Genomic DNA, 112243 nt, shown 5'->3' with positions numbered 1-112243 from the left:
CGCTGAAGCCGACGGACGGCATGGTCCGCGGCCAGGAGGTGCGCGACACCGGCTCCGCCATCTCGGTGCCGGTCGGCGACGTCACGAAGGGTCACGTCTTCAACGTGATCGGTGACGTGCTGAACCTGCAGGAGGGCGAGAAGCTCGAGATCACCGAGCGCTGGCCGATCCACCGCAAGCCCCCGGCCTTCGACCAGCTCGAGAGCAAGACGCAGCTGTTCGAGACCGGCATCAAGGTCATCGACCTCCTCACCCCGTACGTGCAGGGCGGGAAGATCGGCCTGTTCGGCGGTGCGGGCGTCGGGAAGACCGTGCTCATCCAGGAGATGATCTACCGGGTCGCGGCCAACCACGGTGGTGTGTCGGTGTTCGCGGGCGTCGGTGAGCGCACCCGCGAGGGCAACGACCTCATCGGCGAGATGGAGGAGGCGGGCGTCTTCGACAAGACCGCCCTCGTCTTCGGCCAGATGGACGAGCCGCCCGGGACGCGCCTCCGCGTCGCGCTGTCCGCGCTGACGATGGCGGAGTACTTCCGCGACGTGCAGAACCAGGACGTGCTGCTCTTCATCGACAACATCTTCCGGTTCACGCAGGCCGGCTCCGAGGTGTCGACGCTGCTCGGCCGCATGCCCTCCGCGGTGGGCTACCAGCCGAACCTCGCGGATGAGATGGGTGTGCTCCAGGAGCGCATCACCTCCACGCGCGGCCACTCGATCACCTCGCTGCAGGCGATCTACGTGCCGGCCGACGACTACACCGACCCGGCGCCCGCGACGACGTTCGCGCACCTCGACGCGACGACCGAGCTCTCCCGCGAGATCGCGTCCCGCGGCCTCTACCCGGCGGTCGACCCGCTGGCGTCGACGTCCCGCATCCTCGACCCCCGGTACCTGGGCGAGGACCACTACCGGGTGGCGACGAACGTGAAGCAGATCCTGCAGAAGAACAAGGAGCTGCAGGAGATCATCGCGATCCTCGGTGTCGACGAGCTCTCCGAGGAGGACAAGATCACGGTGTCGCGTGCGCGCCGGATCCAGCAGTTCCTCTCGCAGAACACCTACATGGCGACGAAGTTCACCGGCGTCGAGGGCTCGACCGTGCCGCTGAAGGAGACGATCGAGTCGTTCGACGCGATCGTGAAGGGCGACTTCGACGACGTGGCGGAGCAGGCGTTCTTCAACGTCGGCTCCATCTCGGACGTCGAGGAGAAGTGGGCCCAGATCCAGAAGGAGAACGGCTAGCTCATGGCGGACCTCGAGGTCACCGTCGTCTCGGCGGACGAGCAGGTCTGGGCCGGACGTGCCCAGATGGTCGTCGCGCGCACCCAGGTGGGCGAGATCGGCCTGCTCGCGGGCCACACGCCCGTGCTCGGCATCCTCGCGGCCGGCGAGGTGCGCATCCACACCACCGACGGCGGCCGCGTCACGGCGAAGGCCGACGACGGGTTCATCTCGTTGCAGAACGACGTGGTGACCATCGCCGCACGCTCCGTGGAGCTGCTGCGGTGACCGGGTCCCCGTCTCCGGGGACACTGAAGTGAAGCTGCTGCTGCCGCCGTCCGAGTCGAAATCGGACGGCGGCAGCGGGCGTCTCGCCCTCGGTCGCCTCAGCCGGCCGGCGCTGAACCCCGGCCGCTCGGCGGTGCTCGACGCCGTGGTCGCGCTGTCGGCGGACCGGGCGGAGGCGGCCAGGGTGCTGCACCTCGGCCCGAAGCTCGCGGGGGAGATCGACCGGAACGCCCGTCTGCGGCGTGCGCCGGTGCTGCCCGCGGTCCTGCGCTACACCGGCGTCGTCTACGACGCCCTCGATGCGGGCTCCCTGCCGATGGTCGCGCGAGCGTGGCTCGACGAGCAGGTGCTGATCGCCTCGGCGCTGTTCGGGCTGCTGTCGCCGGCCGACCCCATCCCGGCGTACCGGCTGTCGGGCTCGACCGCGCTGCCAGGGCTCCCGCTCAAGCGGCACTGGGCGCAGCCGGTCGGCCGTGCCCTCGCCCGCGAGCGGGACTGGGTGCTCGACGCCCGGTCCGCCGCGTACGCCGCGCTCGGGCCGGCGCCGGCCGGCAGCGCCGTGCTGCACGTCGACGACGCCGCATGCGGACGAGCGCTGAACCACTTCAACAAGCACGCGAAGGGCGACCTCGCCCGCCGGCTGGCGCTGGCGGCGCCCGAGCTGCACTCCCGCGACGACCTGCTCGCCTGGGCGCCGACCGCCGGGCTGCGGATGGCGCCGCGCGGCGAGCACGACGTGGTGCTCATCGTCGAGTGACCGGCGGCGGGGACCGACGCGGAGCGATGCCCGGCTAGCCTCGGAGCGTGGCGAGGATCTCGGAGACGCGGGCGCTGGAAGCGGTGGAACGGGCTCTCGAGCTCGCACCCGTGATCGACGGCCACAACGACTGGCCGTGGGAGACCCGCATCACGCGGGGCGGCACCCTCGAAGGCCTCGAAGGGCCGCTGCCCGGCGACACCGATCTGCTCCGGCTGCGGCGCGGCCGGGTCGGCGGCCAGTTCTGGAGCGTCTTCGTCGAGGACGAGTCCAAGGGCGCGGACCACGTCGCCCAGACGCTCGAGCAGATCGACTGGGTGCACCGGATGGCGGAGGCCTACCCGGAGGACTTCCTGCTCGCCCGGTCCGCCGCCGACGTCGAGACCGCGAGGGCGACGGACCGGATCGCGTCGTTCCTCGGCGCCGAGGGCGGCCACAGCCTCGCGGACTCGCCCGCGGTGCTGCGGATGCTCGCGGCGCTCGGCGTCCGCTACCTCACGCTCACGCACAACCGGAACACGGCCTGGGCGGACTCGGCGACCGACGAGCCCCGCCACGGCGGCCTGACCGACCGCGGCCGCGCGATGGTGCGGGAGCTGAACCGCCTGGGCGTCCTCGTCGACCTGTCCCACGTGTCGCCCGCCACGATGCACGCGGCGCTCGACATCACCGACTCGCCCGTCATCTTCAGCCACAGCAGCTGCCGCGCCCTCACCGACCATCCGCGCAACGTGCCCGACGACGTGCTCGTCCGCCTCGCCGGCAACGGCGGCGTGATCATGATCGCGTTCGTCCCGCAGTTCGTGGACGACGACTACCGGCACTGGTTCGACGGCGACCGCCTCGACGCCCCGCCCGTCGTACCGATGGCCCGCGTCGCCGACCACATCGAGCACGCCCGCGAGACGGCCGGCGTGCGGCACATCGGGCTCGGGAGCGACTTCGACGGTTACGACGAGTTCCCGGAGGGGCTCTCCGGCGTCGACTGCTTCCCCGACCTGCTCGCCGAGCTCGCCCGGCGTGGCTGGAGCGCATCCGACCTCGCCGCCCTGACCGGCGGGAACGTGCTCCGGGTGCTGCGCGCCACCGACGTCCGGTTCGCGGGTACGCGCTCCCCGACGGAGCTGCCTCGCTGACGCGCCGTCACGAAACGCGGGCGAAACCGTCGTGCGCCTAGCCTGATGCTTCCTGCACCTAGCCATTGGAGACGCATGACCCGCGTACCCGTCCGTCCCGCAGCGCTCGGCGCTGCCGCCGTCGCCTCCGTGCTCGTGCTCGCCGGATGCTCCGCCGGCGGCAGCTCGTCGAGCAGCAGCGGCGGCGCCACCAAGACCCTCGTGGTCGACAACACCTTCGACCTGAAGACGTCCGACCCGGCGCGCGCGTTCGAGCTCACCGGCTCGATCGTCGACAAGGCCCTCTACGAGACGGCGCTCACGTTCAAGGGCTCCGACACGACGAAGCCCCTGCCGCAGCTCACCACCTTCTCCGAGTCCCCGGACAACAAGGTGCTGACCCTGACGCTGAACGGCAAGCACGTGTTCTCGTCGGGCGACCCGGTGACCATCGACGACATCGTCTGGTCGTACAAGCGGGTGCAGGCGATCGCCGGCAACCCGTCGTTCCTGCTCAGCGACCAGGCGACCGGCAAGCCGCTCGACATCGCGAAGACGAGCTCGACCACGATGACGATCACGGACCCGAACCCGAACCCGGCGCTCCCGTTCATCCTCCCGAACCCGTCGCTCGGCGTGCTCGACTCCAAGCTCGTGCAGAAGCACGGCGGGACGACCACGAAGGACGACGCCGCGGAGCAGTTCCTGAACGGCACCTCGGCCGGCTCGGGCCCCTACGAGCTCACGTCCTACAGCGCCACGACCAAGGTCGTGTTCGGGCCGAACCCGCACTACGTCGGTACCAAGCCGGTCTACGGCAAGGTCGTGCTGCAGAACGTCACCGGGCCGTCGCAGAAGATCGACGTGCAGGGCGGCCAGGCGCAGGTCGCGACCGGCCTGAACGCCCAGCAGGTGGCGGGCATCGGTTCCAGCCTGAAGGTGCACAAGAGCACCTCACCCGACGTCGGGTATCTCTGGCTGAACCAGAACCCGACCTACGGCAAGGGCGTCACGAACAATCCCGACTTCGTCACCGCCGTGCGCAAGGGCCTGAACTACCCGGACATCCTCGCGGTCGCCGGTGAGGGCTCGACCCAGCCGGGCGGCATGGTGCCGTCGCAGTTCCTGGGTGCGATCACGCCGGACGCGACCAACACCTACGACGCGGCGGCCGCCAAGGCCGCCCTCTCGAAGGCGGGCTACTCGGGTCAGACGCTCACGCTGTCCTACCCGACGGATGCGACCCTGTCCGGCGTCGAGTTCTCGACGCTCGCGCAGAAGGTCCAGTCGCAGCTGCAGGCGGCCGGCATCACGGTGAAGCTCGCCGGCACCCCGATCTCCACGCTGCTCGACGCGTACCGCGCCGGCAAGCTGCAGGCCGGGCTGATGTACTGGGGCCCGGACTTCCCGGATCCCTCGGACTACACCACCTTCAGCCCCGGTGAGGCCCTCGGCCTCCGTGCCGGGTGGGCCAAGACCATGTCGCCCGAGGTGACGAAGGCCAAGGAGGCGGCGACCGCCGCCACCGGTGACGCCCGCGCCGCCGCCTACGAGGCCTGGCAGAAGGCCGCGAACGCGAACGGTCCGTTCGTGCCGCTGCTGCAGCCGGCCCAGTACATCGTCACCGCGTCGTCGGTCAACGACGTGCAGCCGAACGCGGTCTGGACGGTGGACCTGGCCGCCATCACGTGACACTGATCGACGAACGAGCGGAGACGGCTGCCCGGGCTGAGCGCCCGGGCAGCCGCTTCGCGACCCCGCTGGTCCGCTACCTCGGGATCCGGCTGCTCATCTCGTTCCTGCTGCTCATCGGCGTGACGATCGTCACCTTCGTGCTGACGAACCTCGTCCCGGCGAGCCCCGTCACCGCGGCGCTGGGGGAGCGGGCGTCGTCGGATCCGAAGATCGTCGCGGCGTTCAAGGCCGCCCAGGGCCTCGACAAGCCGCTGGTGCAGCAGTACCTGATCTACCTCGGCCACCTGCTGCACGGGGACCTTGGCACGTCGATCCAGACGCACAACCCCGTCACGCAGGATCTGGCCGCCGCCTTCCCGGCGACGGTCGAGCTCGCCCTGTTCGTGATCGTGCTGTCGGTGATCATCGGGCTCGGGCTCGGCCTCATCTCCGCGCTCACGCAGAACCGGTTCTCCGACCAGGTGATCCGGGTCGTGTCCCTGCTGGGCATCTCCGTGCCCACGTTCTGGCTCGCAGTCGCGGCCTACTTCCTGTTCTTCTTCGTGCTGCACTGGGCCCCCGGGTCCGGCCGGCTCGATCCGGCGACCACGCCGCCGCCGACCGTCACCGGGATGTACACCGTGGATGCGCTGCTCGCCGGTCAGTTCCCGGTGTTCGTCGACGCGCTCTCGCACCTCGCGCTGCCCGGGCTCGTGCTCATCCTCTACACGGTGGGGCTGCTCGTGCGGTTCTCGCGCTCCGCCATCCTCGACGTGCTGAACCAGGACTACGTCCGCGCCGCCCGGGCGAAGGGCCTGCCCGCCGGCCAGGTCGTCTTCCGGTACGTGCTCCGCGGCGCCCTGCTGCCGATCCTCACGATCGTGGGCCTCGCCTTCGGCTCGCTGCTGTCCGGCACCGTGCTCACCGAGCAGGTCTTCGCCTGGGGCGGCATCGGCCAGTACGCCTTCCGTGCCGCCACCGCCCTTGACCTGCCCGCCGTGCTCGGCGTGGGCCTCATCGTCGGCTTCGTCTACATCGGGACGAACTTCGTGATCGACGTCGTGTACGGGTTCGTCGACCCGCGGGTGCGTGTCGGATGACCGCCGCCGTGCTCGCCCCGCCCCGCCGGCGGATCGCGCTGCCCGCAGCCTGGCGCCGCCCGCTCGCCGTCATCGGCGCCACCGTCATCGTCCTCTGGGTGCTGATCGCCGTCCTGGTGCCGGTGCTCCCCATCCAGGATCCGCTGAAGCAGTCCGCCGCCGTGCTCACCGCCCCGAGCGCCGCGCACTGGTTCGGCACCGACGAGCTCGGCCGCGACGTGTTCTCCCGGACGCTGTGGGGTTCGCAGGTGTCGCTGCCACTCGCGGTCGTGCTCGTCGTCGCGTCGCTGCTGATCGGCAGCGTGCTCGGCGCCGTCGCCGGCTACGTCGGCGGGGCCGTCGACGAGGTCATCATGCGCATCGCGGACCTCGTGTTCGCCTTCCCGACGATCATCCTCGCGATGGTCGTGGCGGCCGCCCTTGGGCCCAGCCTCACGAACGCGGTCGTCGCACTCATCTTCGTGAACTGGCCGAACTACGCCCGCGTGATGCGGGCGCTCGTGCTCGGCGCCCGCGGCCAGGAGTACGTGATCGCGGGCCGGCTGCTCGGCGCGGGACCGTTCACCTCCCTGCGCCGCGACGTGCTGCCCAACGTGGCAGCACCGATGGGCGTGCTCGGGACCCTCGACTTCGGCAACCAGATCCTGCTGCTGTCCGGGCTCTCGTTCCTCGGGCTCGGTGCCGTGCCGCCGACCCCGGAGTGGGGCTCGATGGTGGCCGACGGGGTGCAGCAGTTCTCGAGCTGGTGGCTCGCCACCTTCCCGGGGCTCGCGATCTTCTCGGTGGTCGTCGCCTTCAACTTCCTCGGCGACGCGCTGCGCGACGCCCTCGACCCCCGTACCGCGGGCGCCGTGCAGGGGACGACGGTATGAGTGGGCTGCGGATCTCGGACCTCCGGCTGACCATCGGCCGCTCGGAGGTGCTGCGCGGCATCGACCTCGAGGCGCCGGGCGGCGCGATCACCGGGCTCGCCGGTGAATCGGGGTCCGGCAAGACGATGACGGGCCTCGCCGTGATCGGGCTCCAGCCGGCCGGCTCCAAGGTGTCCGGCACCATCGCCTTCGACGACGAGCGGGACGGCGTGCCGAACCTGCTCGGCCTGTCGCCGCGGGCGATGAACCGCCTCCGCGGGCGTCGCATCGCGATGGTGTTCCAGGACCCGACCGCGAGCCTGCAGCCGATGCTGTCGATCGGCACGCAGCTGACCGACCACCTGCGGCACCATCTGCACCTCGACAGGAGGGCCGCCATGCAGCGCGCGGTCGAGCTGCTCGAGCGGGTGCGGGTGCCGGATCCGCAGGCCGCGGTGCGCCGCTACCCGCACCAGTTCTCCGGCGGCCAGCTGCAGCGCATCGCGATCGCGATCGCGATCGCCTGCGAGCCGGCCGTGCTCATCGCCGACGAGCCGACCACCGCGCTCGACGTCACGGTGCAGGCCGGGATCCTGCGGCTGCTGCGGGAGCTGACCGACGACCTCGGGCTCGCCGTGCTGCTCGTCACCCACGACCTCGGCGTCATGTCGGCGGTCGCGGACACGGTCGCGGTGATGCGGACGGGTGAGGTCGTCGAGCACGGGACCCGGTACCAGGTGATCCGGGAGCCGCAGACGGACTACGCGAAGGAGCTCATCGCCGCCCTGCCGAGCACGCCGCCCCCCGGCGCCGGCGTCGAGCAGGACGAGGTGCAGCCATGACCGCCCGACTCGAGATCGATCACGCGACGGTGAACTACCGACAGCCGGGACGCCGGGTGCTGACCGCCGTCGACGGCGTGAGCCTCACCCTCGGCACGGGGGAGGTGCTCGGGCTGGTGGGTGAGTCGGGTTGCGGCAAGTCGACCCTCGCCCGAGCGGTGTGCGGCCTGGAGCCGCTCGCCTCCGGCGCGATCCGCTTCGACGGCGAGCCCGTGAAGCGGCTCGGGCTGCGGCCGCGGGAGGTGCGGCAGCGGCGCATCCAGATGGTCTTCCAGAACCCGTACGCGTCGCTGAACCCCCGCCGCCGCGTGGGTGAGCAGATCGAGGACGCCCGGAGGATCGCCGGATCCGAAGCCCTGCCGATCGCGGCGCTGCTCGAGCAGGTGGGCCTCGAGCCGGCGGTCGCGTCGCGGTACCCGTACGAGTTCTCCGGTGGGCAGCGCCAGCGGATCGCGATCGCCAGGGCGATGGCGGCGGCGCCGGAGGTGCTGATCGGCGACGAGCCGATCGCGTCGCTCGACGCGAGCCTGCAGGAGCGCATCGCGACCCTCATGCGGGACGTCGCCCTGCAGCAGGGCGCGTCGCTGCTGTTCATCAGCCACGACCTGTCCGTGGTGCGGGTGATCGCCGACCGCATCGCGGTCATGCAGGCCGGCCGCATCGTCGAGGAGGGGCCGACCGACCAGGTGTGGTCGAACCCGCAGCACCCCTACACGCGGCGGCTGCTCGCCGCGATCCCGATCGCCGACGGGCTGGGCCGCCTCCCGGGCTGACCCGAGCGCCACGAGGCAGCGGCGAGAGCCCATGTCTGCTGTCCGCACGGACAACTGCTGCCGCTGAAACGCGAGCAGTTGTCCGTGCGGACAGCAGAACCGAGGTGGCGGTCGCGGGTCGGCCGGCGCGAAGGGGCCTCAGGAAGCGGCGTCGGCGCGGAAGCAGCCCTGCACGTGGTCGTCGACGAGGCCCGCGGACTGCATGAGGGCGTAGACCGTGACGGGGCCGACGAAGGTGAGGCCCGCGGCCTTCAGGGCCTTCGCGAGCGCGGCCGACTCGGGCGTCGAGGACGGCACGTCGTCCATCCCGGTCGGCCGATCGGGTGGCGAGCGCGGCTCGGGCGCATGCGACCAGACCAGGCGATCGAGCGCCCCCTCTCCGTCCCGCTCGCGGAGCGCGGCGACGGCGCGGGCGTTCGACACGACCGCCTGGATCTTCATCCGGTTGCGCACGATGCCCGCGTCCGCGAGGAGCCGCGCGAGGTCGTCGTCGTCGAACGCGGCCACCCGCTCGGGCTCGAACCCGGCGAACGCCTCGCGGAAGGCGGGCCGCTTGCGCAGCACCACGATCCATGACAGGCCGGACTGGAAGCCCTCGAGCGACAGCTTCTCGAAGAGCGGCACGTCGCCGTGCAGGGGGACGCCCCACTCCTCGTCGTGGTAGCGCGCGTACTCGCCGGGCGCGGCCCACGGGCAGCGGGCGACGCCGTCGGCGCCGGTCGTGACGGTCATCGGATAGCGGAGGGGGTTCTGGAGCACCACGGCCGGGACGGTACGGCGGTGCCCGCCCCCGAGCGGGACTCGAGGGCGGGAAGCGCCGTCCGGGCGGCGCTCAAGACGCCTGTGGAGGAGCGGATCACGCGAGGGCGACCAGGGCGGCGTCGCCCCAGTTCAACGTGCTCGCGTAGAGGATCCAGAGCAGGTAGGGCACCAGCAGGAGCGCGGCGACCCGGGAGACGGGCCAGAACGCCGCGATGGTCGCGGCGACGAGGAGGTCGAGGGTGAGGATCACGAGGAGCGCGATCCAGAGCGCCGCGGGCCCGACCAGCGCGTAGCCGCCGAAGAAGAGCGGCGTCCAGAGGCTGTTCAGCACGAGCTGCGCCACGAAGAGCGGGAGGGCGATCCGCGCCACGCGGTTCTCGTTGCGCCGCCAGACGAGCCAGCCCGCGACCGCGATCAGCGTGTACAGCACGGCCCACACCGGGCCGAAGGCGGCGTTCGGCGGGGTCCACATGACGTGCGGGGAGTGCGCGTACCAGCCGTCGACGGCCGTGATCGTCGTCACGGCGCCGAACGCCGCCACCGCGTACGCGATCGCGAGGAACAGGATCAGGACGCCGATGCTCCTCGCGTCGACCCGGCGGGGGTGCGGTGGCGAGTCCCTGCGGGCGGTCGTCGTGTAGGACAGCGTCGGCTCCTTCGATCCGCCCCAGCCTACGAGCCGAGCCTCCCCACGCCTATCGGAGCCCGAGGCGTGTGACGGCGGCGGCGATCCGCGACGGTGCGCCGGTGAGGCGTTCCTCGGCGTCCGCGAGCCCGCTGGCGGCGACCACGGCGTTCACACCGAGCACGCGCAGCGGCTCCGGCTCCCACCGCGGCGGCACGTGCCCGACCCACGGCAGCGTGGTGAGCTCGGTGTCCCGCCCGGTGACGAGGTCCGCGATCGTGCGGCCGGCGAGGTTCGTGGCGGCGACGCCGTCGCCGACGTATCCTCCGGCCCAGACGACGCCACCGCGCAGCGGCACGACCGCCGGATGCCAGTCCCGCGGTACACCGATCGGGCCGCCCCAGCGGTGCGTGATCCGCGCTCCTGCGGCGGCGGGGAACAGCTCGGCGAGCGTGTGCTCGAGGTGCGCGAACACCCGCGGCGAGACGTCCCACGCCGGCCGCACCGTGCTGCCGGCGTGGTAGCGGGCGCCGCGGCCGCCGAACGCGAGCCGGTCGTCGGCGGTGCGCTGCCCGTAGACGAGCAGGTGACGGAAGTCGGTGACGGTCTCGCCGTGCTCGAGGCCGATGTCGGCCCAGGTGGACTCCGGCAGCGGCTCGGTCGCGATCATGAGGGAGTAGAGCGGCAGCACGCGGCGCCGGAACCCGGGGAGTCGGGCGGCCCAGGCCTCCGCCGCGACGACCACCCGGTCGGCCCGGACGACGCCGAGGTCGGTGAGCACCTCGTGCGGATGCACGGCGAGCGCCGTCGTGCCCTCGTGGATCCGCACGCCCCGGTCCTCCGCGGCGATCGCGAGGCCGCCGACGAGCCTGCCGGGGGAGATGCGGGCGCACTGCGGATCGAACAGCGTCGTGCCGAGCGGCTCCCGGTCCCGCCACTCGGGAGCGGGCAGGCCGAGCGCCGCGGCGTCCTCGATCTCGGCCTCGGCGCCCTGGCGGGCGACCGCCGATCGCACGAGCGAGTGGGTGCCGCCCTTCACGTAGTCGAAGTCGATGCCGAGCGCGGCGCCGGCACGGCCCACCTCGTCCACCGTGTCGTGCAGCGCCGTGCGCATCCGGATCGCGGCGTCCCGCCCGTGCCGCCGGGCGAGCTCCGCGCCGGAGACGGGGAAGAGGGCGGAGCACCAGCCGCCGTTGCGGCCGGACGCCCCGAAGCCCGCGAACGCCTGCTCGACCACGACCACGGTGGCGTCCGGCTCGCGCGCGAAAACGCCGAGGGCGGTCCAGAGCCCGGTGAACCCGGCTCCGACGATGCAGACGTCGGCGCGGGTGTCACCGGGCAGCGGCGGGCGGTCCCTCCGCTCGATCGTCTCGAGCCAGAGCGCACGCCCGTCGATCACAGGTGCGCCCACGCCTCCGTGAGCACGCCGCGCAGGATGCCCTCGATCTCGTCGAACTCGCGCTGGCCGATGGTGAGCGGCGGGGCGAGCTGGATGACGGGGTCGCCGCGGTCGTCGGCCCGGCAGTACAGCCCGGCGTCGAACAGGGCGGTGGAGAGGAAGCCGCGCAGCAGCCGCTCGGACTCGGCGTCGTCGAAGGTCTCCTTCGTGGCCTTGTCCTTCACGAGCTCGATCCCGAAGAAGTACCCGTCGCCGCGCACGTCCCCGACGATCGGCAGGTCGGTCAGCCGCTCGAGCGCGGCCCGGAACCTCGGGGAGTTCTCCCGCACGTGCGCGTTCAGGCCCTCCTCCTCGAAGATGTCGAGGTTCTCGAGGGCGACCGCGGCCGAGACCGGGTGGCCGCCGAACGTGTAGCCGTGCGGGAACGAGGCCGTGCCGCTCGAGAACGGCTCGTAGATCCGGTCGGAGACGATCGTGGCGCCGATGGGGGAGTAGCCGCTCGTCATCGCCTTCGCGCAGGTGATCATGTCGGGCAGGTAGCCGTACGTGTCGCAGGCGAAGGTGTTGCCGATCCGGCCGAACGCGCAGATGACCTCGTCGGAGACGAGGAGCACGTCGTACTTGTCGCAGATCTGCCGCACGCGGTGGAAGTAGCCGGGAGGGGGCGGGAAGCAGCCGCCCGAGTTCTGCACGGGCTCGAGGAAGACGGCCGCGACCGTCTCCGGGCCCTCGAAGAGGATCTGCTCCTCGATCCGGTCGGCGGCCCAGCGGCCGAACGCCTCCGGATCCGTCGGCGCGTTCATCTCCTCCGCGCGGTAGATGTTCGTGTTCGGCACGCGGAAGCCGCCCGGCGTGAGCGGCTCGAACATCTGCTTCATGGCGGGGATGCCGGTGAGGGCGAGCGCGCCCTGCGGCGTGCCGTGGTAGGCGATCGCTCGGGAGATGACCTTGTGCTTGGTCGGCTTGCCGGTGAGCTTGAAGTAGTGCTTCGCGAGCTTGAACGCGGTCTCGACCGCCTCACCGCCGCCCGTGGAGAAGAACACCCGGTTCAGGTCGCCGGGGGCCTCGTCGGCGAGGCGTTCGGCGAGCCGGATGGCGGACGGGTGGGCGTAGGACCAGATCGGGAAGAAGGCCAGCTGGTTCGCCTGCTTGGCCGCCGCCTCCGCGAGCCGCTTGCGGCCGTGGCCGGCGTTCACGACGAAGAGGCCCGAGAGGCCGTCGATGTACCGCTTGCCGCGGTCGTCGAAGATGTGGTGGCCCTCGCCGCGCACGATGATCGGCACGCCGTGCCGCTCCAGCACGCTCTGCCGGGAGAAGTGCAGCCACAGGTGCTCCGCCGCGGACTCGCGGAGCGCCGCCCCCTCGTCGTCGAGCGGTGCGCTCCCCGGGACCAGCTGGTCGGTGACGGTCATGATGTCTCCCCTTCGAGAGGGATCCGCGCCTAGCGCGTCCCCCAGTTGTAGAACTGCTTGCGGAGCTTCAGGTAGACGAACGTGTCGGTGGACACGACGCCCGGGAGGGTGCGGATCTCGGCGTTCAGCAGCTCGATGAGGTCGTCGTCGTTCTCGCAGACGACCTCCACGAGCAGGTCGAACGTGCCGGCGGTGAGCACCACGTAGTCGATCGCGGGCAGCGCCGCGAGCCGGTCGGCGATCTCGCGGACGTCGCCGGAGACGCGGATGCCGATCATCGCCTGGCGGTAGAAGCCGAGCTGCATCGGATCCGTGACGGCGACGATCTGCATGACACCGGTCTCGGTGAGGCGCTGCACGCGCTGCCGCACCGCGGCCTCGGAGAGGCCGACGTGCTTGCCGATGTCGGCGTAGGAGCGGCGGCCGTCCTGCTGCAGCTGCTCGACGATCGCCTTGGACACGTCGTCGAGCGCGACGGGACCCGTCCTGTCTCGACCGCGAGATGCCACGAGCGGGAGTCTGCCAGGTGGGGATGCGCGTTCTCAACCGATTCCGTCGAATCCGCTGCCCGAGTGCTGCGGAATCAGTCGTCCGACGGCGCACCGCCTGGCGTACGGTGTGGCCATGGCGCTCCCCACCCTCGACAACTTCATCGCCGGTGAGCACGTTCCCGCGGACGTGCCGACCCTCGATCTCGTCTCACCCGTCGACGAGTCGGTCTACGGCACGGAGGTCGACTCCGGCCCCGAGCAGGTCGACGCGGCGTTCCGTGCGGCGAGGGACGCGTTCGCGGTCTGGAGGGAGACGACGCCGTCCGAGCGCCAGCTCGCCCTCTTCCGCATCGCGGATGCGATTCAGGCGCGCGCGGACGAGTTCGCGGCGCTGGAGTCGAAGGACACCGGCAAGCCGCTGCGCAGCCTGGTCCAGGACGAGATCCTCGTGTCCGTCGACCAGATCCGCTTCTTCGCCGGCGCGGCCCGGGTGCTCGAGGGCCGGTCGGCGGGGGAGTACCTGAAGGACCACACGTCGATGATCCGCCGCGAGCCGATCGGCGTGATCGGCCAGGTGACGCCCTGGAACTACCCGCTCAACATGGCCACGTGGAAGTTCGCGCCGGCGATCGCCGCGGGCAACACGATCGTGCTGAAGCCGTCCGAGACCACGCCGTCGTCGACCCTGCTGCTGGCCGAGGTGGCCGCCGAGTTCCTCCCCGCCGGCGTGCTGAACGTCATCACCGGCGGCCGCGACACGGGCGCGCGGATGATCGAGCACCCGATCCCGGCGATGGTCTCGATCACCGGATCGGTGCGCGCCGGGATGGCGGTCGCCAAGGCCGCGGCGAGCGACCTGAAGCGGGTGCACCTCGAGCTCGGCGGCAAGGCGCCCGTCATCGTCTACGACGACGCCGACATCGAGCTCGCGGTGGCGGGCATCGTGACCGCCGGCTACTTCAACGCCGGGCAGGACTGCACGGCCGCCACCCGCCTGCTCGTGCAGGAGGGCATCCACGACGAGTTCGTCGCGGCGCTCGCCGAGTACGCCCGCGCGAACGCGACGACGGGCGCACCCGACGAGGACGTGCTGTTCGGTCCGCTGAACAACGCCGATCAGTTCGCCAGGGTCGGCGGATTCCTCGACGGGCTGCCCGATCACGCGAAGGTCGAGCTCGGCGGCCGCCGGCACGGCGACCAGGGGTACTTCTACGACGCCACGATCGTCTCGAACCTGCGGCAGACCGACGAGGCCGTGCAGAACGAGATCTTCGGGCCGGTGCAGACCGTGCAGCGCTTCTCGACCGAGGAGCAGGCGCTCGCGTGGGCGAACGACGTGCAGTACGGCCTGTCCTCATCCGTCTGGACGCGCGACCACGGCAAGGCGATGCGGGCGGCGAAGCGCCTCGACTTCGGCTGCGTATGGATCAACACGCACATCCCGATCGTCGCGGAGATGCCGCACGGCGGCTTCAAGCACTCGGGCTACGGCAAGGATCTCTCGATGTACGGCTTCGAGGATTACACTCGCGTCAAGCACGTGATGTCGTTCATCGGCGCCTGACTCACCGGCCCTCGGCTTCGGCGCCGAGCATCACGACCTGCCACGCACGATCTGTGGAACGCCGCGAACGCGGCCTCTGAAACCGGGGGGCTCCTTCTCACATGGCGAGCGCCTACTACCCACCGGAACCGCTCGCACCCGGTGAGGAGTGGCGGCTCCTCGCGACCGATCGCTTCGTCGGCGCGTTCGCCCCAAGCACTGGGATGCACACCATGGCCACGCTGTGGCGCATCGCCGCCGAGCCGTCGCTCGGGCTCGACGCCCTCGTCGGCGCGATCCCGACCAGGGGCGCGGATGCCGTCGAGTCGTTCGCGATCGCCGGGATCGGACGCGCCACGGTGTTCGTCGTCCGCGGCGAGGCGTGCTCCGACGTCTCGGTCGCCGGGCGGATGCGCCGAGTCGACGCGCGGGGTGCCCAGCCCTGGTACGTCGCCGAGCTGAACGAGGTGGACCGCTTCGCGCTCGGGCCGCTGCAGCGCTCGCCCGGAGACCTCCGGCCGACGGAGACGGACCTGCCGCTCGACGGGGGCGTGGTCTTCGGTCCGTGGCTCGGCTGGGCCAGGGACATCGTCGCCTCCAAGCCCGTGCCACCGGCCCGGCCCGTCACCGCGCCGTCCCCGCTGTCGGAGCTGTCGCCGTACGACACGAACGTGCTCGGCGACCTCGGCCGACGCGCCGCCTCCCTCACCCGGCACCGCACGGAGCCGCCCGCGACCGCGCCGACGCCCGAGACGGCGGGCGCCGCCGCGTTCCGGCTCGGCGACCGCGCGCCGGAGCGGGTCGATGCGCCGGTGTACGTCGGCCGGCAGCCGCGCAGCCCCCGGGTCACCGGGCCGATGCTGCCGCGCCTCGTGCGGGTCGAGAGCCCGAGCCGGGAGGTGTCCGCGACCCACATCGAGCTCCGGCCGACGCCGCAGGGGCTCGTCCTCACGGACCTGCAGTCGACGAACGGTACGGTCGTCCGGCAGCCCGGATCCGGGGTACGTCGCCTCGAGTCGGGTGAGTCCCTCCCGGTCGCACCCGGTACGCTCATCGACATCGGTGACGGCAACGTCATCGAGATCCTCGCGTACCGCTGAGCCAGAGCCCGGTCGGGCCGGAACCCGGAAGGTCGTCGTTGACCCACATCGGCCAGAGCAGCCCGGGCAGCCGGCTTCCGCTCCCGCATCGCGGCGGCGCGATCACGCTCGCCTGGGGTGCAGCCACGGACGTCGGCCACCGGCGCCAGGTCAACGAGGACAGCTTCGTCGCGGAGCCGCCGATCTTCGCCGTCGCCGACGGGATGGGCGGCCATGCCGCCGGTGACCTCGCGAGCGAGGCGGTCGTGAACCGGCTCGGCGGCGTGATCGCCGACGGCTTCGTGACCCCCGCCGCGATCGGCCTCGCGCTGGCGCAGGCGTCGCACGACATCGCGCAGCTCGACGGCACCGCGCTCGTCGGGGCGGGCACGACGGTGACCGGCATGGCGCTGACCATGTCCGGCGACGACCCCTACTTCGCCGTCTTCAACGTCGGCGACTCGCGCGTCTACCGGTACCTCGAGGGCGAGTTCGAGCAGGTCACCGTCGACCACTCGGTCGTGCAGGAGCTGGTCGACGCCGGCGCGATCACGCGCCGGCAGGCGGACAACCACCCCGACAGCAACGTGATCACCCGCGCGATCGGCTTCAACGAGCCGCCCATGCCGGACTACTGGATGCTGCCGGTCGAGCCCGGCCTGCGGCTGCTCGCCTGCTCCGACGGGCTCAGCAAGGAGCTCGACGACGAGCGCATCGAGTCGCTGCTCGCCGCCGGTGCGCCGGCCGCCGACACCGCGACCGCGCTCGTGCAGGCCGCGCTCGAGTCGGGCGGCCGCGACAACGTCACCGTCGTGCTCGTCGACGTGCTCGCGGTCGAGACGAACTAGCCCGGATCCGCCCGGCGTCCCCTCCTCCACAGGAGGCGCGACGGTCGGTCGCGTGGCTGCGCTGCCGGCAGGGCTGCCGGCCCGCCCCGCCGTTCGGCATCCTTCAGCGGTGCCAGCAGCCCTGACGCTTCCCGTACGGCCGGAGCCGCCCGAGCCGCCGCCGTTCCCGCTCGTCGGCGCGCTCGCCCCGCTCGCCGTCGCCGCGGTGCTGTTCGCGGTGGTCCGCGAGCCGAGCGTGCTGCTGCTCGCGGTGCTCACCCCGGTCGTGGCCGTGGCCGGCGTGCTCGACGGCCGGCGCCAGGTGCGCCGCCGCGCCCGGCGCGCCGCCGCCCGGCACGCCGAGGCACTCGAGGCGGTGGCGCGCGCGGCGGACGCCCGTCGCCTCGCGCTCGAGGGCGCCGAGCGCCGTGCTGCACCCGGCCCCCAGGCGTTCGACGGGCTGCGCCGACCGGGGGAGGGGCTCGTGATCGGCACCGAGGACCGCGCGATCCAGCCCCTCGTCGGCGGCGCACCGGCCGACGAGCGGGAACGCGCGCTCGTCGCGGCATCGGCGGTGCTGCGCCGGGTGCCGTTCGTGGTCCCGCCCGGCACCACCCTCGCGGTCTCGGGGCCGCCGGTGATCACCGGCGCCTTCCTGCGTGCCGTCCGGGTGGCAGCGGAGGCGGCCGCGGCCGCCGATCCCGTGCGGCGCGGTCCCGCTGCCGAGTTGGAGGTGCGTCTCGACGCCCCGACCGCCGCGGTCGTGCTCCGCGGTCCTGCCGGGCTGCGGGGGAGACGGTTCCGCCCGGCGCTCGTCACCGCGGCATCCGCAGCGACGGCGCTGCCGCGGGCGGAGGATGTCCCGTCGATCGCCGCCCTCACGGGGGACCCGGCCCCGGACGTCGGCCTCGCCGCCCGGTTCGCGCTCGAGCACGGCGAGCCGGTCGAGGTCGACCTCGTCGCCGACGGACCCCACGCGATCGTCGCCGGCACCACGGGCAGCGGCAAGAGCGCGCTGCTGACCGCGTGGGTCCTCGCGCTCGCGGCCGCGCATCCGCCCGAGCGGCTCGTGCTGCTGCTCGTCGACCACAAGGGCGGGGCGGCGTTCGATCCCGTCGCCCACCTGCCGCACGTGGCCGGCATCGTCACGGACCTCGACGCCGCGGGCACCGACCGTGCCGTGCAGTCGCTCGCCGCGGAGCTGCGGCGGCGCGAGCAGGTGCTGCGCGACGCTGCGGTGGCGGACATCGCCGGCACCGGCGAGCCGCGCCTCGTCGTCGTGGTCGACGAGTTCCGGGCGCTGCTCGAGGCCCGGCCGTCGCTCGCCGCGGTCTTCACCGACGTCGCGGCGCGCGGTCGCTCGCTCGGCGTGCACCTCGTGCTCTGCACCCAGCGGCCGGCGGGCAGCATCCGCGACGAGCTCGCCACGAACTGCGGGCTGCGCATCGCGCTGCGCGTCCTCGACGCGGCCGACAGCGTCGCCGTGGTCGGCACGGCGGCCGCCGCGACCCTGCCGAGGGGGCCCGGCGCCGCGGTGCTCGCCGTCGCCGGCGAGCTCCCCCGGCCGATCACGGTCGCCCGGGTCGACCCGGAGGCGCTCGCCGTCGCCCTGAGCAGGGCGCGGCCGGGACGCGCCCCACGCCGGCCGTGGCTCGACCCGCTCCCGGAGCGGCTGGATCTCGAGGGGCTCGCGGCGGTGCCCGGCAGCCTGGTGCTCGGCCTCGTCGACGCGCCGGACGAGCAAGCGCAGCCGGCGCTCGCCTGGCGGCCGAGCGCCGGGCTGCTCGTGGCCGGGCGCCCCGGCTCCGGCCGGACCACGGCGCTCGTGCTCGTGGCCGGGTTGCTCGGCGCCGCAGACCCGGCGGGCGATGCGGCCGCGGCCTGGGACGCCGTGCACGACGACGACGTGCCGGTGGTGCTCGACGACCTCGAGGCGCTGCTCGACGGCCTCGGTGCCGCGGCGGCCGCCGCGCTGCTCGAGCGCCTCGCGCAGCGCCTCCGGCGTCACGGATCCGCGCCGGTGGCCCTGGGCGTCCGCGGCCCGTCGGGCTGGGGCGGCCTGCCCCTCCGTCCGGTGATCGGGCTCTGCAGCGACCGGCTGCTGCTCGCGCTCGAGACCGACGACCACCTCGCGATCGGCGGTGATCGGACCACCGCCGGCCTCGCGACGACACCGGGCGCGGCCGTCTGGCGCGGGCGCCTCGGCCGGCTCGCGCTGCCGCCCTGGCCGCGCACGCCCGCCGCCTCGCCCGCAGCGGCACCGTTCCTCCCCGGCGGGGCGCCGGTCGCGCTCGTGTCGTCGCGTCCGGCGGCCCGGCTGGCGCAGCTGCGGGACGCGGGCGTCGCGGCGGCGGGCGTCGACGGTCAGGGTGATGTACTCGTCGGCTCGCCTGCTGAGTGGCAGGCCCGGTGGGTCCTCTTCGGGCGGCTCGCGGCTGAGGCACCCGTGCTCGTCGACGCGGTGCTGCCCGGCGAGCTGCGTGCGCTGACCGGATCCGCGACGGTCCTGCCGCCCGTCACGGGGCCGGATGACGTCGTGGCCATCCGGGCCGGCGCGGCGCCGGCCCGGATGCGCCTCGTCAGCTCCGGCGGGTGGCCTCGATGAGCCCCTCGCGGAGCACGGACACCGCGTCGTGGAGCTGCTCGTCGGTGATCGCGAGGCTCGGCAGGAAGCGGAGCACGTTGCCGTACGTGCCGGCCGTGAGCAGCAGCACGCCGTGCTGGCCCGCGTAGGACGAGATCGTCTGCACGGCCGCCGAGTTCGGCGTCTTCGTCGTCGCGCCGGTGCCGGGGGCGACGAGCTCGATCGCCAGCATCGCGCCCTTGCCGCGCACGTCGCCGATGATGTCGAACTCGCTCTGCAGCTCCTCGAGGGCCGGACGGAGGGTCCCCTCGATGCGCCGCGCCTCGGCGAGCAGGTCCTGCTCCTCGATCTGCTCGATCACGGCGACCGCGGCCGCCGCGGCGACCGGGTTGCCGCCGAAGGTGCCGCCGAGGCCGCCGGGCTGGGCGGCGTCCATGATCTCCGCACGGCCGGTGACGCCCGCAAGCGGCAGGCCGCCCGCAACGCCCTTCGCGAAGAACACGAGATCGGGCTCGAAGCCGAAGTGCTCGCTCGCGAACCAGGTGCCGGTGCGGGCCATGCCGCTCTGGATCTCATCCGCCGCGATGACGACGTCGTGCTCGTTCGCCCACGTCTGCAGCGCCGGCAGGAACCCTTCGGCGGGCGTCTGGAAGCCGCCCTCGCCCTGGATCGGCTCGACGACGAGGATCGCGAGGTCCTCGGCGCCGATGTGCTTCTCGATGTAGGCGATGGTGCGCGCGGCCGCTTCGGCACCCGTCAGGCCGTCGCGGTACGGGTAGGAGGAGGGCACGTGGTAGACGTCGCCGGCGAACGGGCCGAAGCCGGTGCCGTACGGCATCGCCTTGAAGTTCATCGCCATCGTGAGGTTCGTGCGGCCGTGGTACGCGTGCTCGAGCACCGCCACCGCGCGCCGCCGCGTCGCCTTGCGGGCGATCTTCACGCCGTTCTCGACGGCCTCTGCGCCGGAGTTCACGAGCACGGTCTTCTTCGGGAACGAGCCCGGCGTGCGCTCGGCGACGAGCTCCGCGACGCGCACGTACGACTCGTACGGCGTGATGGTGAAGAGGGTGTGCAGGAAGTCGCCGAGCTGGGCACGGGCGGCCTCGACGACGGCGTCGTTGGTGTGGCCGATGGTGGTCACACCGATGCCGGCGCCGAGGTCGAGGAAGCGGTTGCCGTCGACGTCCTCGACGACGGCGCCGTGGGCGCGGCGGATGTAGACGGGGAGCATCGAGTTGACGCCGACCGGCACGGCCGCGAGTCGCCGCTTGTGCAGCTCCTGCGACTTCGGGCCGGGGATCGCGGTGACGATCCGGCGGGCGGTCAGCTCGTCGGTCGTGCTGGTGTCGGGGACGAGCGTGTCGGTCATGCCTCCAGTGTACGAAGCGCGCCCCGACCCGGCTGCTCGTCGCCGCCGCCCAAGGATTCCGGAAGAAACAGGGTGCACGGCACGAGGGCTGCGTGCCGTGCCTCAGGATGGACGGATGCCTTCGACGACCTCCACCCACCTGCGCCGCTTCGCCCCCGCCGCCGTGGCCGCCGCGCTGGCCCTCGCGCTCGCCGGCTGCAGCGGCACGTCGTCCGGCGGATCGAGTGCCTCGTCGTCGGCGGGGTCCCCTTCGTCGTCCGCGTCGACCGCCGCCCCCGCGACGAACCCCACCGCCTGCGCGACCGAGGGCAGCGCGTCCAAGGCCGTGCAGGTGAGCGGCAAGGCGGGTGCCGCGCCGACGGTGAAGTTCCCGCGGCCGACGTCGGCGACCACCACCCAGCGCTCGATCGTGAAAGCCGGGTCCGGCGACACTGTCAAGGCGGGCAGCAGCGTGAAGATCGCCTACACGCTCTACGAGGGCGCCACCGGCAAGCAGCTCGACCAGAGCGGCTACACCGCGGCGAAGAAGCCCGTGATCCTCACCGCTGACACCAGCCAGTACCTGCCGGGCCTCGTCCAGGCGATCGTCTGCGGCAAGGTCGGCGAGCGGTTCGCCGCCGTCATCCCGCCGTCGGCGGCGTTCGGGACGAAGGGATCCCCGCAGCTCGGCGTCGGCGCCGACCACTCGCTCGTGCTCGTCGGCGACATCCTGTCCCTCACGCCGACGAAGGCGACCGGCGCCGTGAAGCCGCTGCCGTCCGGCTTCCCGAAGGTGACGCTCGCCGGGAACGGGCAGCCGACGGTGACGGTGCCGAAGACCGCAGCGCCCACCACCCTGAAGATCGCCGACCGTGAGGTCGGCACCGGCGACACCGTCAAGAGCGGCGACACCGTGACCGTCCAGTACCAGGGTGTCCTCTGGCGCAACAACACGGTCTTCGACCAGTCCTGGACGAAGGCCGGCCCCGCCAGCTTCGCGACGACCGCGGTGGTCAAGGGCTTCGGCGACGCGCTCGTCGGCCAGAAGGTCGGCTCGCAGGTGGTCGCGATCATCCCGCCGGCCGACGGCTACGGGAAGACGGGCACGAAGGACGGCTCGATCAAGGGCACCGACACCCTCGTCTTCGTCATCGACATCCTCGCCACGACCCACGCCTGACCCGGGTCGGCGCCGCGGGCGGTCAGGCGGGGCGGCGCATGCGGCGCTCGCGGGGGTCGTCGGGCGAGACGCCCTCGTCGACGAAGCCGCACCGCTCGTAGAGGCGGATCGCGTGCGGGTTCGCCGCGCGGACCGACAGCAGCACGTCCTCGCCGTCTGCGAACGCGACGACCTCGGCCAGCGCCGCCTCGCCGACGCCCAGGCCGCGGAACTCCGGATGCACCCAGAGCGAGACGACCTCGACCGGCCCGTCGGGGCGGTACGCGGCCACCATGCCGGCGGTGCGCCCGTCGACGTCGAGCAGCACGGACAGCGGCGACGAGGCGAGGCGTGCCCGCCACCGCGCCTCGAGATCGTTCGGTCCGGTCCACTCGGCGAGCGTGGAGCCGAAGGCGTCCGGATCGGCCGCGAGCGCGGCGAGCCGCATCGCCCGCCACTCACGCCAGTCGTCCTCGCCGATCCGCCGGGTCCCGATCACGGACCCATCCTCGCGCGGCGCCCGTAGGCTCGGCCCATGCCGCACGGATACGAGCTCTCGGTCGAGTGGACCGGGAACCGCGGCACCGGGACCTCCGCCTACCGCGCCTACGGCCGCAGCGTCGTGGTGCGCTCGGAGGGCAAGCCCGACCTGCCCGGGAGCGCCGACCGGCCCTTCTTCGGCGACGCCGACCGCTGGAACCCGGAGGAGCTCCTCGTCGCGGCGCTGAGCCAGTGCCACCTCCTCTCCTACCTGCACGTCGCGGTCCGCAACGGCGTGGTCGTCACCGGCTACACGGACACCGCGACCGGCGCCCTCGAGGTGGATCCGGACGGCGGCGGCCGGATGACCGAGGTCGACCTCCACCCGGTCGTGACGCTCGCGGACGAGTCGCAGCGGGCGCTCGCCGACTCGCTGCACGCCGAGGCGAACCGGCTCTGCTTCATCGCCAACTCGGTGGCCTTCCCCGTGCGCCACCACCCGGGCGCGCCGGAGGGCGCCCGATGAGCCGCCGGCGGGTCCTGCTGCTCGGCTCGACCGGGTCGATCGGCACCCAGACCCTCGACGTGATCGGGCACCACCCCGACCGGTTCGAGGTCGCCGGCCTGACCGCCGGCACGGATGCGGCCGGGCTCGCCGCGCAGGCCGAGCGGTTCGGCGTCGCCGCCACCGCCCTCGGCGCCGACGCAGCCGAGGCCCTCGTCCGCCAGGTGCCCGCTGACGTCGTCGTGAACGGGATCACCGGCGCCGCCGGCCTCGGCCCGACGCTCGCGGCGCTCGAGACCGGCACCACGCTGGCGCTCGCGAACAAGGAGTCCCTCATCATCGGGGGCCCGCTCGTCATGCGAGCGGCCCGGCCCGGGCAGATCGTGCCCGTCGACAGCGAGCACTCGGCGATCGCCCAGTGCCTCGCCTCCGGCACCCACGCCGAGGTCCGCCGGCTCGTGCTCACCGCGTCCGGCGGCCCGTTCCGCGGCATGTCCGCCGAGCGACTGGCGGAGGTCACCCCGCAGCAGGCCTTACGGCACCCGACCTGGGACATGGGCCTGATGGTCACCACGAACAGCGCGACCCTCGTGAACAAGGGCCTCGAGGTGATCGAGGCGCACCTGCTCTTCGACGTGCCGCTCGACGCGATCGACGTGGTCGTGCATCCGCAGTCGATCGTGCACTCCATGGTCGAGTTCACCGATGGCGCCACCATCGCGCAGGCCTCGCCGCCGGACATGCGGCTGCCCATCTCGCTCGGGCTCGACTGGCCGCACCGCGTGCCCGGCGTCGGCGTACCCATCGACTTCTCCCGGGCGCAGGACTGGACGTTCGAGCCGCTCGACGAGGACGCGTTCCCCGCCGTGCGGATCGCGAAGCAGGTCGCGGCGGCCGGCGGCACGGCGCCCGCGCTCTTCAACGCGGCCAACGAGGAGGCGGTGCTCGCGTTCCACGCGGGGCGGATCCGCTTCCCGGACATCATCGGCACGATCCGCGCGGTGCTCGATGCCGTGCCGGGCGAGACCGGCGACCTCGACCGGGCGGCTGTGCTCGAGGCCGATCGGGCCGCTCGAGCCGCGGCTCATCGGGTCCTCTCGAAGAACTCCTAGCCGCAGCAGCCAGGTCGCGCCCGACGGGGGAGCCGGGCGCACGTACCCTGTCGGCGTGACCGTGCTCCTCTACCTCGTCGGCATCCTCGTGATCGCCGTCGGCGTCGCGCTGTCCATCGGGCTGCACGAGGTCGGCCACCTGGTGCCGGCGAAGCTCTTCGGCGTGCGCGTGACGCAGTACATGATCGGTTTCGGCCGCACCGTCTTCGCCCGCCGTCGCGGGGAGACCGAGTACGGCTTCAAGCTCGTGCCGCTCGGCGGCTACATCTCGATGGTCGGCATGTTCCCACCCGCGAAGACCGGCGGGCGCGCCCGCACCGCGTCGACCGGCTTCTTCAGCTCCCTGGTGCAGGACGCCCGGGACTCGAGCCAGGAGCAGATCCACCCGGGCGAGGAGCACCGCGCCTTCTACCGGCTCGCGGTCTGGAAGCGCGTCGTCATCATGCTCGGCGGACCGACCATGAACCTGCTGCTCGGGATCCTGTTCACCGGGATCGCGCTGATGGGCTTCGGCGTCTACCAGCCGACCACGACCGTCGCGTCGATCTCGAAGTGCATCGTGCCCGCCACCCAGACGACCACGGTGTGCCGGTCGACGGATCAGGCGGCGCCCGCCGCGAACTCCGGCCTGAAGCCGGGCGACCGCATCCTCGCCGTGAACGGCGCCCCGGTGCAGAGCTGGACCGACGTCACCGGCGTCATCCGGAAGTCCGCCGGCAAGCCCATCACCCTGACGGTCACCGGCACGGACGGCCGCCGCACGATCGCCGTCACCCCTGCCGTGAACACGGTCGCGGTGACGGATGCGAACGGCGTGCCGGTGAAGAACGGCGCCGGAGCGGTCGAGACGCAGACGGTCGGCTTCATCGGGATCAGCCCGACCGAGCAGCTGACGCAGCAGCCCGCGTCCGCGGTGCTACCCGCGGTGTGGAACAACTCGGTCGCGGTCGGCAACGTGATCGTCCACCTGCCGCAGCGCCTCGTCGGCGTCGCCCAGGCCGCGTTCGGCAGCGGCCCGCGGGACCCGAACGGCCCGATCAGCGTGGTCGGGGTCGGCCGCGTGGCCGGCGAGATCACGAGCTCGACGGCGGTGCCGCTCTCCTCGAAGGTCGCGAGCCTCGTCGGCATCCTCGGCAGCCTGAACATCGCGCTGTTCGTGTTCAACCTGATCCCGCTGCTGCCGCTCGACGGTGGCCACATCATCGGCGCCCTCTGGGAGGGCATCCGCCGCAGCGCCGCGAAGGTGCTGGGGAAGCGCGACCCCGGCCCGGTCGACACCGCGAAGCTGATGCCGCTGACGTTCGCCGTCGCGATCCTGCTCGGCGGGATGAGCGTGCTGCTGATCTACGCGGACATCGTCCGCCCCGTCACGCTCTTCTAGACGCCGCGGGCGTCAGGCCTCAGGGTGGACCGGACGGCGCGGGCGGCGTGCGACGCGGCGGACGGCCGGGGCGCGCTCAGCGACGTGGCTGCCGGCTGGCAGCTCGTCCAGGAGCGGCCGGTGCGGGGCCGGCACGGAGACGACGAGCACGACGCCGGCGATCAGCACGAGGCCGCCGAGCGCCTGCAGCGGCCCCGGGATCTGGCCGAGCACGAGCGCGGCGGCGACGGTCGCGAACAGCACCTCGGTGAGCGCCAGGAACGACGCCGGGCGCGGCCCGATGTGCGCGGCGGCCGCGACCTCGATGGAGTACGCGAGCGCGGTCGCGATCAGCACCACGACCGCGAGCGGCACCAACGCGGAGACCGGCGAGCCGAACATGTCGACGGTCCACGATCCGATCCGCACCGGCACGAGGCCGACGAACCCGAGCACGCCGGAGACGACGGTCGCGACCGCGAAGCCGAGCCCGGTGAGCGCGAGCGGGGGGATCGGCAGGGTCGCGGACAGCTGGAAGTAGACCGCGCACACCACCGCGGCGACGAACGCCGCACCCACACCGACCGGGTCGAGCGCGGTGCCGTGGCCGGTGTCGAGCACGAGCAGCAGCCCGCCCATCGCGAGCAGGGCACCGGCGATCACACGCAGGGGCGGCCACTGCCGCACCCAGAGCCCGGTGGCGATGATGAGCAGCACCGGTGCGAGGTACTCGATCATCAGCGCGGTGCTCACCGGGATGCGCGAGACGGCGAGGAAGTACGACGTCTGGGTGCCGGCGATGCCGACGCCGCCGAGCACGAGCACGCCGATCCAGTGCTGCCGGACCAGCGACCACCTGCCGCGCAGAGCACGGATCGTCGGCACGGCGAGGATCAGCACGCCGACGCCGGTGCGCACGATGCTCCCGGCGCCCGGGCTCCAGCCCGCGTCGAGCACCGGTTTCACGAACGTGCCGGACATCCCGAAGGCGAGGGCCGAGAGCACGGCCACGAGCATCCACCGCGTGCGTCCCATACCCACCTCGTTCCGTGTCACGACCGTTCGGCGCTACGCTCCTGACACTAGTCCTCGCGCTGTAAGGGGTGAAATCGTGTTCGGTGATGACACGGAGTCCGTCCTGCAGGCCGCCGCGGCGCTCGTGAACACGGAGCCCGGGGCGTCGCACTCGGGTGAGGACGAGCTCGCACGGATCGAGGACGTGGCCGCCTTCTACGCCGGCTGGTCGTACAGCGGCGCCCTGGCCCGGAGCGTGCGGGAGCTCGCCGCGGTGCGGAGCCTGCGGGCCGAGCTGCGCCGCTTCTTCGCCGAGTCGCGCGACGAGGCGGCCGAGCACGTGAACCGGGTGCTGGCGTCCGCTGCGGCCCAGCCGCGCCTCGTCAAGCACGACGACTACGACTGGCACCTGCACGCCGTGCCGAACGACGCGCCCTTCGACCAGCGGATCCTCGTGGAGACCGCGATGGCGGTCTCCGACCTCGTCCGCGCCGACGAGCTCGGCCGGCTCAAGGAGTGCGCCGCCGACGACTGCACCGCCGTGCTCGTCGACCTCTCCCGGAACCGGTCGAAGCGGTTCTGCGACGTGGGCAACTGCGGCAACCGCATGAACGTCACGGCCTACCGCGCACGGCGGGCCCTCGGCTCCTGAGGCGCGCCTGGGCGTTCACCGATCCCGCGTACCCTCGAGGGGCGAGAAGGAAGGACGGTCCGCCGTGCCCGCTGTGAACCTGGGGATGCCGAAGACGCCGGAGGTGCTGGCCCCGCGTCGGAAGTCGCGCCAGATCCGCGTCGGCAAGGTGCTCGTGGGCGGTGACGCCCCGGTGAGCGTGCAGTCGATGTGCACGACCCCGACGACGGACATCAACGCGACCCTCCAGCAGATCGCCGAGCTGACCGCATCCGGCTGCGACATCGTGCGCGTCGCGGTGCCGTCGAGGGACGACGCCGAGGCGCTGCCGATCATCGCGAAGAAGAGCCAGATCCCGGTCATCGCCGACATCCACTTCCAGCCGAACTACGTGTTCGCCGCGATCGACGCCGGCTGCGCGGCGGTGCGCGTGAACCCGGGCAACATCCGCAAGTTCGACGACCAGGTGAAGCAGATCGCCGAGCGCGCGAAGGCCGCGGGCGTCTCCATCCGGATCGGCGTCAACGCCGGCAGCCTCGATCCGCGCCTGCTCGAGAAGTACGGCAAGGCGACCCCCGAGGCGCTGGTGGAGAGCGCCGTGTGGGAGGCGAGCCTGTTCGAGGAGCACGACTTCCACGACTTCAAGATCTCGGTGAAGCACAACGACCCGGTCGTGATGGTGAAGGCCTACCGCCTCCTCGCCGAGCGCGGCGACTGGCCCCTGCACCTCGGCGTGACCGAGGCCGGCCCCGCGTTCCAGGGCACGATCAAGAGCGCGACGGCGTTCGGCATCCTGCTCGGTGAGGGCATCGGCGACACCATCCGCGTCTCGCTCTCCGCCCCGCCCGTCGAGGAGGTCAAGGTCGGCCTGCAGATCCTGCAGTCGCTGAACCTCCGCGAGCGCAAGCTCGAGATCGTCTCCTGCCCGTCCTGCGGCCGCGCCCAGGTGGACGTCTACTCGCTCGCCGACAGCGTCACCGAGGGGCTCCAGGGCATGAGCGTGCCGCTGCGGGTCGCCGTGATGGGCTGCGTCGTGAACGGCCCTGGCGAGGCCCGCGAGGCCGATCTCGGCGTCGCGTCCGGCAACGGCAAGGGCCAGATCTTCGTCAAGGGCAAGGTCATCAAGACGGTGCCGGAGGCCGAGATCGTGAAGACGCTGATCGAGGAGGCGAACCGCCTCGCGGACGAGATGGGCCCGGACGCCCCGGTCGGCACCGCCCAGGTCGTCACCGCCTGAGCCGCCGGCTGAGCGCGTCTCTGCGCCGTCGGCGGCCCCCGGATTGGGGGGCCGATCAGGGACGCGACGAATGGCGCCGCGCGCCGCTGCGGCATAGCCTTCGAGCACCAGGTGGCCCGAACGGCGTACCCCGGCCACGGACCCCGCGTCGACCCCTCGACCGGGGTCCGCGTTCGTTCGCCCGGTAGGTTCGAAGCGTGGTGACCCGCATGAGCCGACTGTTCCTCCGCACGCTTCGAGAGGATCCCGCCGACGCCGAGTTCCTGAGCCACCGGCTCCTCGTGCGAGCCGGCTACATCCGCCGGCAGGCGCCCGGCATCTTCGCGTGGCTGCCGCTCGGGCTGAAGGTCAAGGCCAAGGTCGAGGCGATCATCCGTGAGGAGATGGAGGCCGCCGGCGCGCAGGAGGTGCACTTCCCCGGCCTGCTCCCGGCCGAGCCGTACCAGCTGACCGGGCGGTACGACGAGTACGGCGACGACATCTTCACGCTGCAGGACCGCAAGGGCGGCGAGTACGTGCTCGCGCCCACGCACGAGGAGGTGTTCGCGCTGCTCGTGAAGGACCTCTACTCGTCCTACAAGGACCTGCCGCTGACCATCTACCAGATCCAGGACAAGTACCGCGACGAGCCCCGGCCGCGCGCGGGCCTGCTGCGCGGGCGCGAGTTCACGATGAAGGACGCCTACTCGTTCGACGTCGACGACGCCGGCCTCGACGCGTCCTACGACCTGCAGCGCGCCGCCTACGAGCGGGTGTTCACCCGCCTCGGCCTCGAGTACGCGATCGTCTCGGCCCACGCCGGGGCGATGGGCGGATCCCGGAGCGAGGAGTTCCTGCACCCGACGCCCATCGGCGACGACACGTTCGTGCGGTCGCCGGGCGGGTACGCGGCCAACGTCGAGGCCTTCCGGACGCTCGCACCCGCACCTCGCGACGCGTCCGCCGCCCCCGCCGCGCTGGTGTTCGACTCACCGGACACCCCGACGATCGCCACCCTCGTGGACCTCCTCGAAGCGCGGCACCCGCGCGACGACGGCCGCGCGTGGACCGCCGCCGACACGCTGAAGAACGTCGTGCTCGCCCTCACGCACATCGACGGGAAGCGGGAGCTCGTCGTCGTCGGGATCCCCGGCGACCGCGAGGCGGACCTGAAGCGTGCCGAGGCGGCGTTCTTCCCGGCCGCGGTCGAGCCCGCCACCGAGGAGGACTTCGCCGCGAGCTCCGCCCTGGTGAAGGGCTACATCGGCCCGTGGTCGGCGAGCGGGCCGGTGCTGGGGGAGAGCTCCGTGAGCGGCATCCGCTTCCTGGTCGACCCGCGGGTCGTCGACGGCACCGCCTGGGTCACGGGGGCGAACGAGCCCGAGCGGCATGTGCTGTCGCTCGTGGCCGGCCGCGACTTCATCCCCGACGGCACGGCCGAGGTGGCCGAGGTGCGTGCAGGCGACCCGGCGCCCGACGGCTCCGGACCGGTCGAGCTCGCCCGCGGCACCGAGATCGGCCACGTCTTCGCGCTCGGCCGCAAGTACGCGGATGCGCTCGGCCTGAAGGTCCTCGACCCGAACGGCAAGCTCGTGACGGTCACGATGGGCTCCTACGGCATCGGCGTCACGCGTGACCTCGCGCTCGTCGCCGAGGCGAACTCGGACGAGAAGGGCCTGGTCTGGCCGCGCTCGATCGCGCCGTTCGATGTGCACGTCGTGGCGACCGGCAAGGACGAGGCCGTCTTCGAGGAGGCCGAGCGGATCGGCCGCGAGCTCGAGCTGCGGGGCGCCGACGTGCTCGTCGACGACCGGAGGGTCTCACCCGGCGTGAAGTTCGCGGACGCCGAGCTGCTCGGGGTGCCGACGATCGTCGTCGTCGGCCGCGGGCTCGCCGACGGCGTCGTCGAGCTGCGCGACCGGGCATCCGGCGGCAACGAGAGCGTGCCGGTGGACCAGGTCGTCGACCGCATCGCGGGGCTCCTCGAGCCCTGAGGCGCGGCTGGGCCTGGTGGCGGGCGCTAGCCGACGCGGTCGGCGATGGCGATCGTCGCGGTGTCGATGCGCTGCGGGACGCCCTCGAACGCCTTGCGGCGCTCCTCCGAGGAGGCGTACCGCTCGTCGACCGCGCGGAACGCCTCGCGGTCGCCCTCGACGGACACCGCCCAGACGAACTCGTCGTTCTCCGGCACCGCGTACGCGAACTCGACACGGAACCCGTGCGCCTCGCGCGCCGGCACGATCCGCTCCCGCCACCAGTCGATGAAGGCGGGCAGCTCCCCGACCACGATCCGGTAGCGGCGCAGCTGCACCGTGCGTCCCTCGGTCCCCGCGTCGCTCATCCGCGCCTCCGTTCCGCCTGCTCGGCGCTGCTACCGTAGTGGTCCCGGCGGGGCGGAATCCGCGTGCCGGCGCCAAGTGGACAGTGGGAGGAATGGCGATGGAGATCGACCTCGCCGTGCTCCGGCTGATGGAGCGTGAACGGGAGATCCCGTTCGACGAGCTGCTGCGGATCATCGAGGCGGCGGTGCTGACGGCGTACCTGAAGCACACCGAGCAGCCCGAGCACCCGGCGCCCGGCACGCCGCGGCCGCGCGTGCACATCGACCGCAAGACCGGTCGCGTGACGGTGCTCGTGCCCGAGCTCGACGAGAACGGCGAGCAGATCGGCGAGTCCGAGGACGAGCCGCACGACTTCGGCCGCATCGCCGCCTTCGCGGCGAAGCAGGTCATCAACCAGCGGCTCCGCGACCTCGGCGACGAGCGGATCCTCGGCGAGTTCAAGGGCCGCGAGGGCGACATCGTCGCCGGCGTCATCCAGCAGGGTCCGAACCCGCGGATGGTGCACGTCGACCTCGGCACCGTCGAGGGGATCCTCCCGCCCGAGGAGCAGGTGCCGGGGGAGACCTACACGCACGGCGACCGCATCCGCGTCTACGTCACGAGCGTCTCCCGCGGCCAGAAGGGCCCCTCGATCACGCTGTCCCGCACGCATCCGTCGATCGTGCGCAAGCTGTTCGCGCTCGAGGTGCCGGAGATCGCTTCCGGTCTCGTGGAGATCACCGCGCTGGCCCGCGAGGCCGGGCACCGCTCGAAGGTCGCCGTTCGGGCGACGCAGCCGGGCGTGAACGCCAAGGGCGCCGCGATCGGTGAGCTCGGCCAGCGCGTGCGCGCCGTCTCGGCGGAGCTCGGCGGCGAGAAGATCGACATCGTCGACCACTCGGACGACCTCGCCACCTTCGTGGCCAACGCCCTCTCGCCCGCCCGGGTGTCGTCGGCCTACATCATCGACAAGAACACGAGGGCGGTCCGGGCGCTCGTGCCCGACTACCAGCTGTCGCTCGCGATCGGCAAGGAGGGCCAGAACGCCCGCCTCGCAGCGAAGCTGACCGGCGCGAAGATCGACATCCAGCCCGACTCGATCCTCGACGGGGAGTAGGCCGTGACGGATCGTCGTGGGCACGTCGTCGTCATCGGCGATGCGCTGATCGACGAGATCCACGACGAGGCGGGCGTCCGCGACGTCGTCGGCGGCGCGGCCCTGAACGTCGCCGTGGGCCTCGCCCGGCTCGGCGTGCCGACGACCCTGATCGCGATGCTCGCGGACGACGCCGACGGTGCAGCCGTCCGCGCGTTCGTCGAGCGCTACGGCGTGCGGCTCGTCGCGACGGCGGCGCCCCGCGGCACGGCGCGTGCGGTGGCGACGAAGACGGAGGGCGAGGCCCGCTACACGTTCAACGACGCCGCGGTGCAGCGCGCGATCGAGTTCGACGGCGCCACGCGCGACGCCCTCGACGCCGCGCCGCTCGTGGTGGTCAGCTGCTACCCGTTCGACCGCGACGACCTCACGCAGGCGCTGCTCGACGCCGTGGCGGATCCGGCCGATCGCCTGGTCGTGGACCCCAACCCGCGTCCGGCGCTGATGTCGGACCTGCCGGCGTTCGTGCGGAACGTGGACCGGGTCGCATCCGCGGTGCGGCTGATCAAGATCGGCGACGAGGACGCCGCGCTGCTCTACGGCGCCGACCTCGCCGAGGCCGCAGAGCGGCTGCAGCGCGACGGGGCACGGATGGTGCTCGGCACGGCCGGCCGGGACGGCGCGAGCCTGTTCTTCCCTGAGGGCCGGATCGACGTGCCGGTGGCCGACCTGCCGGGCCCGATCGTCGACACGATCGGCGCCGGCGACGCCACCCTCGCATCGCTGACGGACGCCCTGCTGCACGGCGACCGGGACGGCGGCGGCGACCTCCTGTTCTGGGAGGCGGCGCTGCAGAACGCGATGATCATCGCCGCGGCGACCTGCCGCTCCGAGGGCGCGCTGCTCCAGCTGCCCTGACCGGGCCCTCGTGCGCGCCGAGGCGTCCCTGGCGTAGGGGATGGTCCCGGGTGTAGGCCGACACACCGCCCCAACCCCTGCACCCGGCACAAACCCCTACATCCGTCACACCGAGAAGCCGCACCCACCCATCCGTCCATGCCCCCGCCGGGCCCACCGATGCCCGCACCGGCGATCGCGCCACAACGAAGGCGCCCGCCGCCCTCCCGGCCCGCCGACTCGAGGCACCCGGAATGCCCCACCCCTCCCGGACGTTGTCCCCTTCGTCAGGTCGGGCTCGCGTCAGCGGGTACGACCGGTAGACTCCTCTGCGGCCGGTCGGATCCGGCCCTCTCCGCCTGCGGCGCATCCGTGCCCCAGGCTCACATCCCCCTTGAGGTGGAACAGGCACATGGACAAGCGATGAGCGACTCGAAATGAGCTCCGCACCGCATTAACGGCCTGCCTGTCTGGCAGGTCCAGACAGGAGAACTGTGGCGAAACCACGCGTCCACGAAATCGCATCCGATCTCGGCATCGACACGAAGCTCGCACTCGCGAAGCTGAAGGAGATGGGCGAGTTCGTCAAGGGCCCGTCCTCGAGCGTCGAGCCCCCCGTCGTCCGCAAGCTGAAGGCGAAGCTCGCCGCGGACGGCATCCCGACCGGCGGTGCGTCCGCCGCGCCGTCGCCCGGCCCCCGGCCGGTCGCGCAGGCATCCGGCCGGACCGCGCCCGCGGCTCGTCCGGCGACCCCCGGCGCGCCCCAGCCGCAGCGTGCGGCGGCGCCCGCCCCGGCCCCGGCTCCGGCGGCCCGTCCGTCGACGCCCGCCCCGCAGGCCGCTCCGCAGGCGCAGCCCGCGCCCGCGCCGGCCGCTGAGCGTCCTGCCGCGCAGACGCCCCAGGCCCCCGGCACCGACGCACAGCGTCCGGCTGCGCCGGAGGCCCGCACCGACGCCCCGTCGCCCTCGAGCGCGATCCCGCGCCCGCAGCCGCGTCCCGGCGCACCGCGCCCCGGTAACAACCCCTTCGCGTCGAGTCAGGGCATGGGCCGCTCGCCCGTGCCGCGTCCCGGCAACAACCCGTTCGCCTCCAACCAGGGCATGCGCCCCGGCGGTCCGGGCGGCGGCACGAACGGCATCCCGCGTCCCGGCGCTCCGCGTCCGGGTGCACCCCGTCCGGGCGCTCCGCGTCCTGGTGGGCCCGGCATGGGCGCTCCGCGTCCGGCCGGTTTCGGCGCTCGTCCCGGTGGACCGGGCGCACGTCCGGGTGGTGCCGGTGCCGGTGCTCGTCCGGGTGGTGCGGGCGGCGGCTTCCAGCGCCCGGCCGGCGGCTTCAGCGGCCCGCGCCCCGGTGGTGGCGGCCGTGGCCGTGGTCCTGGTGGTGGCACCGCAGGTGCCTTCGGCAAGGGCGGCGGCAAGTCCCGCCAGCGCAAGTCGAAGCGGACGAAGCGCGCCGAGTTCGAGATGCGGACGGCGCCGACGCTCGGTGGCGTCAGCGTCCCGCGCGGCGACGGCAGCACGGTCATCCGTCTGCGCCGCGGCGCGTCCATCACGGACTTCGCGGACAAGATCGACGCGAGCCCCGGCAACCTCGTGACCGTGCTGTTCCACCTCGGTGAGATGGCCACGGCGACGGAGTCGCTCGACGAGGCCACGTTCCAGGTGCTGGGCGAGGAGCTCGGCTACCGGATCGAGATGGTCTCGCCCGAGGACGAGGACCGCGAGCTGCTCGAGGGCTTCGACATCGAGTTCGAGTACGACGAGGACGAGGAGGATCTCGAGATCCGGCCGCCGGTCGTCACCGTCATGGGTCACGTCGACCACGGCAAGACGAAGCTGCTCGACTCCATCCGCAACGCCAACGTCGTGGCCGGTGAGGCGGGTGGCATCACCCAGCACATCGGTGCGTACCAGGTGTGGACGGAGCACGAGGGCTACGAGCGCGCCATCACCTTCATCGACACCCCGGGTCACGAGGCGTTCACCGCCATGCGTGCCCGCGGTGCGCAGGTGACGGACCTCGCGATCCTGGTCGTCGCCGCGGACGACGGCGTCATGCCGCAGACCGTGGAGGCGCTGAACCACGCCCAGGCGGCCGGTGTGCCGATCGTCGTGGCCGTGAACAAGATCGACAAGGAGGGCGCGAACCCGGCGAAGGTCCGGCAGCAGCTCACCGAGTTCGGTCTCGTCGCGGAGGAGTACGGCGGCGACACGATGTTCGTCGACGTCTCGGCGCGGACGAACACGGGCATCGACGACCTGCTCGACGCGGTGCTGCTCACCGCCGACGCGGGCCTCGACCTGCGCGCGAACCCGGATCGGGATGCGCGCGGCGTGGCGATCGAGGCGCGGCTCGACAAGGGCCGCGGTGCGGTCGCGACCGTGCTCATCCAGGCGGGCACGCTGCGTGTCGGGGACGCCATCGTGGCGGGCACGGCCTACGGCCGCGTCCGTGCGATGACGGACGAGAACGGCGTCGCACTGGCCGAGGCCGGTCCGTCCCGTCCCGTGCAGGTGCAGGGCCTCTCGACCGTCCCGCGAGCGGGCGACACCTTCCTCGTCACCGAGGAGGACCGCACCGCCCGTCAGGTCGCTGAGAAGCGTGAGGCCGCGGAGCGCAACGCGCAGCTGGCGAAGGCCCGCAAGCGCATCTCGCTCGAGGACTTCATGGGCCAGATCGAGGCCGGCAAGGTCGACTCGCTGAACCTGATCATCAAGGGTGACGTCTCCGGTGCCGTCGAGGCGCTCGAGGAGTCCCTGCTGAAGATCGACGTCGACGAGAGCGTCCAGCTGCGGATCATCCACCGCGGCGTCGGTGCGGTCACCGAGTCCGATGTGAACCTGGCGACGGTCGACAACGCGATCATCATCGGGTTCAACGTCCGCCCCGACCCGAAGGCCCGCGAGCGCGCAGCGCGCGAGGGCATCGACGTCCGGTTCTACTCGGTGATCTACTCGGCCCTCGAGGACGTGGAGAACTCGCTGAAGGGCATGCTGAAGCCGGAGTTCGAGGAGGTCCAGTCGGGCCTCGCCGAGATCCGGGAGATCTTCCGCTCGTCCAAGGTGGGCAACATCGCCGGCGTCATCGTGCGCAGCGGTGTGATCACCAGGAACGCGAAGGCTCGCGTCATCCGCAACGGTGTGGTCGTCGGGGACAACCTGGCGATCGACTCGCTGCGCCGGTTCAAGGACGACGTCACCGAGGTCCGCACGGACTTCGAGGCCGGTATCGGACTCGGTCGGTTCAACGACATCCAGATCGGTGACGAGATCGAGACGATCGAGACCCGGGAGAAGGTCCGCGCGTAGCGGACCCGACCCGCGCTCATCGCGCGGTTCCGGAGATCTGAAGCGACACGCCGTCCCTGAGCGATCGGGGGCGGCGTGTCGTCCGGTTTCTCCGGAACGGCGCGATCGATTGAAGGAAGGGAGTCACGATGGCCGACCACGGACGGGCTGCGAAGCTCGGGGACCAGGTCAAGGAGATCATCGCCCGGCGGCTCGACAAGGGGCTGCGCGATCCGCGGCTCGGGTTCGTGACGATCACGGACGTGCGGATGACGGGCGACCTGCAGCACGCCTCCGTCTTCTTCACCGTGTACGGCACGGAGCAGGAGCGCGAGGACAGTGCTGCGGCGCTGAAGGCGGCGACCGGCCTGCTGCGCACCGAGGTGGGACGCAACATCCACACGCGGCTGACCCCGACGCTCGAGTTCATCCCGGATGCGATCCCGGAGAACGCGGCGCACGTCGCCTCGCTGCTCGCGGAGGCGCGGGAGCGGGACTCGGCGGCTGCGGCGCTCGCGGCCGGCGCGCAGTACGCGGGTGACCCCGACCCGTACGTGCAGCCGCGCGGGCTCGACGACGACGAATGAGCGGCAACCGGGCGCAGCGCCGAGCCGCCGCCCGCGGTGAGGTGCCCGCCGCCTCGAAGATCGACGACCGGTACGGCCGCAGGCCCGAGCGCCGCGCGCTCGCGCCGGCCGTGCTGGCCACGATCGTGCTGCTCGCCGGCGTCGCCCTGCCGGGATCCGCGGGGCTCATCTGGATCCGCTACGCCGTCGCGATCCTCTCGCTGATCATCGCGGTGTTCGTCTGGCAGGCGCGCCGCTGGGCGTGGCTGCCCGTGCCGATCGTGATCGCGGTGCTCTGGAACCCGGCGGTGCCCTTCCCGTTCTCGGGCAAGCCGTGGGCGATCGGCCAGCTGGTGGCCGCGGCCGCGCTCCTCGCGACGGGGTTCTTCGCGTCGAAGCGGCCGGAGCGGCAGCAGCCCGGTCGCTAGTCGCTCGTGCGCTCTGCGCCCGGCAGGCTCCAGCCGTCCGGGCCAGGCTCCGCGAGCCCGTCGGTGGCGAGCCCCGCGAGCACCCGAGCGCGGACCTCCGCGTCCGGCAGCACGACGGCCAGCTCGGCGTCGGAGACGGGTGCGTCCGTGGCCCGGAGCACGGCGAGCACCTGGCCGCGCCGCTGCCGGTCCGAGCCCTCGAAGCGCGCCTGCCGCCGTGCCGGTGGCCCCTCGGCGGGCGGGTAGCCCGCGGCGCGCCACGCGCACGTGGCCGCGAGCGGGCACTCGTCGCAGCGCGGCGTGCGGGCGGTGCAGACGATCGCACCGAGCTCCATCACGCCGGCGTTGAACGCCCGTTGCGCGACGAGGTCGTCCGGCAGCAGCGCGGCCATGGCCGGCAGGTCGCGGCGGGCGTTCGGGGCGGCAGGCTGCGCGAGCCCGTCGACGGCGCGGACGAGCACGCGGCGCACGTTCGTGTCGACGACCGGATGCCGGCTGCCGTGGGCGAAGACCGCGATCGCCCTGGCCGTGTAGTCGCCGATCCCGGGCAGCGCGAGCAGGTCGTCGACGTCCTCGGGCACCTCGTTGCCGTGCCGCTCGGCGATCGCTGCGGCGCAGGCGTGCAGCGCGAGGGCGCGCCGCGGGTAGCCGAGGCGTCCCCAGGCGCGCAGCACCTCCGCGGGCGGCGTCGCGGCGAGGTCGGCGGGCGTCGGCCAGCGGACGAGCCACGCCTCGAGGATCGGCACGACCCGGGACACCTGCGTCTGCTGCAGCATGAACTCGGACACGAGGGTGCCCCAGGCGCTGAAGCCGGGGCGCCGCCACGGCAGGTCGCGGGCGTTCTCGGCGAACCAGGCGACCACGGCGTCCGCGTCGATCGTCGCCCCGGTCGCACCCATCGCGTCCAGCGTAGGAGCGCCGGGGGACGCCTGCGCGCGTAGCGTGCTGCCATGGCACGGTGGGCGCCCGCGCGGGCGGATGTGATCGACGAGTACGCCGCCGAGGTGCTCGGGGTGTTTCCGCACGGCCGGATCCTGCTCGGCCTCGACCGCGACGACGCGGAGGTGGGCGCGGCGTTCGCCACGGACCTCGCGGCCTCGATCACGGCGGCCGGAGTTCCCGCGGCGGCCGTCGCCTTCGTCGACGAGCCGACCTTCCGCATCGCCGTGCTCGGGCCGTTCCGGGCGGCCGCGCTGCTGCCCGGCGACCGGGCCGCGCTCGTCGTGCACGGCCAGGGGCTGCTGGAGCCCGGCGTGGTCGGGCTGTGGCACGCGACCGCCTGGCTGGACGTCCCCGGCGCACCTCGCATCGAGCGCCGGACGATCCCGCGCACCCGCGCCGCCGCGACCTTCGACCTCTCGGACGCGGCGCATCCGCGGCGCGTCTTCGCCGACGCCTGCTGACGCGGATCCCGCCGATTCCGGGCGGGATCCGTCATTCCGGGCGTGAAAAGACGCCCGGAATGACGGAAGGCGCCCGGATTCCGAGTCAGGCGAGGATGCGGCGCGCGGCGTCGTCGGGCGGCACGAACCGGCCGTCGGCCTCGACCTCGTGCACGAGGTCGACGATCCGCCGGTTGACGGGGGTGTCGATGCCGAGCCGCGCGCCCTCGGTGACGACCGCGCCGGAGAGGTGGTCGATCTCGCTCGGCCGGCCGCGGCGGATGCTCTGCAGCGTGCTGCCCGGGTTCGGCACCGGCCCCATCCGGTCGACCATGCGACCCGCGAGCAGCCGCCCGGAGATCGACGGCGGCAGCAGGTCGAGCATGCGGAGCACGTTCGGCGTGAGGCCGGGCACGCCGCCGAAGTGCGCGCCCGCGGCGCGACCGGTGCGGAGCGTCTCCCGCATCGCGAGGGCGACGACGCGGCGCATCGCGGGGGAGGCGAGCGCCTGCTGGGCGGGCAGACCGGTGATCGCGGCGGCGGCGTTCAGCTGGTTGACCACGAGCTTGGACCACTGCGCCCCGACGAGGTCGGGGGCGATCGAGATCGGCGCCGCCTCGCGCAGCACCGCCGCTGCGGCAGTGAGCTCGGCGCGCGTCGCGGTGTCGGAGGCGAGCACGGTCGTGCCCGGTGCGGTCACGGTGATGACGCCCGGCTCCAGATAGGAGGCGGCGATCAGCGAGAGACCGCCGATCAGCGGAGACGTCGGGAGCAGCCGCCGGAGCGCCTGCGGCCCGTTCAGACCGTTCTGGATCACCACGACCGGCACCCCGGCGAGCAGCGACGCATGGGCGGTCGCGGCCGCCTCCGCGTCCTGCGCCTTCACGGTGATCAGGGCGAGCTCCGGCGGCTCCGGCAGCACCTGTGCGGCACCGATCCGCGCGACGTGGTCGCCCCACGCGCCGCGCAGCCGCAGGCCGCGCTCGCGGATGGCGTCGAGGTGGTCGCCGCGCGCCGTGACCACGACCTCGTGCCCCGCACGGTCGAGCAGCGCGGCGAAGGTCCCGCCGATGGCCCCCGCGCCGACGACTCCGATGCGCACGATCAGAGACTCTAGGGCTGGCAGCATGGGGCCCGTGACGGCCGCCGGCATCCTCCTCACCGACAAGCCCGTCGGGCCCACCTCGCACGACCTGGTGCAGCAGGTGCGCCGCCTCGCCGGCACCCGCCGGGTCGGCCACGCCGGCACGCTGGATCCCGCCGCGAGCGGGCTGCTGCTGCTCGGCGTCAACGCGGCGACCCGGCTGCTCACCTCGCTCGTCGGCCTCGACAAGACCTACCGGGCGACGATCCGCCTCGGCTTCGCCACGACGACGGACGACGCGGAGGGGGAGCCGCTCGGCGAGCCCGCCGAGGTCGACGCCGAGACCCTGGAAGGGCTCGACGCGGCCGTCGCGGCCCTCACCGGCCCGATCGACCAGGTGCCCTCGTCCGTCAGCGCCATCCACGTGGCGGGCCGCCGCGCGCACGAGCTCGTCCGGGCGGGGGAGCGCGTCGATCTGCCCGCCCGGCGCGTGACGGTCGCCCGGTTCGACGTGGAGGCGGTGCGCGGCGCGGAGCTGGACGTCGAGGTGGACTGCTCGTCCGGCACCTACATCCGGGCGCTCGCCCGCGACCTCGGCGGCGCGCTCGGCGTCGGCGGCCACCTCACCGCCCTGCGCCGCACCCGCATCGGGCCGTTCCGTGTCGAGGACGCGGCCGCGCTCGAGGCCCCGCTCGCGCTCACGGCCCCCGCCGACATCGCCCGGGCGCTGTTCCCGATCCTCTCGCTCACCGGGCAGCAGGCGGCCGACCTCGCCCAGGGGAAGCGCCTCGCCGTGCCTGAGGCGCCGGATACCGAGACCGTCGCCGCCATCGCGCCCGACGGGCGGCTCGTCGGCCTCGCCCGCGTCACGGGAGGCGTCGCCTCGGTCGTGATGAACCTCCCCGCCGAGGCCCCGGCGTGATCGCGGGCTACACCGACGTCGCCGTCGCGATCGCGGTGGTCGCCGGGATCCTCGCGATCGTGCTCGGCCTCGCCGGCCGCCGCCCCTCCGACCTCTCGCTCGCCGGCCCGGCGATCGTCGAGCTGCTGCTGATCGCGCAGCTCGTGATCGCGATCATCGCGCCGGGCGCGGGCAACCCGCCGTCCGGCAACCCGATCGAGTTCTTCGCCTACCTGCTGTCGGCGCTGATCATCCCGCCCGCCGCGATCGGCTGGGCGCTGGTGGAGCGCACCCGGTGGTCGGTCGTGGTCGCCGGGATCGCCTGCCTCGCCGTCGCCGTGATGCTCGTGCGGATGGAGATCATCTGGACCGTGCAGCACGCGTGATGCGGAAGAATCGAGACCTGATGACCGGATCCGACCTCGAGGCGCGCCCCGCCCGCCCGCGCACCTCCGGGCCCGGTCGCACCCTGATCGTCTTCTACTTCATCATGACGATCGCCGCCCTCGCGCGGAGCATCTTCGAGATCGTCGTCCACTTCCAGGTCGCGCCCGTCGCCTACCTGCTCTCGCTCCTCTCCGGGATCGTCTACCTCGTCGCGACGATCGCCCTCATCACGCCGGGCCGGAGGGCGTACCGGGTCGCCTTCGTCGCGATCACGATCGAGCTCGTCGGGGTGCTCGTGATCGGCACCGCCTCGGTGATCGACTTCGGCCTGTTCCCGTTCTCCGGCGATCGGAGCACCGTCTGGGCGTACTACGGGCTCGAGTACCTGCTCATCCCGCTCGCCCTGCCCGTGCTCGGCCTGCTCTTCCTGCGCAGCCAGCGGCGGGTGTTCGCCGCGGCGGAGGCCTGAGCCCCATGCGCGTCTTCCACGGGGTCGGCGAGGTGCCGGCCGGATTCGGGCCGTCCGCGGTCACGATCGGCAAGTTCGACGGCCTGCACCAGGGCCACCGTGCGGTGATCGGCGACCTCCTGGCGGCCGCCGGCGACGCCCTCCTGCCCACCGTGGTGACGTTCGACCGCAACCCGCTCGAGCTGCTCCGGCCCGAGGCCTGCCCCCCTCCGCTCGTCGGACCCGGCCAGAAGCTCGAGCTGCTCGAGTCCGCCGGGGTCGCCGCGGTGCTCGTGCTCGCGTTCGACGAGGCCCGCGCCGCGCAGGAGCCCGAGGCGTTCGTCCGGGAGGTGCTCGTCGAGGCGCTGCACGTGCGGCGGCTGCTCGTCGGCGATGACTTCCGCTTCGGGCGCGGCGGCCGGGGCGACACCGCCCTGCTCACGCGGATGGGGTCCGAGCTCGGCTTCGAGGTCGAGGTGCAGCAGCAGATCGAGACCGCCGCCCGCCGGGTGTCGTCGACGTGGATCCGCGAGCTGCTGTCCGCGGGCGCGATCGAGGAGGCCGCGAACCTGCTCGGCCGGCCGCCGGCCGTGCGCGGCGTCGTCGTGCACGGCGCCCACCGCGGCCGCGAGCTCGGCTACCCGACCGCGAACCTGGCGCAGGAGTCGGACGGGATGATCCCGGCCGACGGCGTCTACGCAGGGCGCCTCATCGACGACGGCGCCGACTACCCGGCCGCCATCTCGGTCGGCAGCAACCCGACGTTCGAGGGCGTGCCGCCGAAGCAGGTCGAGGCCTACGTGCTCGACCGCACGCTCGACCTCTACGGGCACGTCGTCGACGTCGTCTTCACCCACCGCATCCGCGGGCAGATCGCCTACGAGGGCATCGAGCCCCTGATCGCCCAGATGGCGGTCGACGTGGCCCGCGTCCGCACCCTCGAGCGCGCCTAGCTCGCCCCGAATCGCGCGGTTCCGGAGTTCCTGCGCGACACGCCGCGACCGGCGCTCCGAGGGCGGCGTGTCGTCCGATTTCTCCGGAACGGCGCGATGGACGGGGCGGATGGGGCTAGAGCAGGCCCTTCGTGTGCCAGACCGTCTTCGTCTCGGTGAACGCGCTGATGCGGGCGAGCGTCGGGACCGGCGCCCCGTCGCCGTCCTCGGGCTGCAGCACCCGCTTCAGCGTCTCGGCGGCGTCCATCTGCAGCTGCACCCAGTCGAGCGCACCCGCGCCCACCAGGTCGAGCGCGTTCACGTCGGCGTGCGAGGCGAGCCACGGCGCGATCTCGGCCGGGTCGCCCGTGAGCACGTTGACGACGCCGCCCGGCACGTCGCTGGTCGCGAGCACCTCGCTCAGGCTGATCGCGGACAGCGGCGCGGTGCGGCTGGCCACGACGACCACCGTGTTGCCGGTGACGAGCGCCGGCGCGACGGCGCTCACGAAGCCGGTGAGGGAGTGCCCCTCGCCCGCCTGCGGGGCGATCACGGCGACGACGCCCGTCGGTTCCGGCACCGAGAGGTTGAAGTAGGGCCCGGCGACCGGGTTGCCGTTGCCGAGCACCTGGGCGACCTTGTCCGCCCAGCCCGCGAACCACACCCACCGGTCGATGGCCGTGTCGACGACCGCGGCGGCGCGGCGCTCGCTGAGGCCCTCGCTGCGCACCAGCTCGTCGGCGAACTGCGCCCGCCGGCCCTCGAGCAGCTCCGCGATCCGGTAGAGCACCTGGCCGCGGTTGTACGCGGTGCTGCCCGACCAGCCCTTCACGGCGGCGCGGGCCGCGACGACGGCGTCGCGGGCGTCCTTGCGGGAGGCCTGCGCGGCGTTGGCGAGGAACGCCCCCGAGGTGTCGGCGACCTCGTAGGTGCGGCCGCTCTCGCTCCGCGGGAACTTCCCGCCGATGTAGAGCTTGTACGTCTTCGGCACGGCGAGCCGGGTCACTTACATCCCTCCCGAGGGTGCGAGGTAGGCGGCCAGGCCCTGCCTGCCGCCCTCCCGGCCGTAGCCGGACTCCTTGTAGCCCCCGAACGGCGAGGCTGGGTCGAAGCGGTTGAACGTGTTCGTCCACACGACGCCCGCGCGGAGGCCGTCGGCGACGGCGAGCACGCGGCTGCCCTTGTCGCTCCAGATCCCGGCGGACAGGCCGTACGGGGTGTTGTTCGCCTTCGCGATCGCCTCCTGCGGCGTCCGGAAGGTGAGGATCGAGAGCACGGGGCCGAAGATCTCCTCCCGGGCGATGCGCGAGCTGGTCTGCACGCCCGTGAAGATCGTGGGCGCGAACCAGAAGCCCGCGTCCGGCAGCACGCAGGGCGGGCTCCAGGGCGTCGCGCCCTCCGCCTCGCCCGCGGCGGTCAGCTCGCGGATGCGGGCGAGCTGCTCCGCGCTGTTGATCGCGCCGATGTCGGTGTTCTTGTCGAGCGGATCCCCGAGCCGCAGGGTGGTCAGCCGCTGCTTCAGGCGCTCCACGACGTCGTCGTGCACGTTCTCCTGCACGAGCAGGCGGGAGCCCGCGCAGCAGACGTGGCCCTGGTTGGAGAAGATGCCGTTGACGATCCCCTCGATGGCCTGATCGATGGGGGCGTCGTCGAAGACGATGTTCGCCGCCTTGCCGCCGAGCTCCAGCGTGAGGCGCTTGCGGGTGCCGGCGGTCGCCTTCGCGATCTCCCGGCCGACCGCCGTGGAGCCGGTGAAGGCGATCTTGTCGACGTCGGGGTGCCGCACGAGCGCCTGGCCGGTGGCCCCGGCGCCCGTCACGATGTTCACGACGCCGGGCGGCAGGTCCGCCTGCTGCAGGATCTCGGCGAAGAGCAGCGCCGTCAGCGGCGTCGTCTCGGCCGGCTTCAGCACGACGGTGTTGCCGCTCGCCAGCGCCGGCGCGATCTTCCACGCGAGCATGAGCAGCGGGAAGTTCCAGGGGATGATCTGGCCCGCGACGCCGAGCGGCCGCGGATCGGGGCCGAGGCCGGCGTGATCGAGCTTGTCCGCCCAGCCGGCGTAGTAGAAGAACCAGGCCGCGACCAGGGGGACGTCGACGTCGCGGCTCTCCTTGATCGGCTTGCCGTTGTTCAGGCTCTCCGCGACGGCGAGCTCCCGCGCCCGTTCCTGCACCAGCCGCGCGATCCGGAACAGGTACTTCCCGCGGTCGCTGCCGCTCATCCGGGACCAGACCCGGTCGTAGGCCTTCCTGGCCGCGGCGACGGCGCGGTCGACGTCGGCGTCGTCGGCCGTCGCGATCTCGGCGAGCGGCTCCTCGGTGGCGGGGGAGATGGTGGTGAACGACGGCCCCTGGCCGTCGACGAACTCCCCGTCGATGAAGAGGCCGTAGGACTGCCGCAGGTGCACGATCGACCGGGACTCCGGTGCCGGCGCGTAGTCGAGGAAGCCCATTGCCGGATCCGTTCCCATCAGTCGATCGTCACGTAGTCGGCGCCCGAGTAGTGCCCGGTCCGCGCCTTCTGCCGCTGCAGCAGCACGTCGTTCAGCAGGCTCGACGCGCCGATGCGGAACAGCGACGGCTGCAACCACTCCTCGCCGGCCGTCTCGGCGACCGTCACGAGGTTCTTGATCGCGTCCTTCGAGGTGCGGATGCCACCGGCCGGCTTCACGCCGACCTTCTCGCCGGTGAGCCGGTACCAGTCGCGCACGACCTCGAGCATGAGCAGCGTCATCGGCAGGGTGGCGTTGCTCGCGACCTTCCCCGTCGACGTCTTGATGAAGTCGGCGCCCGCGAGCACGGCCAGCCAGGAGGCGCGGCGGGCGTTGTCGTACGTGACGAGCTCGCCGACCTCGAGGATCACCTTCAGGTGCGCGTCCTCGCCGTTCGGACGGCGGCAGGCCTCCTTGACGGCGCGGATCTCGTCGAACACCTGCAGGTAGCGGCCGGAGAGGAACGCGCCGCGGTCGATCACCATGTCGATCTCGTCGGCGCCGGCGGCCACCGCGTACTCGACGTCCGCGAGCTTCACGGCGAGCGATGCGCGGCCGCTCGGGAAGGCGGTCGCGACGGCGGCGACCGCGATGCCCTGCTGCCCCGCTGCACGCGCGACGGGGGCGTGGAACGTGCCGAGGGCCTCCACCGCCACCTCCGCGAGGTCGCCGTAGACGCAGACGGCGGCGAGGCGCGGGCAGGTCGGATCGGACGGATCCGGCGTGATCGCCTTCGCGACCAGCGAGCGGACCTTGCCCGGCGTGTCCGCCCCCTCGAGGGTCGTGAGGTCGATCAGCCGGATCACGCGGTCGAGCGCCAGGGCCTTCGACGAGGTCTTGATGGACCGGGTGCCGAGGCCGGCCGCGCGCTGCTCGAGGCCCACGGCGTCGACGCCCGGGATGCCCTCGAGGTAGCGGCGGAGCGTCCGATCCGTCAGGGGGCCGTCGAGCAGCTCGAGCGCGCCGCCGTCGGTCGCGTGCCCGGGCCGGTGCGCGATCCCGGACGCGAGCAGTGGTTCGGACTGGGTGCTCACGACCGGCAGCCTAGGCGTGCACCCGGCCGGCGATCGTCCTTCTTCCGGACCGGTGTCGTACCCTGGCCGACGTGACCGACGCCCGATCCGCTTCCGCTCCGGGCTCCACCGGCCAGGGCGGCCCCGTCGTGTTCCTCGGCGACAGCCTCACGGAGGCGGGCCGCTGGGACGAGTGGTTCCCCGACCTCGAGGTCGTGAACGCCGGCCGTAGCGGCGACACCACGGCCGACGTGCAGGACCGCCTCGAGGAGGTCGTGCAGCAGCATCCGTCCGCCGTCGTCGTGATGGTCGGCACGAACGACTTCGGCCTCCGCGCCACGGTGGAGCAGGTCGTCCGCGGCACCGAGAACATCCTCTGGACCCTGCACCACGAGCTGCCCGACGCCCGGATCGTCGTCGTCTCGGTGCTCCCGCGGGAGCGCGAGCGGGCCGAGTGGATCCGGCAGGTCAACATCCACGTGCGGCAGTTCGCGCCGAGCGTGAAGGCCGAGTTCCTCGACCTGTGGCCCGTGTTCGCGGAGGAGGACGGCGAGCTGGACCCGCGGTACTCCGAGGACCGCGTGCACGTGAACGACGCGGGCTACACCGCCTGGGTCGACGCCCTGCGCCCGCACCTCGCCGACTGAACCGCGCCGGACCGGCGCCCGTCCGCCGAACCCGCGCCGGCGCCCCGTGGCCCCTCAGGGTCGCGACCTCTAGACTGCGGACCGCCCGGCGATCGCCGGGCCCGCACTCGATGCCGCGCTGACGCCGGCAGGAGGATCCGCGACCGCTGCCACCTCGAGGGGGACCCGCTTGGCCGACGTGCGCTCGAAGCTGCGACCCCTGCCGACCCCGGCCGCGCGCATCCGCGGCCGATCGGACGTGGTGGTCCAGGACGGGCTCCTGGCCATGATCAACCGCACGGAGACGCCCGCCGACGCCCAGGTCGCCGACCTGCTGTTCCTCGCCGACGCGCTCTCGGAGGCCGGCGTCGAGGTGCTGCTCATGCGCGACGACGCCGACCGCCCGATCCTCGTCGTCGACGAGGCGGAGCGCGTCGCCGTGCAGCGCGCCCTCGTGATCGCCTGCGCCGAGGAGCCCTGCTACGCCGTGCCCCTGAAGCGCGACCTGACCCGCCGCGGCCGCCCGGTGCTCATCGCCGACGGCGAGCTCGCGAGCCGCGACGCACGGCTGCTCGCGATCGTCCGGCCGCGGATCGACGCGGCAGGCACCCTGCGCACCGACCACGCCGTGCGCTTCGAGTTCTGGGTCCGCAGCGGCGCCGAGGTGCGCGTTCCGGCCCCCAACGCGCTCACCCGCCGACGGTTCGTCCGCGAGGACATGCACCTCGACGAGGTCGAGCGCTACGGCCGCACCTGGCTCACGATGCGGGACATGTTCGCGGACCACGTCTCCGCGGTGACGTTCCCCGTCGACATGGTCTTCTCCTGGGTCGACGGCACCGACAAGGAGTGGCAGCGGGCCCGCGCCCGCCGCATGGAGAGCTACGTCGTCGGCGAGGGCGACGACGCGGAGGCCCGCTACCGGCAGATCGACGAGCTGAAGTACGCGCTGCGGTCCGTGCATCAGAACCTCTCGTGGATCCGCACGATCTACATCGCCACCGATTCGCCGGCCCCGCCCTGGCTCGCCGACCACCCGCAGGTGCGGATCGTGCGCAGCGAGGAGTTCTTCGCCGACCCGTCCGTGCTGCCGACCCACAACTCGCAGGCCGTCGAGAGCCAGCTGCACCACATCGAGGGCCTGTCGGAGCACTTCCTCTACTCGAACGACGACATGTTCATCGGCCGGCCGCTGGGTCCCGAGACGTTCTTCTCGCCGGGCGGCATCACCCGCTTCGTCGAGGCGGACCTCCGCATCGGCATCGGGGAGAACCACCAGCGCCGCAGCGGGTTCGAGAACTCGGCGCGGGTGAACCGGGCGCTGCTGAAGGAGCGGTTCGGGCGCGTGACCACGCGTCACCTCGAGCATGCCGCGACGCCCCTGAACCGCACCGTCATCGAGCGGATGGAGCAGGAGTTCGCCGAGGAGTTCGCCCGCACCGCCGCCAGCCCCTTCCGGGCGGCCGACAACATCTCCGTGACGAACTCGCTGTACCACTACTACGGGCTGCTCACCGGGGCCGCGATCCAGAACACGGACGCGAAGGCGCTCTACGTGGACACGACCACCCGCAAGGGGCTCGCGCTGCTCAAGCGCCTGCAGAAGCGCCGCGACCAGGACTTCTTCTGCCTCAACGACGGCAGCTTCCCCGAGGTGGGCCCCGAGGAGCGCGCGCACAAGGTGCTCGGCTTCCTCGAGCGCTACTACCCGCTCCCCGCGCCCTGGGAGGTCGTCGAGGAGGCGGTCACTCCGAGCGCGGCGGCAGGGTGATCGGGGAGGTCATCGCCTCCAGCTCGCGGTCGACCGCGTCGCGACGCCGCTTCGTCGGCACCGTGCTCGACTCGGGGAACACGACGCCGTGCTCGGCGAGCGCCGCGGCGCTGTCCGCCGCGGACGTCACGGAGAGGGTGCGACCGGCCGCGACCGGCACCACCGAGTGCAGCACCATGTCCTCGTACACGTGCACGAGGTTGTACGACTGGGCGCCGTCCTGCGGACGGGTGCCCCGCGCCTCCGTCGTCAGGTCCTGCGTGTAGCAGGTCGCCGACGCGACCGAGACGGGCACGCCGGCGAACGTGCCGCTCGTCGAGAAGTGCAGGTGCCCGGCGAGGATCGCCCGCACGTCACTGCCCTCGACGACCTCGCGGAGCTCGTGCTGCTCGCGCAGCTCGACGAGCACGGCGAGGTCCTGGATGCAGGGCAGCGGCGGGTGGTGCAGGGCGAGGATCGTGCCGTGCGGGGCCGGCTCGGCGAGCTCCTCCGCCAGCCAGTCGAGCTGCCTGCCGGACAGCGAGCCCCAGTGGAAGCCCGGCACGGAGGTGTCGAGGGTGATCACCCGGAGGCCGTGCACGTCGTAGACGCGGTCGACGGGCTTCGCGCTGCCTGCCTGGCCGAACAGCACCTGCCGGAACGTGGCCCGGTCGTCGTGGTTGCCCATGCACCAGATCACCTGCGCGCCGAGTCGCCTGGCGGCCGGCTCCACGATGCGCTTCAGCTCCCGGTAGGCGCTCGCCTGGCCGAGGTCCGCGAGGTCCCCGGTGAGGACGATCGCCTCGGGCCGCGTGCCGGCGGCCTCGAGGTCGGTGAAGATGCGCTTGAGGGTGACGTCCGGGCTGACCGATCCGTACAGCTTCCCCTGGTCCGACAGCAGGTGCGTGTCGCTGAGGTGGAGCAGGAAGTGGTCGGGGCGGGCGTGCTCCGCCGTCCGCACGGGTTCGGCGTGGCCGGAACCGCCTCGGGTCGTCATCGGGTCCTGCTCTTTCATCGCCGGAAGAAGTACCGCATCGTACGTATCGGGATTCGTCGCGGATCGGGCGCCGGGTTGGACCCACGGTGACCGTCGTGTGAACACGAATCGTCGTCCTCCGCGGAGGATTCCGGTCTCAGGCGGGCCGCGCGCCGAGGATTCCGACCGCGTCCGCGGCCCGTTCCGTCGCGATCCGCAGCGCGTCGTCGAGCGTTGCCCCCCGAGCGAGGGACGCCAGCAGCGCACCGGCGAAGGCGTCGCCCGCGCCCGTCACGTCGACGGGTGTCGAGGGGGCCGCGGTGGCCACGAGCACGTGGTCCCCGCTGACGGCGACGGCGCCGTCCTGGCCGCATTTCACGACGACCGTCGCGTGATCGCGGGCGAGCACCTCGGCCGCCCGCATCGGGTCGGACTCGCCACTCAGGAGCTCGGCCTCCTCACGGCCGGGGAGCAGCAGCTCGCAGCCGGCGACCAGGCGCCGGAAGCGCTCCGGCCCGTACGCGGCGAGCAGGCCCGTCGAGCCCGGGTCGATCGAGACGTGCAGGCCGAGGTGTGCGGCGCGCGCGAAGAGGGCCCGCCATCCGTCGTCGCGGTCGGGTCCGGTGACGACGTGCCCGGTGAGGTGCAGCCGCGTGTGCTCGACGAGGAGGTCGGATCGAACCGCATCCGGGCCGGTCTCGACATTCGCGCCTCTGGAGGTGAGCATCGTGCGCTCGGCGCCGTCGGTCAGCACGACGATCGTGCCGGTCGGGGTGTCGGACGCCGTGAGGAACGGGGTCACGCCGGCCTCGTCGAGCACCGCCGCGTGCCGCTGGAGGTCGTCGTGGTGGACGGTGGCGATCACGCTCGCGTCGACGCCGCAGGCGGCGATCCAGCAGGCGGTGTTCGCCGCCGAGCCGCCCGGGAGCCGCTCGATGGTGCTCGGGGTGTCCGTGCCGTGCCGGATCGGGCCGTCCGGCCGCACGAGGACGTCGTCGATGACGTCGCCGACGACGAGCACCCGCGGCCGGATCATGCGGAGGCGGCGTAGGCGGTGGCGACGCGGCCGGCCACGGCGACGTTGTTGCGGGCGAGCGCCAGGTTGACCTCGAGCGAGGTGCCGCCCGACGCGTCGACGATGAAGGCGAGCAGGAACGGGGTGACCGCCTTGCCCCGCACCTTCGCCGCGTCCGCCGCCGCGAACGCCTGCGCGAGCACCCGGTCGTGGTCGGCGCGGTTCCAGGCCGCGTCGGCGGGCACGGGGTTCGCGAGCACCAGGCCGGGCGTCGCGCCCGGCTGCGCGAGCGCGTCCTGCGCCGTGAGGATCGCCGCGACCTCCTCGGGGGAGTCGACCCGCCAGTCGAGCGGATGCCCGCTGTCCGGCAGCCAGAAGCTCGGGAACTCGTCGGTGCCGTAGCCGACGACCGGCACCGACAGGGTCTCGAGGCGCTCGAGCGTCGCCCCGATGTCGAGCACGCTCTTCACGCCGGCGCACACCACGGCGACCGGATACGCGGCCAGCGCGCCGAGGTCCGCGGACTCGTCGAAGGTGGTCGCGAAGCCGCGGTGCACCCCGCCGAGGCCGCCGGTCGCGAAGACCCGCACGCCGGCGAGGGCGGCGAGCCGCATCGTCGCGGCGACGGTCGTGGCGGCGCTGCCGCCGCGGGCGGCGAGCACGGGCAGGTCGCGGACGGAGGCCTTCGCCAGCTCCTCGCCCGCGATCCGGTCGAGCCCGGCCTCGTCGATGCCCACGCGCGGCACCCCGTCGAGCACGGCGATCGTCGCGGGCACGACGCCCGCGCCGCGGAGCACCGCCTCGAACTCCGCCGCCGCCTCGCGGTTGTGCGGGCGGGGGAGTCCGTGGCTGATGATCGTCGACTCGAGGGCGACCACGGGCCGGCCCTCGGCGAGGGCGTCGGCGACCTCCTCGGACAGCTGCACGCGCGGATCCGTCACGGGCTCAGCGTAGGGAACGGGCGGGTCGGCGTCGGGGGCGCCGGGTAGCGTTCCCTCTCATGGCGCATCCCGGTCCCACGGTCCTCGTCGTCGGCGCCGGGATCGTGGGCCTCGTCACCGCGGTGCAGCTCGCCGAGCGCGGCATCCCGGTCACCGTGCTCACCGCCGAGCCCGTCGGCGGCGGCTCCACCGGCCGCTCCGCCGGCATCGTGAGCCAGCTGCACGGCACCGCGTACCGGCGGATGCAGGGCGAGACGGCCGCGAAGAACGCCGCCGCGTACCGTCGCGCGAACGCCGACGGCTTCGCCTTCCTCGAGCGGTTCGTTCAGGAGCGGTCCGTGCCGTTCGAGCGCCGCGACGCCTACCTCGTCGCGGGGGACCCGGCGGCGACCCGCCGCATCGACGACGAGCACCTCGCGGCCCGGCGCGCCGGCCTCGCCGTCGAGAAGCTGCGCCGCCCCGACCTGCCGGTGCCCGCGCACGGCGCGCTGCGCCTGCCCGGCCAGCTGCTGCTCGATCCGCGCGCGCTGCTCGACGCGCTCGCCGCGCAGGCCCGTGGGCTCGGCGTCGCCATCCACGAGGGCGAGCGGGTGATCGACGTCGACGTGCGACCGACGGGATCGAGCCGGGTGATCACGGCCGGCGGGGAGTGGGCGGCCGACTCCGTCGTGCTCGCCACCGGCACGCCGATCCTCGACCGCGGCCTCTACGCCTTCAAGACGCAGTCGTACCGCATCCTCGCGGTGCACGGCACGGTGCCGGATCCGTCGGCGCCGATCCTCACCTCGCTCACGGCGTCCGGCAGCACGACGGTCGCGACCGCCGCGGACGGCGGGGTCACGGTGCAGGGCGGCGCGCATCCGACCGGCGTCGACCAGCCGGAGTCGCGGCACCTCGCCGTGGTCGAGCGGTTCGCCGCGACGCATCTGCCCGGCTTCACGCAGGACGCGGCCTGGAGCGGCCAGGACTACCGCCCGTTCAACCCGATCGCGTTCGCCGGCCTGCTGCCGCTGTCGCTCGGCCGGGTGCGCTTCGCCACGGGGTTCGACGGCTGGGGCCTGACGCACGGCACGGCCGCCGCCCTGCGGATCGTCCGGGAGATCGCGCAGGAGCCGAAGCAGGACTGGGCGTCGACCATCGGCCGCCGCGTCACGAGGCCGAGGAGCGGGCGGATCGGCATCTCGGCGGACGCCGCCGCCGCGGCGCGCCGCGTCGTCACGCCCCTGCGGATCACGGCCACCGACCGGCGGCTGCTCGCCGAGGGCCAGGGCATCGTGCACCGCACCGACCGCGGCATCACGGCCACCAGCCGGGTCGACGGGGTCGTGCGCAGCGTCTCCGGCGTCTGCACCCGCCTCGGCGGGGCGCTCGCCTGGAACGACGTCGAGCACTCGTGGGACTGCCCCGTCTGCGGCAGCCGGTTCGCCCCCGACGGAGCCGTGCTGGAGGGCGGCGCGCGGGGTGGTCTGGCACGATTCGCCGACCCCGCGGACTGGGGCGGCGCGCCGGAACGACACGCCGATCCTGGCGCGGTACACTGAGGCCTCGCGGCCGGATCCTTATCTCGGCAGGCGGGTCGCCCGGACTCAGACGGGCACCCGCGTGAACTCCCACGGCCGCCCCGCACCACCCCATGATCCGTCTCGCCCGGCCGTCGGCCAGGGCTCGGATGTGCCTTCAGGAGACCAGCTTGGCTCGACCCACGGCGACCGCCACCCGTACCCGCACGCCCAAGAAGGGCCCCTTCGACAACACGGGGCTCATCCCGGTGCTCGCTCGCGCCGTGCGGGAGGTGGAGACCGCCGCGTCGCGCGGCCCCGTGAGCCCCTCCGGCCGCACGAAGTTCCAGGTGATCGCGGTGCTCGTCCGCGAGGAGCGCGCCAGGGCGAAGACCGACCCCGACATGAGCGAGGAGGCGCGCGCCGAGACGCTGAAGCGGCTCGACGGCGTCGCGACGATCCTCGCGAAGACGGCTGCGCGGGACACCTCGTTGATCGCGCTGCTCGAGCCGGGCCACCAGCCGTCCGACGCCGCCCGCTCGCTGAAGCGGCGGATGCTCGAGGAGGCCGGCTACGACGTGCCCGAGGAGGAGGCCCCGGCGATCGCCGGCCCCGCCGACCCGTTCGCCGAGCGCCAGGTGCTGCCCGTCTCCGTGCGCGCCCGCCAGCTGGCGAACCCGTTCCTCGCGCCGGACTTCGCGCTCGGCACCACCCCGCACCTCACACGGCGGCTCTCCAACTGGGAGCTGCTCGGCCCGCTGTTCCGCGCGTTCGAGCGCGGCGGATCCGTCACCAGCATGGAGCTGCCGGAGCCGCAGGCGAAGCCGCGCTGGGCGCCGCCCGGCAAGCCGCTGATGCACCACCAGGCCGAGCTCATCGAGTCCGTCGCGCAGGGTCACCGCACGTTCCTGCTCGCCGACGAGCCGGGGCTCGGCAAGACCGCGCAGAGCCTCATCGCCGCGAACGTCGCCGACGCGTACCCGCTGCTCGCGGTCGTGCCGAACGTCGTGAAGATGAACTGGGCCCGCGAGGTCGCGATGTGGACCCCGCAGCGCACCGCCACCGTCATCCACGGCGACGGTGAGGACCTCGACGCCTTCGCCGACGTCGTGATCGTCAACTACGAGGTGCTCGACCGGCACGCGGGCTGGCTGAAGACGCTCGGCTTCAAGGGCATGGTCGTCGACGAGGCGCACTTCATCAAGAACCTCGGCTCGCAGCGCTCGAAGCTCGTGCTCTCGCTCGCGGCCGCGCTCCGCGAGCGCCGCCACGACCCGCTGCTGCTCGCCCTCACCGGCACGCCGGTGATCAACAGCACCGAGGACTTCAAGGCGATCTGGCAGTTCCTCGGCTGGATCGACGACACGAAGCCGCGGCCCGAGCTCATGGCAGCGCTCGAGGAGACCGGCCTCACGCCGGCCGACCCCGGCTTCCTGCCCGCGGCCCGTCAGGCCGTCATCGACATGGGCATCGTGCGCCGCCGCAAGATCGACGTCGCCGCCGACCTGCCCGCCAAGCGCGTGGTGGACCTGCCCGTCGAGCTCGATGACGACCTCGGCCGCTCCATCAAGCAGGCCGAGCGCGAGCTCGCCCAGCGCCTCGTCTCCCGCTACCGCGCGCTCGTCTCGGCGCGGAAGCCCACCACGGACGAGGAGCGCGCCGGCCTCATCCGCATGGTCGCGGAGGCGGAGCTCGAGGAGTCCCGGGCCGCGACGACCGGCGAGAACATCTTCACGATGGTGCGGAAGATCGGCCAGGCGAAGGCGGTGCTCGCCGCCGACTACGCCACGCAGCTCGCGCGCAGCGTGGGCAAGGTGGTGCTGTTCGCGAAGCACATCGACGTGATGAACCAGGCGGAGGCGACGTTCGCGCGCCGCGACATCCGCAGCATCTCGATCCGCGGCGACCAGACCGCGCAGCAGCGGCAGCGCGAGGTGGACGCCTTCCTCACCGACCCGGGCGTGAAGGCGGCGGTCTGCTCGCTCACCGCGGCGGGCGTCGGCCTCAACCTGCAGGTCGCCTCCAACGTGGTGCTCGCGGAGCTCTCGTGGACCGCCGCCGAGCAGCAGCAGGCGATCGACCGCACGCACCGCATCGGCCAGGACGAGCCGGTCACCGCGTGGCGGATCATCGCGGCGCACACGATCGACGCGAAGATCGCGGAGCTCGTCGACGCGAAGGCATCGCTCGCGGCCCGCGCGCTCGACGGCGACGACAGCGAGGTGCAGGCGGAGACGTCGGTGCAGCTCGACGCGCTGATCGGCCTGCTCACCGACGCCCTGCGCTGACGCGCCCCGCTGCCCCGCACCACGGGCACCGGCCCGGCCCGGGCGGTTTCGGACACTCATGGGCGTCTTCGGACGCCCGGAACGCCCGAAGTGGCCCGTCGGCCCGCGTGGCAGCCGTTCGGGTGCTGACGACGAACCTGTGCATCCGCAAGGGGTTGCTCTTCGCCACGCCCGGTGGCATAGACGCGGCTTCCCGAGCCCCCGTACCGTTCCCGCGAGTACGGAGGAGGCATCCATGACGGACAAGGGCACCATGGTGGACGCGGTCGGCCGGGCGCGGCACTCGCTGCAGCAGCTGCACGATCCCGGATCGGCATCCGTGACCGTGCACGGTACCTGCCCGATCGCGGACTGCCGCGAGATGAACGTCGTCGACGTGCACGCCGACACGAGGTCGTTCACCTGCAGCGGCTGCGGGACCGCCTTCGACGCGTAGGTCCCGGAGCCGGTTCAGTCCACGGGCGGCAGCCCCTTCTCGAACGCCAGGCGGCTCGGCCAGTGCGCGACCTCGGGCGTGTGCACGTAGCCGTGGGCGCGGTACATCGCGACGGCCTCGGGCTGCGCGGGCCCGGTCTCGAGGCGGACAGGTCAGGCGAGCCCCAGCACGTCGAGGATCCACGCGAGCTCGAACGCGCGCTCCCGCCAGGCCGCGTACCGGCCGCTGACGCCGCCGTGCCCCGCGCTCATCTCGATCTTCAGCAGCACGTCCGCACCCACCTCGCGGAGCCGCGCCACCCACTTCGCGGGCTCCACGTAGAGCACGCGGGTGTCGTTGAGGCTCGTCGTGGCGAGGATCCGCGGATACGGGTGGTCGCCCACGTTCTCGAGCGGCGAGTACGCCTTCATGTAGGCATACACGTCCGGGTCGTGCAGCGGGTCGCCCCACTCGTCCCACTCGATGACCGTCAGCGGCAGCGACGGGTCGAGGATCGAGGTGAGCGGATCCACGAACGGCACGCCCGCATGGATGCCGGCGAACAGGTCCGGCGCGAGGTTCGCCACCGCGCCCATCAGCAGGCCGCCCGCGGAGGCGCCCTCCGCGACGAGCCGGTCGGGGCTCGTGTAGCCCTCGGTGACGAGGTGCCGGGCGGCCGCGACGAAGTCGGTGAACGTGTTCCGCTTCGCGAGGGTCTTGCCCTCCTCGTACCAGCGCCGGCCCATCTCGCCGCCGCCGCGGACGTGCGCGATCGCGAACACGACGCCCCGGTCGAGCAGCGACAGCCGCGCGATCGAGAACGACGGGTCGATGCTCGCCTCGTACGAGCCGTACCCGTAGAGCAGCATCGGCGCGGGCCGCTCCGGCGCACCGAACAGGGCCGCGGACCCGACCAGGGAGATCGGGATCTGCGTGCCGTCCTCGGCGGTCGCCCATTCGCGGCGCTGCACGTACTGCAGAGGGTCGTAGCCGCCCTGCACCGGCTGCTGCTTCAGCAGCCGCAGATGCTTCGACGCGACCGCGTAGTCGAACACGGTCGACGGGGTCACCATCGAGGTGAAGCCGATCCGCAGCGTCGGCTGCTCCCACTCCGGGTTGCCGCCGAGGCCGGCGGTGAACAGCGGCTCGTCGAACTCGATCTCCTCGATCTCGTCCTCGCGCTCCGGGTCGCGGCTCAGCAGGCCCACGCGGGCGAGGCCGTGCCGCCGGTAGGAGACGGCGACGAAGCCGGCGAACGCGTCCACGTCCTCGAGCCGCGTCGTCTCGCGGTGCGGGATGAGCACCCGCGGGGTCGCGGACGGGTCCGACGGCGGCACGGCGACGAGCTCGAAGTTCTCCGCCCCGTCGTTGTGCAGCACGAGCAGAAGGTCCTCGCCGTCGAGCACCGCGTGCTCGACCGAGTACTCGACGCCCTCGCGGCGGGGCCAGACGAGACGGAAGCCGGCCTCCGGATGCTGCGTGTCGAGCAGCCACGACTCGCTCGTGATCTTCGAGCCGACCCCGATCTCGAGGTAGCGGCGGCTGCGGGTCATGCCCATGCCGACCCAGTAGCGCTCGTCCTCCTCCGTGAAGACCTGCTCGTCCTGGCCGGTCGAGCCGAGCTCGTGCCGCCAGACCGTGTCCGGCCGCCAGGCGTCGTCGCACGTCGTGTAGTAGAGCGACAACCCGTCCGGCGCGAAGAGGGCGCCGGGCATCGTGCCCGCGATCACGTCGGGGAAGCGCTCACCGGTCGTCAGGTCCTTCACGAACAGCGTGTAGCGCTCGTCGCCCTCGGTGTCGACGGCCCAGAGCATCCGGGTGCCGTCGAGGGAGATGTCGAAGCTGCCGAGCGCGTAGAAGTCGTGGCCGTCCGCCTCCGCGTTGTCGTCGAGGAGCAGCTGCTCGCCCGGCACGTCGCCCTCGAGCCGCGGCGGCGTCCAGTCGTCGGGCCCGGCGACCGGCGCCCGGTGGTGGCGGGCGTACTGGAAGCCCTCCTGCGTGCGGCTGTAGTACCACCAGTCGCCCTCACGGGTGGGCACGGAGAGGTCGGTCTCCTTCGTACGCGCCTTGATCTCGTCGAAGATCGCCTGCCGCAGCGGCTCGAGGCCTGCGAGGCGCTCGTCCGTGTAGGCGTTCTCCGCCGTGAGGTGCTCGAGCACCGCGGCGTCGTCCTTGTCGCGCAGCCACTCGTACTCGTCGACGACGGTGTCACCGTGGTGGGTGCGCTCCGACGGACGGCGGTCGGCGGTGGGGGGGACGAGGTCGGTCACAGGGCTCCTTCAGACGAGGCGGGAGACGGCGCGCTCCGGGATGGGGAGCCACGCCGGGCGGTTGCGGACCTCGTAGACGCACTCGTAGAGCGCCTTGTCGAGCTCGAGGGCGGCGAGGAGGCGGGCGTGCGGGGCGAGCGGCTGGCCGAGCTCGGCGGCGTAGCCGTCGAGGAACGCGGCGCGGGCGGCGTCCGCCCACGCGCGGCCGGACGGGTCGTCGTCCTCGAGCTCGAGCGTGCCGGCGACGTAGTCGAACGAGCGGAGCATCCCGGCGACGTCGCGGAGGGGCGAGTCGGGCTCGCTGCGCTCGGCCATCGGCCGCAGCGGCTCGCCCTCGAAGTCGAGCAGCACCCAGCCGCGGCCGGGGGCGGAGAGCACCTGGCCGAGGTGGTAGTCGCCGTGGATGCGCTGGAAGGGCGGCCAGTCGTCGGCCTCGGCGGCGGACAGCACGGCGTCGATCAGCGCCTCGGATCCGGCCAGGGACGGCACGGCGCGGACGGCCTGCCCGGCCCTCGCCCGCATCCCGTCGAGCAGGGCGCGCTTCGTGGCGTCGTCGGCCGGCACCGTCGGCAGCACGTCCGCGAGCACCTGGTGCACCTCGGCGGTCGCGGCGCCGAGGTCGCGGGCCTGGGCGGTGAAGTCGATGCCGGCGCGGGCGGCGGACAGCGCGACCCGCCAGGCGTCCTCGGTGTCGGCGAGGAACTCCTGCGCGACGGCGAGGTGGCCGCGGGCGCGGCCGTCGGGGCGGCCGACGTCCGGCCACTCGCCGAGCACGGCGCCGTAGGTCGCGGGCACGCGGCGGGACCCTGCCCCGGCGATCGCGGACTGCAGCACGACGTCGGGGTTCTCGCCGTGGTGCAGCGCCCGGAAGACCTTCATGATCACGGTCGGCCCCACGCCGCCGTCGGGCGTCGCGGTGCGGATGATGACGGAGGTGTTCGACTGCTCGCCCGAGAGCACCTTCGCCCCGGTGACCGCGGGCGGCGGCCCGAGCCAGCCGAGGCGGGTGCCGAGGGCGGAGACGCCGCTCTCCTCACCCGCGGTGCCGCCGCCGAGCGCGAGCTCGAGCAGCGCCGCGGCCCATCGGGCGTCGCGCGGGCCGTCGACCACGACCGAGTCGCCGAGCTCGACGCCGTCCTCGGCCCCGGGACGCTCCGCGAGCGGCACCTGGTAGAGCGCCGCGGCGTCGGGCGAGTGGTCCTGCACGAGATAGGTGCGGGAGACGAGGTCGCGGTCGTGCAGGTCGAAGGAGCCGATCACCGTGAGGTGCGGATCGGGCGCGCCGTTCGCGAACCACCGCTGCCCGGCCATCCACGCGGTCAGCCTCGCCGGGGCGTCGTCCCCGTTCCGGATCTCGAGCATCCCCATGCCTGCAACCTACCGAGGACGGTTCGGTGCGGGCTGGCCGCCTTCGTGAGTCAGGCGGGCTGATCCGGCTCCGCGCCGGTCTCCACATCCGGATCCGCGGGGGTGCTGAAGTCGCTCGCGACCTCCTCCTCGGTCGGGAGGTCGGGGTCGCCCTGGCGTGCTGTCATGGCCCGGACGCTACCCATCCCCCTGACCGCGCCCCTGACCCCGCCCCGAATCCGGGCGCCTCGCGTCATTCCGGGCGTCTTTTCGCGCCCGGAATGACGGATCACGCCCGGATGCAGCGCAGCCGCGGGATGTCAGTCGGGCACGCGCGGCCGGCGGGGCGGGCGGATGCGGCGGGCCTCGGCGGCGATGCGGAGCTCCCGGCTCTCGGCCTCGGCGCGCGCCATCCGCTCCGCGAGGCTCGTGCTGCGGTGGGCGTCGCGCACGACGACCGCGAGGTGCTCCTCCGCCGGCACGCCCGCGCGGATCTGGTGCATCCGCACGACCTCGATGTCGAGGCTCGCGCCGAGCACGAGCACGAGGTTCGACAGGAACAGGTAGAGCGTGATGACGAGCGCGCCGGTCATCCAGCCGTAGACGCTGAACCGGCCGAGTCGGGTGACGTAGATCGCGAACGCGCCGCTGGTGATCGCCCAGCCGAGGATCGCGATCCCCGGTCCCCAGCTGATCGGCCCGCGGTGGCGGCGCACGTTCGGCGTCCACCGGTAGAGAGCGCCGAGCATGAGCACGAGGACCACGAGCAGCAGCGGCCACTTGAGGACCTGCCAGCCGCTGCCGAGGGCGTCGCCGAGGGATGCGGTGGCCTCGACCGCCCTGCCGAGGCGCGGGGTGGTGAGCACGATCGCCGCCACCACGGCGCCGCCCGCGGTGAGCGGTACGGCGAGCAGCAGCATCGTCAGTCGCACCTTGACGAGCGCGCGGCCCTCCTCGACGCCGTACAGGGCGTTCAGCGCCCGGCCGAAGGATGCGGCGTACGCGGAGACGGCCCACACCGTGAGCAGCACGCCCACCGCGAGCGCGAGGCCCGGCAGGGGGATGGTCGCGAGCGCCTGCAGCGGCTCGCGCAGCGCGGCGACGCCGGACGGCGGTGCGACGGCCGCCATCACCGCGAGGATCGTGTCGTCCGCCTCCGGCCGGCGGATGAGCAGCGCCAGGGCGGACACCGCGGACAGCGCGATCGGGAACAGCGCGAGGAAGGACAGGTAGGTGAGGGCGGCCGCGGCGTCGACGCCGCGGTGCTTCACGAAGCCGAGCCAGGTGCGGCGGAGGACGTGCCGCCACTCGGCGGCGGTGAGCAGGCCGCGGTCGTCCCGGCCGTCGCCCCTCGTTCCCGGATCCGCCATGGCACCGGCCGCCTCACTGCTCCCGGATCACGTCCGCGGGCCGCTTGTCCGGTCGCCAGCCGCGCCAGCTGGGCTGGCGGAGCCGGCCGGTGGCCGTCCACTCCGCGAAGCGTACTTCGGCGACGAGGTCGGGCGTCACCCAATGCGCGTCGCGCGCATCCGGCCGCGGCACGTCGAGGAACGGGGAGGCCGCCTGCTCCCGGCCGGCGAGGCGCTCGCCGATCGCGTCGAGGTCCGCGTCGGTGAAGCCGGTGCCCACCTTGCCGACGTAGGCGAGCCCGTCGTCGTCCGGCACCCCGAGCAGCAGGGCGCCGATGCCGCGCTCACGGCGCCCGGCGCCCGGCTTCCAGCCCCCGACGACGACCTCCTGCGCGCGGTCGTGCTTCAGCTTCAGCCAGTCGCCGCCGCGGGCGCCGGGCCGGTACGGGCCGTCGGTGCGCTTCGCGACGACGCCCTCGAGCCCGAGCCGCAGGCTGGTCGCCATCGCGTCGTCCACCGCCGGCGCGAGGTCCTCACCGGTGGCCTCGGCGATCACCGGGGGCACCTCGATCGGGCCGCCGCGGGTGACGAGCCGCTCGAGCAGGGCCCGGCGCTGCGCGTACGGGCGGTCCGTGATCCCGGCGCCGTCGAGCTCCAGCAGGTCGAAGAGGAACAGCCGGACGGGCGCGGTGCGCCGCACCCGCTCGACGTCGCCCGGCCGCGTGAGCCCGAACCGCTGCTGCAGCAGGGCGAAGCTCGGCCGCCCGGCCTCATCGAGGGCGACGATCTCCCCGTCGAGCACCGCCGACCCCGTAGCGATCGCGCCGGCGAGGGCCGCGAGCTCCGGGTACGTCGCCGTGAGGTCGAGCTCGTTTCGGCTGGTCAGGGTGACGCCGTCCGGGCCGACCTCGGCGATGGCCCGCACGCCGTCCCACTTCATCTCGATGGACCACCGCTCCGACGGCATCGGCCGCTGCCCGGCGCTCGCGAGCATCGGCGCGATCGGCCGGGGGAGCGGATCGCCCTCCGGCCGGTGCTTCAGGTCGGGGGCCGACTCGAGCGCCATCCGGTGGATCAGCCACTGCTCGCCCGAATGCTCGCCGCCGGCCTGCTCCGCGTCGTGGGCGCCCGCCGGCGCCTGGCCGGTGCGCAGCAGCGCCACCCGGGCCGGCTCGCCGCCGAGCCCGCCGCCGTCCCGCCCGGTGAGCGTGACGATGACCTCGTCGTCGCGCCACTTCTCGGCCGAGTAGGTGCCGGCGTCCCAGATCGACACCGAGCCGCCGCCGTACTCGCCCTTCGGGATCACGCCCTCGAAGGAGCCGTAGTCGAGCGGATGGTCCTCCGTGTGCACCGCGAGGTGGTTCCGCTCGCCGAGCCCCGGCACGCCGCGGGGGAGCGCCCACGAGACGAGCACCCCGTCGCGCTCGAGCCGGAAGTCCCAGTGCAGCCGCCTGGCGTGGTGCTCCTGGATGACGAACGCGTTCCCGGCGCCGACCGACGGCGGCTCCACCGCCACACCGGGTTCGGGCGTCCGCACGGGGTCGCGCATCGCGCGGTAGCGGGCGAGCCGGTCCTCGCTCGACCCGGCACCGTCGGCCGGATGCAGCACGGTCAGGGGATCCACCCCGCGGTGCAGCCGGTCGAGCACCTCGTCCGGCGACAGCTGCGCGAGGTCCGGCTCGTCGAGCTCCTCCCACGTGCGCGGCGCCGCTGCCGCCGGCACGACCGTCCCACGCAGGGAGTAGGGCACGAGCGTCGTCTTCGCCGCGCGGTTCTGGCTCCAGTCGACGAGCACCTTGCCGGTGCGGAGCGTCTTCTTCATGTCCGAGACGACGAGGTCGGGATGGTCCGCCTCGAGCGCGCGGGCGAGCTCGTGCGCCACGTCCGTCACCTGGTCGGAGCTCCAGCGCCCGTCGAGGGCGGCGTAGAGGTGGATGCCCTTCGATCCGCTCGTCACCGGCACCGCGGTCAGGCCCATCGCCGTGAGGATCGGCCGGACGAGCCGCGCCACCTCCGCGCACTCGGGCAGGCCCGCGCCATCGCCGGGGTCGAGGTCGAGCACGAGCCGGTCGGGGTGGCCGGCCGTGCCGTCCGGCGCGAACCGCCACTGCGGCACGTGCACCTCGAGCGTCGCCTGCTGCGCGAGCCAGGTGAGGGTCGCGCGGTCGCTCAGCAGCGGGTAGACGTTGCGGCGCGACTCCTCGGGGATGCCGCGTCGCTCGATCCAGTCGGGGGCGTGGCTCTCGAGGTTCTTGACGAAGAACACCGAGCCCGGCGCATCCGCCGTGCCGACCCCGTCGGGCCACCGCTTCCGGGTCACCGGCCGCCCGGCGGCGAGCGGCACGAGCGCGTCGGCGACCTCGGCGTAGTAGGCGAGCACGTCGCCCTTGGTGAAGCCGGTCGCCGGGTAGAGCACCTTGTCGAGGTGCGTGAGCGTGACGCGGCGCCCGTCGACGTCGACGACGCGCCGGTCCGAGTCCCGTCCGGCCATGGGATGAGCGTGGCCTGTGTGCCTCCTGAATCGCTGAGTCCACCTGCGGGAACACCGTGATCGGGGCCATACTGGCCCTCCACCAGGCACTACCCACTTGGGAGGACCCACTCGTGCGCAGCATCTGGCGCGGTGCCATCACCTTCGGTCTCGTCAACGTGCCCGTGAAGCTCTACGCGGCCACCGAGGACCACGACCTCCCGCTGCACCAGGTGCACGATGCCGACGGCGGGCGGATCCGCTACCAGCGACGCTGCGAGATCTGCGGCCGCATCGTCGACTACGAGCACATCGACCGTGCCTACGACGCCGGCGACCGCACCGTCGTGATCACCGACGAGGACCTGAAGTCGCTGCCGAGCGCCGCGAGCCGCGAGATCGACGTGGTCGAGTTCGTGCCGAGCGAGCAGGTCGACACCATCCGACTCGACAAGAGCTACTTCCTCGAGCCCGACTCGAAGAGCCCGCGGTCGTACGTGCTGCTGAAGCGCGTGCTGCAGAAGGCCGACCGGATCGCGATCGTGCAGTTCACGCTGCGCCAGAAGACGCGGCTCGGCGCCCTGCGCGTGCACGGCGACGTGCTGCTGCTGCAGTCGCTGCTCTGGGACGACGAGGTGCGGGCCGCCGACTTCCCGTCGCTGAAGACCGACATCCGCATCCAGCAGCGCGAGCTCGAGATGGCGGAGTCGCTGGTCCGCAGCTTCGAGTCGGACTTCTCGCCCGCCGACTACACGGACGAGTACCAGGTGCAGCTGAAGCAGCTGGTCGACGCGAAGCTCGAGCACGGGGAGTCCGTCGACACGGAGGCGACGTTCGGCAAGCAGCCGGACGAGGGCGACGGCGACGTGATCGACCTCATGGAGGCGCTCCGGCGATCCGTCGCGGCGAACCGCGAGGCGTCGGACAAGCGGAGGAGGACCCCCGCCAAGCGCGGTGCATGATCGGACGGTGACGGAGCAGCAGCGCTACCAGGTCCGGTTCGACTGGGGCGTCCCGGGGGCGGCCGCGGTCGCCGACGACGCGGACGTGCTCGTCTGGCTCGACGCCCTCGACGCGGGGCCGGCGCCCCTCGAGGCGCTGCCCGGCGGCCCGGCGGTCGTCACCACCGGCATCGCGGGCGCCGTCGCGACCGCCGAGTGGATCCTCGCGCTGCAGGAGCGCCTGCAGCGGCGCACGATGGTGGCCCTGATCGCGGCCGGTGCTTCACGCGGGGCGGGCGTCCGGTTCGCCGCGGAGGACCTGCTCGCCGCCGGTGCGGTGACGGACGCGCTCGAGTCGCGGGGCATCGACGCGATGAGCCCGGAGGCGGCGGTCGCCGACGCCGCCTACCGCACCCTGGCGCGGGCCGCCTCGTCGCTGCTGGCGGCCGTGGCGCACGCCGGGACGCCGAACCTCGCCGGCCCGGTCGTGGCGCGGGCGCACCCCGAGGCCGGCTGAGTCAGTCCCGGCTGCGCCGCAGGCCGAGCGGCAGCGCCACCCAGGCGGAGGCGATGACGACGAGCATCGCGATGCCCGCGACGATCGCGGCGGCCGGGCCGGCGGCCACCCGGAACACGAGCACGGCGACGCCGACGATCGCGAGCCCCGCGACGGCGAGCACGGCGCGCACGATCCGGTCCGTCCAGCGCACGAGCACCGACATCCGGTGCTGGCGGAAGAGCCCGCGGTGGATCGCGACGGGGGAGAGCACGAGCACGGTGGCGAGCGCCGCGAGGGAGACGGTGACGAGGTAGATCGCGACCTCGTCCGGCTCGAGCTTCGCGAACGTCTGCTGGAAGGCCACCGTCAGCAGGAAGCCGGTGAGGATCTGCGTGCCGGTCTCCAGCACCCGCAGCTCCTGCAGGAGCGCGTTCCAGTTGCGGTCGAGCCGCTCGGCCTCGGTCTCGTCGCGGCCGTCATCCGGGATCGCGTCCCGCCGGTCCCCGCCGTCCTGCTTCGACTCCATGGCCGCACAGGGTATCTAGGCTGATCGGATGGCGGTTCCTGACGCGCTCGATCGGCTCGCAGCGGAGCTCGGCCCCGCCTTCACCGGCGACCCGGCGGCGCTCGCCGAGTACCGCACCGACAAGAGCGGCTGGACGACGCCGGAGACGCCGCTCGGGGCGGTCCGCGCCCGCAGCACCGAGGACGTGCAGGCGGCGATGCGGATCGCGTCGGAGCACGGGATCCCCGTCGTGCCGCGCGGCGCCGGTACCGGCCTCGCGGGCGGCGCGGTCGGCACCGCGGGCACCCTCGTGGTCGACGTCGCGGCGATGGACCGGGTGCTCGAGATCCACGCCGCCGACGAGCTCGCGATCGTGCAGCCGGGCGTCGTCACCGACGACCTCGCGGCGACGCTCGCCCCGCACGGCCTCTGGTGGCCGCCGGACCCGGCGAGCCGCGCGATCTCCACCGTCGGCGGGAACATCGCCACGAACGCCGGTGGCCTGCTCTGCGCGAAGTACGGGGTGACCCGCGAGAGCGTGCTCGCCCTCGCCGTCGTGCTCGCGGACGGCACTCTCGTGCGCACCGGGCATCGCACCGTGAAGGGCGTCACCGGCTACGACCTCACCGCGCTGCTCATCGGCTCGGAGGGCACCCTCGGGGTCGTCGTCGAGGCGACGCTGAAGCTGCGCCGGCGGAGCGCCGACTCGGTGATCACGGTGGGCGCGGGCTTCCCGACCGTCGTCGAGGCGGCCGCGGCGGCGGCGGCGATCACGGCCGCCGGCATCCGCTGCGCCGCCCTCGAGCTGCTCGACGCGGCGAGCTGCGTCGCGATCGACGCCTACCTGGCGGACGTGCCGGGGATGCCGTCGCTCGCCGGCCGCGGCGCGTTCCTGCTCGTGCAGACCGACGGGGCGGCCGCGGCGGAGGAGGGCCGGGCGGTCGTGCGGCTGATCGAGGCCGCCGGCGGCGTGCCGGAGCTCGCGGCGGACGAGGCGGAGGGCGAGCGGCTGCTGCAGGTGCGCCGGAGCGCCCATCCGGCGTTCGAACGGCTCGGGCAGGTGCTGATCGAGGACGTCGCCGTGCCCCGCACCCGGCTGCCCGCGATGTTCGCGGCGATCGAGCGGATCAGTGCCGAGTACGGGCTGCCGATCCCGACCGTCGCGCACGCGGGCGACGGCAACCTGCACCCGAACCTCGTCATCCCGCCCGGGCTGGCGCATGAGCCCGGCACCTATCCGGACGTCGTCTGGGAGGCCGCGGAGGCGATGTTCCGGACCGCGATCGAGCTGGGCGGCACGCTCACCGGTGAGCACGGCGTCGGCGTGCTGAAGCGCCGCTGGCTCGAGGACGAGCTCGGGCCCGAGGTCACCGCCCTCTCGAGACGGATCAAGGCCGCGTTCGATCCCCAGGGGATCCTCAACCCCGGCAAGGTGTTCTTGGACGCGTGACCCAGCCTCCGCTCGCCGCGCATTCCGTCCGGGACCTCGCCCTGCTCGCGGACGGCGAGCGCGGTGCCGTGCTCTCGCCGGACGGCAACGTCGCGTGGCTCTGCGCGCCGCGCTGGGAGAGCCCGGCGGTCTTCGCGCACCTGCTCGGCGGCGGCGGGACCTTCGCGGTGCGGCCGCAGGCGACGAGCGTGTGGAGCGGCAGCTACGAGCCCGGGTCGCTGATCTTCCGCAGCAGCTGGAAGGGGCGGGGCGCCGCCGTCGACGTCATCGACGCGCTCGCCCTGCCGTCGAACAAGGACTCGCTGACCCTGCTGCGGCGCATCGACGCGACCGACGGCGAGGTGGCGGTCGAGATCGAGCTCGACGTGCACGGGCACTACGGCCGGCACCGGTCCCGCGACGTGCGGCGCGACGAGAGCGGGGTCTGGCACGGCCGCCTCCCCGACGGGCTGCGGTGGCGGCTCAGCGGCCTTGCGGACGCCGAGCCGGGCCGCGACGGCGTGCTGCGCCTCACCCTCGTGCTCGGCTCCGGCGCGCAGCGCGACCTCGTGCTCGAGCTCGGCTCCCACCTGCCGGACGAGCCGCTGCGCGCCGACGTCGCGTGGGCGGCGACCGAGGACGCCTGGCGCACCAGGGTGCCCGCGATGGACCGCTCCGTCGCTCCGCGGGACGCACAGCAGGCGTACGCGGTGCTGTGCGGCCTCACCTCGCACGGCAACGGGATGGTGGCCGCGGCGACGACGAGCCTCCCGGAGAACATCGGCGGCGAGCGCGACTACGACTACCGGTACACCTGGATCCGCGACCAGTGCTACGCCGGCCTCGCAGACGCCGCGGCCGAGTCGACCGTGCTGCTGCAGCCCGCCCTCGACTTCGTCACGGCGCGGCTGCTCGAGGACGGCCCGAACCTCAAGCCCGTCTACACGAGCTACGGCGAGGCGATGCCCGACGAGGAGCAGCTCACCCTGCCGGGCTACCCGGGCGGCCGGTCGGTCGCCGGCAACCGCGCGCACCGGCAGTTCCAGCTCGACGCGTTCGGCGAGAGCCTCCTGCTGCTCGCCGCCGGCGAGCGGATGGGCCTGCTGCACTCCGACGGCCGCACCGCGGCGAACATCGCGAAGCAGGCGATCGCGGACCGCTGGGAGGAGCCCGACGCGGGACTCTGGGAGATCGAGCCGCGGTGGTGGACGGAGTCGCGGCTCATCTGCGTGGCGGGCCTCCGTGCGATGGCGAAGGAGCACGGGGCCGCCGAGGCCGCGCGGTACCTGCAGGTCGCGGACCGGATCGCGGCGGCGACCACCGACCGCAGCCTGCACCCCGAGGGCTACTGGCGCCGGCATCCCGACACGGACGGCACTGATGCCGCGCTGCTCATGCCCGCGGTGCGCGGCGCCTTCCCGCCCGACGACCCGCGCACCGTCGCGACGCTGCAGCGCGTGCTCGACGACCTCACCACCGACGGCTACGCCTACCGGTTCCAGCACGGCGACCGGCCGCTCGGCGAGCGGGAGGGGGCGTTCCTGCTCTGCGGGTTCATGGTCGCCCTCGCCCAGGACGCGCTCGGCCGCGACGTCGAGGCGTTCCGCTGGTTCGAGCGCAACCGCGCCGCCGCCGGGTCGCCGGGCCTCTTCTCGGAGGAGTTCGACGTGCAGCGGCGGCAGCTGCGCGGCAACCTGCCGCAGGCGTTCGTGCACGCGCTGATGCTCGAGACGTCGCTCGTGCTCGGCCGCTGAGGGGGCGCCCCGAACCTGGGAGGGTTCCGAGCATCCGGTGGGATCATCCCGAGGTGTCCAGCGAGCCCATCGACCTGCAGGCGGAGCGGCTGTTCAAGGCCGCGCGGCGCGGGGAACGGCTCTGGCCGCTCGCGATCGGCGTCGCGCTGCTCTACCTGCTGTCGACCTGCTGGTCGTTCAGCCGGGCGCTCGGCGGCTCCGGCCTGCCGGTGACGGTGCACGCGCACCCGACCGTCTGGGTGCCGCTCGCCCTCGCGGCGGTGGTCGTCGCCACGCGCGTGCTGGGGCGCCTCGCGGAGGAGTCGGGCGGTTCGCCGTTCTGGTGGCCGCGGCAGTCGCGGCGGCTGCTGATCGGGCTCGCCTTCGCGCTCCCGGTGCTGCTCGCCGCCGTCCAGCCGGCGATGGTCCTGATGCAGATCGACGCCGGCGACGCGCATCCGGCGACCCTCGGTGCGTGGCTCGTCGGCATCACCGCCACGCCGTGAGGCGCTAGATGCTGCCGACGCTGCCCGCGTCGACGCGGTAGTTGGCGCCGTTCACGAAGGACGCGCCCGCGGAGACGAGGAACGCGATCACGGCGGCGACCTCGTCGGGCTCGCCGCGGCGCTTGATGGCCATGAACGGCCGCTTCTCGGTGAGCATCTGCTCGACCGCCTCGTCGAAGGAGATGCCCTGCTCCTCCGACGACTTCGTCATCATCGCGTCCGTCATCGGCGTGCGGATGAACGCGGGGGAGACCGCGTTGACCGTGAGCCCCTCCTTCGCGTACGTCCGGGACAGGCCCTTCATCAGCGCGAGCACGCCGGCCTTCGCCGCGCAGTACGGGATCTCGTCGTCGTAGGGCTGCACGGCGTCCTCGCTCGCGAGCAGCACGAGGCGCCCCCAGCCGCGGCGGAGGTGCGGCAGGAAGGTCGTGACGATGCGGACCGGGCCCAGCAGGTCGGTCTCGATCGTGCTCGTCCAGCCGGCGTCGTCGATCTCGTGGAAGAGCCCCTGCGCGCCCGTGATGCCGGACGACTGCACGAGGATGTCGACCGGTCCGGTGGCCGCCTCGATCCGCTCGCGGAGGGCCGCGAGGCTGCCGAGGTCGGTCACGTCGGCCGTGAAGGCATGCAGCCGACCCTCGGGCGCGTCAAGGCGGCCGGCCGCCGCATCGAGGCGCTCCTGGTCGAGGTCCGACAGGACGACGACGGCCCCCTCGTCGAGCAGCCGCCTCGCCGTGTGCCAGCCGATGCCGGAGTCGCCGCCGAAGACGAGCGCGATCCTTCCTTCGATCCCGAGGTCCATACGGCGCAGCCTAGGAACCCTCGCTGAGCCCTCAGTCGGCGTTCCGGTCTTTCCCAGACCTCGTCCAGAGCGCGGGGCCTCTACTTGGGGAGTGGCAGGCGACGTGGTGCTGGGCGAGCCCCGGGTCTTCCGGGACGTCGGAGCGACGCTCTCGGAGACCCCCTTCTGGGACGGCGGTGCCCTGCACTGGGCCGACATCCCACGCGGGCTGCTGCACGTCTCTCCCGGGGACGGCCCCGTGGACGGCTCGCAGGATCGCGTCCTCGAGCTGCCCCCGCCGCTGCCGTGCATCCAGCCGGCCGAGGGCGGCGGGTACGTCGCCGCCCTGAAGGATCGCATCGTGCTGCTCGACATCGACGGCACGATCACCGCCGAGCTCGCCCGGGTGGCGCTGCCGAACGACAGGATGCGGCTGAACGAGGGCAAGGTCGACCCGCAGGGCGGCCTGTTCGTCGGGGCGATGGACGCCGACGACGCGGACGCCGCCTGGTATCGGGTGTCCGGGTCCGGCGCCGCGGTGCACCTCGGCGGCTTCGGGATCACCAACGGCCTGGAGTGGTCGATCGACGGCGCGACCGTGTATCTGGCCGACACATCCGTCTCGACGATCTATCGGGCGCCCTGGGACGCGGAGTCCGGACCGGGCGAGCTCACGATGCTCCACTCGGGCGACGCCGTCGACGGCGCCGCGCTCGACGACACCGGCTGCCTCTGGACCGCCGTCAACGGCGCGGGCGTCGTGCTGCGGCTCGACCCGGCGGGGCGCGAGCTCGAGCGCGTCGAGCTGCCCGTCAAGGGCCTCTCGGGCGTCTGCTTCGGCGGCGACCGCCGCGGAACGCTCTTCGTCTGCTCATCCGCGGAGGGCATGTCGGATGCCGACCGCGCCGCGGCGCCGCTCGCCGGGGCCGTGTTCGCCGTCGACACCGCCGTGCACGGCCTGCCCTTGCGACCGTTCCGCACGCCATGACCACCCTCGCCGGGCCCGCCAGGCCGCAGCAGCCGATCTGGTCCGAACCGCAGGTGCCGCGCCACGTGGGCACCGCGATCGCCGCCGCCGTCGGGATCGCGTTCGCGGCTCTGGCGCTCGCGGCCGTGCTCGTCTACCTGACGAGCGCGCTCGGCGCCGGCGGCGTCGTCATCGCCGCGATCGCCGCGCTCGTGCCCTTCGTGATCGTGATCGCGGTGGTGCGCTGGATCGACCGCTGGGAGCCGGAACCCCGCGCCGCGCTGGTCTTCGCGGTGCTCTGGGGCGCCGGGGTGGCGGTCGCGATCGCCCTGCTGTTCGACCTCGGCGTCCAGCTCGTCACGAACACGGAGGGGACCACACCGAACCCGGCGCTGCAGGCGATCGTGCAGGCGCCGCTGGTGGAGGAGAGCGCGAAGGGCCTCGGCGTGCTCCTGCTGCTCTGGTTCAACCGGCGGAACTTCGACGGGCCCGTCGACGGGATCGTCTACGCCGCAGCCGTCGCAGCCGGGTTCGCCTTCAGCGAGAACATCCTCTACTTCGGGCGCACCGTCGTGGAGCACGGCGTCGGGGCCGATTTCGCGGTCATCTTCATCGCCAGGGGCCTCTTCTCGCCGTTCGCCCACGCACTCTTCACGGCGTGCACGGGCTTCGCGCTCGGCCTCGGCGCGGGGCGCGGGTCGCGGCTCGGCTCGCTCGGCTGGTTCGTGGCCGGCGTGATCCCCGCGGCGTGCCTGCACGCGCTCTGGAACGGCGGCCTCTCGGCCTCGCGGAGCACGATCGGCTACTACTTCACGGTGGAGGTGCCGATCTTCCTGCTCGCCACCGCGCTCGTGCTGACCGTCCGCGTGCGGGAGCGGCGGATCACCCGCGCCCGCCTCGGCGAGTACGCGCAGGCCGGCTGGTTCACCGCGGACGAGGTGGCGCTGCTGTCCACCTGGACGGGGCGCAGGCATGCCCTGCGCTGGGCCGACCTGCAGCCCGACCGGCGGCGCAAACGGAAGGCGATGGTCCGCTTCGTCCGGGACGCCACCCGGCTCGGGCACGCCCGCCAGCGGCTGCTGAAGGCGCGGCGCGGGGTCGGCCGCACGCCCGACGAGCAGGAGCTGCTCGCCCGGATCACCGCTGACCGGGCGGTCCTCACGAGCTGACCGCCGCCCCGTCCGCCTGGGTCATCGCGCCGTTCCGGAGTTCCTGCGCGACACGCCGTCGCCGGTGCCCTCGGCGCGGCGTGTCGCCCGATTTCTCCGGAACGGCGCGATCGGGGCCGGCGTCAGGCGTGGGGGAGCGGCGGGTGCAGCAGGAGCACGCCGCCGGCGAGCGCGAGGAGCGAAGCCAGCACGAACAGCGCCGTCCACACCCCGCCGGGCAGCACGGAGATGCGGGCCAGCTGGTCGGCGTCGGAGGTGCCGCGGCGGTCGCGGCGGCGGGCGCCCCCGAGCTCGATCGCGGCCCGCAGCCCACCGATCAGCAGCAGCGCCGTGAGCGCGAGCGCGATCCGCATCCGCCAGACCGGGTCCAGCCACCAGGTCGCGGCCGCGACGAGGGCGCCGGAGACGAGCACCGACAGCAGGCCGAACCAGTTGCGGATCTGCACCAGCACCAGCGCCAGCAGCACGAGGGCGGCCCAGAGCGCCGCGGCGGCGTGGCCGGCGCCGACGGCCCAGGCGGCGAGCACCCCGGCGGCCGATGGTGCCGGGTAGCCGGCCGCGAGGGTGAGCACCATGCCGGGCCCGCGGGGCCGGCCGACGCTCACGGTGAGCCCCGAGGTGTCCGAGTGCAGGCGGATGCCCGACAGCCGCCGCCGGGTGATCGTCGCCGCGAAGCCGTGCCCCGCCTCGTGCACGATCGTGATCCCGTGCCGCAGCCGCCGCCAGAGCGGATGCCAGAGCACCGCCGCGGCGACGACGACGCCGACCACGAGCAGGTCGAGCGGTCCGGGTGCCGGCGACACCGCGGCGATGCGGGCGCCGAGCGCGGCGAGCACCGCGGCGACGGCGTTCACGGCGTCGGCGACGCCGCGTCGTAGCGGCGGAACCCGCTGCGCGCCGCGAGCCACGTCACCAGCGCGATCACGAGCACGCCGCCGAGCACCGGCGGCAGCCACAGGAGGCCGAGCATCGCCACGATCCCGGTGAAGAGGTCGCCGATGCGCGGGCCGCCGGTGACGACCACGATGAAGACGCCCTGCAGGCGTCCGCGCACGTCGTCGGGGGCCGCCGCCTGCAGGATCGTCGAGCGGAAGATGGCGCTCACGTTGTCCGCGGCGCCCGCCCCCGCGAGCAGCACCGCCGCGACCGCGATCGCCCCGCCGTCGACCTCGGGCGGCCCGGGCAGGACGCCGGCCGCGTCCCCGATCGTCGCGACCAGCAGCACCACACCGAAGCCGGCCACGCAGGCGCCGTAGGCCTGGATCGCCCGCTCGATCGCGAGACCCTGCCGCCGCACCGCGCCGAGCCGCCCGGAGAAGACGCTGCTGGCCAGCGCGCCGACGGCGAACGCGGCGAACAGCAGCCCGACCGTCACCGAGCCGCCGCCGAGGAGCACCGACCCGATCGCCGGGAACAGCACGCGCGGCTGCCCGAAGGTCATGGCGACGATGTCGACGAGGAAGGTCATCCGCACGTTCGGCGCGTGCCGCAGGAACCGCATCCCGCTCGCGAGCGACTTCAGGCCCGGCCGGTCGACCCGGCCGCTCGGCGGAAGGGCGGGGAGGGTGAGGATGCCGGCGAGCGAGGCGACGAACAGCACCGCGTCGATCGAGTAGCACCACTGGAAGCCCACCGCGGCGACGAGCACGCCCGCCAGGGCCGGGCCGAGGGTGACCGCGATGCCCGTGCCGATCCCGTTCAGCGCGGCCGCCGCGGGCAGCAGCCGGGTGGGCAGCAGCCGCGGCGAGATCGCCGACTCGGTGGTGAGCAGCACCGTCGTCGCGACCGCGGACAGCGCGGTGAGCAGGTAGAGCGAGGTCGCCGACTGCATCCCCGTCCAGGAGAGGCCGGCGAGCCCGAGCGTCGCGAGCCAGGACACCGCGGCCGACGCGATCGCGACGACCCGGCGGTCGAACGCATCCGCGAGCATCCCGCCGTAGAGACCGGCGAGGATCGTGGGCACCAGCGCGACGACGCCGATCAGCGACACGGCGAAGGTCGAGTGCGTCAGGGCGTAGACGTTCAGGCCCGCCGCGACGACGGTCATCTGGCCGCCGATGCCCGCGATCGACCGGCCGAGGAAGAGGCGCGCGAACGCCGGGCTCTCCCGCAGCGGCGAGAGGTCGACGAGGTGGCCGCCCCCGCGCGTCGCCCGCGACTCAGCCACCGCTCACGCCCTTCCGCTTGACTGGAGACATGACCGATCTGAGCAGCAAGCCCGAACTCGATCCCCCCACGGGACCCGCGCCCGCGGATCTCGTCATCGAGGACATCGTGACCGGCGACGGGGCCGAAGCCAAACCCGGCGGCACCGTCACCGTCCACTACCTCGGCGTCGACTACGACTCCGGGGAGGAGTTCGACTCCTCCTGGAGCCGCGGCCAGTCGATCACCTTCCCGCTGAACAACCTCATCGAGGGATGGAAGCGCGGGATCCCCGGCATGAAGGTCGGCGGCCGGCGCAAGCTCACGGTGCCGCCCGAGCTCGCCTACGGTCCCGCGGGCGGCGGTCACCGGCTCTCCGGCCGCACGCTGATCTTCGTCATCGACCTGCTCGGCGCCTGAGCCGCCGGCCCGACGCGCCGGAGAAGGGTTGCGGGATCCGCGGAGCGGGAGCATCCTGACTGCGTTGTTCATCGCCCGGGCGAGCTGCCGGCACTGCCGCACCACCGGGCGATGAACCGCGTTACGAGCCCGTTTGGCGCGTCCCGCCTGCATGCGGATGTGCCGTCGGGCGCCGGATCCCGGGCCTCCGGAGGCGCGCTCGGTGCACCCGCATCCAGCCGGGACGGCCGCACGCCGCGGCGGACCGTAGGTTGGGGCACATGACCGACGCCGCCGGCCTCATCCACCGGCTCACCGCCGTCGTCCCCGACTTCCCGAGCCCGGGGATCCTCTTCAGGGACCTGACGCCGACCCTCGCCGACGCCACCGCCTTCAAGGTGATCACCGACGAGCTCGTCGCCGGGTTCGCCGGGCGCTTCGACCTCGTCGCCGGCATCGAGGCGCGGGGCTTCCTCCTCGCCGCGGCCGCCGCTTATGCCAGCGGGAGCGGTGTGCTCGCCGTGCGGAAGGCGGGCAAGCTGCCGCCCGAGACGCTGACGGTCGACTACGACCTCGAGTACGGATCCGCGCGGCTCGAGCTGCGCCACGGCCAGTTCCCGGTCGGCGCACGGGTGCTCGTCCTCGACGACGTGCTCGCCACCGGCGGCACGGTCGGCGCCACCTGCGAGCTGCTCGAACGCGCCGGCGCGGTGGTCGCCGGCGTCGGCGTCGTGATCGAGCTGACCGCGCTCGGCGGCCGGGACCGGTTGCCCGGCCGGGAGATCCTGGCGCTCACCACCGCGGACTGACGCGGCCTCCGTCCCTCCACAGGGGCCCGAGGCGGCCGATCGACGCACCGGCCGGGACGCCGTCCTCTCCGCCGGTCGCCCGGACCGCGACGCTGCCCGTCATGAACCCCCGCATCGTCAAGGTGGACGGCCCCGCCGCGCTCCTGAACCTCGTTCCCCGACTCGTCGGCTTCCGGCCCGCCGAGAGCCTCGTGCTCGTCGCCTTCACCGGCAAGCGCAGCGGATCCGCGATGCGGTTCGACCTGCCGACCACCACGGACCCCGACCGGCTCGACGCCCTCGCCCGCCATCTCGTCGGCATGCTCTGCCGCGTCGAGCAGGTCGACGGGGTCGTGCCGGTCGTCTACACCGACGCGTCCTACGCGGACGCCGCCGTCGAGGTGGTCGCCTTCCTCGCCGTCCACGCGAAGTCGGCCGGCCTGACGGTGAGGGACGCCCTCTGCGTCGCCGCCGACGGCTGGGGGCGGATCCCCGGCGGCGAGCAGCGGTCGCTCACCGAGCTCCGCACCGACGAGCACGAGCTGGTCGACCCCGCGGCGGAGGTCCGGCTCCCGGAGGTGAGCGACGCCGCCCGGGCCGCCTTCGCGGAGCTGCTGACCGCGTGGCGCACGAGGTCAGCCGGCCCGGGTGGCCGGATCCACGGCTTCGAGCCCGCCGCGGGTCTCCGTGGTGCGGCGTTCGGCATCGGCGCGGTGCCGTTCGTCGATCGCGCGGAGATCGGGCTCGACACCGCCCGGCTGCTCGAGGGCGTGCTCACCAGCCACGAGGGCGACGACCCCGACGACCCGTGCCCGTGCCTCGCCGCGCTGGCCGCCTTCGCCGAGGTGCCCGCGCTCGCCGACCACCTGCTGGTGCACCTCGCCTGGGGCAGGCGGATGGGGGAGCGCGCACGGCGGGCGTGGCTCGAGCGCGACGAGGAGGACGCGGTCGCGAGCGCCGCCCTGGGCGGTGGTGAGGTGCAGCGCCCTTCCGTCCCGCGGATCGAGGGGGCGCTGCACGCCATCCGGCTCGCCCTCGCGCATCTCGCGCCGGAGGACCGGGCGCCGCTGCTCGGCTGCGCCGCGTGGCTCGAGTGGGCGCTCGGCCGCGGGTCCATCGCCGGCGCCTTCGTCGACCTGGCGCTCGCCGCGGATCCCACCGACGCCTTCGCCGCCTGGCTCGGGATGCGGCTGCAGCGCGGCGAGCTGCCCGAGTGGGCGTTCCGGGAGACGCCCGGCCTGTCGCTGGAGGCGCAGCTGCGGCGCATCGCCTGACCGCGCACCCCCGCCCGGCCGACGTAGACTCGATGGCCGCGAATCGGGAGGGAACCCGCGTGACCGACACGTCCGAGACCGAGCTGCGCCGCGAGCAGCAGTACGTCGCGGGCCTCTACGCCCGGCTCGACGCGCTCCGCTCCGAGACGGCCGCCGAGCTCGAGCGGACGCGGCGCGGCGGCGCCACCGGCACGCACCAGGCGCGCAGCGAGCGCGACGCGATGGCGCGGCTGTTCGAGGACCGCATCCGGCAGCTCAACGACGTGGACGAGCGGCTCGCGTTCGGGCGGCTGCAGACCGAGGAGGACGCCCTGCGCTACATCGGGCGCATCGGCCTCCGCGACGACGACCAGCAGCCGCTGCTGCTCGACTGGCGCGCCCCGCAGGCCAGCGCGTTCTACCAGGCCACCGCCGCGACGCCGCTCGGCATCAAGGTGCGCCGCCACCTGACGACCCGGGGTCGGGCGGTCACGGCGATCGAGGACGAGGTCTTCGACCCGGACGACATCCCAGAGGACACGACGCTCAACGGCGAGTCCGCCCTGATCGCGGCCCTGTCCGCGCAGCGCACGGGCCGGATGCACGACATCGTCTCGACCATCCAGGCCGAGCAGGACCGCATCATCCGCTCCCCGGCGCGCGGCGTCCTCGTCGTGGCCGGCGGCCCCGGCACCGGCAAGACCGCCGTCGCGCTGCACCGCGCGGCCTACCTGCTCTACGCCGACAAGGAGCGCCTCGCCCGCAACGGCGTGCTCGTGGTCGGCCCGTCCCGCAGCTTCCTGCAGTACATCGAGCAGGTGCTGCCCTCGCTCGGCGAGAGCGGCGTCGTCCTCCGCACCGTAGGTCAGCTCTACCCCGGTGTGGACGCAGCGGCGGTCGACGCCCCCGCGGCGGCCGCCGTGAAGGGCCGGCTCGCGATGGCCCAGGTCCTCCGCCGTGCCGTGCACGCCAGGCAGGTCGCGCCGGCCGAGCCGCAGACGGTGTGGATCGACAACGAGCGGATCGTCGTCCCGCCGGCGCTGATCCAGCGCGCGATCCGCCGCGCCCAGCAGACCAGGAAGCCGCACAACGTCGCCCGGGTCACCTTCGTCCGCGAGGCGCTCGCCGACCTCACCGACCTGCTCGTCGACGCGGTGTCCGGCCGCGGGGGCACCATCGACGACGAGGACCGGCGGATGCTCCGCGAGGACCTCCGCACGGCCCAGGACGTGAAGGTGCTGCTGAACACGGCCTGGCTGCCGCTCAGCCCCGAGAAGCTGCTCGGCGACCTCTACACGCGCCCCGCCTACCTCGCCGCGGTGAGCCCGGAGCTGTCGCCGGCGGACCGGGCACTCCTCGCCCGCGAGCGCTCCGCGCCGTTCACCGTGTCGGACGTGCCGCTGCTCGACGAGGCCGCGGAGCTGCTCGGCGAGCTCGACGCGGGTGGCGATGCGCGCCGCTCGGCCCGGGAGGCGCAGCACAAGCGGGACCTCGAGAACGCCGAGCAGGCCATCCGCAACATGGGCGTCGAGGGCATCGTCACCGCGGACGCCCTCGCCGCCAACTTCGCCGACCGGGGCGAGGCGCTCACGACCGCCGAGCGGGCGGCGATGGACCGCACGTGGACCTATGGTCACATCGTCGTGGACGAGGCGCAGGAGCTGACGCCCATGCAGTGGCGACTGCTGCGCCGCCGCGGCCCGCTCCGCTCGTTCACCGTCGTGGGCGACCTGGCGCAGGCGTCGGTCGCCGAGGCGCCGGCGAGCTGGGACGATGCCGTCGCGGCGCTCGGGACCGAGTTCCGGCTGGAGCAGCTGACCGTGAACTACCGGACCCCGCGGGAGATCACCGAGCTCGCCGAGCGCCGCGCGCTCGCCGACGGGCTGCCCATCACGCCGACCCGCTCGGTGCGCGACGGCCGATGGCCGATCAAGCGGGTGCAGGCCGACGCCGCCGGCCTCCCGGATGCCACGGTGGAGGCGGTCCGCCGCGACCGGGCGATCGACGACGGCGGCACGCTCGCGGTGATCACCCCGGAGGCGCTCGTCCGCCCCGTGCACGACCGGCTCGCGGCGGCGCTGGACGAGCCCGTCGGGTTCGGCGCCGAAGGGCTCGGCGCCCACGTCTCGGTCCTCACCGCGAGGAGCGCGAAGGGCCTCGAGTTCGACGCGGTCGTCGTCGTCGACCAGGAGGGCATCGCCGAAGGCGACGGCAGCGGCGCGCTCTACGTGGCCCTCACCCGCCCGACGCAGCGCCTCACCCTCGTCGACCCCGCCTGATCCGGCGGCGTCAGCCCTTCGTGCAGGCGCCCGACGAGACCGCGGTGCGGTACGACGCCGCGTGGCCGACGACCTTGTCGAACTGCGTGGGCGTCATGGCGTAGCCGATGTCGGCGGTCGTCGAGCTCTTGGCGAACACGATGCCGAGCACGTGGCCGGCGGTGGAGAGCAGCGGTCCGCCCGAGTTGCCCTGCTCCACGTCCGCCGCGACCGTCGCGAGGGACCGGACGCTCGTCCCGCTGCCCGCGACGTCGGGCACCCGCGTCTCGCCCACCTGCAGCACCTTCGCACCGCCGGAGGAGAACGGGCCGCCGAACGGGAACCCGTCGATGACGCCCGTCGTGCCGACCGCCGGCGTCGAGTCGACCGCGAGCGCCGGCCGGCCGAGGCCCGGCACGGCGACGACCGCGAGGTCGGACGACGGGTCGAAGTAGGTCACCTTCCCGACCAGCGCGGCGCCGTCGTCACGGAGCACGACGGGGGAGCGCACGCCAGCGAGCACGTGCGCGTTGGTGAGCACCCGGTCGGTGGAGATCACGAAGCCGGATCCGCTCTGGTCCTGGCCGCAGGCGTACGCCGTGCCGGTGACCTTCACGACGCTCCGCGCCGCGCGGGTCAGCGCGGCGGTCCGGGTGTCGACGCCCGGGACGACCGGCTTGTCCGGGAGCCCGCCGAGCGCCTCCCGCAGCTGCGGGATGCCGCTGGTCAGCACCGTGCCCCGCAGCTGCGCGAGCGCGGTCTGCACGGGCGGCGGGGTGACGGTGTCGATGGTCCGCAGCACGACGGACGACGCGACCGGCTGCGCGAGGAAGGGCACGCCGAGCGCGGCGACGACGGAGGCGATCACCGAGATCACGAGCGCGGCGACCACCGTGTTCGCGGCCGCACCGAGCACGCGGTCCACGATCCCGAGCGGGCTCTTCAGGAGGCGCCCTCCGAGCAGCGAGCCGATGCCGACGCCGACCCCGTGGCCGATCGCCACGATCACGAGCGCGGCGACGATCGTCACGAGCACGCGGGTGCCGCCGTCCGTGACGAACCGGCCGATGAACGGCGCCGCGAGCGTCGCGACCACCGCACCGGCGGCGATGCCGACGAGCGCGCCGAGGCTGCGGATGAGCCCGAGCCGGTAGCCGTGCACGAGGTAGCCGAGCAGGAGGAGGACGAGGACGATGTCGAGCACCGCGGACACGGCCGTGTGGCTCCTTCTGACGAGCGGGCGAAGCCGACAGCGTATTCGGCGGCCGGGAGGCCGGGTGCCAGCGACGGGCGGATCCGGACCGATCGCTCGGGGGCCTCTTCACCCGCTGCTAGGATCGGTGGTCGCCGTGAACCGGCCGCGGATCCAGAACGCCCGACGCATCCCGCGTCGCGCCCCGCGCAGCGAGAGGGAGGAGCCCCATATGGCATTGGACGCCGACGTGAAGAAGGCCATCATCGAGGAGTACGCGACGCACCCCGGTGACACGGGTTCCCCGGAGGTCCAGGTCGCGATCCTCACCACGAGGATCAAGGACCTGACCGAGCACCTGAAGCTGCACAAGCACGACCACCACTCGCGTCGTGGGCTGCTGCTGCTCGTCGGCCAGCGCCGGCGGCTGCTCGGCTACCTGCAGGAGATCGACATCGCGCGCTACCGGACGCTCATCGAGCGTCTCGGCCTGCGTCGCTGACCGACCGACTTCACCGTCCGAGGGGGCGTCCCGCATGCGGGGCGCCCCTTCGTCATGCCGCCCCTTCGTCATGTCAGGGCGACGTGGTAGCCCTGACCCATGGACACGACCGCTCTGGACCGCCGCCCGCTCGTCGAGGACTGGGTCCGCCGCTACGAGCGCGCCTGGGCGAGCAACGAGCCGGACGACGTGCGGGGGCTCTTCACCCCCGACGGCGAGTACCGGTTCCATCCGTCGGACGAGCCGACGGTCGGGCACGAGGCGATCGTGACGGCCTGGCTCGACGCGCAGGACGAGGCCGACGACCACGCCTTCACCTGGTCGGTCGTCGCGGTGGACTGGCCCACGGCCGTCGTGCAGGGCCGCACGACGTACACGGACGGCGACGTCTACGACAACCTCTGGGTGCTCCGCCTCGCGGACGACGGCAGGGCCGAGTCGTTCACCGAATGGTTCATGGAGCCGAGCGGGGACGAGTGAGCACCGACCTGACCGGTCGGGTGGCGCTCGTCACCGGCGCGACCGGCGGCATCGGCGCCGCACTCGTCGACCGCCTGCTCGAGGCCGGCGCCACGATCGTGGGGACCACCCGCGACGCGGCGAAGGCGGAGCGCGACGACCGGTACTCCCTGATCGAGGCGGATGCGACCGATCGCGCGTCCGCGGCGCGCGTCGTCGAGGAGGTCGAGCGGCGCCACGGCGCGGTCGACGTGCTCGTGCCGAACGCGGGCAGCGGCACGACCCGCACCCTGCCCGACACCACGGACGAGGACTGGGACGAGGCGATCGCCGTCAACCTCACGGCGCCGTTCCTGCTCGCCCGCGCCGCGGTGCCGCGGATGGCCGATCGCCGCTTCGGTCGCGTCCTGTTCGTCTCGAGCCTCGCGGCCTTCACCGGCGGCGCGATCGGCCCGCACTACGCCGCGTCGAAGGCGGGGCTGCAGGGGCTGGTCGGCTTCCTCGCGTCCCGGTACGCCGCATCCGGCGTCACGGTCAACGCGATCGCCCCGGCCCTGATCACCGGCACGACGATGGGCGATGCGCTGCCGGACGACGCGGCCGCCCACATCCCGGTCGGCCGGATGGGCACGACGTCCGAGGTCGCGGAGCTGGCGGTCGCGATGCTCGGCAACGGCTACCTCACCGGGAAGACGATGCTGCTCGACGGCGGGCTGCTGGCCCGCTGAGCACCGGAACGAGGGCCGCCCGGATGAGAGCCCGCCGAGACGAGAACGGCGGATGCGAGGACGGGAGATCCCGTCCTCGCATCCGCCGATCGTCTCGGGGGCGTCGCGTCAGGCCGCGGCGCCGAACTCCGACTGGCCCGTCAGCACGGCGTCGTCGCGGACCTGCTGGTCCTGCGCGACCCGGGCGCCGGCGCCGATCGTGGCGCGCGCCCCGATGCGGGAGTGGCTGCCCACGTGGGCGCCCTCCCCGATGACGGCGGCTGCGCCGACGTGCACGGCGGCTCCGATCTCGGCGTGCGGCCCGACGACGGCCTCACGGTCGACCCACGTGCCTGCGTGGATCCGGGCGGAGCGCCCCACCCGTGCGCCGGACTCGACGTACACGGAGGGGGCGAGGAATGCGGTGGGGTCCACCGACGCATCGGTGGCGACGAGTCCACGGCCGTTGGGGTGCCTGCGGTACCGCGTGACGGTACCGAACTCGTCCTCGATCTCTTCGGCGATCCTGGGGGTCCTGCGCTGCATGCTCTCCACAACCGGGCCGCGCCCCCGTTCATTCCCACTTCGCGCCCCCGTTCTTCCCGGGAATCCCATAAGAACGCGGCCAGCGGAGCATGTGAACGGCAGGGTTCCCGACGCCTCTCGTTGCCGGTTCCTCAAGTCGCCCGCTGGCACAATGAGCGGATGATCTTCCGCCGCGGCACCCGCGACACCTCCTTCCCGAAGGGGGACCAGGGCACGGGGTCGCTCGACGACTACAAGTTCGACCTCACCCCGGGCAGCAACCGCGTCACGATCCGCCTCGCGGGCAGCGACCCGCACCAGGACGTGATCGCGACGGCGGAGGCGGCCGAGCAGCTGGAGACGGCGATCAGTCGCCGCACCCTGGAGGAGGAGCGCACCGACGCGCCCATGGCCGTGCGCCTCTTCGCCGACGGCCGGATCCTCGGCCCGGTCGGCATGGTGCCCCGCGGCCTCGAGGGCGTGGTGAACGAGACGCTCAGCCGGCTGGAGCTCGCCGGCAGGAAGCCCCGGATCCCGGTCGAGATCGTCAAGACGCGGCAGGGCCTGCGGGTCGACCTGCAGATGGGCCGCACCCGCTGAGCCGGGCACCCAGCCCGGTTCGCCAGACTGGAGGCATGGACACCATCCGCCTCGGCACCTCCGGCCTCGAGATCTCCCGCATCGTGCTCGGCTGCATGAGCTACGGCGACCCCGACCGCGGCAGCCACGCCTGGAGCCTCGGCCTCGACGACAGCCGGCCGTTCTTCCGGGACGCGGTCGAGGCGGGCATCACCACGTTCGACACCGCCAACGTCTACTCCGACGGGTCCAGCGAGGAGATCACCGGGACGCTGCTGAAGGAGTTCGCGCGCCGCGAGGAGATCGTGATCGCCACGAAGGTGAACGGGCGGATGGGTCCGGGCACGAACGGCGCCGGTCTCTCGCGCGGCGCGATCATGACGCAGATCGACGCGAGCCTGCGGCGCCTCGGCACCGACTACGTCGACCTCTACCAGATCCATCGCTTCGACCCCACCGTGCCGATCGCCGAGACGATGGCGGCGCTGCACGACGTCGTGAAGAGCGGCAAGGCCCGCTACATCGGCGCCTCGTCGATGTGGGCGTGGCAGTTCGCGGAGATGCAGCACACCGCCGACATCGAGGGGCTCACCCGGTTCGTGTCGATGCAGGACCAGTACTCGCTGCTCATGCGCGAGGAGGAGCGGGAGATGCTGCCGTACTGCCTCGAGACCGGCGTCGGCGTGATCCCGTGGTCGCCGCTCGCGCGCGGCAAGCTGACCCGCGAGTGGGACGCCACGACGGCCCGCAGCGGGACCGACGAGTTCGGCAAGACGCTGTTCCGGCAGGCGGAGGACGCCGACAGGCGGATCGTCGAGGCCGTCGGGCGGATCGCGGCCGACCGGGGCGTGTCCCGCGCGCAGGTCGCGCTGGCGTGGGTGCTCGCGCAGCCGGCGGTCACGGCGCCGATCATCGGGGCGACCAAGCCGGAGCACCTCGCCGACGCGGTTGCGGCCGAGCAGCTCGAGCTGAGCGACGACGAGCTCGAGGCGCTGGAGGCGGACTACGTCCCGCACACCCCCACCGGGTTCTGAGCCCGAGCCCGAGCCCGAACCCGAGCGGGAGCCCGCGTTCCGGCCCTGGGCCGGGGTGACCCCGGCCCGGCGCCTGCTGTTCTGGCTGCGGATCTCCTTCGTCGGCGACGCGGTGCTCGCCGCGATCGGCGGCCTGCTGGTCGCGCAGGGCGAGGCCGTCGGCATCGCGCTGCTCGTCTTCACCGCCCTGCGGGCCGGGATCGGCGTCGTCGCACTCGTGCTCGCCGCGCGGGCGCTCGAGCGGCACGACCCGCACGACGACCGGCCGTCCGTGCTCGGCTGAGGGAGCCTCGGCCCGGCGGTCAGTCCGGGTCGGCGGGATCGAGCGGCGCGTGGTGGTCGAGCCCCTCCACCCCCTGCTTCCAGTAGCCGTGCAGCGACAGGTTCTCCTTCGGGATGCCCGCTTCCTGCTTCAGCCAGCGGCGCACGGGGATGAGGGCGCCGGCCTCGCCGGCGGCGAAGACGAAGGTGTCGGCGGTGACGTCCTGGCTGCGCACGACGTCGAGGAGGTCGAACTCGCCCGTCAGGGCCGGCTGCGGGGTGGCGGTCAGGGCCTCGACGTCGTCGAGGTAGCCGACGAGGCCGGCGTCCGAGCCGAACAGCACCGCGTGCACGGGCGTCACGCCGGCGAACGCGCGGATCCAGCGGCGCAGGGCCGGCATGCCGGACGGATCCGCGATCAGCAGCACGTTGCCGAAACCCGAGGGCGCGAGCCGCGAGCCCCGCGGCCCCGCGATCTCCAGGGCGTCGCCGCGCCCGGCGCGCGACGCCCACGCGGTCGCGGGTCCCGCATCCCCGTGGACGACCACGTCGATGTCGAGCTCCGGGCCCGACGAGGCGCCGATCGGCCGGAACTCGGCCGGGGTGTAGTCACGGGCGACGAAGCCGTCGGGACCGGGGAAGAAGGCCTTCACGTGGTCGGCGGGGCCGAGGCTCGCGAACCCGTCGAGGTCGCCGCCGAAGGTGAAGCGCACCAGGGTGTCGGTGAGTCCCGTGCGCTCGAGCACCGTCAGGTGCCGCCGCCTCGCCCCCTCGTGCCGGATCGATTCGCGCGCGCGGGCGGTGGCCGAGTGGGGGAAGGTGCTCACCTCCCCATTCTGGCGGAGGCCGATCAGCGGCCGGCGGTCGCCGAGTCGAAGACCGCCTCCGCCCCGTGGTCGGAGAGCGTGACGACCGCGCGGCTGCCGTCGAGGCTCCGCTCGTAGGCGAGGCCGACGCCGGCGGGGATCGTGGTGAGGTGCTGCCCGCTGTCGTCGACCACGGCGCCGCCGACCGCGAGCAGGTCGCCCGGCCAGGTGCCAGTGGCGGCGTGCTGCGTCGTCAGAGCCGTCGAGACGGCGGTGAGGGCCGTGCGCACCGCGGCGGTGCCGGCCTCGTGGGCGGCGTGCACGGACGAGAGCACCAGCGCGACCGGCACGGCGACGACGACCGTGCCGACGGCGAGCCGGGCCAAGGCGCTCGCCATCCGCCGGTCCGACCGGGTGAGATCGACCGCCGGATCGGAGGTGTGTGGCATGAGGTCCTCGTGGTGCATGCCGGCAGGCCTGACGGCCCCTCCGTTCTACCGAGGCCCGGTGGAGGATGACGAGCCCCAGAACGCGGGCGCTGGAATCCGGGGGCGGCCGCGGGTGTTGCCTCCTCCATGGCTCCGCTCTCGCTCTCCGTGCTCGATCTCGTCCCCGTCCGCACAGGGCAGCGGTCCGCGGATGCCGTCGCGGCGACCGTCGCGCTCGCGCAGCGTGCGGACGAGCTGGGCCTCACGCGCTACTGGCTCGCGGAGCACCACAACATGCCGTCGGTCGCCTCGACGAACCCGCCCGTGCTCCTCGGCGTGCTCGCCGGGCGCACCGAGCGCATCCGGCTCGGCTCCGGCGGTGTGATGCTGCCGAACCACGCCCCGTTCGTCATCGCCGAGCAGTTCGCCGTGCTCGAGGCGGCGGCGCCCGGCCGCATCGACCTCGGGATCGGGCGGGCGCCGGGCAGCGACCCCGTCATCTCGGCGCTGCTGCGCTCGACCGGGCACACGAGCGACGTCGACGCCTTCCCGAACCACGTGCAGGACATCGAGGCCCTGCTCGGCGAGGACGGCGCCGGCCTGCGACTCGCCACGGGGGAGCAGTACGTGGTGCGGGCGACGCCGGCAGCGGCCGGACGGCCGACGCTCTGGCTGCTGGGCTCGAGCGACTACTCGGCCGAGCTCGCCGCCCGGCTCGGCCTGCCGTACGTCTTCGCGCATCACTTCTCCGGCGAGGGCACCGCCCGCGCCCTCGACCTCTACCGGACGCAGTTCCAGCCGAGCGAGCTGCTCGACGCGCCCCGGACGTTCCTCACCGCGAACGTCGTCGCCGCCGACACCGCGGAGGAGGCGGCGCAGCTCGCCCTCCCGCAGCTGCAGCACATGGCGCGGCTCCGCACCGGCACGCCGCTGACGGCGCTCGACACCGTCGAGGACGCCCTCGAGGCGTCCATGACCGAGCCGCAGCAGGACCTCATCGGCGCGATGCGCGGCCGCTGGTTCATCGGCGAGGCGGATGACGTCGCCGAGCGCCTCGCCGCCTTCGCGGAGCGGTTGGAGGTCGACGAGGTCATGGTGAGCCCGGGCGCCGGCGCCCGCCGCACCGACCCGATCGACCGCGTGCCCGCCCGCGAGCGGACCCTCGACCTGCTCGCCGCCCGCATCCCGCAGGGCGTCCCGGCCGCCGTCTGACGCGACGCGAATCGGGAGTGCTGTCCGCACGGACAACTGCTGCCGCTGATTCGCCGACAGTTGTCCGTGCGGACAGCAGACACGAGGCGCTGCGCGGTGCTCGCTCCCCGCGCGGGCTTCGCGTCGCAGTTCCGGTCGCATGCGCGCCGCCGTTCCATCCCGAACTGCGCCGCGAATCCGAAGGAGGACCTTCGTGGCGCACTTCCGGTCGTTCTGGCCCCGCCGTTGCGTCCCGAACTGCGACACGACGTCCAGAAGGGCGAGCAGCGTGGCCTGACACCCAGCGGTACGGGCCCCCGAGGGGTACTGCTGTCCGAACGGACAACTGCTGCCGCTGAATCGCCGACAGTTGTCCGGGCGGACAGCAGACACGAGTCGACCGAGCGCCGGTGCTGCGCGCCGCGCTCCCGCGAGTCCTGGAATACGGCTGCGGCGGCTATCGTTGACACGTCATACAACGAAAGCGGGAACGGAGCGGGTATGACCGGCCAGCAGATGCAGTTCGGGATCTTCAGCGTCGGAGACCTCACCGAGGATCCGACCACCCGGCGCACGCCCACCGAGGCCGAGCGGATCAAGGCCATCCTCACGATCGCGCAGCACGCGGAGGAGGTCGGGCTCGACGTCTTCGCGATGGGCGAGCACCACAACCCGCCGTTCGTGCCCTCGTCGCCGACCACGATCCTCGCCCACGTCGCCGCGCGCACCGAGCGGCTTCTCCTCTCGACGGCGACCACGCTGATCACGACGAACGACCCCGTGCGCATCGCCGAGGAGTACGCGATGCTCCAGCACGTCGCGGACGGCCGCGTCGACCTCACGCTCGGCCGCGGCAACACCGGCCCGGTCTATCCCTGGTTCGGGCAGGACATCCGGCAGGGCATCCCGCTCGCCGTCGAGCACTACGCGCTGCTGCACAAGCTCTGGCGTGAGGACGTCGTGAACTGGGAGGGCCGCTTCCGCACGCCCCTGCGGGGCTTCACCTCGACGCCGCGGCCGCTCGACGGCGTGCCGCCGTTCGTGTGGCACGGCTCCATCCGCAGCCCCGAGATCGCCGAGCAGGCCGCCTACTACGGCGACGGCTTCTTCGCGAACAACATCTTCTGGCCGGCCGAGCACTCCCAGCGGCTGATCGGCTACTACCGGCAGCGCTTCGAGCACTACGGCCACGGCAGCGCCCGGCAGGCCATCGTCGGCCTCGGCGGCCAGGCGTTCATCCGGCCGCGGAGCCAGGACGCGATCGACGAGTTCCGCCCGTACTTCGACAACGCCCCGGTCTACGGGCACGGGCCGAGCCTCGAGGACTTCACCGCGCAGACGCCGCTGACCGTCGGCAGCCCGCAGCAGGTCATCGACCGGTACGCCGGGATGCGGGACCTCTTCGGCGACCACCAGCGCCAGCTCTTCCTCGTCGATCACGCGGGCCTGCCCCTGAAGACGGTGCTCGAGCAGCTCGACATCCTCGGTGGGGAGGTCGTGCCGGCGCTCCGACGCGAGCTCGCCGTCGGGCGGCCGGCCGACGTGCCCGACGCCCCGACCCACGACGCCCGCGTCGCGGCCGCCCGCGAGGCCGCGGCCGCCCGCGAGGCCGCGCCCGTGCTGGAGGCGGCGGTATGACGCGGCACAACGACGAGCGGATGCAGGAGGGCGAACCGATGACGAAGGATGGACGGATGACGGCGACCCGGCGCATCGCGGTGCTCTCAGCGGGGCTCAGCAGCCCCTCCTCGACGCGGCTGCTCGCCGACCGCCTCGCGGCGGCGACGGGTGCGGCCCTCGCAGGCCGGGGGGTCGACGCCGAGATCGAGGTCGTCGAGGTGCGCGACCACGCGCAGGCGGTGGTGTCGGCCACGCTGACGCGGTTCCCGGGACCGGAGCTCGATCGGGCGATCCGCACGGTCACCGGTGCGGATGCGGTCATCGCGGTCAGCCCCACGTTCAACGCCTCCTACAGCGGCCTCTTCAAGTCCTTCCTCGACCTGATCGAGCCGGGCGCGCTCGACGGCGTGCCCGTGCTGATCGGCGCCACCGGGGGCAGCGAGCGCCACTCGCTCGTGCTCGACCACGCGCTGCGGCCCCTCTTCTCCTACCTGCACGCCGTCGTCGTGCCGACCGGCGTCTACGCCGCGTCCGCCGACTGGGGGTCCGGGGACGCGGCGCTGCCCGCGCGCATCGAACGGGCCGGGCAGGAGCTCGCCGAGCTGCTCGCCGCGCGGCCCGCGCGTCCGGCGCTCGACGACGGGTTCGCCGTCGACGCGGACTTCGAGGACCTCCTGCGCTCGCTCGATTGAGCGGCCAGATCCGCCGCGGCCTCGCCGCGGTCCTCACCCCGTCTGCGAGCCCGCCGCTCCATCTGGCGCGGTCGGGCCGCCGCCGGACGGGCTGTTCTTCGTGCTGATCGCCGGCGTCACGGGCCGGCTCACCGCGCCGCCGGGCGCCGCGGGCGCGGGGCTGGATCCGCGGATCGTGCTCGGTGCGGGCCGTGCACCGCGTCCTCGGCACCCTCGTCAGGGCGGTCGCGTTCGGGCCCTCGTGCTCATCACCCCGCTGGCGCTCACGATCGCCGAGGCCGGATCCGGCGCCCCCGTTCTCCTGCTCGTCCAGGACCGCGTGGTCGACACGGTCGTCGGTGCGGCCGTCGCGCTCGGCGTGCTGGTGGCCGACCTGGGCATGGAGCGCCTGCTGCGCCCGCGAACCGCGTGAAATGGGGTAGCGGGCGCACCTGTCAACCCTCTTGACAGACCCTAGGATCCAGGGGTGAGCGCAGCAGGGTTCGACGTGCGCGCCTACTCGCTCGACGCGCAGGGCAGCCTCCGGACGCGCCTGAGCGGCGTGGGCGAGCCCATCGACGACGCCCTGCGCGACCTGCTCCGCTACCTCCGCGAGCGGTTCGGCGGCACGACCACCTGGCTCAGTCTCGTGCTCGTCACCCCGACCCACAAGGACGCGCGCATCACCGCGTTCCTCAGCACGTGGGCCTACGAGCGGCACTGGATGTCGGATGCCCTGCTCGCGCTCGCCGGCGGCGTGCCCGCGGTGCCGGTGCCACGCGGGCGGGTGACGTCCGCGTTCGAGCGACTCGGACCTCTGCGGGAGGCCGTCGTGGCCAACGTGCACGGCCGCGGGCTCAGCGCGGTGCACATGACCGAGCGCGTCGTCGACGGCGCGCTGCTCGACGCGCTGCTGACCCGCGCCGTCGCGCTCGCGCCCGAGGCGGTCGCGCACGACCTCGAGCACCTCCGTGAGGTGCTCGAGCGCCAGCAGGAGTTCTTCCTGGAGACCGCACACGCCCGCCTGGCCGAGTCCGGCCGGGCGCAGCGGCTCACGCGTGCCCGCGTCCTGGCCCGCGCCTGGCCGATCGGCGCGGAGCTCGATCCCGCCGGCACAGCCCGCGCGCTCACGATCCTCACCGAGGGCGACCCCGGCTGGGCCGCACGCCTCGACGCCCGCATCGAGGCGCTGCCGGGGCTCGCCGGCCTCGGCGTCATGCGGCGGACGGCGGCCAATCCCGGCGCTCCGGCGCTCCGAACACCTCTTCGACCCGCGGCGGCGCTCGGCCGGCTCGCGGCTTCCGTCGTGAACAAGAAGGGGTAGGCGCGCCTCGCGCCGCCAGGCACCACATGGCATTCGACATCGACACGTTCGCCTCCGCCAGCGTCAAGGTCGGCTGGGAGGACCTCGACCTGGACGCGTTCCGTCGCGACCCCCTTCCCGAGCGGACGCTCCGCACGCTCCGCTACATGTGCGACGTCGAGTACCACACGGTCTGCTACCTGCGCGACATGCTCGTCACCCCGTCGCACACCGACTCGGACGTCTCCACGTTCATGACGATGTGGAACCGCGAGGAGTACTGGCACGGTGAGGCGCTCGCCGCCGTCCTCGGCGTGCACGGCATCACGGTCGAGTTCGACCAGGTGAAGGCCAGCCGGATGAAGGTGGGGTGGAAGGACCGCCTCGACCCGATCAAGCAGTCGCTGCTCGGCAACATCGTCGGCAAGGACTTCATCGCGGTGCACATGTCGTGGGGCGCCGCGAACGAGCGCAGCGCCGCCGCCGGCTACAAGCGCCTCGTCGCGCTCGAGAACCACCCCGCACTCACCCCGCTGCTGAAGCGGATCGCCGCGCAGGAGAGCCGGCACATCGCCTTCTACGCCACCCAGGCCCGCAAGCGCCTCGAGGCGAGCGCCAAGGCCAGAGCGCTCAACCGCTTCGTGATGTCGCGGTTCTGGGGCCCGGTCGGCTCCGGCGTCATGCCCGAGGAGGAGGTCGACCACGTCATGCGGCACCTCTTCAGCGGCGAGGACGGCAGCCGTGAGGTGCGCAAGCTGGACGAGCAGATCGCCGAGCTGCCGGGGCTCGAGGGTCTCACGATCATGGCGGACGCCTTCCGGCGGAGGGGCCTCGTCGTCCTCTGACCCACCGGACGTCCGCGCGACGATCGTGGGATGCCCGCGGCAGAGTGGGGGCGTGACCGACACGCCCACCGCGCGCCTCGTGCTGCACCCGATCACGCCTGCCGAGGCGGCGCGGATCGTCGCCCACACGCCGGACGCCGGCGACCGCTGGCATCCGGAGTACCCGTTCGAGGACGAGCTCGCGCCGCTGAAGTCCCTGGCCGCCTCGGCCGCGCCCGACCCGGTCTTCACGATGGGTCCCGGGAGCCGGTTCCGGCGCGCTGCGAACGCGGCGTGACGGCCGAGCGACGGGGAGATCAGGTGCGGGAGGCGTCGACCGCACTCGCCGTCGGCGGCATCGGGTTCCATGGACCTCCGGATGCTGACGGCGCCGTCGAGCTGGGCTACGGACTCGTCCCGTCCGCCCGCGGCCACGGCTACGCGACCGAGGCGCTGACCGGCGCGCTCGGGATCGCCGCCGCGCACGGCGCCCGCCTCGTCCACGCGGACACCGATCCCGCGAACACGGCGTCTCAGAACGTGCTCACCAAGGTGGGGTTCACCGAGGTGCGCCGCACCGAGCAGCTCGTGTTCTACGAGCTGACGCTCTGACCGACCCGGGGACCCGCTGCGGCGCCGACCGAGAACCGCGGCTCGATGCCGAGCTCGCCGAGCTCCTCGTCGGAGAGCATCCGGGATCGGATGAGGAAGCGCTTGCCCTCCGGCGCCTCGACCGAGAAGCCGCTCCCGCGCCCGTCGACGACGTCGATGGTGAGATGCGTGTACTTCCAGAGCTCGTACTGGGAGCGCGACATGTAGACGGGGACCGGGTCGATGCCGGCGACGTCGAGCTCGCCGAGGTGCACGTCGGAGGCGCCGGTACGGAACATGCCGACCGGGTAGCACATGGGGCTCGACCCGTCGCAGCAGCCGCCGGACTGGTGGAACATGAGCGGCCCGTGCCGCTCCGCCAGCTTCATGAGCAGGGCGGCGGCGCCCTCGGTCACGTCGGTGCGGTTCGCGGTCACGGGTGAGGCCTCTCGGAAGGGCTCCCGCCGCACGCGCGGCGAGCAGCGTGCGGCGGGAGCGGCGGATGAAGGATCAGAAGAAGCCCATCGGGCCGTCGGCGTACGAGACGAGGAGGTTCTTCGTCTGCTGGTAGTGGTCGAGCATCACCTTGTGGTTCTCGCGGCCGATGCCCGACTGCTTGTACCCGCCGAACGCGGCGTGCGCCGGGTACTGGTGGTACGTGTTCGACCACACGCGGCCGGCTTCGATCGCGCGCCCCGCCCGGTAGAGCTGCGACCCGTTGCGGCTCCACACGCCGGCGCCGAGCCCGTACAGGGTGTCGTTGGCGATGGAGATGGCGTCGTCGAAGCCGTCGAACGAGGTGAGCGCGAGCACGGGCCCGAAGATCTCCTCCTGGAAGATCCGCATCGAGTTGGCGCCCTCGAAGATCGTCGGCTGCACGTAGTAGCCGTCCGCGAGGTCGCCGCCGAGGTCGGCCCGCTCGCCGCCGACCAGCAGCTTCGCGCCCTCCTGCTTGCCGATGTCCATGTAGGACAGGATCTTCTCGAGCTGGTCGTTCGAGGCCTGCGCGCCGATCATCGTGGAGACGTCGAGCGGGTTGCCCTGCTTGATCCGCTTCACGCGCTCGATGCCGTCGCCGACGAAGCCGTCGTAGATCGACCGGGCGACGAGGGCGCGCGACGGGCAGGTGCAGACCTCGCCCTGGTTGAGGGCGAAGAAGCAGAAGCCCTCCTGCGCCTTCTCGTAGTACGAGTCCTTCGCATCCGCGACGTCCTCGAAGAAGATGTTCGGGCTCTTGCCGCCGAGCTCGAGCGTGACGGGGATGAGGTTCTCGCTCGCGTACTGCATGATCAGCCGGCCGGTGGTGGTCTCCCCGGTGAAGGCGATCTTGCGGATGCGCGGGTGCGAGGCGAGCGGGGCGCCGGCCTCGAACCCGAACCCGTTGACGATGTTCAGCACACCCGCGGGGATCAGGTCCTTGATCAGGTCCATCAGCACGTGGATGGAGGCGGGGGTCTGCTCCGCCGGCTTCAGCACGACGCAGTTGCCGGCCGCGAGGGCGGGCGCGAGCTTCCACGTGGCCATGAGGATCGGGAAGTTCCAGGGGATGATCTGGCCGACCACGCCGAGCGGCTCGTGGAAGTGGTACGCGATGGTGTCGTGGTCGATCTCGGACACCCCGCCCTCCTGGGCGCGGATGGCGCCGGCGAAGTAGCGGAAGTGGTCGATCGCGAGCGGCAGGTCCGCGGCGAGGGTCTCGCGCACCGGCTTGCCGTTCTCCCACGTCTCGGCCACGGCCAGCAGCTCGAGGTTCGCCTCCATGCGGTCCGCGATGCGGGTGAGCATCAGGGCGCGCTCGGCGGGGGAGGTGCGGCTCCAGGCGGGGAACGCCTTCCAGCCGGCCTCGACGGCCGCGTCGACGTCGGCGGCGGTGCCGCGGGCCATCTCGCAGAACGGCTTGCCCGTCACCGGGGTGATGTCCTCGAAGTACTCGCCGCTCGCCGGCGGCACGTACCGGCCGCCGATGAAGTGGTCGTACCGGCTGCGGTAGCTCATCACCGCGCCCTCCGACCCCGGGTTCGCGTACACCTGGGGACTCGAGTCGGGCAGTGCAGCGTCCTCGCCGGCGTGGTCGGCGGGAGCGTCCGCGTACATCGTCATCGATGGGATCCCTTCCAGAGCTTCGGGCGCGGGGTCCCGCACCCGAGCCGGACGCTACGCGCGGGAGGGTTGCGGATCGTTGCGCTGCTCGAGGGCCTCCAGGCGGGCCACGACGCCCGCTCGGCGGGGCGACCTGGCGGGCAGGATCTGCAGCGCGGTGAGCAGCACGGCGGGGTCCGCGGTCACCCGATCGGCGTAGGCGAGCAGCAGCTCCACGGACGCGCTCTCGAGGATCGACTCCCGCATCCGGGCCGCGAGCTCCTGCCGGATCTCCTCGATCCCGGGGGCGACGGAGGCGGGCAGCACCTCGCCGGCGAAGGCGTCGAGCGCCGCGCGGTGGGCGCCGCGGTCGAGCAGCCCGACGACCATCCGGGCGTCGAGGTCGACCGGCACGGCGAGGCGGTAGGGCCTGGCGAGCGGGACGAGGGCCGGCGCGACGCCCTCGAGGAGGTGACGGAGCCGCACCATCTCGGCCCGGACCGTGACGACGGCGTCGGGCCGGCCGTGCAGGAGCTCGGCGAGCCGCTCCGCGCTGAGCCCGGTGCGGTGCCAGGCGAGCAGGGTCATCAGCTCGGCGTGCCGGGTGGAGAGCTCGAGCACCGCGTCGCCCGCGGTCAGGGCGGCCGTGTCCCGGCCGAGGACCGCGAGCCGAGCGGCGCGGACCGGCTGCCGCATCCGCCGCCGTGGCTCCGCGCGCCGGGCGAGGAGCAGCTCCCGCTCCATCGCCGCGGCCGTCGCGGCGAGCAGCGGAAGGGTGTGCGGGGCGACCACCTCCGGCCCACCGGTGATGTCGATCACGCCGACGGTCTCGTGCGTGCGGAGGTCGTGCACCGGCATCGCCGTGCAGCTCCAGTCCCGCACGGGCAGGGCGAAGTGCTCGGCGCCGGCGATCTGGATGCCGTGGTCGAGCGCCAGCGCGGTGCCGGGTGCCGAGGTGCCGACGCGGTGCTCCGACCAGTCGGCGCCGGGAACGAAGCGCATCGCCTCCGCCCGGCGGACGAGCGCGGGGTCGCCCTCGACCCAGAGCAGGCGCCCCGCCGCGTCGCCGACCGCGACCACGACGCCGCTGTCCTCGTCCGCGTCCTTGCCGAGCAGCTCACGGAGCACGGGCATCGCGGCGGCGAGCGGATGCCGTGCCCGGTGGTCGCGCACCTCCTCCGCCGTCAGCGGCGTGGGGGCGAGCGTCCGCTCGGGATCGAGCCGGCCGCGCCGCGCGCGGTCCCAGGACTCGACGACGGGCGCGCGAGGCGCGCTCGTCCCCGCGATGGCGAGCCACTCGTCCACGCGCACGCTGCTCCCGATCCTCATCGATCGACTGCCGTCCAGGCCGGATCAGCGTAAGCACCTCGCGCCGCGTCCACGCGCAGGTGCGCAGGAATGGGCACATACCCTTGTCGGCATGGACAACAGGATCACGATGTACGGCGCGGCATGGTGCGGCGACTGCCGCAGGTCGAAGGCCGTGCTCGACGCGAGCGGCATCGACTACGACTACGTCGACGTCGAGGCGTCCAAGGAGGCCGCCGACGCCGCGGTCGCGATCAGCGGCCGCACGAGCATCCCGGTGATCGTGCTGCCCGACGGCTCCCACCTGGTCGAGCCCTCGGATGCGGAGCTGCGCGAGCGCATCGCGGCCTGAACGCCGTACCTCCCGCCGGCTGCGGCGCATCTGCCGGACTGCACGAACGACGGAGCTTCCGCACGGAACGCGCCCGGATCCGCATGACGCGCCCGCGGACGACGGTTTCTCCGTCGTTTGCGCAGGGGGGCGCTGGGTCAGTCCGCGCGGACCGCGAGGTCGCGCTGCAGGTGGCCCGCGGCGAGCAGCCCGGCGTCCGTGGTGACGATCACCCACGAGAAGCCGAGCGAGGCGAGGACGGCCGCCCGGGCCGGCTCCGCGCCGAACGCGCCCGCGATCAGGCCGGCCTTCGCCGCGGCGGCGAGCACCCGGGGGAGCGGGGCATCGGCTCCGCTGTCCGCGAGCAGCGCGTCGACGGTCGTGCCGAGCCGCAGCGAGAGGTCGAACGGGCCGACGAACAGCATGTCGACGCCGGGCACGGCGGCGATCTCCTCGACGGCGGCGAGCGCCTCCGCGGTCTCGATCATCACCGCGACGAACGGCACGCGGTCGGTCCGGGCGGTGTCCGGCAGGAAGCCCCAGCTGCGCGTGCCGCGGGGCGGATGGTGCGCCGCGGCCACCGCGCGGGCGGCATCCTCGGCCGAGTCGACGAGCGGCACGATCACGCCGTCGCCGCCGGCGTCGAGCACCCGGCCGATCAGCCCGGCGTCGTTCGCCCGCACCCGCACCAGCAGCGGCACCGAGCGACCGGTCGTGAGCCCGTAGGCCTCCCGCATCGCCCGGTCGTCGAAGTGCCCGTGCTGCTGGTCGAGCACGGCCCAGTCGAGCCCCGAGCCGGTCAGCGCCGCCGCCGTCCGCGGCTCACCGAGCGTCGCCCACACCCCGTACCGCACGTCCGTCCCGCTCACTCGACCATCCTGCCGGGTCAGGCCGACCGGCGGCCGATCGCGACGGTCCCGTCCACCTCGTCGTCGCTGTCCACCTCGACCTCGAGGCCTGCGGAGGACAGCAGCACGGCCGTCCAGCCGGCCTGCGTCCGGCCGGTCTCGATGAGCACCGCGCCGCCCGGCGCGAGCCACTCCGGCGCGGCTGCTGCGATGCGGCGATGGAGGTCGAGGCCGTCGGTGCCGCCGTCGAGCGCCATCCGGGCCTCGTGGTCGCGCGCCTCGGGCGGCATCGTCGCGATCGCGTCGGTCGGGACGTACGGGGCGTTGACGGCCAGCACGTCGATCCGGCCCCGGAGGTCTTCGGGCAGCGCATCGAAGAGGTCGCCCTCGGTCACGACGCCGCCGAGCGGCTCGAGGTTGCGGCGCGCGCAGGCGACCGCGGCCGGATCCAGGTCCGCCGCGTGCAGCACGCCCGGCGACGCGAGCGCGGCGATCACCATCGCGACCGCGCCGGTGCCGCAGCAGAGGTCGACGGCGACGCCCCCGGCCGGCAGCAGCGCGGCCGCGCGCCGCGCGAGCAGCTCGGTTCGCCGCCGGGGCACGAAGACCCGGGGCGCCGTCCGCACCCGCAGCCCGCAGAACTCGGCCCAGCCGAGGATCGTCTCGAGCGGCTCCCCGCCGACGCGGCGCCGGACGAGGTCCTCGAGCGCCTCGGGCGACGACGCCTCGGCGAGCAGCAGGGCCGCCTCGTCCTCGGCGAAGACGGATCCGGCCGCCCGGAGCCGCGCGGCGACGGCGTCGGCCGTGCTCACACCGGGGTGAGGTCGGCGCGCGTGACGCCGCCGCGGCGCCAGTCGACGATCCGCCAACGCCGACGCAGGGCCTCCCGGGAGAGCCGTGCGTCGGGGTTCACCGCGGTCGCGGTGCCGACGAGTGCGAGCCAGGGCAGGTCCGCGGCGCTGTCGCCGTACCCGTACGACTTCGTGAGGTCGATGCCCTCGCGCTCGGCGAACCGGGACAGCCAGGAGGCGCGCGCCTCGTCGACGAGCGGCGGCCGGGCGAGGTAGCCGGTGAGCACGCCGTCCGCCTCGTGCATCTCGCTCGCGACGACCTCGTCGAAGAGTTCGGCGACGGGGGAGGCGAGGGTGCCGATGGAGCCGGTGAGCAGCACGGTCCGGTGCCCGGCGGCCCGGTGCTCGCGCACCCGCTCGAGGGCCGCGGCGCTCGTGTGCGCGAGCAGCGTGTCCGTGTAGCCGCCCCGCACCGACGCGGCGAGGCGCGCCGACGGCATCCCGGCGTAGCGACGGAGGAAGGTGCGCACGAACTCCCCGCGGTCGCGGCGCTCGGCGGCGAGGTACGCGGGCAGCGCCGCGAGCAGCGCGGCGGTCTCGGCGAGCACCTGCACGGAGCCGGCGTCGGCCTGCTTCACCCAGAGGTACTGGAGCACGATGTTCGAGTCGACGACGGTGCCCTCGAGATCGAAGACGGCCACCACATCGCTGCGCTGGGGCAGGGCCGGCGGCTCGGCCGCCGCCGCACGCTCGCCGCCCCGCCGCGAGAACACGCGCATCAGCCCCGTGATCGCGGGGAAGTGCACGCGCTGCAGGTAGTCGTTCCAGTCGATCCGCGTCGGATCGAAGCCGAGGTCCTCGGCCTGGCGCTCGGGGATCGCGGCCTGGAGCCGGCGCGCCTGGGTGTCGTCGAAGATCTGCTCCGTGCCGACGTAGGCGCGGTAGAGCTCGGACAGGCTCCGCATGACGGCGAGGTCGCTGCGGCGCCGGTCGAGGCCGCGCTGCCGGTCGCGGGTGCGTGGCGTGGACGGCAGGCGCTCGAGCACCCGGTCCGCGAGGTCCGCGCCGCGCTCGGCGCGCTTCAGCGCGCGCTCGACCCGACGATCGCCGGGGAACTGCCAGGTGGGCACGTGCGCGGTGCCGCGGACGTCGTCCGGGATGGGGTTCGCGGTGAAGTAGGCGCGCACGTTCTCGTACATCGAGTGGAACGGCAGCGGATTCGACGCCCCGGAGGCCACGTGCAGGTACCGGGGCGCACCGGCGGGCGGTGGCGTCGCCGCCGCGGCCAGCACGGCGTTCACCACGTGGTCGACGGGGATCACGTCGAGGACCGAGTCGGGCACGCCGGGGAAGTCGGGCAGCTGCCCGCGACCGAAGGCGAGGATCAGCGGATCCGCGACCTTGAAGCCGTCGATCCAGCCGGGGAACGGATGCGCGAGCGCGCTCTCGATGACGCTCGGCCGCACGATGGAGAGCCGGTGCCCGGCGCCCCAGGCCTCCTCGGCAGCACGCTCGGCGAAGGCCTTGGTCATCGTGTAGACGTCGGTCCAGCCGAGGCTCTGCGCCCGGGTGCGGCCGGCCTCGACGAGCCGGCGCTTCACCATCTCCTGCCTGGCGGTCTCGGTCGCCTGGGCGACGGCCTGCGGGCCCTGCTTGCCTCGGGCGGCCCGTGCCTCGGCCATCAGGCGCTTGAGCACCGCGGGCTCCCGCGACGCGAGCTCCGCACGATCGCGGGCGCGGCCTGCCGCATCCGCCTCCGCGCGCCAGTCGACCTCGTGCGGCAGCCGCGCCTCGAGCAGCACCCCCTTGCGGATGCCCCCGACGTAGCAGGTGGACACGTGCACGACGTGGGGGTCGGAGCCCGATGCGGCGAGCGCCGCGTACAGCGCGCGGGCGCCGCCGACGTTCGTGGCGAAGGCCTCGTCGATCGGCGGATCGAAGGACACCGTCGACGCGCTGTGGATCACGACGTCGAGGTCGGCCGGCAGCACGCCGGGCTCGGTGAGCGAGCCCTCGTGGGCGATCACGCGCTCGGCGAAGATCCGCGCCGCCTCGTCCTTGCCGACGCGCTCCCGCCAGGGCTTGAACACGGGCTTCGACAGCAGCTTCGCGAGACGGTCGGCGCCGGAGACGGAGCCCTTGCCGCGCACGAGCACGGTGATCGTGGTGTCCGGGTGGGAGACGAGCAGCCGCTCGAGCAGCGCCTGGCCCACGAAGCCGGTGCCACCGGTGAGCAGCACGTGACCTGCGAGCGGGCCCACGGCCTCGGACTGGGCCGGGAGAGTCATCGTGCTCGTATCGTATGCGTTCATGGCGACTGCGCTCGTGACCGGGGGGACGAGCGGCATCGGCGCCGCCTTCGCGAGGGCGCTCGCGCACCGGGGCTTCGATCTCGTGCTCGTCGCGCGGGACGCCGAGCGGCTCGAGTCCGAGGCGGCGCACTACCGCTCCCTCGGCCGCCGGGTCGAGGTGCTCGTGGCGGATCTCGCCGACCGCGCCGACGTGCAGCGGGTCGCGGAGCGGCTCGAGGACCCCGCGCATCCGGTCGAGGTGCTCGTGAACAACGCGGGCTTCTCGGTGCGCGCCCGCCTCACGGATCCGGACGTCAGCGAGCACGACCGGGCCTTCGAGGTGATGGTGCGGGCCGTGCTCGTGCTCGCGGGCGCCGCCGCACGAGGGATGCGGCAGCGGGGCCACGGCAGCATCGTGAACGTGTCGAGCACGGCGGGGTTCATCACGATGGGGGCCTACTCGGCGATCAAGGCGTGGGTCACCGCCTACACGGAGGGGCTCGCGAACGAGCTGCACGGCACGGGGGTGCGGGTGATGGCGCTCGCGCCCGGCTGGGTGCACACGGAGTTCCACGAACGGGCCGGCGTCGGGGTCTCGGGGATCCCGGAGGCGCTCTGGATCGACGCCGACGCGCTCGTCGCGGACGCCCTCCGCGACCTCGTGCGGGGCAGGGTGGTGTCGATCCCGACGCTCCGCTACAAGTCGCTCATGTTCCTCGTGCGGCATGGGCCGCGAAGCGGGATCCGAGCCGTTTCCCGGGCGCTGTCCGGCCGCAGGAGCGGTAACCTCCAGTCGTGACGACGCGGCTCCAAACCGGATTGGACGCCCGCTCCGAAGCCCGGGACGTGCGGCTCGACCGATACACCTCGAAGCCGATGGCGGCGGCTCGCTACGTCGCGCAGCGCATCGTGCTGGCCGGGGTCGTCCGCGGGGTCACACGGGTGCAGGTGTTCGGCCGCACCGAGATCGAGACCCTCCGCGGCGCGTTCGTGGTCGTCGCGAACCACACGAGCCACCTCGACGCCCCGCTCGTCTTCACCACCCTGCCGAGGCGCCTCGCGCGGTACCTCGCCGCCGGCGCCGCCGCCGACTACTTCTTCGACGTCCCCTGGCGTCGCGGGCTCACCACCCTGTTCTTCAACGCCTTCCCGATCCATCGCACCGGCATGGAGAAGAAGAGCTCCGAGGCCCGCGCGCTGCTGGGCCGCGGCGTCCCGCTGCTCGTGTTCCCCGAGGGCACCCGCGGCAAGGCCGGCAGCATGGGCCAGTTCAAGGCGGGGGCCGCGGCGCTCGCGGCGCGCGCCGACGTGCCGTGCGTCCCGGTCGCGATCATCGGCGCCGACATCGCCCATCCGCGCGGCTCGAAGTGGCCGAAGAGCGGCAGGCCGCCCGTGGCCGTCGTCTACGGCCGACCGGTGTTCGCGGCGACGGGGGAGTCCCCGGCGGACTACATGCGCCGCGTCCGCGGCGAGGTGCAGCGACTGCACGACGAGAACGAGCACCGGGTGCTGACCGGCCGGCGGCCGAGCGTGCACCTGCATCAGGAGGAGCTTCCGTGACGGACCTGTCCGACCTCGTCGAGACGCCCGACGCCGAGCGGGAGCCGCAGACGGGGAACGGGCAGCCGGTGGCCGCGGGCGTCCCGTCCGACGGCACCGTCACCGCGGTGCGCGACGTGCCCCACATGAAGTGGTGGGGCTGGGGCGTCCCCGGCGTCGCGTTCCACCACGAGGACAAGCCCGGGTTCGCGCCGTTCGTGATCAAGGCAGTCGGCCTCGACCTGCACGCCGTCTCGCCGCTCGACCCGCCGTCGTTCGAGGGCATCGACGTCCCCGCGTCCCGCGACGACGGGCGCGTCCGCGCCGCCGCCGCGGAGATCGTCGGCGCCGACGCCGTCACCGACGACGCGCTCGCCCGCGTCGTGCACACCTACGGCAAGAGCCTCCGCGACCTCGTGCGCATCCGCGCCGGGGTGCTGCCGCGCACGCCCGACCTGGTGGTCTATCCGGGCACCGAGGACGAGGTGCAGGCGCTCGTCGCCGCCCTCGTCGGCCTCGACGCCGTGCTGATCCCGTTCGGCGGCGGCAGCAACATCGCCGGATCCCTCGAGCCCGACCCCACCGAGACGCGCGTCGTCGTGTCCGTCGACCTCGGTCGGCTCGACCGCCTGATCGACATCGACGAGGCCTCGGGCCTCGCCCGGATCCAGGCCGGCGCGCTCGGCCCCGTGCTCGAGGCGCAGCTGAACGAGCGCGGCTGGACGATCGGCCACTTCCCCGACTCGTTCACCCACTCCACCCTCGGCGGCTGGGTCGCCACGCGCTCCTCCGGGATGCAGTCGGACAAGTACGGCGACATCGCCGACATCGCCCGCGGCATGCGGGTGGCGAGGCCCAACGGCCTGCTCGACGTGAAGGCGTACCCGTCCGCATCCACCGGCCCCAGCGTGCGCGAGCTGATCCTCGGCAGCGAGGGGCGCCTCGGCGTCATCACCGAGGTCACCGTGCAGGTGCACCGCGTGCCGGCGAAGCGCGTCATCCACGCCTACTTCTTCCCGAACTGGACGGCGGGCCTCGCCGCGATGCAGGCGATCGCGGCCAGCGACACGCATCCGACCGTCACCCGGGTGTCGGACGCCCGCGAGACCGGCTTCTCGCTCGCCACCGCGAAGGAGTCGAAGGGGCTGTCCGGGCTCGCCCAGAAGGGCCTCATGGCGTTCCTGAAGCGCCGCGGCTGGGACCTCGACGAGCTCTGCCTCTCCTTCATCGGCTACGAGGGCGAGCCCGACCACGTCGCCCGCCAGCGCAAGGCGGTCGAGAGGATCGTGAAGCGCCACGGCGGCATCGGCGTGGGCACCGGTCCCGGGGTGCTCTACGACCAGAAGAAGTTCGACACCCCGTACCTCCGCGACTTCCTGCTCGACCGCGGCACCGCCGGCGACGTGTCCGAGACCGCGGCGCCGTGGTCGAAGCTCCGGGCGGTGTACGACCGGGCGATCGCCGCGGCCGAGGAGGCGTACGCGAGCCTCGGGCGCCAGGGCTGGATCATGGCGCACCTCTCGCACTCGTACCACGGCGGCGCGTGCCTCTACTTCACCTTCGCGTTCGTCTTCGGCGACGACCCGGTGGGGGAGTACGACGTCGTGAAGACGGCGGTGCAGCAGGCGTTCGCGGATGCGGGCGGCTCGCTCTCGCACCACCACGGCGTCGGCCTGGAGCACGCCGCCTGGATGCCCGACGCGGTCTCCGCCGAGGGCGTCGGCATGCTGCAGGGCGTCTTCGCGGCCACCGACCCGGGCGGCAACCTCAACCCGGCCAAGATCGTCCCCTGACCCGCTCTCGCGCGGGCATCCATCGCGTCGTTCCGGAGTTCCTGAGCGACACGCCGCGATTGGACGCTCATCCGCGGGGTGTCGTCCAGTTTCTCCGGATCCGCGCGATGAGGCGCTGAGCCGGCGCCGAGGTGACGGCTGGAACCATCGAGGGATGGGGGAGCGGCGGGGTGGCGCTGGTGCGTTCTGGACCCTCGGCGCCGTGTTCCTCGTCGCCATGTCCTTCACGACGATCCCGACGCCGCTCTACGCGGGGTTCGAGCGGCAGGACGGGTTCCCCACCTTCCTCGTGACGGTCGTGTTCGCCGCCTACGCGGTGGGCGTCGCCGGTGCGCTCGTGCTCGTCGGCCACCTCGGCGACGTGCTCGGGCGACGGCCGATCGCCCTCGCCGCGCTCGGCGCCCAGCTGGTGGCGGCCGTCCTGTTCCTCGTCTGGCCGCAGCTGCCCGGGCTCCTGGTCGGCCGGGTCGTCTCCGGCGCCGGCATCGGCGCGCTCACCGCGTCCGCCACCGCGCAGCTGAGCGAGCTGCACGGCCGCTGGCGCGGCAACGGCGCGCTCGCCGGCGCCGTCGCGACCGTCGCGAACATCGGCGGCCTCGGCCTCGGCCCGCTCGTCGCGGGCGCCCTCGCGGTGCTCGCGCCGGCGCCGCTCGTCACGCCGTTCCTCGTCTACCTGGTGGTGCTCGCGCTCGCGGCGGTCGCCGTGCTGCTCGTGCCCGAGACCGTGGACCGGCCGGATCCGCTGCCGCCGTACCGCCCCCAGCGGATCGCGGTGCATCCGGAGGCGCGCGGCGCCTTCCTCGCGGCCGGCATCGCGGTCTTCGCGGGCTTCAGCGTCTTCGGCCTCTTCGGCGCCGTCACGCCGACCCTGCTGTCGAAGGTCTTCGGCGCCGGCTCCCCGCTCGCGATCGGCGCCGTCACCTGGGCCGTCTTCACCGCCGGCGCGCTCGCGCAGCTCGCGTTCCTGAAGGCGGCGCTGCGGACGTCGCTGGTCACGGCGATCGTCGCGATGGTGGCCGGGCTCGCAGTGCTCGGCAGCGCGCCCGCGCTCGGGTCCCTGCCGCTGTTCGTGCTCGGCGCCGTGATCGCGGGTGCCGGCGTCGGCCTGCTCTTCCGCGCCTGCCTCGGGCTCGTCGGCCCGATGGCGCCGGAGGAGCGCCGCGGGGAGACCCTCGCCGGGCTGTTCCTGCTCGCCTACCTCGGCCTCATCGTGCCGGTGCTCGCGGTCGGCGGGGCCCTCGCGGCGCTGCCGCCCGTGCCGGTGCTCGGCGCCTTCGCCGCCGTCGTCGCGCTGCTCGTGCTCGTCTCCGGGGTGCGCCTCGAGCGCCGCACCGCGGCCTGAGGCGGCCTGCCTGATAGCATGGACGGGTCCCGCATGTGCGGGGCACGGAGCAGACCGGCAGGAAGCTGGTCGTTAGTGGTGGACCTCGGGGCGGCACGCGCCCGCGATCTTCTACTGATGACCAGGAGCCGTACCGGCGGAGCAGCCCCCGATCGACGGGCGGATGCCCGCAGCGGCTTGCCACGCTCCTTCCTGCCGAATGCTCCTCCACTTTCACGTGAAGGAGAGCGACCTCTTGGAAGGTCCTGAGATCAAGTCCGCCGAAGCCGTCATCGACAACGGCCGCTACGGCACCCGCACCATCCGATTCGAAGCCGGCCGGCTCGCGCAGCAGGCTCAGGGCAGCGTCGCCGCCTACCTCGACGAGGACACGATGCTGCTGTCCGCGACGAGCATCAGCAAGCAGCCGAAGGAGCAGTTCGACTTCTTCCCGCTGACCGTCGACGTCGAGGAGCGCTCGTACGCCGCGGGCAAGATCCCCGGCTCGTTCTTCCGCCGCGAGGGCCGCCCCTCCACCGAGGCGATCCTCGTCTGCCGCCTGATCGACCGGCCCCTGCGCCCGTCGTTCGTCAACGGCCTCCGCAACGAGGTCCAGATCGTCATCACCGTGCTGTCGATCGCCCCGGGCGAGTTCTACGACGCCCTCGCCATCAACGCGGCGAGCGCCTCCAGCCAGCTCTCCGGCGTGCCGTTCTCCGGCCCGATCGCCGGTGTGCGCCTCGCGCTCATCGAGGGCCAGTGGGTCGCGTTCCCGACCTTCGCGCAGCTCGAGGACGCCGTCTTCGACCTCACGGTCGCGGGCCGGGTCACCGAGTCCGGCGACGTCGCGATCATGATGGTCGAGGCCGAGGCGACGGAGACCGCGTTCGAGAAGATCCGCGCGGGCGCCGTGAAGCCGAACGAGGAGGTCGTGGCCCAGGGCCTCGAGGCCTCCAAGCCCTTCATCAAGGTGCTCGTCGAGGCCCAGGCGAAGCTCGCCCAGCAGGCCGCGAAGGAGACCCGCGAGTACCCGGTGTTCCTGCCCTACACGGAGCAGACCTACGCCGTCGTCGAGGACCTCGCGCTCGAGGACCTGGGGGCCGTGTACCGGATCGCCGGCAAGGTCGAGCGGCAGGACGCCGACGACAACCTGAAGTCGCGCGTCAAGGACGCCGTCCAGATGATGGTCGAAGGCGGCGAGCTGCCGGCCTCCGCACTCGGCGAGGTCTCCGGGGCGTACAAGTCGGTCACGAAGAAGGTCGTCCGCGGCCGGATCCTCAGCGAGGGCGTCCGCATGGACGGCCGCGGGCTGAAGGACATCCGTCCGCTCGACGCCGAGGTCGCGGTCATCCCGCGCGTGCACGGCTCCGCCATCTTCCAGCGCGGTGAGACCCAGATCCTGGGCGTCACCACGCTGAACATGCTGAAGATGGAGCAGCAGATCGACTCGCTGTCGCCCGTCACGAAGAAGCGCTACCTGCACCACTACAACTTCCCGCCCTACTCCACCGGTGAGACCGGTCGCGTCGGGTCGCCGAAGCGTCGCGAGATCGGGCACGGCTTCCTCGCCGAGCGCGCCCTCGTGCCGGTGCTCCCCGCCCGCGAGGACTTCCCCTACGCGATCCGCCAGGTGTCCGAGGCGCTGAGCTCCAACGGCTCGACGTCCATGGGCTCGGTCTGCGCGTCCACGCTGTCCCTGCTGAACGCGGGCGTGCCGCTGAAGGCCCCCGTGGCCGGCATCGCGATGGGCCTCGTCTCCGACACCGTCGACGGCGAGACCCGCTACGCGACCCTGACGGACATCCTGGGCGCGGAGGACGCGCTCGGCGACATGGACTTCAAGGTCGCCGGCACCGCCGAGTTCGTCACCGCGATCCAGCTCGACACGAAGCTCGACGGCATCCCGTCGTCGGTGCTCGACGGCGCGCTGAAGCAGGCCCGTGAGGCCCGCCTCACGATCCTGAACGTGCTGAACCAGGCGATCGAGGGCCCGGATGAGATGGCGCCGACCGCGCCGCGCGTCATCAGCGTGCAGATCCCGGTCGACAAGATCGGCGAGCTGATCGGCCCGAAGGGCAAGACGATCAACTCGATCCAGGACGAGACCGGCGCCGACATCTCCATCGAGGAGGACGGCACCGTCTACATCGGCGCCGTCGACGGCCCGTCCGCCGAGGCCGCCCGCCAGGCGGTCAACGCGATCGCGAACCCGCACAACCCGGAGATCGGCGAGCGGTTCCTCGGAACCGTCGTGAAGATCGCCGCGTTCGGCGCGTTCGTGTCGCTCCTGCCCGGCCGCGACGGCCTGCTGCACATCTCGGAGGTGCGCAAGCTCGCCGGCGGCAAGCGGGTCGAGAACGTCGAGGACGTGCTCGCCGTGGGCCAGAAGATCCAGGTCGAGATCACGAAGATGGACGACCGCGGCAAGCTGTCGCTCGCGCCCGTGGTCGACGAGCCGGCGGAGCCGGCCACCGTCTGAGCCCTGAAGTGAGCAAGGCCCCCGACCCGTATCAGGGCCGGGGGCCTTTCTTCAAGCCCGTTCGCAGCGATTCTCGATATGGAATACTGCTGCGGCTCAGTTTTTCATGATGGGGGACGTGTGACGAGTCTGGCTCCGGGACCGGTCTCCCGCCGCATCGGCGGCACCGGGATGGCGGTCTACCCCATCGCGCTCGACGGCAGCGTGTTCGGCTGGGCATCGGACGCGAAGGCGACCTCGTCGACCCTCGACCTCTTCTACGCCGCCGGCGGCGACCTGATCAGCACCGCAGACCACTACGCGGGCGGCCGGAGCGAGATCATGATCGGCTCCTGGCTGTCCCGGCACGCCTCCCGCGAGCGCCTCGTCGTCGCGACGAAGGTCGGCAAGCACCCCGACGCCCACGGGCTCTCCCGGGCCGCGATCCACCGGGCGGTCGACGCCTCGCTCGAGCGCCTCGGCACCGACTGGATCGACCTCCTCGGTCTCGACCACGAGGACCCGAGCACGCCGATCGAGGAGACGCTGACGGCGGTCCAGGAGCTGATCATCGCCGGCAAGGTCGGGCACATCGCCGCGTCCGGCTTCAGCGCCGACGGCCTCCGCGAGGCCATCCGCGTCGCCCACCGCCTCGAGATCCCGGGCATCTCGACGGTGCTCCCCGAGTACAACCTGCTCGAGCGGGAGCCGTACGAGACCGAGGTCGCACCGATCGCGCTCTCGCAGGACCTCGGCGTGCTGCCGCGCACCCCGCTGGCCAGCGGGTACCTCCGTGGCGACTTCCGGTCCCGGCACGACAAGCCGGCCTCCCCGATCTTCGCCGGCGCCCTGAAGTACGTGAACCGCCGTGGCGCGGCCGTGCTCGCGGTCCTCGACGAGATCAGCGGGGAGGTCGGCCAGCACGTCGGCCGCGTGGCCCTCGCCTGGCTGCTGTCGAAGCCGCTCGTCGCCGCGCCCGTCGTGCGCGTGCCGACCGCCCGGCAGCTCGCGGACCTCATGCCGGCGGCGAACATCATCCTCACGCCCGAGCAGCTCGCCCGCCTCGACGCCATCTCCGAGCGGTAGACCGGTCCTTCCGCCTCGTCGGTGTCGCACACGGCGCCGGACGGCGGCCGCCGTTATCGTGATGGCCCTGCCGCGGACGGTGGGGAGGGCGGCGAGATGACGGATCCGATCGACGAGTTCGCGAGGCGCCCCGCCCGGCGGCGTCACGCGGCCGACGAGCCCGTCGTCGATGCGGCGCTCGAGGTCGTCCGCCGGGCCGAGGCGGCCCTCGCCGCCCAGCCGACCGTGCCGCTCCTCGACGAGCCGTCGGCGCCGTACCGGCTGCGTGCGCTCGACGGCACGGGCCTCGCGCTGCACCCGATCGCCCTGTCCGCCATGCGGTTCGGGACCGCCGTCCCCGCCGCCGAGGCGCACCGGGTGCTCGACGCGCACGCGGAGATCGGCGGCAACACCATCGAGGTCACCGACACGGTGTCGGGGCGCCAGGAGGAGGTCGTCGGGTCCTGGCTCGCGACGCGGCGCCGGCGGGAGCGCACCGTGGTCCTGGCGCGTGTGGGGCTGGCGGCCGAGCATCCGGGGTCCTCAGCGGCGGCGCTCACCGCGGCGGTCGACCGCCTGCGGGCCCGGCTCCGGACCGAGCGGGTCGACGTGCTCACCCTCGCCCTGCACGACCGGGCGACGAGCCTCGAGGAGACCCTCGTCGCGCTCGCGGCGCTGATCGAGTCCGGCCGCGTCGGGGCCGTCGCGGCCGGCGCGCACAGCGCCGCCCGGCTGATCGAGGCGCGCGTCGCCGCCGGGCAGCGCGGGCTGCCGCGGTTCGCCGCGGTCTCGCCCGTCTACAGCGCCCTGGAGCGCGCCGCCTACGAGGCGGACCTCGCCCCGATCGTCGTCGCGCAGGGACTCGGCTGCCTCCCGAGGTCGCCGCTCGCCGGTGGCTTCCTCACCGGCGCATCCGCGACGAAGGGCGGCCGCAAGCGGCTCAAGGAGCTCGATCCGGAGCGGGCCGAGCGTCTCGCCGCCACCGGGACGAAGCGCGGCCTGAAGGTGGTCGAGGCGATCGCCGCGCTCGCCCGCGAGCGCTCGGTGCCGACGTCCGCCGTCGCCCTGGCGTGGCTGCTCACCCGGCCGTCCGTCGTCGCGCCGATCGTCGGCCCGTCGGCGGCGGGGGAGGTGCCGGCGCTCGCGGCGGCGGCGGCGCTGCGCCTCACGGCGGCGGAGGTCGCCGCGCTGGAGCGCGCGACCGCGTAAGCAGTGGTCAGGCGGTGGAGGCCTCGGCGAGGATGCGGTGCGCGCCGCGCACGAAGGCCGAGGTCGCCGCGATGACGTCGCCCGCGTAGGAGCCGGCCATCGCGCCGTCGCGCAGGAGGTAGAACTCGTCGGCGGCCGCACCGGGCTGCGGGTGGCCGGCGGTCCGGAGCTGGTGCTCGAGGAAGCCGGAGAACCAGTCGCGGTGGTCCGCGATGGCCACGCGCACCGGATGCTTCGACGACGGGAACTCGGCCGCCGCGTTCAGGAACGGGTCGCCCCGGAAGTTCGGCCGGGCGGTGTCGGCCACGACGGCGTCCACGAGGGCGGCGAGCACGTCCGCGGGCTGCGGCGAGTCCTCGGCGAGCCCGGCGAGGGCCTGCCGGACGGCGGCGTCCCGGCCGGTGATGTACTCGAGGATGAGCGCGTCCTTCGAGCCGTACTGCTTGTAGAACGTGGCCTTCGTGACGCCCGCCTCGGCGATGATCCGGTCGATGCCGACCTGGACGATTCCGTCGGTGTAGAACAGCTCGTCCGCGACCTCGAGCAGCCGCACGCGCGCGTGCGAGGGTCGCCGCGCAGCGCTGCGGGCGGGTTCGTCGGTCACGACCGTCTCCTGTCCCGCCCGTATCGCACGGGCTCCGAAACGCTAGCAGCGCAGCGGACAGACCGGTCTGTCCGCCCCCGCCCGCGCCCACCCCCAGACCGGGTGCCCCCGGACCCGGGGGTGCGCCCGCTCGCGGACCGGATGCGGCGGGTAGCATCGGCCCGCGATGTCGCAGTACCTCTATCTCGTGCGCCACGGCGAGCACCTCGACGCGGAGCACGGGGTGAGCGACGGGCCGCTGTCCCCGCGCGGCCGCCGGCAGGCGGAGCTGCTCGCTGCACGCCTCGGCGGGGTCCCGCTGACCAACGCCTGGTACGCGCCGAGCCGGAGCGCCACGGAGACCGCCCAGATCCTCTCCGGGCTGCTGCCCGCCGTGGATCCGAAGCCGTCGGCCCTGCTCTTCGACTGCGTCCCGTCCGGCATGACGCCGGACACCCCGAAGGCCTTCGAGTCGTGGTTCGCCGCGGTGACGCCGGCGGAGGTCGAGGCGGGCCGGGCACAGATGGCGGACGCGATCAGCGAGTTCTTCGTCCCCGGCGGACACGACCGGCACGACCTGCTGATCACCCACAACTTCGTCATCGCGTGGTTCGTGCGGCACGCGATGGATGCGCCGAACTGGCGATGGCTGGGGCTGAACCAGTCGCACTGCGGGCTCACGGTCATCCGCGTCCGTCCGGGGCGTCCTCCGGTGCTCGTGGCCCACAACGACCTGGCCCACCTGCCGTTCGAGCTGCGGACGGGGCTGCCGGAGACCTCGCCGGTCTGAGGACCGGCGCCTGCTCAGTCGAGCGCCTTGCCGTACCAGTCGGTGGCGTTCGGGTTGTCGTTGTAGGGCGGCACAGGCACGAAGCCGGTGGACCGGTACAGCCCCCCGGCCGCCTCGAGGGACCGGTTCGTGTCGAGCACGAGCGTCGCCGCACCCGCGGCCCTCGCACACTCCTCGAGCGCGCCGAGCAGGACGCGGCCGAGCCCGCGTCCGCGCGCCGCGGGCACGACGTAGAGGTGCTTCACCTCGCTGCGCGCTCCCGCGTCCGTCGGCAGCAGGCTGCGCAGGCCGCCGCAGCCGAGGGGCGCGCCGTCGTCCTCGGTGAGCAGCAGGAACACGCCCGCGGGCGGCGCGAACGCGGCGGGGTCGGCGGTGGCGGGGCGGTAGCCGCCGGGTGTCGGGAAGCCGGCGGCCCGCTCGGCGAAGTAGTCGGCGAGGAGCGCGGCGGGCACCGGCTCGGTCGGGGAGACCGGGACGAGGCGCATGCGACCAGGGTAGAAGCGCCGCGCTGCCCGTAGGATTTCCGCCCGTGACCCGACGCATCGCCCTCGCCGGCGCATCCGGCCGGATGGGGCGCCTCGTCTGCGAGGTCGTCGCCGGGCTCGACGGGTTCGAGGTGACGGTGCCGCTCGGTTCGGGCGACGACCTCGCGCGCGTCGCCGAGGCCGACCTCGTCGTCGACGTCACCCTGCCCCAGGTCTCCCCGAAGGTCGTCGCCGCGGGCGTGCAGGCGGGGCTGCCGGTGCTCGTCGGCACGAGCGGCTGGTCCGCCGAGCGGATCGCCGCGCTGCGGCCGACGGTCCCGGCCGACGGACCCGGCGTGCTCGTCGTGCCGAACTTCTCGATCGGCGCGGTGCTCGCGGGTGCCTTCGCCGAGCAGGCCGCCGCCTGGTACGACTCGATCGAGATCGTGGAGGCCCACCACGCGGGCAAGGCCGACTCGCCCTCCGGTACCGCCGTCGCCACGGCCGAACGGATCAACACGGCCCGCAACGAGCTCGGGCCCGTCGTGGCCCCGCACACCGACCAGCGCGCCCGCGGCCAGCAGGTCGGCAGCGTGCCGGTCCACTCGCTGCGCGTCAGCGGCGTGCTCGCGCGGCAGGACGTGCTGTTCGGCGGCGCCGGGGAGCTGCTCACGCTGCGCCACGAGACCCTCTCTCCGGCGGCGTACGTCGCGGGCATCCGCCTCGCGCTGCAGGCGCTCGATCGCATCCAGGGCGTGGTCGTGGGCCTCGAGCACCTGCTGCTGCCGGCCGTGCGGCGACCGCGTCCTCCCGCCCCCGTCGCCGACGCCCCCGAGGGCCAGGCCGGGCTCGTCGCGGGGCCCTGATGGGGCGGGGGCTGCCCGCAGCCGCCCTCATGGGGCTGCTGCTCCTGCTCTACATCGTGGTGCTCGGCACCCGCGCAGTGGCGTTCCTCGGCAGCGGCAGCGCCGTCGGGATCGCCATCGGGGTCGCGCTGGTCGTGATCGCGCTGGTCGGCGCCTGGGCGCTCGTGCGCGAGTTCGCGTTCGGGCTGCGGAGCACCCGGCTGGTCCGGCGCCTCGGCGCGGAGGGCGGCCTGCTCGACGACGACCTGCCCCGCCGGCCGAGCGGCCGCGTCGACCGCACGGCGGCCACCGCCGCGTTCGACCGGTACCGCGACGACGCGACAGCGCATCCGGAGGACTGGCGGGCCTGGCTCCGGCTCGGCCTCGCCTACGACGCGAGCGGCGACCGGCGGCGCGCGCGAGCGGCGGTGCGGCGGGCGATCAGCCTGTCGGCTGCTCGACCCTGAGGGCGGCGTCGACCGCCTCGTCGCTGGTCCGATGCGTGAAGACGAAGCCGTCCTGCTCGAGCTTCTCGGGCACGACCTTCTGACTCGGCAGCAGCAGCTCCCGGCCGAGGTCGCCCATCCCGAGCTCGATCACCTTCTCGGGAATCTTGAACAGGTACGGGCGGTGCAGGTCGGTGGCGAGCCGTCGGGTGATCTGCTCGGCGGTGGCCGGGGTCGGCCCGGCGAGGTTCACCGGGCCCTCCAGCTCGCTCGTGAGCAGGTGGACGATCGCTGCCACCTCGTCGTGGAGGCTGATCCAGGGCCAGTGCTGCCCGCCGGAGGCGATGGTGGCGCCGAGCCCGAACGAGGTGGCGAGGCGCAGCGGCTTCAGGGCGCCGCCGTCGCCGCCGATGACGACGCCGGTGCGCAGCAGCGCCGTGCGCGTCTTGGGCGGCGCGAGCAGGGCGGCGGCCTCCCACGCCTCGACGACGTCGGCGAGGAAGCCGGCGCCGCGCTCGGACTCCTCGGTGAGCCGCACGCCGGGCCGGTCGCCGTAGATGCCCACCGCGGAGGCGGACAGGAAGATCGGCGGCGGGGACGCGGACATCCCCATGGCCTCGACGAGCGCCTGCGTCGCCTTCACCCGGGAGCGGAGGATCTGCTCCTTGTAGCGCGCCGTCCAGGGCACGTGGGTGAGCGGGGCGCCCGAGAGGTTGACGACCGCGTCGACGTGCTCGAGCAGCCGGAAGTCGAGGATCTTCGCGTCCGGCGCCCAGCTGAACTCGTTCTCGGAGCGGGGCGGCCGGCGCACGAGCCGCTGCACGGTGTGCCCGGCCTCGGTGAGGCGCTGCTGCAGGGCGGTGCCGATCATCCCGGAGGCGCCCGCGAGCAGCACCGTCAGCGTGGAGTCCTTGCGGATCGGGCGGCGGGCGACGGTGCGCGGCTCGGGGATCGGCGCGGCGGCCGGCGGCGCCTTGCGGGGCTTCGGTGCCGGCTTCGCGGACGGCACGGGGACGCGTTTCGTGCTCGCCATGGCACGAGCGTAGCCCGAGCGATCTTCAGGACGCGGCGACGCTCGCGAGCGCCGCGCGCACGTCCTCGGGACGGGCCGACCCCTTGATCCGGAACCGCAGCAGGCCGTCGCCGTCGAGCACGAAGACCGTCGGCGTGAGGGTGACGGCGTAGCGGCCGGCGAGGTCGCCGTGCCGGGTGAGGTCCACGGGCGCGATCCGCACCCCCTCGATCCCGTCGGCCGCGTCCTCGAGGATGCGGCGCACCGCCGCCGAGCGGATGTCGTGGTCAGAGGTGAACAGCAGCAGCGTGCCGCGCGGCCCGAACGCGTCGTCGGGCAGCACGACCTCGGCCGGGCGGATGCGCTCGCCGGATCCGCGCTTCATCGATCCGTCGCCGCGCAGCCAGAGGACCCCGACGGCCACGGCGGCGAGCACGGCGAGCAGGGTGATCACGGTGATCGCAGCGGCCACCTCGGCAGCGTAGGCGGCGGTGTCGCGGGCCGCCGCTAGGGTCGGTGGCCGTGAGCGACGAGCAACCGGAATTCCGCAGCGACATGACCGTGGAGCTCGTGCGGGGCAACGCGTCGGACGCCGACGTGCTGTTCGCGGCGCGGGTGTCGACCCAGGGCGAGCAGACTCTCGAGCGGGCGAAGGCCG

General features: G+C 73.4%; 111 protein-coding genes (2 of these 111 only partly in view). 72 read left to right on the top strand and 39 right to left on the bottom strand.

Annotated elements, in window-relative coordinates; genetic code table 11:
• From atpD to VIG76_RS04550, 9 genes are all read left to right on the top strand, one after another.
• Positions 1-1241 carry the 3' portion of a F0F1 ATP synthase subunit beta gene (gene atpD / locus VIG76_RS04590; protein WP_331951499.1) on the top strand. It extends 223 nt beyond the left edge of the window, so 1241 of the gene's 1464 nt are visible here — the last part of the coding sequence; its start codon lies beyond the left edge, outside the window; the stop codon is at positions 1239-1241.
• Positions 1242-1244: 3 nt separating this feature from the next.
• Positions 1245-1508, top strand: a complete 264-nt coding sequence (locus tag VIG76_RS04585; RefSeq protein ID WP_331951497.1) for a F0F1 ATP synthase subunit epsilon — start codon at positions 1245-1247, stop codon at positions 1506-1508.
• A gap of 28 nt (positions 1509-1536) precedes the next feature.
• Positions 1537-2265: a YaaA family protein gene (locus tag VIG76_RS04580; RefSeq protein ID WP_331951495.1), complete on the top strand. Its 729-nt coding sequence runs from the start codon at positions 1537-1539 to the stop codon at positions 2263-2265.
• A 47-nt stretch (positions 2266-2312) separates the two neighbouring features.
• Complete coding sequence (locus VIG76_RS04575) at positions 2313-3401, top strand: dipeptidase (RefSeq protein WP_331951493.1); 1089 nt, start codon at positions 2313-2315, stop codon at positions 3399-3401.
• Between the two features lie 75 nt (positions 3402-3476).
• A complete protein-coding gene (locus VIG76_RS04570) occupies positions 3477-5072 on the top strand; it encodes an ABC transporter substrate-binding protein (RefSeq protein ID WP_331951491.1) in 1596 nt (531 codons plus the stop codon).
• Complete coding sequence (locus VIG76_RS04565) at positions 5069-6154, top strand: ABC transporter permease (RefSeq protein WP_331951489.1); 1086 nt, start codon at positions 5069-5071, stop codon at positions 6152-6154. Before VIG76_RS04570 ends, VIG76_RS04565 begins: the two co-directional genes overlap by 4 nt.
• Positions 6151-7026, top strand: coding sequence for an ABC transporter permease (locus VIG76_RS04560; RefSeq protein WP_331951487.1), 876 nt, complete (start codon positions 6151-6153; stop codon positions 7024-7026). Before VIG76_RS04565 ends, VIG76_RS04560 begins: the two co-directional genes overlap by 4 nt.
• Positions 7023-7847, top strand: a complete 825-nt coding sequence (locus tag VIG76_RS04555; protein WP_331951485.1) for an ABC transporter ATP-binding protein — start codon at positions 7023-7025, stop codon at positions 7845-7847. Before VIG76_RS04560 ends, VIG76_RS04555 begins: the two co-directional genes overlap by 4 nt.
• Positions 7844-8620, top strand: coding sequence for an ABC transporter ATP-binding protein (locus VIG76_RS04550; protein WP_331951483.1), 777 nt, complete (start codon positions 7844-7846; stop codon positions 8618-8620). The genes VIG76_RS04555 and VIG76_RS04550 overlap by 4 nt, the downstream gene beginning before the upstream one ends.
• Before the next feature lie 138 nt (positions 8621-8758).
• Here VIG76_RS04550 and VIG76_RS04545 read toward each other — a convergent pair whose 3' ends face one another.
• The 5 genes from VIG76_RS04545 to VIG76_RS04525 form a co-directional block, all read right to left on the bottom strand.
• Entirely contained in the window at positions 8759-9352 is a 594-nt protein-coding gene (locus VIG76_RS04545; RefSeq protein WP_331951556.1) for a DNA-3-methyladenine glycosylase I, read from the bottom strand.
• Between the two features lie 124 nt (positions 9353-9476).
• Complete coding sequence (locus tag VIG76_RS04540) at positions 9477-10028, bottom strand: TspO/MBR family protein (protein WP_331951554.1); 552 nt, start codon at positions 10026-10028, stop codon at positions 9477-9479.
• 49 nt (positions 10029-10077) lie between these two features.
• Positions 10078-11406 carry an NAD(P)/FAD-dependent oxidoreductase gene (locus VIG76_RS04535; protein ID WP_331951481.1) on the bottom strand — a complete coding sequence of 443 codons (1329 nt, stop codon included), beginning with the start codon at positions 11404-11406 and terminating at the stop codon, positions 10078-10080.
• Positions 11403-12818, bottom strand: a complete 1416-nt coding sequence (locus VIG76_RS04530; protein WP_331951479.1) for an aspartate aminotransferase family protein — start codon at positions 12816-12818, stop codon at positions 11403-11405. Before VIG76_RS04530 ends, VIG76_RS04535 begins: the two co-directional genes overlap by 4 nt.
• 29 nt (positions 12819-12847) lie before the next feature.
• On the bottom strand, positions 12848-13327 hold the full coding sequence (locus tag VIG76_RS04525; protein ID WP_331951477.1) for an Lrp/AsnC family transcriptional regulator: 480 nt from the start codon (positions 13325-13327) through the stop codon (positions 12848-12850).
• 115 nt (positions 13328-13442) lie between these two features.
• On the opposite strand from VIG76_RS04525, the gene VIG76_RS04520 reads away from it, so the two are divergent.
• From VIG76_RS04520 to VIG76_RS04505, 4 genes are all read left to right on the top strand, one after another.
• The gene (locus tag VIG76_RS04520) at positions 13443-14873 is read left to right on the top strand and encodes an aminobutyraldehyde dehydrogenase (protein ID WP_331951475.1); all 1431 of its coding nucleotides are present in this window, start codon (positions 13443-13445) and stop codon (positions 14871-14873) included.
• A gap of 101 nt (positions 14874-14974) precedes the next feature.
• Positions 14975-15952, top strand: a complete 978-nt coding sequence (locus VIG76_RS04515; protein ID WP_331951473.1) for an FHA domain-containing protein — start codon at positions 14975-14977, stop codon at positions 15950-15952.
• Between the two features lie 38 nt (positions 15953-15990).
• Positions 15991-16779, top strand: coding sequence for a PP2C family protein-serine/threonine phosphatase (locus VIG76_RS04510; RefSeq protein ID WP_331951471.1), 789 nt, complete (start codon positions 15991-15993; stop codon positions 16777-16779).
• Between the two features lie 109 nt (positions 16780-16888).
• A complete protein-coding gene (locus VIG76_RS04505) occupies positions 16889-19363 on the top strand; it encodes an FtsK/SpoIIIE domain-containing protein (RefSeq protein ID WP_331951469.1) in 2475 nt (824 codons plus the stop codon).
• Here VIG76_RS04505 and gabT read toward each other — a convergent pair.
• Positions 19338-20711, bottom strand: coding sequence for a 4-aminobutyrate--2-oxoglutarate transaminase (gene gabT, locus VIG76_RS04500; protein ID WP_331951467.1), 1374 nt, complete (start codon positions 20709-20711; stop codon positions 19338-19340). The two genes, VIG76_RS04505 and gabT, sit on opposite strands and share 26 nt — an antisense overlap.
• A gap of 115 nt (positions 20712-20826) precedes the next feature.
• On the opposite strand from gabT, the gene VIG76_RS04495 reads away from it, so the two are divergent.
• Positions 20827-21870, top strand: coding sequence for an FKBP-type peptidyl-prolyl cis-trans isomerase (locus tag VIG76_RS04495; protein WP_331951465.1), 1044 nt, complete (start codon positions 20827-20829; stop codon positions 21868-21870).
• Between the two features lie 22 nt (positions 21871-21892).
• Here the strand turns inward: VIG76_RS04495 and VIG76_RS04490 are convergent, their stop codons facing one another.
• Complete coding sequence (locus VIG76_RS04490) at positions 21893-22348, bottom strand: GNAT family N-acetyltransferase (protein WP_331951463.1); 456 nt, start codon at positions 22346-22348, stop codon at positions 21893-21895.
• 36 nt (positions 22349-22384) lie between these two features.
• On the opposite strand from VIG76_RS04490, the gene VIG76_RS04485 reads away from it, so the two are divergent.
• The 3 genes from VIG76_RS04485 (at position 22385) to VIG76_RS04475 (ending at position 25327) form a co-directional block, all read left to right on the top strand.
• Entirely contained in the window at positions 22385-22855 is a 471-nt protein-coding gene (locus VIG76_RS04485) for an OsmC family protein (protein WP_331951461.1), read from the top strand.
• Positions 22852-23946 carry a 1-deoxy-D-xylulose-5-phosphate reductoisomerase gene (dxr, locus tag VIG76_RS04480; protein ID WP_331951459.1) on the top strand — a complete coding sequence of 365 codons (1095 nt, stop codon included), beginning with the start codon at positions 22852-22854 and terminating at the stop codon, positions 23944-23946. Before VIG76_RS04485 ends, dxr begins: the two co-directional genes overlap by 4 nt.
• A gap of 61 nt (positions 23947-24007) precedes the next feature.
• Positions 24008-25327, top strand: a complete 1320-nt coding sequence (locus VIG76_RS04475) for a M50 family metallopeptidase (protein ID WP_331951552.1) — start codon at positions 24008-24010, stop codon at positions 25325-25327.
• A gap of 12 nt (positions 25328-25339) precedes the next feature.
• Here VIG76_RS04475 and VIG76_RS04470 read toward each other — a convergent pair whose 3' ends face one another.
• Entirely contained in the window at positions 25340-26341 is a 1002-nt protein-coding gene (locus tag VIG76_RS04470; protein WP_331951457.1) for a DMT family transporter, read from the bottom strand.
• Between the two features lie 76 nt (positions 26342-26417).
• Here VIG76_RS04470 and VIG76_RS04465 point away from each other — a divergent pair, with 76 nt between their 5' ends.
• From VIG76_RS04465 to VIG76_RS04455, 3 genes are all read left to right on the top strand, one after another.
• A complete protein-coding gene (locus VIG76_RS04465) occupies positions 26418-26972 on the top strand; it encodes a CGNR zinc finger domain-containing protein (RefSeq protein ID WP_331951455.1) in 555 nt (184 codons plus the stop codon).
• A gap of 85 nt (positions 26973-27057) precedes the next feature.
• The gene (gene ispG, locus VIG76_RS04460) at positions 27058-28188 is read left to right on the top strand and encodes a flavodoxin-dependent (E)-4-hydroxy-3-methylbut-2-enyl-diphosphate synthase (protein WP_331951550.1); all 1131 of its coding nucleotides are present in this window, start codon (positions 27058-27060) and stop codon (positions 28186-28188) included.
• Positions 28189-28385: 197 nt separating this feature from the next.
• Complete coding sequence (locus VIG76_RS04455) at positions 28386-30161, top strand: proline--tRNA ligase (protein ID WP_331951453.1); 1776 nt, start codon at positions 28386-28388, stop codon at positions 30159-30161.
• 26 nt (positions 30162-30187) lie between these two features.
• On the opposite strand, the gene VIG76_RS04450 is transcribed toward VIG76_RS04455, so the two are convergent.
• Positions 30188-30508: a hypothetical protein gene (locus VIG76_RS04450; protein WP_331951451.1), complete on the bottom strand. Its 321-nt coding sequence runs from the start codon at positions 30506-30508 to the stop codon at positions 30188-30190.
• Between the two features lie 98 nt (positions 30509-30606).
• Between VIG76_RS04450 and nusA the strand changes: the two genes are divergently transcribed.
• From nusA to VIG76_RS04425, 5 genes are all read left to right on the top strand, one after another.
• Complete coding sequence (gene nusA, locus VIG76_RS04445; RefSeq protein WP_331951548.1) at positions 30607-31605, top strand: transcription termination factor NusA; 999 nt, start codon at positions 30607-30609, stop codon at positions 31603-31605.
• A gap of 3 nt (positions 31606-31608) precedes the next feature.
• Positions 31609-32502 carry a carbohydrate kinase family protein gene (locus VIG76_RS04440; RefSeq protein WP_331951449.1) on the top strand — a complete coding sequence of 298 codons (894 nt, stop codon included), beginning with the start codon at positions 31609-31611 and terminating at the stop codon, positions 32500-32502.
• Between the two features lie 473 nt (positions 32503-32975).
• Positions 32976-35789, top strand: coding sequence for a translation initiation factor IF-2 (gene infB, locus VIG76_RS04435; protein ID WP_331951447.1), 2814 nt, complete (start codon positions 32976-32978; stop codon positions 35787-35789).
• A gap of 128 nt (positions 35790-35917) precedes the next feature.
• The gene (gene rbfA, locus VIG76_RS04430; protein WP_331951445.1) at positions 35918-36355 is read left to right on the top strand and encodes a 30S ribosome-binding factor RbfA; all 438 of its coding nucleotides are present in this window, start codon (positions 35918-35920) and stop codon (positions 36353-36355) included.
• Complete coding sequence (locus VIG76_RS04425) at positions 36352-36762, top strand: DUF6804 family protein (RefSeq protein ID WP_331951443.1); 411 nt, start codon at positions 36352-36354, stop codon at positions 36760-36762. The genes rbfA and VIG76_RS04425 overlap by 4 nt, the downstream gene beginning before the upstream one ends.
• Here the strand turns inward: VIG76_RS04425 and VIG76_RS04420 are convergent.
• Positions 36759-37661, bottom strand: a complete 903-nt coding sequence (locus VIG76_RS04420) for an HhH-GPD family protein (RefSeq protein ID WP_331951441.1) — start codon at positions 37659-37661, stop codon at positions 36759-36761. The two genes, VIG76_RS04425 and VIG76_RS04420, sit on opposite strands and share 4 nt — an antisense overlap.
• 51 nt (positions 37662-37712) lie before the next feature.
• Here VIG76_RS04420 and VIG76_RS04415 point away from each other — a divergent pair, with 51 nt between their 5' ends.
• Entirely contained in the window at positions 37713-38165 is a 453-nt protein-coding gene (locus VIG76_RS04415) for a hypothetical protein (RefSeq protein WP_331951439.1), read from the top strand.
• An 85-nt stretch (positions 38166-38250) separates the two neighbouring features.
• Here the strand turns inward: VIG76_RS04415 and VIG76_RS04410 are convergent, their stop codons facing one another.
• A complete protein-coding gene (locus VIG76_RS04410) occupies positions 38251-39246 on the bottom strand; it encodes a ketopantoate reductase family protein (RefSeq protein WP_331951437.1) in 996 nt (331 codons plus the stop codon).
• 25 nt (positions 39247-39271) lie between these two features.
• On the opposite strand from VIG76_RS04410, the gene truB reads away from it, so the two are divergent.
• The 4 genes from truB to VIG76_RS04390 are packed head-to-tail and all read left to right on the top strand — an operon-like array spanning position 39272 to position 41917.
• On the top strand, positions 39272-40150 hold the full coding sequence (truB, locus tag VIG76_RS04405; protein WP_331951435.1) for a tRNA pseudouridine(55) synthase TruB: 879 nt from the start codon (positions 39272-39274) through the stop codon (positions 40148-40150).
• Positions 40147-40515, top strand: a complete 369-nt coding sequence (locus tag VIG76_RS04400) for a hypothetical protein (protein WP_331951433.1) — start codon at positions 40147-40149, stop codon at positions 40513-40515. The genes truB and VIG76_RS04400 overlap by 4 nt, the downstream gene beginning before the upstream one ends.
• A gap of 20 nt (positions 40516-40535) precedes the next feature.
• Positions 40536-40985, top strand: a complete 450-nt coding sequence (locus VIG76_RS04395; protein WP_331951431.1) for a hypothetical protein — start codon at positions 40536-40538, stop codon at positions 40983-40985.
• 5 nt (positions 40986-40990) lie between these two features.
• Positions 40991-41917 carry a bifunctional riboflavin kinase/FAD synthetase gene (locus VIG76_RS04390; protein ID WP_331951429.1) on the top strand — a complete coding sequence of 309 codons (927 nt, stop codon included), beginning with the start codon at positions 40991-40993 and terminating at the stop codon, positions 41915-41917.
• A 115-nt stretch (positions 41918-42032) separates the two neighbouring features.
• On the opposite strand, the gene VIG76_RS04385 is transcribed toward VIG76_RS04390, so the two are convergent.
• From VIG76_RS04385 to deoC, 3 genes are read right to left on the bottom strand one after another with little or no spacing between them, the layout of a single operon-like run.
• Positions 42033-42902: an aldehyde dehydrogenase family protein gene (locus tag VIG76_RS04385; protein WP_331951427.1), complete on the bottom strand. Its 870-nt coding sequence runs from the start codon at positions 42900-42902 to the stop codon at positions 42033-42035.
• Complete coding sequence (locus VIG76_RS04380; protein ID WP_331951546.1) at positions 42903-44348, bottom strand: aldehyde dehydrogenase family protein; 1446 nt, start codon at positions 44346-44348, stop codon at positions 42903-42905.
• Positions 44349-44365: 17 nt separating this feature from the next.
• Positions 44366-45340: a deoxyribose-phosphate aldolase gene (deoC, locus tag VIG76_RS04375; RefSeq protein ID WP_331951544.1), complete on the bottom strand. Its 975-nt coding sequence runs from the start codon at positions 45338-45340 to the stop codon at positions 44366-44368.
• Between the two features lie 152 nt (positions 45341-45492).
• On the opposite strand from deoC, the gene VIG76_RS04370 reads away from it, so the two are divergent.
• Positions 45493-46047, top strand: a complete 555-nt coding sequence (locus VIG76_RS04370) for a GDSL-type esterase/lipase family protein (RefSeq protein WP_331951425.1) — start codon at positions 45493-45495, stop codon at positions 46045-46047.
• A 178-nt stretch (positions 46048-46225) separates the two neighbouring features.
• Positions 46226-47797 (top strand): stealth family protein, encoded by a 1572-nt coding sequence (locus VIG76_RS04365; protein WP_331951542.1) that lies wholly within the window; start codon positions 46226-46228, stop codon positions 47795-47797.
• On the opposite strand, the gene VIG76_RS04360 is transcribed toward VIG76_RS04365, so the two are convergent.
• From VIG76_RS04360 to VIG76_RS04350, 3 genes are all read right to left on the bottom strand, one after another.
• The gene (locus tag VIG76_RS04360) at positions 47772-48773 is read right to left on the bottom strand and encodes a phosphodiesterase (protein ID WP_331951423.1); all 1002 of its coding nucleotides are present in this window, start codon (positions 48771-48773) and stop codon (positions 47772-47774) included. The two genes, VIG76_RS04365 and VIG76_RS04360, sit on opposite strands and share 26 nt — an antisense overlap.
• 136 nt (positions 48774-48909) lie before the next feature.
• Positions 48910-49788, bottom strand: a complete 879-nt coding sequence (locus VIG76_RS04355; protein ID WP_331951421.1) for a carbohydrate kinase family protein — start codon at positions 49786-49788, stop codon at positions 48910-48912.
• Positions 49785-50708 carry a pseudouridine-5'-phosphate glycosidase gene (locus VIG76_RS04350; protein WP_331951419.1) on the bottom strand — a complete coding sequence of 308 codons (924 nt, stop codon included), beginning with the start codon at positions 50706-50708 and terminating at the stop codon, positions 49785-49787. The genes VIG76_RS04355 and VIG76_RS04350 overlap by 4 nt, the downstream gene beginning before the upstream one ends.
• Positions 50709-50767: 59 nt before the next feature.
• On the opposite strand from VIG76_RS04350, the gene VIG76_RS04345 reads away from it, so the two are divergent.
• The 3 genes from VIG76_RS04345 to VIG76_RS04335 all read left to right on the top strand — a co-directional run bounded on the left by VIG76_RS04345 (position 50768) and on the right by VIG76_RS04335 (position 54931).
• A complete protein-coding gene (locus VIG76_RS04345) occupies positions 50768-52249 on the top strand; it encodes an FAD-dependent oxidoreductase (protein WP_331951417.1) in 1482 nt (493 codons plus the stop codon).
• Between the two features lie 128 nt (positions 52250-52377).
• Positions 52378-54495 (top strand): DEAD/DEAH box helicase, encoded by a 2118-nt coding sequence (locus VIG76_RS04340; protein ID WP_331951415.1) that lies wholly within the window; start codon positions 52378-52380, stop codon positions 54493-54495.
• 235 nt (positions 54496-54730) lie between these two features.
• Positions 54731-54931 (top strand): hypothetical protein, encoded by a 201-nt coding sequence (locus VIG76_RS04335; RefSeq protein ID WP_331951413.1) that lies wholly within the window; start codon positions 54731-54733, stop codon positions 54929-54931.
• A gap of 152 nt (positions 54932-55083) precedes the next feature.
• Here the strand turns inward: VIG76_RS04335 and VIG76_RS04330 are convergent, their stop codons facing one another.
• The 4 genes from VIG76_RS04330 to VIG76_RS04315 form a co-directional block, all read right to left on the bottom strand.
• Positions 55084-57180: a S9 family peptidase gene (locus VIG76_RS04330; RefSeq protein WP_331951411.1), complete on the bottom strand. Its 2097-nt coding sequence runs from the start codon at positions 57178-57180 to the stop codon at positions 55084-55086.
• Positions 57181-57189: 9 nt separating this feature from the next.
• Complete coding sequence (locus VIG76_RS04325; RefSeq protein ID WP_331951409.1) at positions 57190-58548, bottom strand: maltokinase N-terminal cap-like domain-containing protein; 1359 nt, start codon at positions 58546-58548, stop codon at positions 57190-57192.
• 299 nt (positions 58549-58847) lie between these two features.
• On the bottom strand, positions 58848-59897 hold the full coding sequence (locus tag VIG76_RS04320) for a YihY/virulence factor BrkB family protein (RefSeq protein WP_331951407.1): 1050 nt from the start codon (positions 59895-59897) through the stop codon (positions 58848-58850).
• Positions 59898-59910: 13 nt separating this feature from the next.
• Positions 59911-62367 carry an ATP-dependent DNA ligase gene (locus VIG76_RS04315; RefSeq protein ID WP_331951405.1) on the bottom strand — a complete coding sequence of 819 codons (2457 nt, stop codon included), beginning with the start codon at positions 62365-62367 and terminating at the stop codon, positions 59911-59913.
• A 113-nt stretch (positions 62368-62480) separates the two neighbouring features.
• Between VIG76_RS04315 and ku the strand changes: the two genes are divergently transcribed.
• Together ku and VIG76_RS04305 are read left to right on the top strand one after the other, a co-directional pair.
• Complete coding sequence (ku, locus tag VIG76_RS04310) at positions 62481-63308, top strand: non-homologous end joining protein Ku (RefSeq protein ID WP_331951403.1); 828 nt, start codon at positions 62481-62483, stop codon at positions 63306-63308.
• Between the two features lie 7 nt (positions 63309-63315).
• Positions 63316-63804 carry a hypothetical protein gene (locus tag VIG76_RS04305; RefSeq protein WP_331951401.1) on the top strand — a complete coding sequence of 163 codons (489 nt, stop codon included), beginning with the start codon at positions 63316-63318 and terminating at the stop codon, positions 63802-63804.
• A gap of 1 nt (position 63805) precedes the next feature.
• Here the strand turns inward: VIG76_RS04305 and VIG76_RS04300 are convergent, their stop codons facing one another.
• Entirely contained in the window at positions 63806-64312 is a 507-nt protein-coding gene (locus VIG76_RS04300; protein WP_331951399.1) for a DUF6328 family protein, read from the bottom strand.
• Positions 64313-64340: 28 nt separating this feature from the next.
• On the opposite strand from VIG76_RS04300, the gene VIG76_RS04295 reads away from it, so the two are divergent.
• The 3 genes from VIG76_RS04295 to VIG76_RS04285 are packed head-to-tail and all read left to right on the top strand — an operon-like array spanning position 64341 to position 67959.
• The gene (locus tag VIG76_RS04295) at positions 64341-65741 is read left to right on the top strand and encodes an FAD-binding oxidoreductase (RefSeq protein WP_331951397.1); all 1401 of its coding nucleotides are present in this window, start codon (positions 64341-64343) and stop codon (positions 65739-65741) included.
• Complete coding sequence (locus tag VIG76_RS04290) at positions 65738-67474, top strand: glycoside hydrolase family 15 protein (protein WP_331951395.1); 1737 nt, start codon at positions 65738-65740, stop codon at positions 67472-67474. Before VIG76_RS04295 ends, VIG76_RS04290 begins: the two co-directional genes overlap by 4 nt.
• 53 nt (positions 67475-67527) lie before the next feature.
• Positions 67528-67959 (top strand): hypothetical protein, encoded by a 432-nt coding sequence (locus tag VIG76_RS04285; protein ID WP_331951393.1) that lies wholly within the window; start codon positions 67528-67530, stop codon positions 67957-67959.
• Positions 67960-67963: 4 nt separating this feature from the next.
• Here VIG76_RS04285 and VIG76_RS04280 read toward each other — a convergent pair whose 3' ends face one another.
• A complete protein-coding gene (locus tag VIG76_RS04280) occupies positions 67964-68761 on the bottom strand; it encodes an SDR family NAD(P)-dependent oxidoreductase (protein ID WP_331951391.1) in 798 nt (265 codons plus the stop codon).
• 91 nt (positions 68762-68852) lie between these two features.
• Here VIG76_RS04280 and VIG76_RS04275 point away from each other — a divergent pair, with 91 nt between their 5' ends.
• Together VIG76_RS04275 and VIG76_RS04270 are read left to right on the top strand one after the other, a co-directional pair.
• Complete coding sequence (locus tag VIG76_RS04275; protein ID WP_331951389.1) at positions 68853-69728, top strand: SMP-30/gluconolactonase/LRE family protein; 876 nt, start codon at positions 68853-68855, stop codon at positions 69726-69728.
• On the top strand, positions 69725-70876 hold the full coding sequence (locus tag VIG76_RS04270) for a PrsW family intramembrane metalloprotease (protein WP_331951387.1): 1152 nt from the start codon (positions 69725-69727) through the stop codon (positions 70874-70876). Before VIG76_RS04275 ends, VIG76_RS04270 begins: the two co-directional genes overlap by 4 nt.
• A gap of 122 nt (positions 70877-70998) precedes the next feature.
• Here the strand turns inward: VIG76_RS04270 and VIG76_RS04265 are convergent, their stop codons facing one another.
• Positions 70999-71730: a M50 family metallopeptidase gene (locus VIG76_RS04265; RefSeq protein ID WP_331951385.1), complete on the bottom strand. Its 732-nt coding sequence runs from the start codon at positions 71728-71730 to the stop codon at positions 70999-71001.
• Complete coding sequence (locus VIG76_RS04260) at positions 71727-73043, bottom strand: MFS transporter (protein ID WP_331951383.1); 1317 nt, start codon at positions 73041-73043, stop codon at positions 71727-71729. The genes VIG76_RS04265 and VIG76_RS04260 overlap by 4 nt, the downstream gene beginning before the upstream one ends.
• 29 nt (positions 73044-73072) lie before the next feature.
• Here VIG76_RS04260 and VIG76_RS04255 point away from each other — a divergent pair, with 29 nt between their 5' ends.
• From VIG76_RS04255 to VIG76_RS04240, 4 genes are all read left to right on the top strand, one after another.
• The gene (locus tag VIG76_RS04255) at positions 73073-73441 is read left to right on the top strand and encodes an FKBP-type peptidyl-prolyl cis-trans isomerase (protein WP_331951381.1); all 369 of its coding nucleotides are present in this window, start codon (positions 73073-73075) and stop codon (positions 73439-73441) included.
• Positions 73442-73701: 260 nt separating this feature from the next.
• Complete coding sequence (locus VIG76_RS04250) at positions 73702-74229, top strand: adenine phosphoribosyltransferase (protein WP_331951379.1); 528 nt, start codon at positions 73702-73704, stop codon at positions 74227-74229.
• A 101-nt stretch (positions 74230-74330) separates the two neighbouring features.
• Positions 74331-75482, top strand: coding sequence for a DUF4192 family protein (locus VIG76_RS04245; RefSeq protein ID WP_331951377.1), 1152 nt, complete (start codon positions 74331-74333; stop codon positions 75480-75482).
• A 32-nt stretch (positions 75483-75514) separates the two neighbouring features.
• A complete protein-coding gene (locus VIG76_RS04240; RefSeq protein WP_331951375.1) occupies positions 75515-77740 on the top strand; it encodes a HelD family protein in 2226 nt (741 codons plus the stop codon).
• 10 nt (positions 77741-77750) lie between these two features.
• Here VIG76_RS04240 and VIG76_RS04235 read toward each other — a convergent pair whose 3' ends face one another.
• Positions 77751-78932, bottom strand: a complete 1182-nt coding sequence (locus tag VIG76_RS04235; protein WP_331951373.1) for a MarP family serine protease — start codon at positions 78930-78932, stop codon at positions 77751-77753.
• Positions 78933-79143: 211 nt separating this feature from the next.
• Here VIG76_RS04235 and rpsO point away from each other — a divergent pair, with 211 nt between their 5' ends.
• The 3 genes from rpsO to VIG76_RS04220 all read left to right on the top strand — a co-directional run bounded on the left by rpsO (position 79144) and on the right by VIG76_RS04220 (position 80600).
• Positions 79144-79413, top strand: coding sequence for a 30S ribosomal protein S15 (gene rpsO, locus VIG76_RS04230; RefSeq protein ID WP_331951370.1), 270 nt, complete (start codon positions 79144-79146; stop codon positions 79411-79413).
• 99 nt (positions 79414-79512) lie between these two features.
• Positions 79513-79893 (top strand): nuclear transport factor 2 family protein, encoded by a 381-nt coding sequence (locus VIG76_RS04225; protein ID WP_331951368.1) that lies wholly within the window; start codon positions 79513-79515, stop codon positions 79891-79893.
• Positions 79890-80600 (top strand): SDR family NAD(P)-dependent oxidoreductase, encoded by a 711-nt coding sequence (locus VIG76_RS04220; RefSeq protein ID WP_331951366.1) that lies wholly within the window; start codon positions 79890-79892, stop codon positions 80598-80600. Before VIG76_RS04225 ends, VIG76_RS04220 begins: the two co-directional genes overlap by 4 nt.
• A 108-nt stretch (positions 80601-80708) precedes the next feature.
• Here VIG76_RS04220 and VIG76_RS04215 read toward each other — a convergent pair whose 3' ends face one another.
• Positions 80709-81125 (bottom strand): transferase, encoded by a 417-nt coding sequence (locus tag VIG76_RS04215; RefSeq protein ID WP_331951364.1) that lies wholly within the window; start codon positions 81123-81125, stop codon positions 80709-80711.
• A gap of 159 nt (positions 81126-81284) precedes the next feature.
• On the opposite strand from VIG76_RS04215, the gene VIG76_RS04210 reads away from it, so the two are divergent.
• The 3 genes from VIG76_RS04210 to VIG76_RS04200 are packed head-to-tail and all read left to right on the top strand — an operon-like array spanning position 81285 to position 83000.
• Positions 81285-81704, top strand: a complete 420-nt coding sequence (locus tag VIG76_RS04210; protein WP_331951362.1) for a hypothetical protein — start codon at positions 81285-81287, stop codon at positions 81702-81704.
• A gap of 35 nt (positions 81705-81739) precedes the next feature.
• A complete protein-coding gene (locus tag VIG76_RS04205; RefSeq protein WP_331951360.1) occupies positions 81740-82717 on the top strand; it encodes an aldo/keto reductase in 978 nt (325 codons plus the stop codon).
• A 55-nt stretch (positions 82718-82772) separates the two neighbouring features.
• Positions 82773-83000 carry a hypothetical protein gene (locus VIG76_RS04200; RefSeq protein ID WP_331951358.1) on the top strand — a complete coding sequence of 76 codons (228 nt, stop codon included), beginning with the start codon at positions 82773-82775 and terminating at the stop codon, positions 82998-83000.
• Positions 83001-83019: 19 nt separating this feature from the next.
• On the opposite strand, the gene VIG76_RS04195 is transcribed toward VIG76_RS04200, so the two are convergent.
• The gene (locus tag VIG76_RS04195) at positions 83020-83805 is read right to left on the bottom strand and encodes a siderophore-interacting protein (protein WP_331951356.1); all 786 of its coding nucleotides are present in this window, start codon (positions 83803-83805) and stop codon (positions 83020-83022) included.
• A gap of 23 nt (positions 83806-83828) precedes the next feature.
• Complete coding sequence (locus VIG76_RS04190; RefSeq protein WP_331951354.1) at positions 83829-84233, bottom strand: hypothetical protein; 405 nt, start codon at positions 84231-84233, stop codon at positions 83829-83831.
• Positions 84234-84359: 126 nt separating this feature from the next.
• On the opposite strand from VIG76_RS04190, the gene VIG76_RS04185 reads away from it, so the two are divergent.
• The 8 genes from VIG76_RS04185 to VIG76_RS04150 all read left to right on the top strand — a co-directional run bounded on the left by VIG76_RS04185 (position 84360) and on the right by VIG76_RS04150 (position 90433).
• The gene (locus tag VIG76_RS04185; RefSeq protein ID WP_331951352.1) at positions 84360-85424 is read left to right on the top strand and encodes an LLM class flavin-dependent oxidoreductase; all 1065 of its coding nucleotides are present in this window, start codon (positions 84360-84362) and stop codon (positions 85422-85424) included.
• A 495-nt stretch (positions 85425-85919) separates the two neighbouring features.
• Entirely contained in the window at positions 85920-87041 is a 1122-nt protein-coding gene (locus VIG76_RS04180; RefSeq protein ID WP_331951540.1) for an LLM class flavin-dependent oxidoreductase, read from the top strand.
• A gap of 56 nt (positions 87042-87097) precedes the next feature.
• Positions 87098-87715 (top strand): CE1759 family FMN reductase, encoded by a 618-nt coding sequence (locus tag VIG76_RS04175; RefSeq protein WP_331951350.1) that lies wholly within the window; start codon positions 87098-87100, stop codon positions 87713-87715.
• Positions 87716-87815: 100 nt separating this feature from the next.
• Entirely contained in the window at positions 87816-88127 is a 312-nt protein-coding gene (locus VIG76_RS04170; protein ID WP_331951348.1) for a hypothetical protein, read from the top strand.
• Between the two features lie 54 nt (positions 88128-88181).
• The gene (locus VIG76_RS04165) at positions 88182-89018 is read left to right on the top strand and encodes a hypothetical protein (RefSeq protein ID WP_331951346.1); all 837 of its coding nucleotides are present in this window, start codon (positions 88182-88184) and stop codon (positions 89016-89018) included.
• Between the two features lie 26 nt (positions 89019-89044).
• On the top strand, positions 89045-89842 hold the full coding sequence (locus VIG76_RS04160) for a ferritin family protein (RefSeq protein ID WP_331951344.1): 798 nt from the start codon (positions 89045-89047) through the stop codon (positions 89840-89842).
• A gap of 52 nt (positions 89843-89894) precedes the next feature.
• Positions 89895-90119 carry a hypothetical protein gene (locus VIG76_RS04155; RefSeq protein WP_331951342.1) on the top strand — a complete coding sequence of 75 codons (225 nt, stop codon included), beginning with the start codon at positions 89895-89897 and terminating at the stop codon, positions 90117-90119.
• On the top strand, positions 90116-90433 hold the full coding sequence (locus tag VIG76_RS04150; protein WP_331951340.1) for a GNAT family N-acetyltransferase: 318 nt from the start codon (positions 90116-90118) through the stop codon (positions 90431-90433). The genes VIG76_RS04155 and VIG76_RS04150 overlap by 4 nt, the downstream gene beginning before the upstream one ends.
• On the opposite strand, the gene VIG76_RS04145 is transcribed toward VIG76_RS04150, so the two are convergent.
• The 3 genes from VIG76_RS04145 to VIG76_RS04135 all read right to left on the bottom strand — a co-directional run bounded on the left by VIG76_RS04145 (position 90415) and on the right by VIG76_RS04135 (position 93802).
• A complete protein-coding gene (locus VIG76_RS04145) occupies positions 90415-90801 on the bottom strand; it encodes a DUF779 domain-containing protein (protein ID WP_331951538.1) in 387 nt (128 codons plus the stop codon). The genes VIG76_RS04150 and VIG76_RS04145 overlap by 19 nt on opposite strands.
• A gap of 121 nt (positions 90802-90922) precedes the next feature.
• Positions 90923-92407: an acetaldehyde dehydrogenase ExaC gene (gene exaC / locus VIG76_RS04140; RefSeq protein WP_331951536.1), complete on the bottom strand. Its 1485-nt coding sequence runs from the start codon at positions 92405-92407 to the stop codon at positions 90923-90925.
• Between the two features lie 159 nt (positions 92408-92566).
• Complete coding sequence (locus VIG76_RS04135; protein ID WP_331951338.1) at positions 92567-93802, bottom strand: sigma-54-dependent transcriptional regulator family protein; 1236 nt, start codon at positions 93800-93802, stop codon at positions 92567-92569.
• Positions 93803-93911: 109 nt separating this feature from the next.
• Between VIG76_RS04135 and VIG76_RS04130 the strand changes: the two genes are divergently transcribed.
• A complete protein-coding gene (locus tag VIG76_RS04130; RefSeq protein WP_331951336.1) occupies positions 93912-94151 on the top strand; it encodes a glutaredoxin family protein in 240 nt (79 codons plus the stop codon).
• Positions 94152-94288: 137 nt separating this feature from the next.
• On the opposite strand, the gene VIG76_RS04125 is transcribed toward VIG76_RS04130, so the two are convergent.
• From VIG76_RS04125 to VIG76_RS04115, 3 genes are read right to left on the bottom strand one after another with little or no spacing between them, the layout of a single operon-like run.
• Positions 94289-94999, bottom strand: coding sequence for an HpcH/HpaI aldolase family protein (locus tag VIG76_RS04125; protein ID WP_331951334.1), 711 nt, complete (start codon positions 94997-94999; stop codon positions 94289-94291).
• Between the two features lie 17 nt (positions 95000-95016).
• Positions 95017-95790, bottom strand: a complete 774-nt coding sequence (locus VIG76_RS04120) for a putative protein N(5)-glutamine methyltransferase (RefSeq protein WP_331951331.1) — start codon at positions 95788-95790, stop codon at positions 95017-95019.
• Entirely contained in the window at positions 95787-98057 is a 2271-nt protein-coding gene (locus tag VIG76_RS04115) for an SDR family oxidoreductase (RefSeq protein WP_331951329.1), read from the bottom strand. Before VIG76_RS04115 ends, VIG76_RS04120 begins: the two co-directional genes overlap by 4 nt.
• A 22-nt stretch (positions 98058-98079) precedes the next feature.
• Here VIG76_RS04115 and VIG76_RS04110 point away from each other — a divergent pair, with 22 nt between their 5' ends.
• The 7 genes from VIG76_RS04110 to VIG76_RS04080 all read left to right on the top strand — a co-directional run bounded on the left by VIG76_RS04110 (position 98080) and on the right by VIG76_RS04080 (position 107445).
• Positions 98080-98859 (top strand): SDR family NAD(P)-dependent oxidoreductase, encoded by a 780-nt coding sequence (locus VIG76_RS04110; protein WP_331951327.1) that lies wholly within the window; start codon positions 98080-98082, stop codon positions 98857-98859.
• On the top strand, positions 98856-99620 hold the full coding sequence (locus VIG76_RS04105; protein WP_331951325.1) for a lysophospholipid acyltransferase family protein: 765 nt from the start codon (positions 98856-98858) through the stop codon (positions 99618-99620). The genes VIG76_RS04110 and VIG76_RS04105 overlap by 4 nt, the downstream gene beginning before the upstream one ends.
• Positions 99617-101392: an FAD-binding oxidoreductase gene (locus tag VIG76_RS04100; RefSeq protein ID WP_331951323.1), complete on the top strand. Its 1776-nt coding sequence runs from the start codon at positions 99617-99619 to the stop codon at positions 101390-101392. The genes VIG76_RS04105 and VIG76_RS04100 overlap by 4 nt, the downstream gene beginning before the upstream one ends.
• A 154-nt stretch (positions 101393-101546) precedes the next feature.
• Positions 101547-102734, top strand: a complete 1188-nt coding sequence (locus VIG76_RS04095; RefSeq protein ID WP_331951321.1) for an MFS transporter — start codon at positions 101547-101549, stop codon at positions 102732-102734.
• 235 nt (positions 102735-102969) lie between these two features.
• The gene (locus VIG76_RS04090; RefSeq protein ID WP_331951319.1) at positions 102970-105192 is read left to right on the top strand and encodes a polyribonucleotide nucleotidyltransferase; all 2223 of its coding nucleotides are present in this window, start codon (positions 102970-102972) and stop codon (positions 105190-105192) included.
• A 120-nt stretch (positions 105193-105312) separates the two neighbouring features.
• Positions 105313-106257 (top strand): aldo/keto reductase, encoded by a 945-nt coding sequence (locus tag VIG76_RS04085; protein WP_331951317.1) that lies wholly within the window; start codon positions 105313-105315, stop codon positions 106255-106257.
• A 96-nt stretch (positions 106258-106353) separates the two neighbouring features.
• Positions 106354-107445, top strand: a complete 1092-nt coding sequence (locus VIG76_RS04080; protein ID WP_331951315.1) for an aldo/keto reductase — start codon at positions 106354-106356, stop codon at positions 107443-107445.
• A gap of 7 nt (positions 107446-107452) precedes the next feature.
• Here the strand turns inward: VIG76_RS04080 and VIG76_RS04075 are convergent, their stop codons facing one another.
• On the bottom strand, positions 107453-108049 hold the full coding sequence (locus tag VIG76_RS04075) for a TetR/AcrR family transcriptional regulator (RefSeq protein WP_331951312.1): 597 nt from the start codon (positions 108047-108049) through the stop codon (positions 107453-107455).
• Between the two features lie 166 nt (positions 108050-108215).
• On the opposite strand from VIG76_RS04075, the gene VIG76_RS04070 reads away from it, so the two are divergent.
• Positions 108216-108818 carry a histidine phosphatase family protein gene (locus VIG76_RS04070; protein WP_331951310.1) on the top strand — a complete coding sequence of 201 codons (603 nt, stop codon included), beginning with the start codon at positions 108216-108218 and terminating at the stop codon, positions 108816-108818.
• A gap of 14 nt (positions 108819-108832) precedes the next feature.
• Here the strand turns inward: VIG76_RS04070 and VIG76_RS04065 are convergent, their stop codons facing one another.
• Positions 108833-109303 carry a GNAT family N-acetyltransferase gene (locus VIG76_RS04065; RefSeq protein ID WP_331951308.1) on the bottom strand — a complete coding sequence of 157 codons (471 nt, stop codon included), beginning with the start codon at positions 109301-109303 and terminating at the stop codon, positions 108833-108835.
• Positions 109304-109347: 44 nt separating this feature from the next.
• Here VIG76_RS04065 and dapB point away from each other — a divergent pair, with 44 nt between their 5' ends.
• Together dapB and VIG76_RS04055 are read left to right on the top strand one after the other, a co-directional pair.
• Positions 109348-110148 (top strand): 4-hydroxy-tetrahydrodipicolinate reductase, encoded by an 801-nt coding sequence (gene dapB / locus VIG76_RS04060; protein ID WP_331951306.1) that lies wholly within the window; start codon positions 109348-109350, stop codon positions 110146-110148.
• Positions 110148-110594 (top strand): hypothetical protein, encoded by a 447-nt coding sequence (locus VIG76_RS04055; RefSeq protein WP_331951304.1) that lies wholly within the window; start codon positions 110148-110150, stop codon positions 110592-110594. Before dapB ends, VIG76_RS04055 begins: the two co-directional genes overlap by 1 nt.
• Here the strand turns inward: VIG76_RS04055 and VIG76_RS04050 are convergent.
• Both VIG76_RS04050 and VIG76_RS04045 read right to left on the bottom strand, forming a co-directional pair.
• Entirely contained in the window at positions 110569-111606 is a 1038-nt protein-coding gene (locus VIG76_RS04050) for a TIGR01777 family oxidoreductase (RefSeq protein WP_331951302.1), read from the bottom strand. The two genes, VIG76_RS04055 and VIG76_RS04050, sit on opposite strands and share 26 nt — an antisense overlap.
• A 25-nt stretch (positions 111607-111631) precedes the next feature.
• On the bottom strand, positions 111632-112057 hold the full coding sequence (locus VIG76_RS04045; RefSeq protein ID WP_331951300.1) for a thioredoxin family protein: 426 nt from the start codon (positions 112055-112057) through the stop codon (positions 111632-111634).
• An 83-nt stretch (positions 112058-112140) separates the two neighbouring features.
• On the opposite strand from VIG76_RS04045, the gene thyX reads away from it, so the two are divergent.
• On the top strand, positions 112141-112243 hold the start of the coding sequence (gene thyX / locus VIG76_RS04040; protein WP_331951534.1) for an FAD-dependent thymidylate synthase. 608 nt of this gene lie beyond the right edge of the window; 103 of the gene's 711 nt are visible here — the first part of the coding sequence; the start codon lies at positions 112141-112143; its stop codon lies off the right edge, out of view.

This window comes from Amnibacterium sp., from assembly GCF_036559085.1.
In the GTDB taxonomy this organism is placed as follows: domain Bacteria; phylum Actinomycetota; class Actinomycetes; order Actinomycetales; family Microbacteriaceae; genus Amnibacterium.
This window is presented reverse-complemented; position numbering and strand designations above follow the sequence as displayed.

Excerpts from the sequence above, each read along its gene's own strand:
- VIG76_RS04585 (WP_331951497.1), top strand. The coding sequence starts at position 1,245 with ATGGCGGACCTCGAGGTCACCGTCGTCTCGGCGGACGAGCAGGTCTGG.
- VIG76_RS04570 (WP_331951491.1), top strand. The coding sequence starts at position 3,477 with ATGACCCGCGTACCCGTCCGTCCCGCAGCGCTCGGCGCTGCCGCCGTC.
- VIG76_RS04560 (WP_331951487.1), top strand. The coding sequence starts at position 6,151 with ATGACCGCCGCCGTGCTCGCCCCGCCCCGCCGGCGGATCGCGCTGCCC.
- VIG76_RS04555 (WP_331951485.1), top strand. The coding sequence starts at position 7,023 with ATGAGTGGGCTGCGGATCTCGGACCTCCGGCTGACCATCGGCCGCTCG.
- VIG76_RS04550 (WP_331951483.1), top strand. The coding sequence starts at position 7,844 with ATGACCGCCCGACTCGAGATCGATCACGCGACGGTGAACTACCGACAG.
- VIG76_RS04545 (WP_331951556.1), bottom strand. The coding sequence starts at position 9,352 with ATGACCGTCACGACCGGCGCCGACGGCGTCGCCCGCTGCCCGTGGGCC.
- VIG76_RS04530 (WP_331951479.1), bottom strand. The coding sequence starts at position 12,818 with ATGACCGTCACCGACCAGCTGGTCCCGGGGAGCGCACCGCTCGACGAC.
- VIG76_RS04520 (WP_331951475.1), top strand. The coding sequence starts at position 13,443 with ATGGCGCTCCCCACCCTCGACAACTTCATCGCCGGTGAGCACGTTCCC.
- VIG76_RS04515 (WP_331951473.1), top strand. The coding sequence starts at position 14,975 with ATGGCGAGCGCCTACTACCCACCGGAACCGCTCGCACCCGGTGAGGAG.
- gabT (WP_331951467.1), bottom strand. The coding sequence starts at position 20,711 with ATGACCGACACGCTCGTCCCCGACACCAGCACGACCGACGAGCTGACC.
- VIG76_RS04495 (WP_331951465.1), top strand. The coding sequence starts at position 20,827 with ATGCCTTCGACGACCTCCACCCACCTGCGCCGCTTCGCCCCCGCCGCC.
- VIG76_RS04485 (WP_331951461.1), top strand. The coding sequence starts at position 22,385 with ATGCCGCACGGATACGAGCTCTCGGTCGAGTGGACCGGGAACCGCGGC.
- dxr (WP_331951459.1), top strand. The coding sequence starts at position 22,852 with ATGAGCCGCCGGCGGGTCCTGCTGCTCGGCTCGACCGGGTCGATCGGC.
- VIG76_RS04470 (WP_331951457.1), bottom strand. The coding sequence starts at position 26,341 with ATGGGACGCACGCGGTGGATGCTCGTGGCCGTGCTCTCGGCCCTCGCC.
- ispG (WP_331951550.1), top strand. The coding sequence starts at position 27,058 with ATGCCGAAGACGCCGGAGGTGCTGGCCCCGCGTCGGAAGTCGCGCCAG.
- VIG76_RS04450 (WP_331951451.1), bottom strand. The coding sequence starts at position 30,508 with ATGAGCGACGCGGGGACCGAGGGACGCACGGTGCAGCTGCGCCGCTAC.
- nusA (WP_331951548.1), top strand. The coding sequence starts at position 30,607 with ATGGAGATCGACCTCGCCGTGCTCCGGCTGATGGAGCGTGAACGGGAG.
- rbfA (WP_331951445.1), top strand. The coding sequence starts at position 35,918 with ATGGCCGACCACGGACGGGCTGCGAAGCTCGGGGACCAGGTCAAGGAG.
- VIG76_RS04425 (WP_331951443.1), top strand. The coding sequence starts at position 36,352 with ATGAGCGGCAACCGGGCGCAGCGCCGAGCCGCCGCCCGCGGTGAGGTG.
- VIG76_RS04420 (WP_331951441.1), bottom strand. The coding sequence starts at position 37,661 with ATGGGTGCGACCGGGGCGACGATCGACGCGGACGCCGTGGTCGCCTGG.
- VIG76_RS04415 (WP_331951439.1), top strand. The coding sequence starts at position 37,713 with ATGGCACGGTGGGCGCCCGCGCGGGCGGATGTGATCGACGAGTACGCC.
- truB (WP_331951435.1), top strand. The coding sequence starts at position 39,272 with ATGGGGCCCGTGACGGCCGCCGGCATCCTCCTCACCGACAAGCCCGTC.
- VIG76_RS04395 (WP_331951431.1), top strand. The coding sequence starts at position 40,536 with ATGACCGGATCCGACCTCGAGGCGCGCCCCGCCCGCCCGCGCACCTCC.
- VIG76_RS04390 (WP_331951429.1), top strand. The coding sequence starts at position 40,991 with ATGCGCGTCTTCCACGGGGTCGGCGAGGTGCCGGCCGGATTCGGGCCG.
- VIG76_RS04380 (WP_331951546.1), bottom strand. The coding sequence starts at position 44,348 with ATGGGCTTCCTCGACTACGCGCCGGCACCGGAGTCCCGGTCGATCGTG.
- VIG76_RS04360 (WP_331951423.1), bottom strand. The coding sequence starts at position 48,773 with ATGACGACCCGAGGCGGTTCCGGCCACGCCGAACCCGTGCGGACGGCG.
- VIG76_RS04355 (WP_331951421.1), bottom strand. The coding sequence starts at position 49,788 with ATGATCCGGCCGCGGGTGCTCGTCGTCGGCGACGTCATCGACGACGTC.
- VIG76_RS04345 (WP_331951417.1), top strand. The coding sequence starts at position 50,768 with ATGGCGCATCCCGGTCCCACGGTCCTCGTCGTCGGCGCCGGGATCGTG.
- VIG76_RS04340 (WP_331951415.1), top strand. The coding sequence starts at position 52,378 with ATGTGCCTTCAGGAGACCAGCTTGGCTCGACCCACGGCGACCGCCACC.
- VIG76_RS04335 (WP_331951413.1), top strand. The coding sequence starts at position 54,731 with ATGACGGACAAGGGCACCATGGTGGACGCGGTCGGCCGGGCGCGGCAC.
- VIG76_RS04325 (WP_331951409.1), bottom strand. The coding sequence starts at position 58,548 with ATGGGGATGCTCGAGATCCGGAACGGGGACGACGCCCCGGCGAGGCTG.
- VIG76_RS04320 (WP_331951407.1), bottom strand. The coding sequence starts at position 59,897 with ATGGCGGATCCGGGAACGAGGGGCGACGGCCGGGACGACCGCGGCCTG.
- VIG76_RS04315 (WP_331951405.1), bottom strand. The coding sequence starts at position 62,367 with ATGGCCGGACGGGACTCGGACCGGCGCGTCGTCGACGTCGACGGGCGC.
- VIG76_RS04300 (WP_331951399.1), bottom strand. The coding sequence starts at position 64,312 with ATGGAGTCGAAGCAGGACGGCGGGGACCGGCGGGACGCGATCCCGGAT.
- VIG76_RS04295 (WP_331951397.1), top strand. The coding sequence starts at position 64,341 with ATGGCGGTTCCTGACGCGCTCGATCGGCTCGCAGCGGAGCTCGGCCCC.
- VIG76_RS04280 (WP_331951391.1), bottom strand. The coding sequence starts at position 68,761 with ATGGACCTCGGGATCGAAGGAAGGATCGCGCTCGTCTTCGGCGGCGAC.
- VIG76_RS04270 (WP_331951387.1), top strand. The coding sequence starts at position 69,725 with ATGACCACCCTCGCCGGGCCCGCCAGGCCGCAGCAGCCGATCTGGTCC.
- VIG76_RS04255 (WP_331951381.1), top strand. The coding sequence starts at position 73,073 with ATGACCGATCTGAGCAGCAAGCCCGAACTCGATCCCCCCACGGGACCC.
- VIG76_RS04250 (WP_331951379.1), top strand. The coding sequence starts at position 73,702 with ATGACCGACGCCGCCGGCCTCATCCACCGGCTCACCGCCGTCGTCCCC.
- VIG76_RS04245 (WP_331951377.1), top strand. The coding sequence starts at position 74,331 with ATGAACCCCCGCATCGTCAAGGTGGACGGCCCCGCCGCGCTCCTGAAC.
- VIG76_RS04240 (WP_331951375.1), top strand. The coding sequence starts at position 75,515 with ATGGCCGCGAATCGGGAGGGAACCCGCGTGACCGACACGTCCGAGACC.
- rpsO (WP_331951370.1), top strand. The coding sequence starts at position 79,144 with ATGGCATTGGACGCCGACGTGAAGAAGGCCATCATCGAGGAGTACGCG.
- VIG76_RS04225 (WP_331951368.1), top strand. The coding sequence starts at position 79,513 with ATGGACACGACCGCTCTGGACCGCCGCCCGCTCGTCGAGGACTGGGTC.
- VIG76_RS04215 (WP_331951364.1), bottom strand. The coding sequence starts at position 81,125 with ATGCAGCGCAGGACCCCCAGGATCGCCGAAGAGATCGAGGACGAGTTC.
- VIG76_RS04210 (WP_331951362.1), top strand. The coding sequence starts at position 81,285 with ATGATCTTCCGCCGCGGCACCCGCGACACCTCCTTCCCGAAGGGGGAC.
- VIG76_RS04205 (WP_331951360.1), top strand. The coding sequence starts at position 81,740 with ATGGACACCATCCGCCTCGGCACCTCCGGCCTCGAGATCTCCCGCATC.
- VIG76_RS04190 (WP_331951354.1), bottom strand. The coding sequence starts at position 84,233 with ATGCCACACACCTCCGATCCGGCGGTCGATCTCACCCGGTCGGACCGG.
- VIG76_RS04185 (WP_331951352.1), top strand. The coding sequence starts at position 84,360 with ATGGCTCCGCTCTCGCTCTCCGTGCTCGATCTCGTCCCCGTCCGCACA.
- VIG76_RS04180 (WP_331951540.1), top strand. The coding sequence starts at position 85,920 with ATGCAGTTCGGGATCTTCAGCGTCGGAGACCTCACCGAGGATCCGACC.
- VIG76_RS04175 (WP_331951350.1), top strand. The coding sequence starts at position 87,098 with ATGACGGCGACCCGGCGCATCGCGGTGCTCTCAGCGGGGCTCAGCAGC.
- VIG76_RS04160 (WP_331951344.1), top strand. The coding sequence starts at position 89,045 with ATGGCATTCGACATCGACACGTTCGCCTCCGCCAGCGTCAAGGTCGGC.
- VIG76_RS04145 (WP_331951538.1), bottom strand. The coding sequence starts at position 90,801 with ATGAAGCTGGCGGAGCGGCACGGGCCGCTCATGTTCCACCAGTCCGGC.
- exaC (WP_331951536.1), bottom strand. The coding sequence starts at position 92,407 with ATGAGCTACCGCAGCCGGTACGACCACTTCATCGGCGGCCGGTACGTG.
- VIG76_RS04130 (WP_331951336.1), top strand. The coding sequence starts at position 93,912 with ATGGACAACAGGATCACGATGTACGGCGCGGCATGGTGCGGCGACTGC.
- VIG76_RS04115 (WP_331951329.1), bottom strand. The coding sequence starts at position 98,057 with ATGACTCTCCCGGCCCAGTCCGAGGCCGTGGGCCCGCTCGCAGGTCAC.
- VIG76_RS04110 (WP_331951327.1), top strand. The coding sequence starts at position 98,080 with ATGGCGACTGCGCTCGTGACCGGGGGGACGAGCGGCATCGGCGCCGCC.
- VIG76_RS04095 (WP_331951321.1), top strand. The coding sequence starts at position 101,547 with ATGGGGGAGCGGCGGGGTGGCGCTGGTGCGTTCTGGACCCTCGGCGCC.
- VIG76_RS04080 (WP_331951315.1), top strand. The coding sequence starts at position 106,354 with ATGACGGATCCGATCGACGAGTTCGCGAGGCGCCCCGCCCGGCGGCGT.
- VIG76_RS04070 (WP_331951310.1), top strand. The coding sequence starts at position 108,216 with ATGTCGCAGTACCTCTATCTCGTGCGCCACGGCGAGCACCTCGACGCG.
- VIG76_RS04065 (WP_331951308.1), bottom strand. The coding sequence starts at position 109,303 with ATGCGCCTCGTCCCGGTCTCCCCGACCGAGCCGGTGCCCGCCGCGCTC.
- VIG76_RS04055 (WP_331951304.1), top strand. The coding sequence starts at position 110,148 with ATGGGGCGGGGGCTGCCCGCAGCCGCCCTCATGGGGCTGCTGCTCCTG.
- VIG76_RS04050 (WP_331951302.1), bottom strand. The coding sequence starts at position 111,606 with ATGGCGAGCACGAAACGCGTCCCCGTGCCGTCCGCGAAGCCGGCACCG.